Origin of the sequence: Micromonospora sp. AP08 (assembly GCF_008085935.1) — a bacterium.
Classification (GTDB): domain Bacteria; phylum Actinomycetota; class Actinomycetes; order Mycobacteriales; family Micromonosporaceae; genus Micromonospora; species Micromonospora chersina.
Genome location: NZ_VSEZ01000003.1, coordinates 168,491 through 281,772, shown reverse-complemented (window position 1 = coordinate 281,772; position 113,282 = coordinate 168,491). Strand labels below are relative to the sequence as shown.

The 113,282-nt window shown below is 73.6% G+C and carries 104 protein-coding genes, 2 tRNA genes and 6 pseudogenes (2 of these 112 running past the window's edge); 68 read left to right on the top strand and 44 right to left on the bottom strand.

The window, feature by feature from the left end; genetic code table 11:
* The 7 genes from FXF50_RS29225 to FXF50_RS07685 all read left to right on the top strand — a co-directional run.
* A protein-coding gene (locus tag FXF50_RS29225; protein ID WP_167544553.1) for a hypothetical protein crosses the window boundary here: on the top strand, positions 1–13 show its final stretch. It extends 146 nt beyond the left edge of the window; the window shows 13 of its 159 coding nt (coding positions 147–159); the start codon falls outside the window, past its left edge; the stop codon is at positions 11–13.
* A gap of 6 nt (positions 14–19) precedes the next feature.
* Positions 20–895: a PH domain-containing protein gene (locus FXF50_RS07710; RefSeq protein WP_148426525.1), complete on the top strand. Its 876-nt coding sequence runs from the start codon at positions 20–22 to the stop codon at positions 893–895.
* A gap of 102 nt (positions 896–997) precedes the next feature.
* The gene (locus tag FXF50_RS07705; RefSeq protein WP_148426524.1) at positions 998–1,672 is read left to right on the top strand and encodes a SigE family RNA polymerase sigma factor; all 675 of its coding nucleotides are present in this window, start codon (positions 998–1,000) and stop codon (positions 1,670–1,672) included.
* Positions 1,669–2,934 carry a hypothetical protein gene (locus tag FXF50_RS07700; RefSeq protein WP_148426523.1) on the top strand — a complete coding sequence of 422 codons (1,266 nt, stop codon included), beginning with the start codon at positions 1,669–1,671 and terminating at the stop codon, positions 2,932–2,934. The genes FXF50_RS07705 and FXF50_RS07700 overlap by 4 nt, the downstream gene beginning before the upstream one ends.
* 26 nt (positions 2,935–2,960) lie before the next feature.
* Positions 2,961–3,821 carry a PHP domain-containing protein gene (locus tag FXF50_RS07695; RefSeq protein ID WP_148426522.1) on the top strand — a complete coding sequence of 287 codons (861 nt, stop codon included), beginning with the start codon at positions 2,961–2,963 and terminating at the stop codon, positions 3,819–3,821.
* 31 nt (positions 3,822–3,852) lie between these two features.
* On the top strand, positions 3,853–4,467 hold the full coding sequence (locus FXF50_RS07690) for a MarC family protein (RefSeq protein WP_091260721.1): 615 nt from the start codon (positions 3,853–3,855) through the stop codon (positions 4,465–4,467).
* 132 nt (positions 4,468–4,599) lie between these two features.
* Positions 4,600–5,445 carry a PD-(D/E)XK nuclease family protein gene (locus FXF50_RS07685; protein WP_255509950.1) on the top strand — a complete coding sequence of 282 codons (846 nt, stop codon included), beginning with the start codon at positions 4,600–4,602 and terminating at the stop codon, positions 5,443–5,445.
* Positions 5,446–5,459: 14 nt separating this feature from the next.
* Here the strand turns inward: FXF50_RS07685 and FXF50_RS07680 are convergent, their stop codons facing one another.
* A complete protein-coding gene (locus tag FXF50_RS07680) occupies positions 5,460–6,311 on the bottom strand; it encodes an oxygenase MpaB family protein (protein WP_148426520.1) in 852 nt (283 codons plus the stop codon).
* Positions 6,312–6,364: 53 nt separating this feature from the next.
* Entirely contained in the window at positions 6,365–6,793 is a 429-nt protein-coding gene (locus tag FXF50_RS07675) for a Fur family transcriptional regulator (RefSeq protein WP_148426519.1), read from the bottom strand.
* Positions 6,794–6,968: 175 nt separating this feature from the next.
* Here FXF50_RS07675 and FXF50_RS07670 point away from each other — a divergent pair, with 175 nt between their 5' ends.
* Complete coding sequence (locus FXF50_RS07670; RefSeq protein WP_107079542.1) at positions 6,969–7,451, top strand: DUF2231 domain-containing protein; 483 nt, start codon at positions 6,969–6,971, stop codon at positions 7,449–7,451.
* Positions 7,452–7,493: 42 nt separating this feature from the next.
* Here FXF50_RS07670 and FXF50_RS29755 read toward each other — a convergent pair.
* Positions 7,494–7,775 (bottom strand): annotated as a pseudogene (locus FXF50_RS29755) (hypothetical protein); the annotation flags it as partial.
* 707 nt (positions 7,776–8,482) lie between these two features.
* Here FXF50_RS29755 and FXF50_RS07660 point away from each other — a divergent pair.
* Positions 8,483–8,668, top strand: a complete 186-nt coding sequence (locus FXF50_RS07660) for a hypothetical protein (RefSeq protein WP_091314433.1) — start codon at positions 8,483–8,485, stop codon at positions 8,666–8,668.
* Between the two features lie 64 nt (positions 8,669–8,732).
* On the opposite strand, the gene FXF50_RS07655 is transcribed toward FXF50_RS07660, so the two are convergent.
* Positions 8,733–9,332 carry a flagellar biosynthesis protein FlgA gene (locus tag FXF50_RS07655; RefSeq protein ID WP_148426518.1) on the bottom strand — a complete coding sequence of 200 codons (600 nt, stop codon included), beginning with the start codon at positions 9,330–9,332 and terminating at the stop codon, positions 8,733–8,735.
* Between the two features lie 323 nt (positions 9,333–9,655).
* Between FXF50_RS07655 and FXF50_RS29750 the strand changes: the two genes are divergently transcribed.
* Positions 9,656–9,910 (top strand): hypothetical protein, encoded by a 255-nt coding sequence (locus FXF50_RS29750; RefSeq protein ID WP_255509949.1) that lies wholly within the window; start codon positions 9,656–9,658, stop codon positions 9,908–9,910.
* A gap of 14 nt (positions 9,911–9,924) precedes the next feature.
* Here the strand turns inward: FXF50_RS29750 and FXF50_RS29745 are convergent.
* Together FXF50_RS29745 and FXF50_RS07645 are read right to left on the bottom strand one after the other, a co-directional pair.
* Positions 9,925–10,131 (bottom strand): annotated as a pseudogene (locus tag FXF50_RS29745) (FmdB family zinc ribbon protein); the annotation flags it as partial.
* Positions 10,128–10,775 (bottom strand): 5-formyltetrahydrofolate cyclo-ligase, encoded by a 648-nt coding sequence (locus tag FXF50_RS07645; RefSeq protein ID WP_148426516.1) that lies wholly within the window; start codon positions 10,773–10,775, stop codon positions 10,128–10,130. The pseudogene FXF50_RS29745 and the gene FXF50_RS07645, both read right to left, overlap by 4 nt.
* Before the next feature lie 83 nt (positions 10,776–10,858).
* On the opposite strand from FXF50_RS07645, the gene FXF50_RS07640 reads away from it, so the two are divergent.
* From FXF50_RS07640 to FXF50_RS07605, 8 genes are all read left to right on the top strand, one after another.
* Entirely contained in the window at positions 10,859–13,042 is a 2,184-nt protein-coding gene (locus FXF50_RS07640; protein ID WP_187399568.1) for a diguanylate cyclase, read from the top strand.
* A 9-nt stretch (positions 13,043–13,051) separates the two neighbouring features.
* A complete protein-coding gene (locus tag FXF50_RS07635) occupies positions 13,052–14,047 on the top strand; it encodes a UTP--glucose-1-phosphate uridylyltransferase (RefSeq protein ID WP_148426515.1) in 996 nt (331 codons plus the stop codon).
* Entirely contained in the window at positions 14,044–15,357 is a 1,314-nt protein-coding gene (glp, locus tag FXF50_RS07630; protein WP_091314420.1) for a gephyrin-like molybdotransferase Glp, read from the top strand. The genes FXF50_RS07635 and glp overlap by 4 nt, the downstream gene beginning before the upstream one ends.
* Before the next feature lie 57 nt (positions 15,358–15,414).
* On the top strand, positions 15,415–16,059 hold the full coding sequence (locus FXF50_RS07625) for a GNAT family N-acetyltransferase (protein WP_148426514.1): 645 nt from the start codon (positions 15,415–15,417) through the stop codon (positions 16,057–16,059).
* 178 nt (positions 16,060–16,237) lie between these two features.
* On the top strand, positions 16,238–17,023 hold the full coding sequence (locus tag FXF50_RS07620; protein ID WP_187399567.1) for a hypothetical protein: 786 nt from the start codon (positions 16,238–16,240) through the stop codon (positions 17,021–17,023).
* Between the two features lie 96 nt (positions 17,024–17,119).
* Positions 17,120–17,671 carry a dihydrofolate reductase family protein gene (locus tag FXF50_RS07615; protein ID WP_148426512.1) on the top strand — a complete coding sequence of 184 codons (552 nt, stop codon included), beginning with the start codon at positions 17,120–17,122 and terminating at the stop codon, positions 17,669–17,671.
* 168 nt (positions 17,672–17,839) lie between these two features.
* Positions 17,840–17,913 (top strand) — tRNA-Ala (locus FXF50_RS07610).
* A 120-nt stretch (positions 17,914–18,033) separates the two neighbouring features.
* Positions 18,034–18,636 carry a DUF4304 domain-containing protein gene (locus FXF50_RS07605; protein ID WP_187399566.1) on the top strand — a complete coding sequence of 201 codons (603 nt, stop codon included), beginning with the start codon at positions 18,034–18,036 and terminating at the stop codon, positions 18,634–18,636.
* Here FXF50_RS07605 and FXF50_RS29740 read toward each other — a convergent pair.
* On the bottom strand, positions 18,633–18,773 hold the full coding sequence (locus FXF50_RS29740; RefSeq protein WP_255509953.1) for a hypothetical protein: 141 nt from the start codon (positions 18,771–18,773) through the stop codon (positions 18,633–18,635). The two genes, FXF50_RS07605 and FXF50_RS29740, sit on opposite strands and share 4 nt — an antisense overlap.
* On the opposite strand from FXF50_RS29740, the gene FXF50_RS07600 reads away from it, so the two are divergent.
* Complete coding sequence (locus FXF50_RS07600; RefSeq protein WP_255509948.1) at positions 18,732–19,487, top strand: metallophosphoesterase; 756 nt, start codon at positions 18,732–18,734, stop codon at positions 19,485–19,487. The two genes, FXF50_RS29740 and FXF50_RS07600, sit on opposite strands and share 42 nt — an antisense overlap.
* Before the next feature lie 21 nt (positions 19,488–19,508).
* Here the strand turns inward: FXF50_RS07600 and FXF50_RS07595 are convergent, their stop codons facing one another.
* Positions 19,509–19,973 (bottom strand): DUF1579 family protein, encoded by a 465-nt coding sequence (locus tag FXF50_RS07595; RefSeq protein WP_148426509.1) that lies wholly within the window; start codon positions 19,971–19,973, stop codon positions 19,509–19,511.
* 68 nt (positions 19,974–20,041) lie between these two features.
* Positions 20,042–20,953: a LysR family transcriptional regulator gene (locus tag FXF50_RS07590; RefSeq protein ID WP_148426508.1), complete on the bottom strand. Its 912-nt coding sequence runs from the start codon at positions 20,951–20,953 to the stop codon at positions 20,042–20,044.
* Between the two features lie 71 nt (positions 20,954–21,024).
* On the opposite strand from FXF50_RS07590, the gene FXF50_RS07585 reads away from it, so the two are divergent.
* On the top strand, positions 21,025–22,131 hold the full coding sequence (locus FXF50_RS07585; protein ID WP_148426507.1) for a TDT family transporter: 1,107 nt from the start codon (positions 21,025–21,027) through the stop codon (positions 22,129–22,131).
* A 121-nt stretch (positions 22,132–22,252) separates the two neighbouring features.
* On the opposite strand, the gene FXF50_RS07580 is transcribed toward FXF50_RS07585, so the two are convergent.
* The 3 genes from FXF50_RS07580 to FXF50_RS07570 all read right to left on the bottom strand — a co-directional run bounded on the left by FXF50_RS07580 (position 22,253) and on the right by FXF50_RS07570 (position 24,393).
* The gene (locus FXF50_RS07580) at positions 22,253–22,444 is read right to left on the bottom strand and encodes a general stress protein CsbD (RefSeq protein ID WP_091322009.1); all 192 of its coding nucleotides are present in this window, start codon (positions 22,442–22,444) and stop codon (positions 22,253–22,255) included.
* Positions 22,445–22,611: 167 nt separating this feature from the next.
* Positions 22,612–23,661 (bottom strand): DUF4352 domain-containing protein, encoded by a 1,050-nt coding sequence (locus FXF50_RS07575; RefSeq protein ID WP_148426506.1) that lies wholly within the window; start codon positions 23,659–23,661, stop codon positions 22,612–22,614.
* A gap of 75 nt (positions 23,662–23,736) precedes the next feature.
* Positions 23,737–24,393: a 4'-phosphopantetheinyl transferase gene (locus tag FXF50_RS07570; protein WP_148426505.1), complete on the bottom strand. Its 657-nt coding sequence runs from the start codon at positions 24,391–24,393 to the stop codon at positions 23,737–23,739.
* Between the two features lie 113 nt (positions 24,394–24,506).
* Between FXF50_RS07570 and FXF50_RS07565 the strand changes: the two genes are divergently transcribed.
* Positions 24,507–24,776 (top strand): hypothetical protein, encoded by a 270-nt coding sequence (locus FXF50_RS07565; RefSeq protein ID WP_091314385.1) that lies wholly within the window; start codon positions 24,507–24,509, stop codon positions 24,774–24,776.
* 54 nt (positions 24,777–24,830) lie between these two features.
* Here FXF50_RS07565 and FXF50_RS07560 read toward each other — a convergent pair whose 3' ends face one another.
* The 3 genes from FXF50_RS07560 to FXF50_RS07550 all read right to left on the bottom strand — a co-directional run bounded on the left by FXF50_RS07560 (position 24,831) and on the right by FXF50_RS07550 (position 29,014).
* Positions 24,831–25,604: a peptidase gene (locus tag FXF50_RS07560; RefSeq protein WP_148426504.1), complete on the bottom strand. Its 774-nt coding sequence runs from the start codon at positions 25,602–25,604 to the stop codon at positions 24,831–24,833.
* A 2-nt stretch (positions 25,605–25,606) separates the two neighbouring features.
* Positions 25,607–26,887 carry a VWA domain-containing protein gene (locus FXF50_RS07555; protein ID WP_148426503.1) on the bottom strand — a complete coding sequence of 427 codons (1,281 nt, stop codon included), beginning with the start codon at positions 26,885–26,887 and terminating at the stop codon, positions 25,607–25,609.
* 414 nt (positions 26,888–27,301) lie between these two features.
* The gene (locus FXF50_RS07550; protein ID WP_148426502.1) at positions 27,302–29,014 is read right to left on the bottom strand and encodes a dolichyl-phosphate-mannose--protein mannosyltransferase; all 1,713 of its coding nucleotides are present in this window, start codon (positions 29,012–29,014) and stop codon (positions 27,302–27,304) included.
* 92 nt (positions 29,015–29,106) lie between these two features.
* Here FXF50_RS07550 and rsmI point away from each other — a divergent pair, with 92 nt between their 5' ends.
* The gene (rsmI, locus tag FXF50_RS07545) at positions 29,107–29,946 is read left to right on the top strand and encodes a 16S rRNA (cytidine(1402)-2'-O)-methyltransferase (RefSeq protein ID WP_370464086.1); all 840 of its coding nucleotides are present in this window, start codon (positions 29,107–29,109) and stop codon (positions 29,944–29,946) included.
* 7 nt (positions 29,947–29,953) lie between these two features.
* On the opposite strand, the gene FXF50_RS07540 is transcribed toward rsmI, so the two are convergent.
* Positions 29,954–30,814, bottom strand: a complete 861-nt coding sequence (locus FXF50_RS07540) for a hypothetical protein (RefSeq protein WP_255509933.1) — start codon at positions 30,812–30,814, stop codon at positions 29,954–29,956.
* A gap of 138 nt (positions 30,815–30,952) precedes the next feature.
* On the opposite strand from FXF50_RS07540, the gene metG reads away from it, so the two are divergent.
* The gene (gene metG, locus FXF50_RS07535) at positions 30,953–32,755 is read left to right on the top strand and encodes a methionine--tRNA ligase (protein WP_148426501.1); all 1,803 of its coding nucleotides are present in this window, start codon (positions 30,953–30,955) and stop codon (positions 32,753–32,755) included.
* Positions 32,756–32,812: 57 nt separating this feature from the next.
* Here metG and FXF50_RS07530 read toward each other — a convergent pair whose 3' ends face one another.
* Positions 32,813–33,664, bottom strand: coding sequence for an alpha/beta fold hydrolase (locus FXF50_RS07530; RefSeq protein WP_148426500.1), 852 nt, complete (start codon positions 33,662–33,664; stop codon positions 32,813–32,815).
* 59 nt (positions 33,665–33,723) lie between these two features.
* Positions 33,724–34,962: a hypothetical protein gene (locus tag FXF50_RS07525; protein WP_148426499.1), complete on the bottom strand. Its 1,239-nt coding sequence runs from the start codon at positions 34,960–34,962 to the stop codon at positions 33,724–33,726.
* A gap of 82 nt (positions 34,963–35,044) precedes the next feature.
* Here FXF50_RS07525 and FXF50_RS07520 point away from each other — a divergent pair, with 82 nt between their 5' ends.
* From FXF50_RS07520 to FXF50_RS07495, 6 genes are all read left to right on the top strand, one after another.
* A complete protein-coding gene (locus FXF50_RS07520; protein ID WP_148426498.1) occupies positions 35,045–36,004 on the top strand; it encodes a TatD family hydrolase in 960 nt (319 codons plus the stop codon).
* A gap of 13 nt (positions 36,005–36,017) precedes the next feature.
* Entirely contained in the window at positions 36,018–36,887 is an 870-nt protein-coding gene (gene rsmA / locus FXF50_RS07515) for a 16S rRNA (adenine(1518)-N(6)/adenine(1519)-N(6))-dimethyltransferase RsmA (protein WP_148426497.1), read from the top strand.
* 83 nt (positions 36,888–36,970) lie between these two features.
* Positions 36,971–37,924: a 4-(cytidine 5'-diphospho)-2-C-methyl-D-erythritol kinase gene (locus tag FXF50_RS07510; RefSeq protein ID WP_148426496.1), complete on the top strand. Its 954-nt coding sequence runs from the start codon at positions 36,971–36,973 to the stop codon at positions 37,922–37,924.
* 165 nt (positions 37,925–38,089) lie between these two features.
* Positions 38,090–39,889 carry an ABC-F family ATP-binding cassette domain-containing protein gene (locus FXF50_RS07505; protein ID WP_148426495.1) on the top strand — a complete coding sequence of 600 codons (1,800 nt, stop codon included), beginning with the start codon at positions 38,090–38,092 and terminating at the stop codon, positions 39,887–39,889.
* 92 nt (positions 39,890–39,981) lie between these two features.
* A complete protein-coding gene (locus FXF50_RS07500; protein WP_148426494.1) occupies positions 39,982–40,437 on the top strand; it encodes a DUF4383 domain-containing protein in 456 nt (151 codons plus the stop codon).
* Between the two features lie 115 nt (positions 40,438–40,552).
* Positions 40,553–41,026 (top strand): DUF4383 domain-containing protein, encoded by a 474-nt coding sequence (locus tag FXF50_RS07495; RefSeq protein ID WP_148426493.1) that lies wholly within the window; start codon positions 40,553–40,555, stop codon positions 41,024–41,026.
* Between the two features lie 6 nt (positions 41,027–41,032).
* Here the strand turns inward: FXF50_RS07495 and FXF50_RS07490 are convergent, their stop codons facing one another.
* Positions 41,033–41,719: a TetR/AcrR family transcriptional regulator gene (locus FXF50_RS07490; RefSeq protein ID WP_148426492.1), complete on the bottom strand. Its 687-nt coding sequence runs from the start codon at positions 41,717–41,719 to the stop codon at positions 41,033–41,035.
* Positions 41,720–41,760: 41 nt separating this feature from the next.
* A complete protein-coding gene (locus FXF50_RS07485) occupies positions 41,761–42,720 on the bottom strand; it encodes an acyl-CoA desaturase (protein WP_148426491.1) in 960 nt (319 codons plus the stop codon).
* A gap of 243 nt (positions 42,721–42,963) precedes the next feature.
* Between FXF50_RS07485 and FXF50_RS07480 the strand changes: the two genes are divergently transcribed.
* The 9 genes and pseudogenes from FXF50_RS07480 to cysN all read left to right on the top strand — a co-directional run bounded on the left by FXF50_RS07480 (position 42,964) and on the right by cysN (position 54,506).
* A complete protein-coding gene (locus FXF50_RS07480) occupies positions 42,964–46,776 on the top strand; it encodes a serine/threonine-protein kinase PknK (RefSeq protein ID WP_187399565.1) in 3,813 nt (1,270 codons plus the stop codon).
* Positions 46,777–46,872: 96 nt separating this feature from the next.
* A tRNA-Gln gene (locus tag FXF50_RS07475) sits at positions 46,873–46,944 on the top strand.
* Between the two features lie 104 nt (positions 46,945–47,048).
* A pseudogene (glmU, locus tag FXF50_RS07470) lies at positions 47,049–48,575 on the top strand (bifunctional UDP-N-acetylglucosamine diphosphorylase/glucosamine-1-phosphate N-acetyltransferase GlmU).
* A gap of 52 nt (positions 48,576–48,627) precedes the next feature.
* Complete coding sequence (locus tag FXF50_RS07465; RefSeq protein WP_148426488.1) at positions 48,628–49,608, top strand: ribose-phosphate diphosphokinase; 981 nt, start codon at positions 48,628–48,630, stop codon at positions 49,606–49,608.
* A 296-nt stretch (positions 49,609–49,904) separates the two neighbouring features.
* Positions 49,905–50,597 (top strand): 50S ribosomal protein L25/general stress protein Ctc, encoded by a 693-nt coding sequence (locus FXF50_RS07460; RefSeq protein ID WP_148426487.1) that lies wholly within the window; start codon positions 49,905–49,907, stop codon positions 50,595–50,597.
* A gap of 96 nt (positions 50,598–50,693) precedes the next feature.
* On the top strand, positions 50,694–51,284 hold the full coding sequence (pth, locus tag FXF50_RS07455; protein ID WP_148426486.1) for an aminoacyl-tRNA hydrolase: 591 nt from the start codon (positions 50,694–50,696) through the stop codon (positions 51,282–51,284).
* A 92-nt stretch (positions 51,285–51,376) separates the two neighbouring features.
* Positions 51,377–52,210, top strand: a complete 834-nt coding sequence (locus FXF50_RS07450) for an inositol monophosphatase family protein (protein ID WP_148426485.1) — start codon at positions 51,377–51,379, stop codon at positions 52,208–52,210.
* Between the two features lie 80 nt (positions 52,211–52,290).
* Positions 52,291–53,202 carry a sulfate adenylyltransferase subunit CysD gene (cysD, locus tag FXF50_RS07445; protein WP_148426484.1) on the top strand — a complete coding sequence of 304 codons (912 nt, stop codon included), beginning with the start codon at positions 52,291–52,293 and terminating at the stop codon, positions 53,200–53,202.
* Positions 53,202–54,506 carry a sulfate adenylyltransferase subunit CysN gene (cysN, locus tag FXF50_RS07440; protein ID WP_091314310.1) on the top strand — a complete coding sequence of 435 codons (1,305 nt, stop codon included), beginning with the start codon at positions 53,202–53,204 and terminating at the stop codon, positions 54,504–54,506. The genes cysD and cysN overlap by 1 nt, the downstream gene beginning before the upstream one ends.
* Before the next feature lie 72 nt (positions 54,507–54,578).
* Here the strand turns inward: cysN and galK are convergent, their stop codons facing one another.
* Positions 54,579–55,745, bottom strand: coding sequence for a galactokinase (galK, locus tag FXF50_RS07435; RefSeq protein ID WP_148426483.1), 1,167 nt, complete (start codon positions 55,743–55,745; stop codon positions 54,579–54,581).
* Between the two features lie 55 nt (positions 55,746–55,800).
* Positions 55,801–56,730, bottom strand: a complete 930-nt coding sequence (galE, locus tag FXF50_RS07430; protein WP_255509947.1) for a UDP-glucose 4-epimerase GalE — start codon at positions 56,728–56,730, stop codon at positions 55,801–55,803.
* A 230-nt stretch (positions 56,731–56,960) separates the two neighbouring features.
* Between galE and FXF50_RS07425 the strand changes: the two genes are divergently transcribed.
* The 6 genes from FXF50_RS07425 (at position 56,961) to FXF50_RS07400 (ending at position 61,533) form a co-directional block, all read left to right on the top strand.
* Positions 56,961–57,986, top strand: coding sequence for a hemolysin family protein (locus FXF50_RS07425; protein WP_148426481.1), 1,026 nt, complete (start codon positions 56,961–56,963; stop codon positions 57,984–57,986).
* Positions 57,987–58,019: 33 nt separating this feature from the next.
* Positions 58,020–59,045 carry a tryptophan--tRNA ligase gene (gene trpS, locus FXF50_RS07420; protein ID WP_148426480.1) on the top strand — a complete coding sequence of 342 codons (1,026 nt, stop codon included), beginning with the start codon at positions 58,020–58,022 and terminating at the stop codon, positions 59,043–59,045.
* A gap of 24 nt (positions 59,046–59,069) precedes the next feature.
* The gene (locus tag FXF50_RS07415; protein ID WP_148426479.1) at positions 59,070–59,651 is read left to right on the top strand and encodes a 2'-5' RNA ligase family protein; all 582 of its coding nucleotides are present in this window, start codon (positions 59,070–59,072) and stop codon (positions 59,649–59,651) included.
* 57 nt (positions 59,652–59,708) lie between these two features.
* On the top strand, positions 59,709–60,644 hold the full coding sequence (locus tag FXF50_RS07410) for a YihY/virulence factor BrkB family protein (RefSeq protein ID WP_148426478.1): 936 nt from the start codon (positions 59,709–59,711) through the stop codon (positions 60,642–60,644).
* Complete coding sequence (locus tag FXF50_RS07405) at positions 60,641–61,015, top strand: GntR family transcriptional regulator (RefSeq protein WP_148426477.1); 375 nt, start codon at positions 60,641–60,643, stop codon at positions 61,013–61,015. Before FXF50_RS07410 ends, FXF50_RS07405 begins: the two co-directional genes overlap by 4 nt.
* Before the next feature lie 74 nt (positions 61,016–61,089).
* Entirely contained in the window at positions 61,090–61,533 is a 444-nt protein-coding gene (locus FXF50_RS07400) for a hypothetical protein (protein WP_148426476.1), read from the top strand.
* A 3-nt stretch (positions 61,534–61,536) separates the two neighbouring features.
* On the opposite strand, the gene FXF50_RS07395 is transcribed toward FXF50_RS07400, so the two are convergent.
* The 3 genes from FXF50_RS07395 to FXF50_RS07385 all read right to left on the bottom strand — a co-directional run bounded on the left by FXF50_RS07395 (position 61,537) and on the right by FXF50_RS07385 (position 64,741).
* Positions 61,537–61,719 carry a VOC family protein gene (locus tag FXF50_RS07395; protein WP_187399564.1) on the bottom strand — a complete coding sequence of 61 codons (183 nt, stop codon included), beginning with the start codon at positions 61,717–61,719 and terminating at the stop codon, positions 61,537–61,539.
* 161 nt (positions 61,720–61,880) lie between these two features.
* A complete protein-coding gene (locus tag FXF50_RS07390; protein ID WP_148426475.1) occupies positions 61,881–63,515 on the bottom strand; it encodes a glycoside hydrolase family 13 protein in 1,635 nt (544 codons plus the stop codon).
* Positions 63,516–63,670: 155 nt separating this feature from the next.
* On the bottom strand, positions 63,671–64,741 hold the full coding sequence (locus FXF50_RS07385; RefSeq protein ID WP_148426474.1) for a LacI family DNA-binding transcriptional regulator: 1,071 nt from the start codon (positions 64,739–64,741) through the stop codon (positions 63,671–63,673).
* A 198-nt stretch (positions 64,742–64,939) separates the two neighbouring features.
* On the opposite strand from FXF50_RS07385, the gene FXF50_RS07380 reads away from it, so the two are divergent.
* The 4 genes from FXF50_RS07380 (at position 64,940) to FXF50_RS07365 (ending at position 70,778) form a co-directional block, all read left to right on the top strand.
* The gene (locus FXF50_RS07380; RefSeq protein WP_148426473.1) at positions 64,940–66,193 is read left to right on the top strand and encodes a maltose ABC transporter substrate-binding protein; all 1,254 of its coding nucleotides are present in this window, start codon (positions 64,940–64,942) and stop codon (positions 66,191–66,193) included.
* Entirely contained in the window at positions 66,193–67,836 is a 1,644-nt protein-coding gene (locus FXF50_RS07375; protein WP_148426472.1) for an ABC transporter permease subunit, read from the top strand. The genes FXF50_RS07380 and FXF50_RS07375 overlap by 1 nt, the downstream gene beginning before the upstream one ends.
* Complete coding sequence (locus FXF50_RS07370; RefSeq protein ID WP_148426471.1) at positions 67,833–68,738, top strand: sugar ABC transporter permease; 906 nt, start codon at positions 67,833–67,835, stop codon at positions 68,736–68,738. Before FXF50_RS07375 ends, FXF50_RS07370 begins: the two co-directional genes overlap by 4 nt.
* A 177-nt stretch (positions 68,739–68,915) precedes the next feature.
* The gene (locus FXF50_RS07365) at positions 68,916–70,778 is read left to right on the top strand and encodes a glycoside hydrolase family 13 protein (RefSeq protein WP_148426470.1); all 1,863 of its coding nucleotides are present in this window, start codon (positions 68,916–68,918) and stop codon (positions 70,776–70,778) included.
* Between the two features lie 93 nt (positions 70,779–70,871).
* On the opposite strand, the gene FXF50_RS07360 is transcribed toward FXF50_RS07365, so the two are convergent.
* Entirely contained in the window at positions 70,872–71,474 is a 603-nt protein-coding gene (locus FXF50_RS07360) for a TetR/AcrR family transcriptional regulator (RefSeq protein ID WP_187399563.1), read from the bottom strand.
* Positions 71,475–71,572: 98 nt separating this feature from the next.
* On the opposite strand from FXF50_RS07360, the gene FXF50_RS07355 reads away from it, so the two are divergent.
* The 9 genes from FXF50_RS07355 to FXF50_RS07315 all read left to right on the top strand — a co-directional run bounded on the left by FXF50_RS07355 (position 71,573) and on the right by FXF50_RS07315 (position 81,642).
* Positions 71,573–72,568 (top strand): hypothetical protein, encoded by a 996-nt coding sequence (locus FXF50_RS07355; RefSeq protein WP_148426468.1) that lies wholly within the window; start codon positions 71,573–71,575, stop codon positions 72,566–72,568.
* Positions 72,569–72,625: 57 nt separating this feature from the next.
* Positions 72,626–72,967 carry a hypothetical protein gene (locus FXF50_RS07350; protein ID WP_091322005.1) on the top strand — a complete coding sequence of 114 codons (342 nt, stop codon included), beginning with the start codon at positions 72,626–72,628 and terminating at the stop codon, positions 72,965–72,967.
* 277 nt (positions 72,968–73,244) lie between these two features.
* A complete protein-coding gene (locus FXF50_RS07345) occupies positions 73,245–74,315 on the top strand; it encodes a BMP family protein (protein ID WP_148426649.1) in 1,071 nt (356 codons plus the stop codon).
* A gap of 208 nt (positions 74,316–74,523) precedes the next feature.
* Positions 74,524–76,077 carry an ABC transporter ATP-binding protein gene (locus tag FXF50_RS07340; RefSeq protein ID WP_148426467.1) on the top strand — a complete coding sequence of 518 codons (1,554 nt, stop codon included), beginning with the start codon at positions 74,524–74,526 and terminating at the stop codon, positions 76,075–76,077.
* Complete coding sequence (locus FXF50_RS07335; protein WP_148426466.1) at positions 76,074–77,432, top strand: ABC transporter permease; 1,359 nt, start codon at positions 76,074–76,076, stop codon at positions 77,430–77,432. Before FXF50_RS07340 ends, FXF50_RS07335 begins: the two co-directional genes overlap by 4 nt.
* 2 nt (positions 77,433–77,434) lie before the next feature.
* The gene (locus FXF50_RS07330) at positions 77,435–78,715 is read left to right on the top strand and encodes an ABC transporter permease (RefSeq protein ID WP_148426465.1); all 1,281 of its coding nucleotides are present in this window, start codon (positions 77,435–77,437) and stop codon (positions 78,713–78,715) included.
* Positions 78,716–78,807: 92 nt separating this feature from the next.
* Positions 78,808–79,527 (top strand): cytidine deaminase, encoded by a 720-nt coding sequence (locus FXF50_RS07325; RefSeq protein ID WP_187399562.1) that lies wholly within the window; start codon positions 78,808–78,810, stop codon positions 79,525–79,527.
* Between the two features lie 51 nt (positions 79,528–79,578).
* The gene (locus tag FXF50_RS07320) at positions 79,579–80,859 is read left to right on the top strand and encodes a thymidine phosphorylase (protein ID WP_148426464.1); all 1,281 of its coding nucleotides are present in this window, start codon (positions 79,579–79,581) and stop codon (positions 80,857–80,859) included.
* A gap of 102 nt (positions 80,860–80,961) precedes the next feature.
* Complete coding sequence (locus FXF50_RS07315) at positions 80,962–81,642, top strand: DUF4272 domain-containing protein (protein ID WP_148426463.1); 681 nt, start codon at positions 80,962–80,964, stop codon at positions 81,640–81,642.
* 11 nt (positions 81,643–81,653) lie between these two features.
* On the opposite strand, the gene FXF50_RS07310 is transcribed toward FXF50_RS07315, so the two are convergent.
* Complete coding sequence (locus FXF50_RS07310; protein WP_148426462.1) at positions 81,654–82,505, bottom strand: putative RNA methyltransferase; 852 nt, start codon at positions 82,503–82,505, stop codon at positions 81,654–81,656.
* 1 nt (position 82,506) lies between these two features.
* Positions 82,507–82,983, bottom strand: coding sequence for a MarR family winged helix-turn-helix transcriptional regulator (locus FXF50_RS07305; protein ID WP_148426461.1), 477 nt, complete (start codon positions 82,981–82,983; stop codon positions 82,507–82,509).
* Positions 82,984–83,040: 57 nt separating this feature from the next.
* On the opposite strand from FXF50_RS07305, the gene FXF50_RS07300 reads away from it, so the two are divergent.
* From FXF50_RS07300 to FXF50_RS07290, 3 genes are read left to right on the top strand one after another with little or no spacing between them, the layout of a single operon-like run.
* Positions 83,041–83,187, top strand: a complete 147-nt coding sequence (locus tag FXF50_RS07300; protein WP_255509931.1) for a hypothetical protein — start codon at positions 83,041–83,043, stop codon at positions 83,185–83,187.
* Positions 83,184–83,597 carry a PPOX class F420-dependent oxidoreductase gene (locus FXF50_RS07295; protein ID WP_148426460.1) on the top strand — a complete coding sequence of 138 codons (414 nt, stop codon included), beginning with the start codon at positions 83,184–83,186 and terminating at the stop codon, positions 83,595–83,597. Before FXF50_RS07300 ends, FXF50_RS07295 begins: the two co-directional genes overlap by 4 nt.
* A gap of 51 nt (positions 83,598–83,648) precedes the next feature.
* Entirely contained in the window at positions 83,649–84,722 is a 1,074-nt protein-coding gene (locus tag FXF50_RS07290) for an adenosine deaminase (protein ID WP_148426459.1), read from the top strand.
* Here the strand turns inward: FXF50_RS07290 and FXF50_RS07285 are convergent, their stop codons facing one another.
* Positions 84,723–85,178 carry an ATP-binding protein gene (locus FXF50_RS07285; protein ID WP_255509930.1) on the bottom strand — a complete coding sequence of 152 codons (456 nt, stop codon included), beginning with the start codon at positions 85,176–85,178 and terminating at the stop codon, positions 84,723–84,725. It abuts the gene before it with no gap.
* Between the two features lie 342 nt (positions 85,179–85,520).
* Here FXF50_RS07285 and FXF50_RS07280 point away from each other — a divergent pair, with 342 nt between their 5' ends.
* The 4 genes from FXF50_RS07280 to FXF50_RS07265 all read left to right on the top strand — a co-directional run bounded on the left by FXF50_RS07280 (position 85,521) and on the right by FXF50_RS07265 (position 90,603).
* Complete coding sequence (locus FXF50_RS07280; RefSeq protein WP_148426457.1) at positions 85,521–89,132, top strand: sensor histidine kinase; 3,612 nt, start codon at positions 85,521–85,523, stop codon at positions 89,130–89,132.
* Positions 89,129–89,533: a roadblock/LC7 domain-containing protein gene (locus FXF50_RS07275; protein WP_013283992.1), complete on the top strand. Its 405-nt coding sequence runs from the start codon at positions 89,129–89,131 to the stop codon at positions 89,531–89,533. Before FXF50_RS07280 ends, FXF50_RS07275 begins: the two co-directional genes overlap by 4 nt.
* 100 nt (positions 89,534–89,633) lie before the next feature.
* Positions 89,634–90,008 carry a DUF742 domain-containing protein gene (locus tag FXF50_RS07270; RefSeq protein WP_148426456.1) on the top strand — a complete coding sequence of 125 codons (375 nt, stop codon included), beginning with the start codon at positions 89,634–89,636 and terminating at the stop codon, positions 90,006–90,008.
* Between the two features lies 1 nt (position 90,009).
* A complete protein-coding gene (locus tag FXF50_RS07265; RefSeq protein ID WP_148426455.1) occupies positions 90,010–90,603 on the top strand; it encodes an ATP/GTP-binding protein in 594 nt (197 codons plus the stop codon).
* Between the two features lie 425 nt (positions 90,604–91,028).
* On the opposite strand, the pseudogene FXF50_RS30235 reads toward FXF50_RS07265, so the two are convergent.
* The 3 genes and pseudogenes from FXF50_RS30235 to FXF50_RS07255 all read right to left on the bottom strand — a co-directional run.
* Positions 91,029–91,493: pseudogene (locus tag FXF50_RS30235) on the bottom strand (transposase); the annotation flags it as partial.
* A gap of 72 nt (positions 91,494–91,565) precedes the next feature.
* Positions 91,566–93,404, bottom strand: a pseudogene (locus tag FXF50_RS07260) (transposase); the annotation flags it as partial.
* Positions 93,405–93,445: 41 nt separating this feature from the next.
* Positions 93,446–94,396, bottom strand: a complete 951-nt coding sequence (locus tag FXF50_RS07255) for a DNA primase (RefSeq protein ID WP_148426453.1) — start codon at positions 94,394–94,396, stop codon at positions 93,446–93,448.
* A gap of 147 nt (positions 94,397–94,543) precedes the next feature.
* Here FXF50_RS07255 and FXF50_RS07250 point away from each other — a divergent pair, with 147 nt between their 5' ends.
* Positions 94,544–94,885, top strand: coding sequence for a PadR family transcriptional regulator (locus FXF50_RS07250; RefSeq protein ID WP_148426452.1), 342 nt, complete (start codon positions 94,544–94,546; stop codon positions 94,883–94,885).
* Positions 94,886–94,955: 70 nt separating this feature from the next.
* Here FXF50_RS07250 and FXF50_RS07245 read toward each other — a convergent pair whose 3' ends face one another.
* The 10 genes and pseudogenes from FXF50_RS07245 to deoC all read right to left on the bottom strand — a co-directional run bounded on the left by FXF50_RS07245 (position 94,956) and on the right by deoC (position 106,117).
* A complete protein-coding gene (locus FXF50_RS07245; RefSeq protein ID WP_148426451.1) occupies positions 94,956–95,645 on the bottom strand; it encodes a permease prefix domain 1-containing protein in 690 nt (229 codons plus the stop codon).
* Positions 95,646–95,702: 57 nt separating this feature from the next.
* Positions 95,703–97,511 (bottom strand): annotated as a pseudogene (gene cydC / locus FXF50_RS07240) (thiol reductant ABC exporter subunit CydC); the annotation flags it as partial.
* Entirely contained in the window at positions 97,436–99,112 is a 1,677-nt protein-coding gene (gene cydD, locus FXF50_RS07235; RefSeq protein WP_148426449.1) for a thiol reductant ABC exporter subunit CydD, read from the bottom strand. The gene cydD and the pseudogene cydC, both read right to left, overlap by 76 nt.
* Positions 99,109–100,137, bottom strand: coding sequence for a cytochrome d ubiquinol oxidase subunit II (locus FXF50_RS07230; protein ID WP_148426448.1), 1,029 nt, complete (start codon positions 100,135–100,137; stop codon positions 99,109–99,111). The genes cydD and FXF50_RS07230 overlap by 4 nt, the downstream gene beginning before the upstream one ends.
* Before the next feature lie 11 nt (positions 100,138–100,148).
* The gene (locus tag FXF50_RS07225) at positions 100,149–101,396 is read right to left on the bottom strand and encodes a cytochrome ubiquinol oxidase subunit I (protein ID WP_148426447.1); all 1,248 of its coding nucleotides are present in this window, start codon (positions 101,394–101,396) and stop codon (positions 100,149–100,151) included.
* A gap of 102 nt (positions 101,397–101,498) precedes the next feature.
* Positions 101,499–102,404: a M56 family metallopeptidase gene (locus tag FXF50_RS07220; protein ID WP_148426446.1), complete on the bottom strand. Its 906-nt coding sequence runs from the start codon at positions 102,402–102,404 to the stop codon at positions 101,499–101,501.
* A gap of 10 nt (positions 102,405–102,414) precedes the next feature.
* On the bottom strand, positions 102,415–102,873 hold the full coding sequence (locus FXF50_RS07215; RefSeq protein WP_148426445.1) for a BlaI/MecI/CopY family transcriptional regulator: 459 nt from the start codon (positions 102,871–102,873) through the stop codon (positions 102,415–102,417).
* Positions 102,874–102,904: 31 nt separating this feature from the next.
* On the bottom strand, positions 102,905–103,729 hold the full coding sequence (locus tag FXF50_RS07210) for an aldehyde dehydrogenase family protein (RefSeq protein ID WP_148426444.1): 825 nt from the start codon (positions 103,727–103,729) through the stop codon (positions 102,905–102,907).
* Complete coding sequence (locus FXF50_RS07205) at positions 103,722–105,152, bottom strand: aldehyde dehydrogenase family protein (protein ID WP_148426443.1); 1,431 nt, start codon at positions 105,150–105,152, stop codon at positions 103,722–103,724. The genes FXF50_RS07210 and FXF50_RS07205 overlap by 8 nt, the downstream gene beginning before the upstream one ends.
* A gap of 5 nt (positions 105,153–105,157) precedes the next feature.
* Entirely contained in the window at positions 105,158–106,117 is a 960-nt protein-coding gene (deoC, locus tag FXF50_RS07200) for a deoxyribose-phosphate aldolase (RefSeq protein ID WP_148426442.1), read from the bottom strand.
* Between the two features lie 137 nt (positions 106,118–106,254).
* On the opposite strand from deoC, the gene upp reads away from it, so the two are divergent.
* Complete coding sequence (gene upp / locus FXF50_RS07195; protein WP_148426441.1) at positions 106,255–106,887, top strand: uracil phosphoribosyltransferase; 633 nt, start codon at positions 106,255–106,257, stop codon at positions 106,885–106,887.
* A gap of 99 nt (positions 106,888–106,986) precedes the next feature.
* Positions 106,987–107,664: a GPP34 family phosphoprotein gene (locus FXF50_RS07190; protein WP_148426440.1), complete on the top strand. Its 678-nt coding sequence runs from the start codon at positions 106,987–106,989 to the stop codon at positions 107,662–107,664.
* Between the two features lie 95 nt (positions 107,665–107,759).
* Here FXF50_RS07190 and FXF50_RS07185 read toward each other — a convergent pair whose 3' ends face one another.
* Entirely contained in the window at positions 107,760–109,424 is a 1,665-nt protein-coding gene (locus FXF50_RS07185; protein ID WP_148426439.1) for a phospho-sugar mutase, read from the bottom strand.
* Positions 109,425–109,474: 50 nt separating this feature from the next.
* Complete coding sequence (locus FXF50_RS07180) at positions 109,475–111,520, bottom strand: serine/threonine-protein kinase (protein WP_148426438.1); 2,046 nt, start codon at positions 111,518–111,520, stop codon at positions 109,475–109,477.
* Between the two features lie 203 nt (positions 111,521–111,723).
* Here FXF50_RS07180 and FXF50_RS07175 point away from each other — a divergent pair, with 203 nt between their 5' ends.
* Positions 111,724–113,282 carry the 5' portion of a methylmalonyl-CoA mutase gene (locus FXF50_RS07175; protein ID WP_148426437.1) on the top strand. Its footprint extends 25 nt past the window's final position, so the window shows 1,559 of its 1,584 coding nt (coding positions 1–1,559); the start codon lies at positions 111,724–111,726; the stop codon falls past the right edge of the window.

Sequence of the window (113,282 nt, the reverse complement as noted above, 5' to 3'; positions counted from 1 at the left end):
CCTGGTCGCCTAGCCACCGATGGGAAGCCCCTCCGGTCCACCCTTCGACCCCGACGACCCCGACCGGGAGCGCCGGGAGCGCGACACCGAGCCGATCCCGCGGATCGACCCCGACGACGGCCCGGGCTTCGGCTCGGGTTCCGGCTACGGCAGTGGCCCCTCCCTTTCGGACGACGCCGCCTTCGGCGACGGGCCGGGGTTCGCGGGGGAGGGGCGGTCCGGCCGCGCCTGGATCCGCGACCCCGAGTCCGGCTACCAGAATCCGCAGATCTCCGAGGACGAGCTGGCCGGCCTGCGTGCCGACGCCTCCGGCATGGCCCCCCGCCGGGTGCTGCCGCTGGAGGACGAGCCCAGCTCGCTCGTCGCGCGTTACCTCTTCCCCACCGAGCGTTACCGGGGCGAGTGGAAGCGGCACTGGATCCACCTCTCCACCCCGATCGTCGTCGGCATCGCGGCGACCTTCGTGCTCGGCTACCTCTCCGGCTTCCTGGCCGGGCGCGACGTCGGGGCGCTGACCACCGTCGCGGTGCTGCTCTGGTTCGCCGTGATGGGCTGGGTCGCCTGGCGGGTCGCCGACTGGTGGTACGACCGCTTCATCCTCACCAACAAGCGGGTCATGGTGGTCAACGGGATCATCACCCGCCGGGTGGCCATGATGCCGCTGGTCCGGGTCACCGACATGAAGTACGAGCAGACCCCGACCGGCCGCGCGCTCAACTACGGCACCTTCGTGCTGGAGTCGGCCGGTCAGGAGCAGGCGCTCCGCGAGATCAAGAACCTGCCCAACCCCAACGAGCTCTACCTGCGCGTCGTCGAAGAGATGTACGAGCCGCAGGCCGTCGAGGCGCGGTTGGGCAAGGAGGCCGACGAGGCGAAGGCCGACGACGGCGCCTGAAACTTTTCGTCCGAACATCGGAGGAACTGCGCACCATTTGCCGTCGACCCGGTCCCGCCCGGCGTGGGAACCTGCCAGGCAGGACCGGGTGCGGAGGTGAGCGTGGCGAGCAGGGACCCGCTGGAGGAGGAGTTCCGCGACTTCGTCGCGGCCCGCTCCGGCACCCTGCTGCGCACCGCGTACCTGCTGGCCGGTGACTGGGCCACGGCCGAGGACCTGCTCCAGACCGCGCTGACCAAGACCTACCTGGCCTGGAAGCGGCTCGGCGGGATCGACGCCCTGGAGCCGTACGCCCGCCGGGTCCTGGTCAACACCTCGACGAGCTGGTGGCGCCGCCGTTGGCACGGGGAACGCCCGACGGAGGTGCTGCCCGAGCGGGCCGGTGTCGACGAGATCGAGCAGCAGCTCGACCGGGACGCCCTGTGGCGGCACCTCCAGGCGCTCCCGGCCCGGCAGCGGGCCGTGCTGGTGCTCCGGTTCTACGAGGACATGTCCGAGGCGCAGACCGCCGCGCTGCTGGAGATCTCCCCGGGCACCGTGAAGAGCCAGACCTCCCGGGCGCTGAACACGCTGCGCCGCCGGCTCGGCTCCGAGGCCGCCCTCGGCCTGCCGGTCGAGCCGGAGGAGAAGGCCGCCCCGCCCGCGCCGCGGGTGCTCCGGCAGCCCGCCGCCGCGCCGCCGCCCGCCCCGGTGCCGCCGATGGTCCGGCCGGCCGCGGTCCCCGCCGACGCCACCCCGGCACGACCCGTCGCGTCCGTGCCGGTGGAGTCCCGATGACGCCCACGCCGAACTCCTTCGACAACCGGACGGGCGCCCCGGAGCGTCCATTCCCCGTGACCGAGGACGAGCTGGAGCGGGCGCTGCGGCAGACGCTGGCCGGCCGCGTCGCCACGCCCCGGCCGCTCGCCGCCGACCCGGCCGGCGCGGTGCTCCGGCGGGCCCGCCGCACCGGCCGGCGCCGCACCCTGACCGGGCTCGCCCTGGCCGGGGCGGCGACCGTGCTCGTCACCACCGGCATGGCCCAGCTCGGCGGCCCGGTCGGGCAGGGCGGCACGCCGACCGTGGTGCTCGGTGACCCGCACGGCTTCTCGGCCTCCCCGCTGCCCACCGCCTCCAGCCCGGCGCCGGGGAAGGGCCCGGTCCGGGCCGAGCTGGACCTGATCGTCGGCCCGTGGCTGGACACCAGCGGGGGCGAACGCCGCGAGCTGACCGGGGTGAGCGGCGTCGACCGGGCGCAGCGGGTCCCCGACTACGGCGGCTGGCTGGTCACCTCGGCGGTCACCCCGGCCGGCCGTACCCTCTGGTGGGTGCCGCCCAACGGCAGCGCGCCGCAGGTGCTGCTCGCCGGGGCGGACGCCGTGGTGGTCTCTCCCGACGGGCGGCAGGTCGCCTGGCGCGACGGTCCCCACCTGCAGGCCGCCGCCGTGGTCGGCGGCCAGCTCCTGGCCGTCAGCCGGGCGGCGGCCCCGGTGGGCGCGACGCCGGTCGGGTTCGCCGGCGACGCGATCCTGGTCCGGCAGCCCGAGCGGGCCGGGGTCAGCGTCTGGCGACGGGCGGATGCCGGGGTGCCGGGCGCGGCGAACCCGGACGTGCTCGCCGTCTACGGCGCGCTGCCCGACGGCCGGGTGGTCGGCCTGGTCTCCGCCGGCACGCCCCGGCAGCCCTGCGTGGGCCTGCTCGACCCGGCCCACGGCCTCACGCCGGTCCGCACCGGCTGCGGGACGGCGCTGGCCACCGACGGTCTCGGCGGAGTCTCCGCCGACGGGCGGTGGCTGCTGCTCAACACCGCCCGCCGGAGCGCCCTGCTGGTCGACCTGGCCAACCTCGGCACCGCCGCCGCGAACCACCCCGCCGGCCCGGCGGTCGCCGGGCCGGTGGCCTGGACGCGCAGCGGCGCCGCCCTGCACGTCGACGCCACCGGCGGCCTGGTCCGGGTCCGGCCCGAGCAGGTGCTGGCCGGCGAGCGTCCCGCCGCCGCGGCGCTCGACGGGGTGGCCCCGGGCGAGCGGCCCGTGGTGGTGGGCGACACCCGCTCCTGATCGAGCGGGGCGGTAGCGTCGGCGGGGTGAGCGCCCGGATCGACCTGCACACCCACTCCACCGCCAGCGACGGCACCCTCGGGCCCGCCGAGCTGGTCCGGGCCGCCGCCGACGCCGGCCTCGACGTCGTGGCGCTCACCGACCACGACACCACGGCCGGCTGGGAGCCGGCGGTCGCGGCCCTGCCGCCCGGGCTCACCCTGGTCCGGGGCGCCGAACTCTCCTGCCGCTGGTTCGGCGTCGAGCCGGCGATCCCGCTGCACCTGCTCGCGTACCTCTTCGACCCGACCGAGCCAAAGCTGGCCGCCGAGCTGGCCCGGGTCCGGCGCGCCCGGGAGGAGCGCGGCGAGCGCATCGTGCGGCTGCTCCAGGCCGACGGGATCCGGGTGAGCTGGTCCGAGATCCTGGCCGGCGCGGCCGGCGGCACCGTCGGCCGGCCGCACATCGCCCAGGCGCTGATCCGGGCCGGGCTGGTCGCCACCACCACCGAGGCGTTCGGTCCGCGCTGGCTCGGGGAGCGGTACCGGCTGCCCAAGGAGGACATCGACGTGTTCCGGGCGGTGGCGCTGGTCCGGGCGGCCGGCGGAGTGCCGGTCTTCGCCCATCCCCGGGCCAGCCGGCGCGGCCGGATCGTGCCCGACGAGCTGATCGTGGAGCTGGCGGCGGCCGGCCTGGCCGGCCTGGAAGCCGACCACGAGGACCACAGCCCGGCCGAGCGGGAGCACGTCCGCGCGCTCGCCGCCGAGCTGGGGCTGCTGGTCACCGGATCCTCGGACTTCCACGGCACGCACAAGACCGTCCGGCTCGGCGCGTTCACCACCGGGATCGAGGCGTACGAGCGGATCGTCGAGCTGGCCCGGGGGGTGACCCCGGTCGCTTCAGGCTGAAGCGTTCCGGCGGCGCGGCTACCGTGTCCGGGTGGATCTCAAGCTCTTCGGCGAGGTCTTCGTGACCCTGCTGGTGATCGTCGACCCGCCCGGCATGATGCCCATCTTCCTCGCGCTCACCGGCCCGCTGGCCGCCCGCGACCGGAACCGGGCCGCCTGGCAGGCCGTCGCGCTGGCGCTCGGGGTGATCGTGGTGTTCGCCGTGGCCGGCCAGACGATCCTGGCCTACCTGCACGTCGACCTGCCCGCCCTGCAGGCCGCCGGCGGGTTGCTGCTGATCCTCGTCGCCCTGGAGCTGCTGACGGGCAAGTCCGACGACCCGAACCAGCAGGCCACCTCCAACATCGCGCTGGTGCCGCTGGGCACCCCGCTGCTGGCCGGCCCCGGCGCCATCGTCGCCACCATGCTCTTCGTGCAGCAGGCCGGCGGCTTCACCGACTACCTCGCCATCGCCGCCGCGATCGTCGCGGTCATGGTCGCGGTCTGGGTGGTGCTGCGCTTCTCCGGCGGCATCGTCAAGGTCCTCCGGCCGGGCGGGATCGAGGTGCTCACCCGGATCGCCGGCCTGCTGCTGGCCGCCATCGCCGTGCAGCTCATCGCCGACGCGATCGCCGCGTTCGTCACGCAGTACCTCACCATGGGCTGAGCCGTCGCGGCGCTGTCGTAGGGAGGTGGCAGGATCTCAGGCGTGCGACGACCCTCCCCGACCGGGCGACCCACCGGCGGCCGGCCACCCCGGCCCCGCGCCGAGCAGGCCGAGCAGCTCGGCTTCGAGGGCATGCCGGAACGGCTGTTCGTCTGCACACCCAGCAAGCTCGGCGCCTACGCCGACTGCCCCCGCCGCTACCGCTACTCGTACGTGGACCGCCCCGCGCCGCCCAAGGGCCCGCCGTGGGCGCACAACTCGCTGGGCGCCAGCGTCCACACCGCCCTGAAGAACTGGTACGCGCTGGCCCCCGACCGCCGCCGCCCCGAGGTGCTGGGCACCCTGCTCAAGGGCACCTGGGTGCGCGAAGGCTACCGCGACGACGAGCAGGAGCGGGACGCCTTCCGGCGGGCGCTGTCCTGGCTGGAGTCCTACGTGGCGGGGCTCGACCCGGCCGACGAGCCGGTCGGGGTGGAGCGGGTGGTCGCCGTGAAGACCGCGGTGCTCGCCTTCAACGGCCGCACCGACCGGATCGACTCCCGCCCCGGCCCCGACGGCCGGCCCGAGCTGGTCATCGTCGACTACAAGACCGGCCGCACCGCGCTGGACAGCGACGACGCCCGGGGCTCGCAGGCGCTCGCGCTCTACGCGTACGCGGCCGAGCGGGTCTTCCGCCGCCCGTGCCGCCGGGTCGAGCTGCACCACCTGCCCACCGGCACGGTCGCCGCGCACGAGCACAGCCCGGAGTCGTTGCAGCGGCAGCTCACCCGCGCCGAGGACACCGCCCGGGACATCATGGCCGCCGAGCGGGCGGTCGCCGACGGCGCCGACCCCGACGCGGCGTTCCCCACCGAGCCGGGGCCACGCTGCGGCTGGTGCGACTACCGGCGCACCTGCCCGGCCGGCGCGCAGGCTCCCGGCAAGGACCCGTGGGCGGCCGTGGAGCGCCCCGCCGAGCCGGCCGCCGACCAGGACTGACCCGTTCGCCCGCGTCAGGCGGCGGCGAGGCGGGCGGCGCGCTCCTTGGCGGCCTGCTGCAACGGGCCCTCCCGGTAGCGGCGCGGCACCGCCGCCAGGGCCAGTCGCAGCGCGCGGACGCTCAGGTCCGCCGACAGCGCGGTGGTGGGCAGGCCGAGGCCGCCGTACAGCCGGTGGGCCCAGGCCGGCAGCAGCGCCAGGGCCGTGCCGGCAATCCCCAGGTACGCCCACCTCGGCGGGCCGAGGTGCAGGCCCAGCTTCACCGGCAGGCTGAGCTTCCACGGGATCGGCGGGGCGGTCAGGAAGAGCGCCGTCTCGGCCGCCTCTTTCGTCATCCGCAGCTCGGGCCGGACCCGGCGGTAGTAGTCGGCCACCTCGGCGGCGGTGCCCGGCACGTCGGCCGGGTCCAGCCCGACCAGGGCCGCCGCCCGGCGCTGCTCGGTGTAGTAGCCGTCCACCTCGTCGTCGGCCAGCGCGAGCCCGGCCCGCCGGGCGGTGCTCACGAACGACTCGACCTCCGTGACGTGCACCCAGCGCAGCAGGTCGGGATCGTCGATCCGGAACTGCTCGCCGGTGAACGGGTCGGTGGCCCGCATCCGGGCGTGCAGCGTCCGCAGCCGCCGGCCGGCCGCCTCCGCCTCGGCGGTGGTGCCGTAGATCGTCGTCGCCACGTAGGTGGCCGTGCGGATCAGCCGACCCCAGGCGTCCGACTTGTAGTTGCTGTTCTGCGCCACGCCGGCCATCGCGCGGGGGTGCAGCGCCTGGAGGTAGAGCGAACGCAGGCCGGCGACGATCAGGATCGGCTCCTCGTGCACCTTCCACGTGACCGAACCCGGACCGAAGAGGCCGAGGTCATCGGAATCCACCGCCCAAGAGTGCCACGCGCCGGACGGACCCGACCGTCTCCGAGCCGCGACCGTCAGTCGTCGCCGGAGCGGCGGGCCTGGCAGGCCGGGCAGAGGCCCCAGAAGGTCACTTCCGCCTCGTCCACCTCGAAGCCGTGCGACACGTTCGGGTCGAGGCACGGGGCGTCGCCGGTGGCGCAGTCCACGTCGGCGATCTCGCCGCAGCCCCGGCACACCACGTGGTGGTGGTTGTCGCCGACGCGGGCCTCGTACCGCGCGGGACTGCCGGCCGGCTCGATCCGGCGGGACAGCCCGGCCCGGGAGAGCGCGCCGAGCACGTCGTAGACGGCCTGGGTGGAGACCGAGTCGAGGCGCTCGCGGACCCGGCGGGTGATCTCGTCGACCTCCAGGTGGCCGCCGTCGGCCAGCACGTCCAGCACGGCGAGGCGCGGTCGGGTGACCCGCAGGCCTCTCGACCGGAGCAGCTCCTCACCGGTGGACATGCGTCCATGACAGCACCGGTGCCCCCGGGCCGACAAGCGAGCGTGACCGCGGGTGGCCGGGGCCACAGGTGAACCGTGTCGGGGACACGTGCGTGTGTCGATGTACGGAACGGTGACGGCGGATCATCCCGTCGTACGCTGACCGCGCGATCCCGTCCACTCGCCGGAGGTGTCGGTGTTCAGGGAAGTCAACGGCCTGCCGGGCCACGTCCTGGTCGTACACGCCGCCGTGGTGCTGGTGCCGCTGCTGGCGTTGCTCTCCGTCGCGTACGGGGTGCTGCCCCGCTGGCGGCCCCGGATGGGCTGGGCGGTGGCGGTCCTCGCCGTGCTCACCCCCATCGTCACCTGGGTGGCGACCGAGTCCGGCGAGGAGCTGGAGGAGGTGCTCCGCAAGCGGGGCTATCCGCCCGAGGGCCTTCAGAAGATCCACGAACATTCCGAGTACGGCGAGAACCTGCTCTGGTTCACCGTCGGGCTGGCCGTCGCGGCGCTCCTGCTGCTGCTGGTGACCAGCGGCCTGCCCCGGACCCGCGACCTGCCCCGCTGGCTGCCCCTGGTGCTCACCGGCGTGGTGGTCGTGCTGGCCGTCTTCGCGCTCGTGTACGTCTACCTGACCGGCGACAGCGGGGCCAAGATGGTCTGGAGCGGCATCGTCTGACCCCGGGTCGGCCGGGCGTTCGGATCGGCGGCGCCGGCCGGCTCAGAAGAGCAGGCGCGAGCAGAGCAGGCAGGTGAGCAGCACCAGCACGACGCCGACGACGGCGCCGATGCCGTAGGTGAGCCGCTGGGCCCGCCCCTCGGCCTGGTCCATGGCGGCCATGTCCTGCGGCGGGAGTTGGCGGGGCGGTGTGGGCCGCACGTGCACCGGCGGCCGCCAGCCCGGCGGCGGTGGGATGGTCGGCGGCGGTCCGGCGTAGCCGCCCGGCGCGCCCCCCGGGCCCCAGCCACCCGCCGCCGCGGGCTGCTGCGGCCAACCACCGGCCGGGGCGGCACCCTGGCTGGGCCAGCCTCCGGTTGGAGCAGCCTGGCTGGGCCACGCGCCGGTCGAGGCGGCACTCCGGCCGGGCCTCGCCCACGGGTTGTCGGTGTGGCCGGCGCGCGACCAGGGGCTGGCCTCCGGGTCCGGGCCGGTGTCGGCCCCAGCGGAGGTCGCGGCGGGTTCCGCCACACCGGCGGTCGAGCCGCCGCGCTCGGATCCGCGGCCGGGCCCGGCCACGCCGACGGTCTCCGCCACGCCGGGGCCCTCGGGTTCCCCGGAGGTCGAGCCGGGGGTCTCGGGTTCCCCGGAGGTCCAGCCGGGGGGCTCAGACCTGCCGGGGGGCTCCGCCGTGTCGGAGGTCGAGGCGGCGGGCTGGTCGGTGCCGGCCGCCGACCCCGAGCCGCCTGTACCGGGCTGGTGGGTGCTGGGCGCCGGGGCGTCGCCCGCCGCCGACCCCGAGCCGCCTGTACCGGGCTGGTGGGTGCCCGGTGCCGCGTCGCCGGTCGGCTGGTCCGGGCGTCGCCAGGTCTCGTCCTCGGGGCTGCCACCGCTCGGCGTCGTCACGCCGTCCGACGCTACCAACGCCCGGGCCGGTCGGCCGTCCGACGCGACGGGGCGGGCCGGGCCGGGTCCACTCGCGCGGACCGCGGCCCGCCGCGCCCCGGCGTTCGCGCCGCGACGGTCGAGTTGGTGGCCTTCCGGCGGTATCCTTGCCGCTCGTGAGCGATCCCGGCATCCGTGTCCCGCGCGGCGACGACGACCGCGTGGTCGACCTCAGCGAAGACTTCGTGGTGCTGCCCGAGCAGACCACCGACGACACCGACCGCGGCTGGGGCGAGCGGTCGTACGGCAACGAGGACTGGCTGCTCGCCGAGCGCCCCCCGCACTGGGACTGACCCGCCTGCCTCGCGAGCGACGGCTCCGGGCCCCCGGCGGACAAGGCCGCCCCGGCCGACCGGGTCATTCGCGGACCACCACGGCGAAGCGGCTGCCCTCGGGCAGGCCGACCGCGCGCTGAGCCTGCTCGGGGCGGAGCGCCAGGTAGAGCGCGGAGGAGCCGTCGACCGCCCCGGCCGCGCCCACCACGTCGAGGACGAGTGCCCGCGGCGCGAGCAGCGTGGCCGCGGTCGCCCTGCCGGCCGGCACGACCAGCAGGTCCACCCGGGCGCCGGGGCGGAGCACGGCCAGCGCGGCCGGCTCGGCGAGCCGGATCGGCACCCCGACCGCCCCGGCCGGCAGCGGAAGGGCGGCGGCACGACGATCACCACCCGCCTGGGCGCCACCACCCGGCGGACCGCCGCCCCCCGCCTGGGCGCCATCACCCGGCGTGCCGCCACCGGCGGCTGGGGCCCCGCCAGCCGGAGCGCCGTCAGCCGGGGCGCCGCCGGTCGGGGCCGTAGGCGCGGCCGCGGTCCCGCCCGGTGGACACCCTTCCGGGGTCTTGAGGACGGCAGCGGCCAGCCCGAGCAGCACCGCGACCAGCACCACCCGGAGCAGCGTCCGGCCCCGGGGCAGCCCACGCCAACGCACCGGCCGCAGCGATGCCTCCCCACCCGCCACGTCGCCCCTCCGCCCACCGATCGGACCAGTACGCCCGGCAGGTTAGGCGGCAACCGACGGTGCCCGCGGCCCCAGCGAGCTCACCTGTGGAAAACCCTTCGGGCTGTGGAAAACGCGCCAGGCTGTGGATAAGCACCGGGAAACGCCCGGAAAAGCGATCGCCCCAAGGGCCCATGACCTGGGCGTGCCCGCCCGAGCCGTCGTTGATCAAGAGGTTTGCGTCACGATGGCGCGAGAATTTGACGCAAACTTCTTGGTCAACGCCGATGGGGTGGCAACACGTGCCGGGAGAACCGCCCCGGGAACGCGAAAAGTGGCCATCCGTGCGGGATGACCACTTTTCGGGGGACTGGCGAGGTCAGGACGAGCTGCTGGCCGGCGCCTTGCTGGTCGACGAACCGGAGGACGACCCGGACGACGAACCGGCGGACGGGCTGGAAGACGCGGCGGACGAGCCGTTGCTCGAGCCGTTCGTGGAGCTGCCGGACGAGCCGCTGGTCGACGACTCCGACTTGGCCGGCTTGCTCGCGGTGCTCGTGGCGCTCTCGGAACCGGACGAACGGGAGTCCGTGCGGTAGAAGCCGGAGCCCTTGAACACGATGCCGACCGAGTTGAAGACCTTGCGCAGCCGCCCCTCACACGCCGGGCACTCGGTCAGCGGCGCGTCAGAGAAGGACTGCACCGCCTCGAGCTGGTGGCCGCACGCGGTGCAGGCGTACTGGTACGTGGGCACGTTCTCCTCCGGATCTTGGCACGGCCGGTTGGCACTCGACGGATTCGAGTGCCAATGGTGCGTCATGGAACCCGGGTTCGTCCAGCGGAAGCGCCCCGGGCCACATCCGGCACCGCCACCAGCCCGTCCCCTGGCGTGATCACGAAGCGCACGGGCCGGTCGTGCGGCTGGGCCGGTACCGCCTCGACCAGCTCCCCGTCGTGCAGCAGCGCCACCGTGGGGACCGTGGCGGCCACCCGGGCCAGCGCCCGGTCGTACGAGCCGCCGCCCCGGCCCAGCCGGAAGCCCCGGCGGTCCACCGCCAGCGCCGGCACCACCACGAGGTCGGCCCCGGCCACCGCCGCGCTCCCCAGCGGCGGGCCGGTCGGCTCGCGCAGGCCCCGCCCGGCGGCCCGCAGCGACTCCGGGTCGGTGTAGGCCGCCCAGTCCAGGTCGAGGTCGTCGAGGAGCACCGGCAGCAGCAGCTCCGCCGCCGGCGGCAGCGCCGCCCGCAGCACCGCGGGCAGGTCGTCGCCGCCGGGCTCGGAGGCCACCGGCACGTACGCGGTCATCCGGGCCGGGCGCAGCCGGCGTACCAGAGCGACAAGCTCGGCCTGGACGGACGCCGCCGCCTCCGCCCGGCGCGGCGCCGGCAGCGACCGGCGGTGGGCGAGCAGGGCGACCCGCAGGTCCCGCTTGGTCACATCCGCTCCATCAGAAAATTCCGGCACGCAACACTCCTGACGCAACGCTTGCCTCCCGGTCGCTCTGTGTCAGCATCGCAGGGAGGGGCGCGGAACTTCCGGGGGGAAGCTTGACGCTACGCGGGCGATTGACGGCGGCGTTCCTCACGGTGGTGCTCGGCCCCGTCCTGCTCGGCGCGTTCTTCGTCGGGTCCACCCTGAGCGCCGTCGACCGCGGCCGCGCCACCGAGCGGCTGGGCCTGGCGGCGGCCGGTGTGCGTACCTCCGTCGACGCCCTCTGTCAACAGCTCCGCGCGGCGGCCGACGCGGTCGCGCTCGTCGCCGACCCGGCCGCCCGGCCCCGCGCGGCCGATCAGGTGGTCGGCCGCGGACTGGCCGCCGCCGTGCAGATCGTCGACACCGCCGGCCGGACCAGCTACGCCACCATCGGCGGCCCGGCCGGGCCCTGGCAGGACTGCGCCGCCGACGCGGCGACCGGCCCGGTCCGCGCGCTCGCCGCCCGGGTCCGGCTCCGCGATCCGGCCGGCGCCGACCTGGGCACGGTCGCCGCCGCGCAGCCCGTCGACCCGGCCTTCGTGGCGCGGCTCGCCGCGGTGACCGGCGTCGGGGTCACCCTCCTCGACGACCCGGGCCGGACCACCCACACGACCGAGGACCGGGAGGTACGCGCAGCGGTGCTGGCCGCCGCCCGCGAGGCGGACGGGGACCGGGTGACCGACACGGCGGACGGACGGTACGTGCGCCGCGTCGGCCCGTCCCCCGGCCAGCCGCTGCCGCTGGTGCTCTCGGTGCCGGGGGAGCGCCCGCCCGGCCTCTACGCCGCCCTGGTCGGCGCGGTGGTGCTGGCCGCCCTGCTGGCCGTGCTGGCCGCCTGGCGGCTGGCCCGGGTGACCACCCGGCCGCTGGTCGAGCTGGCCGGCGCGGTGGACCGGGTCGCGCACGGCGACCTGACCGCCCGGGTGCCGGTGCGCAGCCGGGACGAGATCGGGCGGCTGGCCGCCGCGTTCAACCGGATGACCCGGGAGACCGGCAGCTACGTGGCCGCGCTGACCAGCAGCCGGGACCAGCTCCGCAGCCACCTGACCGTGCTCGGCGACACCCTGGCCAGCACCCACGACCTGCAACGCATCCTGCGGGTCATCCTGCACAGCGCGATCGCCGCCACGGGCGCCCGGGCCGGCGCGGTGCTGCTGCTCGACGGCGACGGCGTGCTGGTCGGCCAGTGCGTCGAAGGGCTGGACGGGCGCTGGCCGACCGGGGACCCGGCCGATCCGGCGACGCTGCGGGTGCCGGTCGGCGCCGGGGTGCTCGGCACGGTGGCCGCCACCGGGGAGCCGTTGCGCGGCCGGTGGGAGCCGGCGGACCCGCCGACCGGGGAGCCGTCCTGCGAGACGTACGTGGCGGTGCCCTTCGCCGCCCCCCGCGGCGCGGAACCGCGCGGCGGCCCGGACCGGCCCGGCCACCCGCCGGCCGACGACGACGCCCACTGCGCGCTCGGTGTGCTGGCCCTCTACGACCGGCCCGGCGCGGACGAGTTCGACGACGGCGACCTGGTCACGCTGCGCACCTTCGCCGGCCACGCGGCCGTGGCCGTGGAGAACGTCCGGGTGCACGAGGAGGCGCAGCGGCTCTCCCTGACCGACCCGCTGACCGGGCTGTGGAACTACCGCTACCTGCGTGAGTCGATCCGGCGCGAGGTGGAACGGGCCAACCGGTTCGGCCGCATGCTCAGCGTGCTCGCCCTCGACCTGGACCGGTTCAAGGACGTCAACGACACCTGGGGGCACGCCGCCGGTGACGCGGTGCTGGTCGAGTTCGCCCGCCGGGTGCGCGGCGAGATCCGGGAGGTCGACCTGGCGTTCCGGCAGGGCGGCGAGGAGTTCGTGGTGCTGCTGCCGGAGACCGACGCCCGGGGCGCCACCATCGTCGCCGAGCGGCTCGGCTCGGTGGTCCGGGACCAGCCGGTGCGGGTGGAGGGGCACACCGGGGAGCCGATCGCGGTGCCGGTCACCGTCTCCATCGGCATCGCCGTCTACCCCGATCACGCGGCCGGCGGCCAGCAGGTGCTCGACGCCGCCGACGACGCGCTCTACGCGGCCAAGGCCGCCGGCCGGGACGGCTACCGGCTGGCCCGGGCCCCCGACCCGGTGCCCACCCAGGAGATCCCCGTGGTGGCGGCGGCGGTCAGCCCGCCCGACGGACTGCCCCGGGCCGGCGCCGGGGACGCCGCGCCGGTGGCACAGGGCGGCGCGTCTTCTGGTCCTCACCCGCCGCGGCAGAGCCGTGGCCGATAGTCTCGCGACATGTCGGAGCACTCAGCGAACCTCTCAGCGACCGCCGCGACCGGTCGCTCCCGCGCGGTCAAGGCCGTCATCCCGGCCGCCGGCCTGGCCACCCGGTTCCTGCCGGCCACGAAGGCGATCCCCAAGGAGCTGCTGCCGGTCGTCGACCGGCCGGTGCTCCAGTACATCGTCGAGGAGGCCGCGCAGGCCGGCCTGACCGACGTGCTGCTGATCACCGGGCGCGGCAAGACGTCGATGGTGGACCACTTCGACCGCCGGCCCGACCTGGAGGCGCGGCTGGAGAGCAAGCCCGACCTGCTGGAGGCCGTACGCCGCCCCGAAGAGCTGGCCGAGATCTACACCTGCCGCCAGCCCGAGCAGCTCGGCCTCGGCCACGCCGTCGGCTACGCCGAGTCGCACGTGGGCGACGCACCCTTCGCGGTGCTGCTCGGTGACGAGTTCGTCAAGCTGGACGAGCCGCTGCTGCCGGCCATGCTGGACCTTCAGGCCCGCACCGGCGGCATCGTGCTGGCCTTCTTCGAGGTCGACCCGGCGGAGACCTCGCGCTACGGGATCGCCTCCGTCGAGCCGGCCGGTGACGAGTTCGGCGACCTCGCCGAGGTCGTCAAGGTCACCGGCATGGTGGAGAAGCCGAAGCCGGAGGACGCGCCGAGCAACCTCGCCGTCCTCGGCCGCTACGTGCTGCCCGGGAAGATCTTCGACGCGATCCGGCGCACCGAGCCGGGCAGCGGCGGGGAGATCCAGCTGACCGACGCCATGGAGCTGCTGCGGACCGAGGGGGTGCCGGTGCACGCCATCGTCTACCGGGGCACCCGCTACGACACCGGCCAGCCGCTCGGCTACCTCCAGACCGTGGTGCAGATCGCCGTCGAGCGCGAGGACCTGGGCGCCGAGTTCCGCAAGTGGCTGACCGAGTTCGTCAACAACGGCGACGAGACGGTCACCGCGGCGATCCTGAACGGCATGCGCGACCGGTCCGGCGGTGCCGGTACATGACCGCGACGGCCGACGCCGAGGCGGCCGCGAACGAGTTGACGCCGCTCGCCGACTACCTGGGCAGCGTGCTGCGCAGGTTACGCGCGCTGCCTCCGCTCGACCTCGACCTCACCCAGGCGTACGGCAACGTCCTCGCCGAGGACGTGGTCGCCCCGCACTCGTTCCCCGCCTTCGACCAGGCGGCGGTGGACGGGTACGCCGCGCGCTGGGAGGACATCTCCGGAGGGAGCCGGGGGCCGGGCTACGTCCCGGCCCCCTCCGGTATCCCCGGTGGCCGCAGCATCCGGCTGAACGTGGTCGGTGACCTGGGTGCGGCGAGCTGGCGGCCGGTCCGGCTCACCCCCGGCTCCTGCTTCTCGGTGGCCGCGGGCGCGCCGCTGCCCGTCGGCGCGGACGTGGTGGTCCCCGTCGAGTGGACCGACCAGGGCATGGCCGCCGTGGAGATCTTCCGCGCCCCCAAGCGGGGGTACGGCGTCCGCCGCGCCGGTGAGGAGCTACCGGCCGGCACCCTGCTCGCCCGCGCCGGCACGTACGTCTCGCCCGCCCTGGTCGCGGTCTTCGCCGCCACCGGCATCGGGCACGTGGTGGTCCGGCCCAGCCCGCGGGTGGTCATCGTGGCCACCGGCGACGAGCTGGTCGACGTCGGCCGGGGCAGCCAGCCCGGCCAGGTGGTGGACACCAACTCGCACGCGCTGACCGCCGCGGCGGCCGAGGCGGGCGCGTTGGCGTACCGGGTCGGGATCTGCGACGACGACCCGGAGGCGCTGCGCGGGCTGCTGGAGGACCAGACCCTGCGGGCCGACCTCATCATCACCACCGGCGGCACGGGCACCGGCCCCGGCGACATGGTCCGCCGGATCCTGTCCCGCAAGGAGGGCGGCCGGGCCGGGCCGGTCGCCTTCACCGAGGTCGCCCTCTATCCCGGAACGGCCCTCGGATTCGGTACGGTCGGCGCCGAGGAGGTGCCGGTGGTGTGTCTTCCCGGTGAGCCCGGCGCGGCCCTGATCGGCTTCGAGGTGCTGGCCCGCCCCGCCATCCAGCTGCTGGCCGGCGCCGAGCCGGTGTTCCGGCCCAGCGTCCGGGCGCACCTGCTGGAGACGGTCTCGTCCCCGGTGGGGCTGCGCGAGTTCCGCCCGGCGCACGTCGCCGAGCGGCGCGGCGGGGGCTACACCGTGCAGCCGCTCGCCGGTGGGCCGTTCACCCTCTCCGGCCTGGCCGAGGCCAACGGCCTGCTCGTCCTCGGCGAGCGGGTCACCACCGCGGCGGCCGGCTCCACGGTGGACGTGCTCCTGCTGGACCGGCGCCGGTGAGCGTGGGGGAGTGAGTGAGCTTGCGGGCCCCCCGGTCGCGTGTGGAAGGCTGACCCGATGAGCTGGTTCCGGCGGCCGCCCGGGTGGCCGGCGGTGCTGGTGGACGGTCCGGTGGTGCTGCGGCCGTACCGGCGTTCCGACGCGCTGGCCTGGTCGGAGATCCGGCGGGCCAACCGGGCCTGGCTGTCCCCATGGGAGTCCCACGTGCCGGGCAGCTGGGACGAGACGAACTCGCCGGCCGCGTTCCGCTTCGTCCACGCCGACCAGCGGAGGTCCGCGCGGACCGGCGACGGCATGCCGTTCGCGGTCTGCCTGCGCGAGAACGGCGAGGAGCGGCTGGTCGGCCACGTCAACGTCGGCAGCATCGTGCGGCGCGCGTTCTGCTCCGGCTACGTGGGCTACTGGGTGGACTCCCGAGTGGCCGGTCGCGGCGTCATCCCCACGGCGGTGGCCCTGGCCGTGGACCACGCGTTCGGCCCCGGCGGGCTGCACCGGATCGAGGTCAACATCCGGCCGGAGAACCAGCCGTCCCGCCGGGTCGTGGAGAAGCTCGGCTTCCGCGAGGAGGCCTACCACGTGCGCTACATGCACATCGACGGCGCCTGGCGGGACCACATCGGATACGCGATGACCAGTGAGGAAGTGGCCGCCGAGGGCGGGCTGCTGGCCCGGTGGCACCGCGTACGTGACAACCGCGGGTGAAGCGTCCCACCCGCCACGCCCGGCGCGGCGCACGGTGAAGTCGGTCGGCGGCCCGTAACCTCAAGTAACTGCAAGCTGTGGCAAGCGCTGCCTGCCCGCACGATCTGCGCCGTAAACGACGGGCGACGGAAGAAGTTGCGGTCGTGTGGCGCTCGCCCCGAACTTGGTGACGGGAGGGGTGAGGGTGCCGACCTCGGTGCTCCTCGCCGTCCTCGCCGCCGCCGGTCTGCTCGCCCTCGCGCCGGCGCTGGTTCGCCGGTACGACGCCACCGAGCGGCTGGTGGCGGAGCGGGCGCAGTCGACGGCCCGGGTGCTCCAGCGCCGCCGTCGGCGTCGCACCGTGCCCGGACGGCGGCCGGTGCGCCCGCCGCGCTCCCTCATCGTCACCCTCAGTGAAGACTCGGGTACGGGCGGTCTCGCCCGGCCGGTGTCGGCGCCGCCCGCCCCGCGTCGCTCGGGCCGGCTCCGGTCGGTGCCGCCCGCCCCGGCCAGGTCCCGCCGACGGCACCCACCGAAGCGCCGGCAGCACACCCCGGCCATCTACCGCCGCCGGCGGGTCCTCGCCGCGCTGCTGCTGCTCAACTTCGTCGAGCTGATCGGCGTGGTGCTGGTCAGCCCCGGGTTCTGGATCAGCGTCTCGGTCACCGGCGCCCTGCTCGTGGCGTACGTCGTACACCTGCGGCAGCGGGCCCTGGCCGAGCGCCGGCGGCGGCGCGCGGAGGCCCGGGAGGCGGCGTGGCTGGCCGCCCGCCAGGCCGAGGTGCGGCGCGAGCAGGCGCGGCGTGCCGCCGCCCGGCGGGAGGCACAGCGCCGCCTCGCGGCCCAGCGCGAGGCGGTCCGGCGTACCGCCATGGGGCTGGACCGGCCCGCGGACCTGCCGCCCGCGGCGAGCGGCGGCTCGGTCTCCTACCGCCGCGCGGGTGGCCTGCGGGGGCGGCCGTACCAGAGCGGGCGGGGCGCCTGAAATTTCTCCGCCGGCGCTGTCGAATCCGGCGGGCGCCGTTCGACGGGTTGGTGAGGGCCGGTGCAAGGGCCGGCCGCGGAACAGTGGGAGCCTGTCATGGCCAAGATCGTGTCGAACTTCTTCATCTCGCTGGACGGTGTCGTGGAGCGGCCCGACCAGTGGCACTTCCCCTACTTCGACGACGAGATGGGCGCCGTCGTCGGCCGCGGGGTGGAGGCGACCACGGCGTTCCTGATGGGGCGCAAGCAGTACCAGGAGTGGTCGGAGTTCTGGCCGAACCAGACCGGGGACGACATGGAGTTCGCGTCGTTCATCAACGCGGTGCCGAAGTACGTGCTGTCCAACACCCTCACCGGGACGACCTGGCAGAACTCGCACCTGATCTCCGGCGACTCCGACCAGGTCGCCGTCCGGCTGCGGGAGCTCAAGGAGCAGACCGACGGGGAGATCGCCATGTCGGGCGGCGCCACCACGGTCCGGTGGCTGCTGGCCAACGGGCTGGTGGACGAGCTGCGCCTGCTGGTTCACCCGATCGCCGTGGGCCACGGCCAGCGCCTCTTCGAGGACACGCCCACCCACCCCCTGCGCCTGGTCGACAGCGCCCCGTTGAAGAGCGGCGTCCTCAACCTGACCTACGCCCCCGCCTGATCCGGTCGCTTCGAGATCTTGGAGGGTTTGGGCCCCTCTGGGGGCCTATTCCCTCCAAGATCTGCTCCAGCGGTGGGGCGGTTCGCTTCGGAGGCGCCGGACCTGTTAGCCTTGTCGCCGGCCCGCCCGGTGCAAGCCGGGTGGGACCGACGCTGGTACGCCAGCGGAGGGGCTGTGGCGCAGACCGGTAGCGCACCTCGTTCGCATCGAGGGGGTCAGGGGTTCAAATCCCCTCAGCTCCACCCAGTTCAGAGGCCGTTTCCGCTAGTCGGAGACGGCCTTTTTCGATCTTGTACAGCAACGAAGTACAGCAGCCCTTCATGACGGGGTTCCTTGTCGTACCCGTCAATACGATCTTCCGCATGGAGCGTCCGGTACGGCAGGCATACCTCAACATGATCGCCAAGCAGGTGGGGCCGGTGCTGCGAGGGCACGGCTTCAAACGGTCCCACGGCACCTTCCGCCGAATCTCCGACGGCGGCCATGCTGCGGTCATCGAGTTCCAGGGATCGACGGGTAGCTGGGGCGACAGGTCACTCTTCTACGTCAACCTCGGTGTCGCCACCGCCCCGTGGCTTGACTGGTTCGAAGAGCGGTTGGGTGGGAACTGCCGCAGCCGTCCTACGGCGTCCGTGGCTCAGTGGTGGACGCGGCTTGAGGCATCCTCCAGACACTCCGATGGGTTCGACCGCTGGGCGATCCGGTCGGTCGAGGAGGCCGCCGTATGCGGAGCCGCAGTTGCACAGCAGCTGTCGGAAGGTGTGATCCCGGTCTTCGACGCCCTGCTTGCGCACTACGTACAACTTGACGAGGCCCTTGCCGATGGGCGGAAGGACGACTTGGCCCCGCTCTTCGACGCCCGGCCGCTGGACCCGCTCAACGGCATTGATCATTTCGGCCGGTTTGACCACCCGTACGTGGCATGGATGCTGTCGAGGCGAACGAGTTTGAGGGTCGCCAGCTAAATGAACTGCTCGCCGAGACGGGTGAGAGCTGTCTCGGTCGCCTCCTTCCAGCGCACCAGCGCACTGATGATGATGTACATCATCAAGAGCAGGGCATTGAGGATGAGCAGCGCCGAACCCACATCAGCGACACCCACCTCGACGGGAGTGAACGCGCCCTGGCCCGTACCCGGCGGGTGATGCGCTACCTGCGCGGCTGCGACATCGACCTGGTCCTCGTCTCCGGTGACCTGGCCGACCACGGCGAGATCTCCGAGTACGAGCAGGTCAAGGCCGAACTTGTCGCCGACGTTCCGGTGCTCATGCTGCCGGGCAACCACGACAACCGGTCGGCGTACCGCACCGTGCTGCGGGGGACGGACGGTGACGCGCCGATCAACCAGCTGCACCGGGTGGGTGGCGTCCTGTTCGCGCTCTGCGACTCCACCATCCCCGGCCGCAACGACGGCCGGCTCGCTCCGGAGACGCTGGAATGGCTGCGCGGGGTCCTGGCCGAGGCTGACGCGCCCGTCCTCGTGGGGCTGCATCATCATCCGATCCGCCTGCACAACCCGCTGGTCGACGGCATCGGGCTCGGCAACGCCGACGAGTTCGCCGCGATCGTCCGGGAGGCCCCGGGGGTGGCGGCCGTCCTCTGCGGACACGCCCACGCCGCCGCCGCGGGGTCGTTCGCCGGTCGGCCGCTGCTCGCGGCGCCCGGCGTGGTGTCCACGACCCGCCTGCCGTGGACCACCACCGACGAGCTCACGTGGGCCAACACCGCCGACCTGACCGACCCGCCGAGCGTGATGTTCCACGTCCTCGACGACGAGGGCCGCCTCACCACCCACGTGCGGACGGCCCCCGAATGACCGGGTGAGCGGGCTCCGAAGTCAGGCGCGGGTCACCTCGGCGACCATGACCGGATAGGGCCCGGATGGCATCTCGGCCGTGGCCTGGTCCGCGGGGATCACGTTGTCCATGCGCATACGCAGACGCTCGGTGTCCGCCGTGTCGAACACGATCCGCCACTCCCAACCGCCGCCGTACTCGCCCCTCAGCTCGAACGTTGCGTCGGGTCCCGGGCCGCCGGCCAACGACATGGGCGTGGGCTGCTGGTGCCACGAGTCGCCCCACATGGCGACCAGTGAGCCCTCCTGCGCGCCGGCCCCGATGACGAGCAGGCCGTCCTGCGGCCCGTCGTCCGGATGGGCCCAGGAGTAGGCGACCGAGGTCAGGTGACCACCGGCGGCCGTCGTCACGGTGATCGTGGCCGGGGACCCGGCGAGCGGGTCGGTGGGCATCAACCGGAACCCGTTGGCGCCGGACCACGAGCCGGCGAAATCGGCGAGGATCATCCGCCCACCATAGGTCCGCCGGTGGTTTCGCCTGTCCGCGTCCGAGGCCCGGGCAGGCCCGGGCCGGGTCACCCGTGCCGGCGGGCGATCGCGTGGAGGTCCCGCGCCGGCCCGGTGAGCTGCCGTCCCGCCGGCCACACCGCCCGCAGCCGGCGGCGCAGGTCCAGGCCGTGGACCGGCACCGCGACCAGCGCGCCGGCGGCCAGTTCGGTGCTGACCGCCAGTGAACTCAGCACGGCCGGTCCGCTGCCCGCACCGACCGCGTGCTTGATCGCCGTCGTCGAGGAGAGTTCGAGGATCGGCGCGGCGACCTCGCCGACGCCCTGCTCGCGCAGCGCGCTCTCCAGCGCCCGGCGGGTGCCCGAGCCCGCCTCCCGGGCCACCAGCGGCGCGGCGGCCAACTCGGTCGGGGTGATGCCGCGCCGCCGGCGCGCCCACCGGTGGGAAGGCGCGACGACCACCGTGAGCCGGTCCGTGGCCACCGTGTCGGCGTCGAGCCCGCCCGGCAGGTCGGGACCCTCGACGAAGCCGAGGTCGGCCCGGTCCGCGAGGAGCCGGGCGGCCACCTCCGCGGAGTTGGCGGCCTGGAGGGTGACGGCGAGGTCCGGCTGGCGTACGCGCAGGGCCACGAGCCACGCCGGGAGCAGGTATTCGGCGACGGTCTGGCTGGCCGCGACGGTGAGCCGGCTCTCCTTCGTGACGCGCAGCGCCTGCACGGCGGCGGCGAACGAGTCGGCCGCGTCCACCACGGTGCGGGCCCAGTCGGCGATGAGCGCGCCGGTCGGGGTGAGGGCGGACCCGCGCGGAGTGCGGTGCAGCAGGGTGAGGCCGAGCCGGCGTTCCAGGTGCCGGAGGCGGGCGCTGGCCGCCGGTTGGGAGATGCGGTGTTCCGCCGCGGCCTGGCCGATGCTGCCGAGCCGGGCGACGGAGAGCAGCAGGTCGAGGCTGCTCAGGTCGGTCACCTGTGGCGGCAGAGGCATAGGCAGAGGTTATGGCTCGGTAGGGGATCGCCGCCTACCGGGTCGGCCGTCGCGGTCCGAGGGTTGGCGACATGAACAGCCTGCACCAGCCGCCCGTGCTGCCGCGTCGCCCGGGCACCGCCGCCCACCTCGGCCCGAACTGGTTCGCCTCGGTGATGGGCGCCGGGATCGTGGCCACCGCCGCCGCCGGTCTGCCCGGGCACCTGCCCGGGCTGCGGTTCCTGGCGACCGCCGTCTGGCTCGCGGCGGCGGCGCTGCTCGTGGCGCTGGTCGTCGCGTGGCCGGTGCACCTGCGCCGGGACCGGGAGACCGCGCTCGGATACGCGGCCGACCCGGTCATGGCGCAGTTCTGGGGCGCGCCGCCCATGGCGCTGATGACCGTGGGCGGCGGCGCGCTGCTGCTCGGGCCGCCGCTGATCGGTCAGCCCGCCGCCGTGGCGGTCGACCTCCTGCTGTGGGGCGTGGGGACCGGGCTGGGCCTGCTGACCGCGGTGGCGATCCCGTACCTGATGATGACCCGGCACCGGATCGGGCCGGACGCGGCGTTCGGCGGCTGGCTGATGCCGGTGGTGCCGCCGATGGTCTCGGCCGCGAACGGCGCGCTGCTCGTGGCGCACCTGCCGGCCGGGCAGGCGCGGCTCGACCTGATGATCGCCTGCTATGCGATGTTCGGCGTGAGCCTGGTCGCCACCCTGGTCATCCTGCCGCAGCTCTGGAACCGGCTGGTCGTCCACGGGGTCGGCGCCGCCCGGATGGTCCCCACGCTGTGGATCGTGCTGGGGCCGCTCGGCCAGTCCATCACCGCGGCGCACCTGCTCGGCCGGGCCGCCGAGGGAGTGCTGCCCGAACCGTACGCGGCCGGGGCGCAGATGCTCGCCGTGCTCTACGGCGTACCCGTGCTGGGGTTCGCCCTGGTGTGGCTGGCCCTGGCGGCCGCGATCACGCTGCGCACCGCGCGCGCCGGCCTGCCCTTCTCACTCACCTGGTGGAGCTTCACCTTCCCGGTCGGCACGCTGGTCACCGGGGTGACCGGACTGGCCACCCGGACCGGATCGGCCATGCTGGCCACGCTCGCGGTGCTGCTGTACGGGCTGCTGGTGGCCGCCTGGACGACGGTGGCCACGCGCACCGTCCGCGGCGCCTGGCACGGACACCTGTTCCTCCCGCCGACGCGGTGAGGGCCGCCGGCTCCGTCAGTCGTCGCCTTTGAGCTGCAACGTCAGGCCGCCCGCCACCTGAGCCGGCTGTCCGTCGCACTTCGCTTGCAGCGCATCAGGGTTCCGGAGCTGCTCCTACACCTCAGTCGGAGAAGTCGTCCCGCGCGTCCCGGGCGTCCTGCTGGACGTGCTCGCCGGGTCGCTTGCCCCGGATCTCGTCCTGGCGCCGCACCTGGTCCGCCTCGGACCGTTCGTCCCGGGTCATGTCGCCCAACCGGGCCCGGGCCGGGCCGGCCAGGTCCTCGAGGTCGTCCTTCGCCCGTTCGACGCTCATGCCGCCTCCCCTGTCGTCGTGGGCGCCGTCGCGCCCCCACCGCCAGCGGCGTCCCCGGCCATCCGGCGCTGAAACCCGAGGCGGGCGGCCTTCCTCGTCCGTTCGGAAGCGACGCGAAAGGGGGCCGGTCCACGCGGGACCGACCCCCTGCTGGCCCTCAGGCGCCGCTACGGCTTCCAGGAGCCCGCGGTACGCAGGTGGTGCTCGTACTCCAGCGTGCCGTTCTTGTCCTTGACGTCGAAGATGAGCTGGCCGGTGCGCTTGCTGCCGGTGGGCAGGTTGTTGCCCGAGCCCATCAGCTTGCCGCAGCCGGAGAAGGCGCCGCCGACGCCGCTCTCCTCGGCGCCGTCGGTGCCGACCCACTTGAAGAAGAACGGGTTGATCGAGCCGGTGCCCTTGGTGACCTCGGCGGTCACGTCGGCGATCAGGTACATGCCGTTCTTCGGCGCCGGCATGAACTCCTGGCAGGCCTTGTCCTTGGTCCGGAAGTTGCCGACGGTGATCTCGACGGTGCCGTCGTCGTCGTTGACGATCAGGGTGTCGCCGGCCGGCATGTTGAAGGTCTCGCTGTCGGTCCTGCCCGGCTCGGGCGTCGCCGACGTGCCGCCGGTCGGGGAGTCGTCGACCGGGTTGCTGTAGGTGACCCCCGGGGTCGGCAGGTTGTCGATGGCGTCCTTGGTCTTCTTCGCGCCGCTGTAGATGGCGAAGATGCCGCCGCCGCAGCAGAGCAGCAGCATGACCGCCACCACGATGCCGACGGTGATCCAGACGTTCTTGTTGGACTTCTTGGCCGGCGGGCCGAACTGCCCCGGCGCGGGCGGGTACGGCCCGGTCGGCGGGTACGCCTCACCCGGGGGCGGCGGGTACTGCCCGGGCGGCGGCGGGAACGCCGCGCCCGCGGCCGGCGGGTACGGCTGCTGCCCCGCGCCCGGCGGCGGGTAAGGCGCCCCGGAGGTCGGCGGCTGCGGCGCGTACGGCGACTCCGGGGCCGGCGGGTAGCCACCACCCGGGGCCGGCGGCGGGTACGGGGCACCCGCCGGCGGCGGGTACGGGGCACCCGAGGTGGGCGGCTGCGGCGCGCCGGAGACCGGCGGCTGCGGCGCGTACGGGCTGCCGGACACCGGCGGCATCGGCGCGGTGGGGAACGCCTGGGTCGGCGGTTCCTGAGGCTGCTGGTTCGGGTCCTGCGGTCCGAACGGAGGCTGAGGGTGGCTCACCGTACTCCTTGGGCACCTTCGAGATCGTCAGTCGGGACGACGGTACAAGCCGGCGGCAACGCGACCGTCAGGCCCTCACCGGGGCACCAGAACGGCCGCCGTGCGCACCAGTTCGGCGTCCACCGCGAACCGGCCGGCTATCGATGCCGGCGGATCGGTCACGGGGGCGGCGGTGAGCCGGGCGGGCGCGATCCGGGCCGTGAACGTGCCCGCGTCGGGGTCGAGGGTGACCCGGGCGTCGGCGAAGTCCAGCCAGGTCCCGACGAGCGGGTGCCAGACCTTGTAGACGGTTTCCTTGGCGCTGAACAGCACGGTCGGCCAGGCCACCCCGGCGGGCAGCCGAACCAGGTCCGCCTCCTCCTCGGGCAGGCAGACCTTCCGGCGTACCCCCGGGGTGAGGTCCCGGTGTCGTTCGGCGTCGAGGCCCACCGCGCGGATCTCGGTGGCGCGGGCGGCGGCGGCCGCGCAGTAGTCCCGGGTGTGGGTGATGGCCCCGACCACGCCGGGTGGCCAGACCGGGGCGCGGTCGGGGGCCGCGGGCACCGGCGTGGCCGGCAGCCCGAGCCCGGCCAGCGCCCGGCGGGCGCACACCCGGCCGGCGGTGAAGTCCCGGCGGCGGCTGGCCACGGCGCGTTCGCCCAGGCAGGCCCGCTCGGCCGGGAGCAGCGCGCCGGTCCAGTCCGCGGCGGCGGCCACCGCCACGGCGACCTCGGGCGGCAGAAGGTCCCGCATGACGCGGAAACGTACCGCAACCATGTAACGCCGGAGCGTTTCGGGGCGCTGTTGGATCGTTGCGGGGAGGCGACCGTCCACAGACGTGTGTCCATTGACGAGAGGATCGGCCGATGACGCCTGGCGCGAAGGCGTCGGAATCACGACCCGGCGAGCACGCCCCCGTGACCCCCGACTGGACCTGTGGATCCTGCGGCGACGACTGGCCCTGCGCCACGAAACGCCGGCAACTCCTGGACGAGTACCAGGTGGACCGGGCCTCGTTGAGCGTCTATCTCGGCTCCTGCCTGGCCGCCGCCACGCAGGACCTGCGCGCCGCCCCGGTCTCCTCGCTCCAGGACCGGTTCATCGGCTGGGTGCCGCGCGGCCCGCGTACCTTCTGACCCGCGCTTCCGGTGGCCGCCGCGTCGGGTTCGCGGCGGCCACCGGTCGCGGGCTCAGGGGCGGCGGGGCCGGCGGGCCAGGGCGAAGCCCACGACGCCCGCCACGGCGGCGAGCACGCCGCCCACGCTGGTCCACACCCACCGGGAGCCGGGCTGCGGAAGCCAGCCGGTGAGGCCGCCCTCCGCCTCGGCGACCGGCTCGGGGGCGGGCTCCGCGGTGAGCACCTGGCCGGCCCGGGTGTTCGGCACCAGCGGCGCCTCCAGTTCCCCGTCGTCGCCGGACCCGCCGCCCTCGGCGTCCGCGCCGACGAGCAGGTCCACCTCGACCGGCAGGCCCAGGTCGGGTTCGGGCAGGTCGGTGACCGAGAGCCGGAGGTAGTAGGTGCCGGGCAGCGGGTCGCCGGACCACGGTTCCGCCCAGGGCCGGACCCGGCGCAGCGTGCAGCCGAGGGCCACGCTGGTCGCGGTCGCCGCGGCGGTCGGGGTCTGCGCGCCGGCCGTGCACGCCTGGCGGCGACGCAGCCCGTCGAAGACGTCGACGGTCCAGGTGGACGCGCCGGCGCGCGCCTTGGCGAAGGCGACCGTCGCGGAGACCTCGTGGACCTGGCCCGCCTCGGCACGGAACGTCCAGTAGAGGTGGTCGCCGGTGGAGGCGTCCACCCGGACCGGCTGGCCGGGGGTGATGGTGGTGGCGGTCAGGAACGAGGTGCCGGCCTTGGTGACGGTGGCCGCGCCCGGCGACGGGGTCGGCGCCGCCGCGGCGGCCCCCGGGGTGAAGGCGAGCCCGGCGGCGGCCAGCGCCGCCGCGGAGCGGATCAGCGTACGCATCCTCAGTTCTCCCTCCACGTGGCCACCCACCAGCGGGTGAGCAGCCCGGCGACGAGCCCGGTGACCAGCCCCGCGAGCGTGAGCAGGAGCAGCAGCGCCCAGCCCCGACCGAGGTCCGGCCCGTCCGGGGCGGGGGACGCGGCGACCACGTCCACGGTCAGCTCCACCGGCATGCCCGGGGTGACCTGGGTGCCGGGGCGCGGGGCGAACGAGTTGCTGACCACCAGGCAGACGGTCCGCGCGGGCTGCACCCCGCTCGGGGCGGGGGCGGGGCTCGCCTCCTCGGCGGCCGACCAGCGCAGCCCGGCCGAGACCACGTCGGTACGCCCGCTGCCGGCGTCGACCCCCCGGACGAGTTCCCGCCCGTCCGGCGCGGTGGCCCGCAGCAGCACGCCGTAGTCGGGGTTGACCGGGCGGTCCAGCGCGACGCTCACCGAGGCCCGCAGCTCCTGCCCGGGGCGCACCGGCACCCGGTACCAGCGGTGCTCGGCGAACGCCTCCCGGTCGGTGTAGACGCCGGGGGCGAGCAGCGGCGCGTTGTCGCACCCGGCCGACCCGCCCACCACGGTCGGGGTGGCGGTGTACGTGTCCCGGGCCCGGTCCACCAACTGCTTGATCCGCCCGGTCAGCTCGTCGGCGCTCTGCGCCGCGGTGTAGGTGCCGCCGGTCGCCCCGGCGATGCAGAGCAGCTGCCGGCGCACCTTCTCGTCGGGGGCCAGGCCGAGCGTGTCGACGACCAGCCTGGTGCCCTGGGCGGCCAGCTCGCGGGCCACCTCGCAGGGGTCGGGCGGGGCGCAGGTGTCCTCGCCGTCGGTGATCAGCACGATCCGGCGGGCGGTGCTGCCGGTGCCCAGGTCCTGCGCGGCGGAGCGGAGCGCCAGCCCCACCGGGGTGAAGCCGGTCGGGCGCAGCGTGGCGACGGCGGCCTTGGCCCGCGTACGGTCCACCGGACCGACCGGCACGATCTGCTGGGTGTCCAGGCAGCCCTGTTTCTTGTCCTTGCCGCGGTAGGTGGCGCCGAGCACCCGGATGCCGAGCTGGGTCTCGTCCGGCAGCGCGTCGACCACCTCGTTGAACGCCTGCTGGGCGACGGAGATCCGGCTGCGCCCGTCGATGTCCCGGGCCCGCATCGAGCCGCTGACGTCCAGGACCAGTTCGACCTTGGGCGGCTCGGCGGGGGGTTCGGCGGTCTCGTCGTCGGCCGCGGCGGGCGGCGTACCGATCAGCGCGGTCGTCGCCAGCAGTCCGAGGAGGACGGCCGTCGATCGTCTCTTGTTGATCACCGGGCGAAGTGTAGTGAGATCCACAATGGAAGATCATCCGGGCCCGACCATCCAGCATGGTCGATGCGAAAGACGGCATGATCAGGAGTTGCGCGGCGGTCCGCGGGTCGGACGGTGGATAGTAAGGAATTCGTAATGTTTTCCCTGCGTGACCCACCGTAAGGTGCCCGATGTAAACCTTTTGTGGGGTGGCGCATTCGTCGGAAATCTGACCGGGCCCGACCCGTTGTGCCAGTGCCGCACTGTGGTTAAGCTCTGTCTTGCGCGCCCCAATCGCCCGCTTCCCCCGTGGCAGGCGATCGGGGCGCGCTTTTTCGTGCCTCGAGCCCCGTGCGCCTGTCATCGGCAACAGGACCGGCCCCTGATCGCAACCGGTTTTCCGACCCGGCGGGTGCCCCGCCGGGTCCGCGCCGGTCAGATCCAGCGACCGTCCAGCCACATCCGGGCGGACCAGTCCGCGTAGGCCATCAGCCGGCCCACGAAGATCGGGTAGAAGTAGCCGAAGCAGAGGGCGACCAGCAGCACGTAAGCGCCCGCGATGATCCCGCCCACCAGGCGGCGGTCGGAGGTGTCCTCGACGCTCGGTGGCGCCGCCGTGCCGACGGCCGGGGCCGGGGCCGGGGCCGGCGAGATGATCGCGCCGAGCACGTAGACCACCGCCAGCACCAGGAACGGCACCGCCGGCGCGGCGTAGAACGAGAACATCGTGCGGCCGTCGAGGGCGAACCAGAACCAGGGCAGCAGGCCGGCGGCCGCGCTGAGCAGGATCGCCCCGGCCCGCCAGTCCCGCCGGGCCAGCCCGAGCCAGACGGTCGCGGCCAGCGCCGGCAGGAACGACCACCAGAGCAGCGGGGTGCCCAGCAGCAGGATCTCCGAGGCGCAGCTCGGCGCGCCGCAGTTGCCGTCGCCGGACCAGTAGAAGGCGACCGGCCGGCCGAGCAGCAGCCACTGCCACGGCCACGACTGGTACTTGTGCGGGTCGTCGAGCTGGGTGTGGAAGCCGTACGCGGCCTTGTGGTATTCCCACAGGTTGATCAGCGGCCCGATGACCGGGGTGTCGCTCAGGCCCGGGGCGTTCGGATAGCGGCTGGCCAGGCGGTAGTAGCCGTCGTCGCCGAGCAGCCAGCCCGACCAGGTGAGCACGTAGGTGACGACCATCAGCACGCCGGCCGCCAGGAGCCAGGGCAGCTCGTCCAGCAGGGCGTCCCGCCACGGGCGGCGGACCCCGGCCGAGCGGCGGACGCCGACCTCCCAGAGGAGCACCAGCACCGCGAAGGCGGGGACGAAGTAGAGGCCGCTCCACTTCACCGCGCAGGCGCAGCCGAGCAGCACCCCGGCGGCCAGCCGCCACCACGGCCAGTCCCGCCAGGTCGACGGCGGCCGGCCGGCCCGCCCCGGCAGCGACGGGTCGAGCCCCGCCTCCAGCGCCCGGGTCCAGCGCCGCCGCCGGGCGTCCCGGTCGAGCACCAGGGCGCCGAACGCGGCCAGCACGAACAGCAGCAGGAAGATGTCGAGCAGCGCGGTGCGGGAGAGCACGAAGTGGAAGCCGTCCAGGGCGAGCAGCAGCCCGGCCGCGCAGCCCAACGTCGTCGACCGGAACATCCGCCGGCCGATCCGCACCAGCAGCAGCACCGACAGGGTGCCGGCGACGGCCGCCGCGAAACGCCAGCCGAACTCGGGGGCGGTCGTCACGAGGTGCCCCGGCACGGAGATCCTGGTCTCCGCGTCCTGGTAGCCGAAGGCCCACTCGCCGAGGCCGATGAGCCACTTGCCCAGCGGCGGGTGCACCACGTACGACGGGCCGTTGTCCTTGTAGTTCCACTCGACGCCGCGGTCGATCAGCCCGTACGCGTCGCGGGCGTAGTAGATCTCGTCGAAGATCTTCCCGTTGGGCCCGCTCAGCCCGACGAAGCGCAGGATCGCCGCGATCACCACCACGACCCCGGTGGCCAGCCACGCCTGCCCCCGGCCGAGGTGGGCGTCGACCGTGTCGAGCCGTCGCCGGACGATGGCCGGGATCCGGCCACGGCCACCGCTCGTCGCGGGGCCGGCGGCCCGGTCGGCGGGGGTCGGCTCGTCGGCGGACCCGCCCGCGTTCGCGCTCTGTGCTGTCGACGCACTCGTCACCCGGCGATCGTAGGCTGCGAAGGTGCCCGGTGGCGCCCGTCGTCTCCGAGATTGGTACGGCCGTCGATGAAGGAGCGCACGTCGTGGGTGAAATGTCCGAGGTCGGCCGCCTGGTGCTGCTCGGCGCGCCGCTGGGCAACCCGGCCGACGCGTCCGCCCGGTTCCGGGAGGTGCTCGCCACCGCCGACGTGGTCGCCGCCGAGGACACCCGCCGGCTCACCCGGCTGGCCCGGGACCTGGCGGTGACCGTGCCCGGCCGGATCGTCTCCTACTTCGAGGGCAACGAGGAGCGCCGCACCCCGGAACTGGTCGACGTGCTCGCCGCCGGCTACACGATCGCCCTGGTCACCGACGGTGGGATGCCCAGCGTCTCCGACCCCGGCTACCGGCTGGTCCGGGCCGCCCTCGACGCCGGGATCCCGGTCACCGCGGCCCCCGGGCCGAGCGCGGTCACCACCGCCCTGGCGCTGTCCGGGCTGCCCTGCGACCGGTTCTGCTTCGAGGGCTTCCTGCCCCGCACGCCCGGCGCCCGCCGGTCCCGGCTGCGCGCGCTCGCCGCCGAGGAGCGCACCCTGGTGCTCTTCGAGGCGCCGCACCGGATCGCCGGGGCGCTCGCCGACCTGGCCGAGGCGTTCGGCCCGGACCGGCCCGCCGCGCTCTGCCGCGAGCTGACCAAGACGTACGAGGAGGTGGTCCGCCGGCCGCTCGGCGAACTGGCCGAGTGGGCCGCGGCGGGCGAGCCGCGCGGCGAGATCACCCTGGTCGTGGCCGGGGCGCCGCCGGCCGCGGCCGTCCGGCCCGACGACGACACGCTGCGCGCCGCGGTCGCCGCGCGGGAGGCGGCCGGGCTGTCTCGGCGCGACGCCATCACCGAGGTCGCCACCGAGTTCGGGCTGCGCCGCCGCGAGGTCTACACGGTCGTGCACAGCTGAGGAGCGGCTACCAGGCCGCGCCCAGGAAGCCGACGGTGATCAGCAGGGGGCCGGCCAGCGCCACGCCCACCGCCCACCGGCGTTGCCGGGGGTCCGGCAGCCGGGTCGCGCCGGTCCACCGGGCGATCCCGGCGGCGCAGCCGGCCACCAGAAGCAGCCCGAGCAGCCAGCGCAGGTGCCGGCCGGCGCCGGCGTCGGCGTACGCGGTGCGGCCCGCCGGCCCGGTCATCCGGGCGGGCAGCACCGAGCCGGCGGCGCTGAGCTCGGCCGGGACGCCGCTGACCCGGACACCGTGGGCCAGGAAGCGCTGGCCGTCGGCCAGGAAGAGCCCCCGGCAGCGCTGGGTCAGCCCGGCGCCGGTGCAGTCGGTGATCACCGCCGTGCCGTTCGTCCCGTGCCCCACGGCCAGCCAGAACGGCCCGGCGCTCACCCAGGCGAAGAACGCGGCCAGCAGCGTCAGCGACAGCAGCACGGACAGGCCGCTGACCGGGTCCGGGGGACGGACCGGCCGCTCGCGCCGGGACGCCGCCCGGCGGCGCGGCCAGCGGGCGGCCCGTCGCTGCGGCTCCTCCCGCAGCGGGGTGCCGTCCCAGTGCACCTCCTCGATCGGCGCCCAGGCGGTGCCGCCGTCCGCCGACGCGGAACGCCGGTGCCAGCGGGGCTGCCGGACCGGCACCCGGCGCGGGACGGCGTCCACCGGCGCCCCGGTGGTCGGTTCCACCTCCACCGGCGGGTCGGCCGGGTCCAGCCGGGGCTGGGGGGCGACCGACGCGCCGCGCGCCGGGGTCCGCCACGCGGCCTCCCCGGCCGCCGGCGCGGAGGACCCGCCCGGCCCGGGCGCCGCTGGTCTGCTGGTCACGCCGTTCATTTCACACCGGTGGACCGGGCCAGCCGGGCAGCTCAGGCCGCGTGTCGGCGACAAATCGGACGTACGGGCGGGTGCGGCCGGTGGGACGCGCCCTATTGGTTCGCGGGTGGCCCTGGGCAATCACTAGGCTTGGCGCTCATGAGTCACGTTCTCGCCGCGGTCGCCTGGCCCTACGCCAACGGCCCGCGCCACATCGGCCACGTATCCGGATTCGGCGTTCCCTCCGACGTCTTCGCCCGGTACATGCGGATGGCCGGTCACGACGTGCTCATGGTCTCCGGCACCGACGAGCACGGCACCCCGATCCAGGTGCAGGCCGACGCCGAGGGGGTCACCCCGCGCGAGCTGGCCGACCGGTACAACCGGGTCATCGCCGAGGACCTGCGGGCGCTGGGGCTGTCGTACGACCTGTTCACCCGGACCACCACCCGCAACCACTACGCCGTGGTGCAGGAGCTGTTCGAGGGGTTGTACCGCAACGGCTACATCGTCCCCAAGGTCACCACCGGGGCGATCTCGCCGTCCACCGGCCGCACCCTGCCCGACCGCTACATCGAGGGCACCTGCCCGATCTGCGGCTACGACAGCGCCCGCGGCGACCAGTGCGACAACTGCGGCAACCAGCTCGACCCGGTCGACCTGATCAACCCCAAGTCGAAGATCAACGGCGAGACGCCGGAGTTCGTGGAGACCGAGCACTTCTTCCTCGACCTGCCCGCCCTGGCCGACGCGCTGCGGCAGTGGCTGGACGGCCGGGAGGGCTGGCGGCCCAACGTGCTGCGCTTCTCGCGCAACCTGCTCGACGACCTCCAGCCCCGGGCCATCACCCGCGACCTGGAGTGGGGCGTGCCCATCCCGCTCGACGGCTGGCGCGACCGGCCCGACAAGCGGATCTACGTCTGGTTCGACGCGGTCATCGGCTACCTGTCCGCCTCCATCGAGTGGGCCCGCCGCAGCGGCGACCCGGAGGCGTGGCGGAAGTGGTGGTCCGCCGACGGCGAGGGCAAGGACGCCCGCGGCTACTACTTCATGGGCAAGGACAACATCGTCTTCCACTCGGTGATCTGGCCGGCGCTGCTCGGCGGCTACTCCGGCGAGGGCTCCCGGGACGGCGAGCCGGGACGGCTGGGCCGGCTCAACCTGCCCACGGAGGTGGTCTCCAGCGAATACCTGACCATGGAGGGGCGCAAGTTCTCCTCCTCCCGCAAGGTGGTCATCTACGTCCGCGACTTCCTGGAGCGGTACGACGCCGACGCGCTGCGCTACTTCATCGCGGTGGCCGGCCCGGAGAGCAACGACACCGACTTCACCTGGGCCGAGTTCCTCCGCCGCAACAACGACGAGCTGGTCGCCGGCTGGGGCAACCTGGTCAACCGGTCCATCTCGATGGCGGCGAAGAACTTCGGCGCGGTCCCGCCGGTCGACCCGGCCGGGCTCACCGACGCCGACCAGGCGCTGCTCGACACGGCCCGGGCGGGCTTCGCCGTCGTCGGCGACCTGATCGCCCGGCACCGGCAGAAGCAGGCCATCGGCGAGGCCATGAAGGTCGTCGCCGAGGCCAACAAGTACCTGTCCGAGCAGGCGCCCTGGAAGCTCAAGGGCGAGGAGGACAAGCCCCGGATGGGCACCATCCTGCACGTCGCCCTCCAGGTGGTCAGCGACGCCAACACGCTGCTCACCCCATTCCTGCCGCACTCCGCGCAGAAGATCCACGAGCTGCTCGGCGGCACCGGGGTGCACGCGCCCATGCCGGTGATCGAGGAGGTCGAGGACCTCGACGGTGGGCCGGCGTACCCGGTGCTGACCGGCGACTACACGGTCGGGGCGCGCTGGGAGTCCGTACCCCTGGAGGTGGGCCGGCCGCTCGCGGCGCCGAAGCCGGTGTTCCGCAAGCTCGACCCGTCCATCGTCGACGAGGAGCTGGCCCGGCTGGCCGGCTGAGCTGCCGACGCACGACGCGGCCCCGGGGGTGTCCCCGGGGCCGCCGCCGTCGGTGGGTCAGGCGCGGGCCATCTTCGGTGCGCCGATGAACTCCATGATCGCCTGGTTGACCTCGGTGGGGTGCGTCCACGGCGTGCCGTGGGGCGCACCCTTCAAGGTGACCATCCGGCAGTCGGACAGCATGTTCTGCAACCGCTGGCCCGTGGCCGGGTACGGCAGCACGTTGTCCTTGTCGCCCTGGATGATCAGCACCGGGATGTTGATGTTCGGCAGGTCGCCCCGGAAGTCGGTCAGCCAGGCGTCGACACAGTCGTGGGTGCCCTTCGCCGACGCCTGCGCGCCGATCTGCCAGTGCGCCCGGTACGCCTCCTCGCTCACCCATTTGCCCTTGTTCTCGCTGTAGTTGAAGAACGCGTCGCAGAACTGGGTCAGATACGCGAACCGGTCCTGGATGATCGCCGCCTTGAACCCGTCGAACAGCTTCTGGTCGACCCCTTCCGGATTGTCGGCCGTCTTCAGCAGGAACGGCGCAAGCGGGGCCATCAGCACCGCCCGTTCCACCCGGTCCGACCCGTACGCGCCCAGGTAGCGGGTCACCTCGCCGGTGCCCATCGAGTGCCCGACGAGGATCGCGTTGCGCAGGTCCAGCTCGGTCATCAGCACGTCGAGGTCGGCCGCGAAGGTGTTGTAGTCGTAGCCGAACGCCGGTTGGGCGGAGTTGCCGAACCCCCGCCGGTCGTACGTGATCACCCGGTAGCCGGCCGCGAGCAGCGGGCCGGACATCTTCTCCCAGGTCGCCCCGTTGAACGGGAAGCCGTGGATCAGGACGATCGGCTGGCCGGAGCCGTGATCCTCGTAGTAGAGGTCGATGGGTGCGGAATTCTCCGTACCGACGGTGACGAAAGGCATCTCGGGCACTCCCCTTGCGGTGCGTCTAGGACGCCGGCGCTTTCCCGGCCCGGCCCCGGTTATGCCGTCCGGTACGGCAGGTCCACCACCCGGTCGTCGGTGAGCTCGGCACCCGGCGCCCAGGTCTCGTAGACGCCCCGCTCGTGGCACTGCGCCGCGGTCGTGGTCACCGCGTCCGGATCCGGCCGGCACAGCCGCAGCCGCAGCCAGCCCGCCTCCTCCCGGAGCACCAGGCAGGGCACCCCACGCCAGGTGGCGTAGCGCAGCCGGCGGGCCGCCGACTCCACCGGGTAGCGGGCCGCCCGGGTCATGGCGAGGACCCGGAACCCGCCGGGCAGGTCGGCCACCGCCTCGTACTCGGCGCCGCCGTACGCGCCGACGAGCTGGGTCGAGCGCGGCGCGTCGCCGGTCGGCACGTACTCCTGGTCGGGGGAGACGCCGGGCACCGCGGCGAGCAGGTGCCGCCACTGCGGGCCCACCATGCGCAGCCAGCCCCGCTGCTCGGCCTGGTAGGTGTAGAGCACCACCTCCACGCCCTCTGCCGGATAGGCGAGCAGGGCGGCGTTCGCCGGCATCGGCAGGTCGGCGAAGTCGCGGGTCACGAACTCCGGGATCAGCTGGGCGTTGCTCGGCACGAAGCCCGTGCCCAGCACCGGCGGCCCGAGCCGGTCCCGCGGCGGCAGCGCGGTCAGCCCCTGGTGCGCCGGGCCGACCGGCACGTCGTAGTCGGCCGGGTCGGTGGCGCGCCAGCGCAGCGCGTACGCCACGTCGCCGCCCTCGGAGTCGCCGCGCAGCACCGCCATCCCGGCCGGGGTGCGCAGGTGCGCCACGTCGTGCTCCCGGTGGCAGAAGCCGTGCGGCAGCCAGCCCCGCACGTAGCCGGCGAGTTGGCGGGCGGAGAGCACCTTCACCATCCGGGTGCCCGGCCGGACCAGCGCCGAGCCGCGGACCGCCGCGAGCATCCGGTCGCCGGCCGCGCCCGGCTGCTGGCTGAGCTGGTGCACGTACGCCCAGCCGTGCTCGCGGTGCACCGGCATCAGCAGCGGCGGGTCGAGGTCCTCGGTCGGCTCGGCCGCGCCGTGCACGGCAGTCACCTCGGTGACGTGCACGAACCTCCGCCACGGGTACGCCACCCCGGGCCGGGGCGCCCACTCGAAGCCCGGCGCCTCCTCGGCGCTGAACAGCTCGTACGCCGCGCCCCGGGCGATCTCCTCCGCCGGGTGGACGCGGCCGTCGTACGTCACGCGCAGCCCGGTCCGCTCGGAGGCGGCCCCGCTGGCCTGGGGAGTGACGGTCACGCCCCGGACCGTAGGCCCGGCAGATGTGGCGCGCGTGAACAGTCGATGGCGGTCGGGAAACGCCGGCCGCCCACGGTGTGTGATGCTGGCCGCGATGAGCGAGCAGACCGAAACCCGCAAGCAGCGCGCCGCCCGCCGGGCCGGTGAGTTCCCGCCCGCCCCGGAGGCGCTCGCGGTGCCCGTGCTGGACAGCCACACCCACCTGGACATCACGGTCAGCGAATACGGCGTGCCCCTGCGAAGCGCGAGGAGCGAGCCGGGGTTGCGAGCCCCGCAGTCGCGAGCGAACAGCGGCTCAGCCGGTCCGGCCGACGACCCGGTGGCGGCGGCCATCGCGGTGGCCGCCGGCGTCGGTGTGGACCGGCTCGTGCAGGTGGGCGTGGACGTCGAGTCGTCCCGGTGGAGCGCCGACGTCGCCGAGCGCTACGGCGCGGTGCTGGCCACCGTGGCGCTGCACCCGAACGAGGCGCCCCGCCTGGCCGACCTGGATGAGGCGCTGCGCGAGATCGAGGCCCTCGCCGGCCGGAGCCGCGTCCGCGGCATCGGCGAGACCGGGATGGACTTCTTCCGCACCGGCGACGAGGGGCGGGCCGCCCAGGAGGAGAGCTTCCGGGCGCACATCGCCATCGCCAAGCGCTACGGCAAGGCGCTGGTCATCCACGACCGGGACGCGCACGCCGACGTGCTGCGGATCCTCGACGACGAGGGCGCGCCGGACACCGTGGTGCTGCACTGCTTCTCCGGCGACGCCGACTTCGCCCGCGAGTGCGTCCGCCGCGGCTACCTGCTCAGCTTCGCCGGCACGGTCACCTTCGGCAGCGCGTCCGCCCTGCGCGAGGCCGCCGCCGTCACCCCGCCCGGGCAACTGCTGGTCGAGACCGACGCGCCGTACCTCACCCCCATGCCGCACCGGGGGAGGCCCAACGCCTCGTACCTGATCCCGCTGACCGTCCGGTTCCTGGCCGAGACCACGGGGACCGACCTCGACGAACTCTGCGCGGCGATCTCCGCGACCGGCGAGCGCGCGTTCGGGCCGTGGTGAAAGGATGCCCGGCGTGACCGGTCTCCTCGGCCCGGCGGAGATCCGGGACCTCGCCGCGCGGCTCGGCGTGTCGCCGACCAAGAAGCTCGGCCAGAACTTCGTCCACGACCCGAACACGGTCCGCCGGATCGTGACCACCGCCGGGCTCGCCCCGGACGACGTGGCGCTGGAGGTCGGCCCCGGGCTCGGCTCGCTCACCCTGGCCCTGCTCCCGGTGGCCGCGCACGTGCACGCCGTGGAACTCGACCCCGCCCTGGCCGCCGCGCTGCCGGAGACCGCCGCCCGGTTCGCCGGCCCGGACGCCGCCCGGCTCACCGTGCACCCCGGCGACGCGCTGCGGGTCACCGCCGGCGACCTGGCCGACCCGGCGCCGACCGCGCTCGTGGCGAACCTGCCCTACAACGTGGCCGTGCCCGTCGTGCTGCACCTCCTCGCCGAGCTGCCCACCCTGCGGCACGGCCTCGTCATGGTGCAGAAGGAGGTCGCCGACCGGCTCGTCGCCGGTCCCGGCTCGAAGGTGTACGGCATCCCGTCGGTCAAGCTCGCCTGGTACGCCCGGTCCCGGGCCGCCGGCAAGGTCCCGCCGAACGTCTTCTGGCCGGTGCCGAACGTCGACTCCGGGCTGGTCGCCTTCACCCGGCGCGAGCCGCCCCGCGCCGACGTACCCAGGGAAGCCGTCTTCGCCGTGGTCGACGCGGCGTTCGCGCAGCGTCGCAAGACCCTGCGCGCCGCCCTCGCGGGCTGGGCCGGCGGCGCGGACCGGGCCGCCGCGGCGCTCACCGCCGCCGGCGTCGACCCCGGCGCCCGCGGCGAGTCACTCACCGTGGAGCAGTTCGCCGCCATCGCCGCGTCGGCCCCGACCGCCCCGGCCGCCGCCCGTTAGGCTGGCGCCGTTGCCGACCCCGCCGAGGAGCTGACCGTGCAGAAGCCGTTCGACATCCGCCTGCGCCCGCGGGACATCGTCCCGTGACCGAGGCCTGGCGACCGGACGACGAGGACGGGCAGCGGCGCGGGGCCAGCGGCCCGGTGAAGGTGCGGGTGCCGGCCAAGGTCAACCTGCACCTCGGGGTGGGGCCGCTGCGCCGCGACGGCTACCACGAGCTGAACACCGTCTACCACGCGATCTCCATCTACGACGAGCTGACCGCCCGCCGGGGCGACACCCTCACCCTCACCATGGAGGGCGAGGGCGCCGGCGAGCTGGCCCTCGACGACACCAACCTGGTGATCCGGGCCGCCCACGCCCTCGCCGGCTACGCGGGCGTCCTGCCGCACGCCCGGCTGCACCTGCGCAAGCAGATCCCGCTCGCCGGCGGGCTGGCGGGCGGCAGCGCCGACGCGGCCGCCGCGCTGGTCGCCTGCGACGCGCTCTGGGGCACCGGGCTGTCCCGCGACGAACTGGCCGGGATCGCCGCCGACCTGGGCTCCGACGTGCCGTTCCTGATCCACGGCGGCACCGCGCTCGGCACCGGGCGCGGCGAGGCGGTCAGCCCGGTGCTGGCCCGCCCCACCTCCTGGCACTGGGTGGTGGCCGTCGCCGACGGCGGCCTCTCCACCCCCGCCGCCTACCGGGAGCTGGACCGCCTCCGCGACGCCGGCACCGCGGGCGAGCCGCTGGGCAGCACCGACGGGCTGCTCGGCGCGCTGCGCCAGCGCGACCCCCGGGTGCTCGCCGCCGCCCTCGGCAACGACCTCCAGGCCGCCGCGCTGGCCATGCGCCCGTCGCTGGCCGAGACGCTCAAGGCGGGAGAGGCGGCCGGGGCGCTCGCCGGCCTCGTCTCCGGCTCCGGCCCGACCTGCGTCTTCCTCGCCGCCGACGAGGCCCACGCGGGGCGGATCGCCGCCGACCTCACGGCCGCCGGCGTCTGCCGGGAGGCCCGGGTCGCGCACGGCCCGGTCGCCGGCGCCCGCGTCGTCTGAGCCGCCCTCGCCGCCCGGGTGGAACAAATCGGGCGGCGAGGGCGGTTGACCCTCATCGGGGCTCGACGCCCGCCGGGCGTGCCCGGGTCCCCGCGTACCCTGAGGGGCCAGGCGTCCCGAGGTGCCGGCCGGCACCGGGGCGCCTTGATCATGAAAGGTGGGTTCGTGGCCAACATCGTCAACCTGGACCGGGTGTCCAAGGGGTACGGCGCCGCCGGGGCACTGCTCACCGACGTCTCGCTCGGCCTCGACGACGCCGACCGGGTCGGCGTGGTCGGCCTCAACGGCGCCGGCAAGTCCACCCTGCTGCGCCTGCTCACCAAGCAGGAGGACCCGGACGACGGCCGGGTCACCCACCGCCGGGACCTGCGGGTCTCCTGGCTGCCGCAGAGCCTGACCCTGGCCCCCGAAGCCACCGTCCGGGACGTGGTGCTCGGCACCGCCTGGCTCGGCGAGAGCATGGGCGCCGAGCACGAGTGGGCCGGCGACGCCGGCGTCCGGGCCATCCTCGACGGCCTCGGCATGCCTCACCTCGGCCTCGACGCGCCCGTCGGGACGATGTCCGGCGGCGAACGCCGCCGCGTCGCCCTCGCCGCCCTGCTGGTCCGCGACGCCGACCTGCTCATCCTCGACGAGCCCACCAACCACCTCGACGTCGGCGGCGTCGACTGGCTGGCCCGGCACCTCGTCACCCGCAAGGGCGCCCTCGTCGTGGTCACCCACGACCGCTGGTTCCTCGACGCCGTCTGCACCACCACCTGGGAGGTCGCCGACCAGACCGTCCGGGCCTACGAGGGCGGCTTCGCCGCCTGGACCCTGGCCCGGGTCGAGCGGCAGCGGGTCGCCGCCGCCACCGAGGCCCGCCGGCAGAACCTGCTCCGCAAGGAGATCGCCTGGCTGCGTCGGGGCGCCCCCGCCCGGACCTCCAAGCCGAAGTTCCGGATCGACGCCGCCAACGCGCTGATCGCCGACGTGCCGGAGCCCCGCGACACCATGTCGCTGCAACGGCTCGCCACCGCCCGGCTCGGCAAGCAGGTGTACGACCTCGACCAGGTCACCCTGCACGCCGGCCCCAAGGAGATCCTGCACGACGTCACCTGGCAGGTCGGCCCCGGCGACCGGGTCGCCATCCTGGGCCGCAACGGCGCCGGCAAGACCACCCTGCTGCGGATGCTCGCCGGGGTGACCCGCCCCGACGGCGGCCGGTTCGCCGCCGGGCAGACCGTACGCCCCGCCTTCCTCTCCCAGGAACTCGCCGAACTCCCCGGCCACCTGCGCGTCCTCGAAGCCGTCGAGGAGGTGGCCCGGCGCGTGCAACTCGGTGACCGGGAGATCAGCGCCGCCCAGCTCGCCGAGGTCTTCGGCTTCGACGACCGGCGGCTCTGGACTCCGGTCAGCGACCTCTCCGGCGGCGAGCGCCGCCGGCTCCAGATGCTGCGGCTGCTCGCCGGCGAGCCCAACGTGCTCCTCCTCGACGAGCCCACCAACGACCTGGACACCGACACCCTCGCCGCGCTGGAGGACCTCCTCGACTCCTGGCCCGGCACCATCGTGGTGGCCAGCCACGACCGCTACCTGATCGAGCGGGTCACCGACGTCGCGTACGGGATGTTCGGCGACGGCCGGCTGGTGCACCTCCCGGGCGGCGTCGACGAGTACCTGGCCCGCGCCGCCGCGGGCGGTGGCCCGGCGCCCGCCGACCTCACCCCCGCCGCGGCCGCCCCGGCCCGTGCGGGCCTGTCCGCCGCCGAGGTACGCACCGCCAAGAAGGAACTCAGCCGGCTGGAACGCCAGATCGCCAAGCTCGAACAGAAGGAGGCGACGCTGCACGAGCAGCTCGCCGCCAACGCCACCGACTACGCGAAGGTCGCCGAGCTGGACGCCCAGCTCAAGGAGGTCCGCGCCGAGCGGGACCGCACCGAGGAGACCTGGCTGGCCCTCGCCGAGGAGCTGCCGGCCGGCTGACCCCGCCGGGGTGGGGGGTGTGCGGCGTCACTCCCGGGCGTACGGGACAATCGCAGGCGACCCCTTTCCCGTTCGGTCTTGGAGACGCAGAGATGGCCCACACCCCCGTCAACCACCCCGCGCGGCCTGTCTACCGGGCGATCGGCGGGCTCGTTGGTCTGTACTTCGTCGTGTTCGGCGTGCTCGGCATCATCGCCAGCGCCGGCAACGACGTCCTCGCCCAGGACGACACCAAGGTCCTCGGCCAGGGCACCAACCTCGGCTTCTCGATGCTCACGATCCTGCTCGGGGCCGCGATCCTGGTCGGCACCGCGATCGGTCGCAACCTCGACGTGGCGATCAACCAGTGGCTCGCCTACGCCCTGATGGCCCTCGGCCTGGCCGAGCTGGCGTTCCTGCACACCGACGCCAACATCTTCAACTTCTCGATCATGACCGTCATCGTGGTGCTCACCCTCTCGCTGGTGCTCCTCATGGTCGGCATGTACGGCAAGGTCGGCACCGACGACGAGCACGAGGCCTGGCAGAAGGCCCGGCTGGTGCTCTGACCCGCAACCACCCGAAGGCCCGGCGCGAGCCGGGCCTTCGGCGTTTTCCGGGGACGGGGCGGGGTGCCGCGGGTGACAATTACCCGGAATGGGTCATTTGGCTGGAGGGGTCTCCATGGCGCACATCCCGGTGAACCATCCCGCGCGGCCGATCTACCGCGTCCTCTCCGGGTTGATCGGGCTCTACATCCTGATCTTCGGCGTCTACGGAACGTTCCTGACCTGGGGCGAGGGGCTCTTCAGCCGGGACGGCCACTGGGCCCTCGGGCTCCGCACCAACCTGGCGTTCGCGCTCGTCTCCGTCGTGTTCGGCGCGTTCCTGCTGATCGGGGCGTCCCGCCGCACCAACCTGGGGCACTACATGAACCTGACCGCCGGGGCGGTCTTCCTGCTCACCAGCATCCTGATGATGGCCGTGCTGCAGACCCCGGCGAACTTCCTGAACTTCTCGATGTCGACGGTCATCGTGTCGATGCTGTTCGGGCTGATCCTGCTCGGCACCGGCCTCTACGACAAGATCGGCTCGGACGAGCACGCCGAGGACGAACGGCGGCGGCGCAACCACTCCATCGCCGAGGCCAACCGCTGAACCCAGTCAGCCCGACTTGCCGCGGGACGTGATCAGGCTCGGCTTCGCCTCCAGGTGCGACAGGCCGTTCCAGGCCAGGTTCACCAGGTGCGCCGCCACCGTCTCCTTCCGCGGCTTGCGCACCTCCAACCACCAGCGCCCGGTCAACGCCACCATGCCCACCAGCGCCTGCGAGTACAGCTCCGCCAGCTTCGGGTCGTAACCCCGGCTGGAGAACTCCGCGCCCAGGATGTGCTCCACCTGATGCGCCACGTCGTTCATCACGCTGCTGAAGTTGCCCGTCGCCGACATCAGCGGCGACTCCCGGACCAGCACCCGGAACCCGCTGGTCTCCTCCTCGATGTACGTCAGCAGGGTCAACGCCGCCTGCTCCAGCAACTCCCGCGGATGCCCCGCCGTCAACGCCGTGGTGATCCGGTCCAGCAGCGAGCGGACCTCCCGGTCCACCACCACCGCGTAGAGCCCCTCCTTGCCGCCGAAGTGCTCGTAGACCACCGGCTTGGAGACCTTCGCCCGGGCCGCCACCTCCTCGATCGAGGTCGCGTCGAACCCGCGCTCGGCGAAGATCTGCCGGGCGATCGAGATCAACTGCTCGCGCCGCTGGGTCGCGGACATCCGTACCCGGGAAGGCTTCGCCGCCGGGACGGCCCGCCGGCGGGCGGTGCTGGCGTCGCTGCCGGGAACGTCGGTCACCCGGCCCATCCTGCCAAACCCGGCCCGGGCCCATCGACCGGTTACCGCGCCGGCCGGCCCCGCATCCGCCCCGGCTCCACCAGCTTCGCCGTGATCCGCTCCGGTTTCGGCCACCGCACCGACCAGGCCGCGCCCACCTTCTCCAACACCCAGATCACCCGCGCCGACGGATCGACCTGCCCCCGCAACACCCCGTGCCGCGCGCTGGTCGGCTCGGCGTGGTGCAGGTTGTGCCAGCTCTCCCCGAACGACAGCAACGCCAGCGGCCAGAAGTTCGACGCCCGGTCACCCTGCCGCACCGCGAACGGGCGCTCCCCGTAGACGTGGCAGACCGAGTTGATCGACCAGGTGACGTGGTGCAGCAGCGCGATCCGGACCAGCCCGCCCCAGAAGAACGCGGTCAGCGCGCCCTGCCACGACCCGGTGAGCAGCCCGCCCATCGCGGCCGGCCCGAGCACCGACACCACCACCAGCACCGGGAAGAGCCGGTCGACGCGGCGGGTGATCGGATCGGCCAGCAGGTCCGGGGCGAACCGCTCCCGGTTCGACAGCTCCCGGTTGAACAGCCAGCCCACGTGCGCGTGGAACAGCCCCTTGGTCAGCCCACCGATGCTCTCCCCGAACCGCCACGGCGAGTGCGGGTCGCCCTCCTGGTCGGAGAAGGCGTGGTGCCGCCGGTGGTCGGCCACCCACTGGATGATCTCGCCCTGCACGGCGAACGAACCCGCCACCGCCAGCGTGGCCCGCAGCCAGGGTTTCGCCTTGAACGAGCCGTGGGTGAAGTACCGGTGGTAGCCGACGGTGATGCCGAGGCCGGACAGCACGTACCAGAAGCCGGCCACGAGCACGTCGGTCCAGCCGAGCCAGCCGCCCCAGGCCACCGGCACGGCGGCGAGCAGGGCGAGGAAGGGTACGACCACGAAGGCCCAGAGGGCGACGAGGATGCCCCGGGACTGGTGGCCCTGGGTCAGCGGCTTCGGGCCGGTCAGGGCGGTCGACATGGCACCTCCCAGCGGAACGGTTACGCCTACGTCACCGTAACCAGCAGCCGGCTAGATCGCAGCGGACAGTCTGGTTCGTCGATGGATGACGGGGCTCTGTCGCATCCTTGTCAAAAATCAATAGTTGATGGCCATCGTTTAACGGTGCAGAATCGCATGCCGAACGGATCCGGGCCCGAGTGATCGCGGGTAGGCGGTCGCACCCCAAGGACAATGGTGTCCACGAGCGGACGGAACAGCACCGTGACCGGTAATTTCGAGGCGGCGTCGGGCAGCTTTTTAGATCTTGAAGTCATCTCCGAACTCGGGCGTAGCGCGGAGACGGTGGTGTACCGGGCCCGCCGGGGCGGCCGGGACTACACCCTCAAGCTGCTGACCGGACTGAGCGCCGACGAACGCGGGTTGACCGTGATCCGCCGGGAGGCCGCGCTCCTGGGCTGCGTCGACCATCCGAACCTGCCGCGCATCTTCGAAGTGGGTGCGTCGGCGTCCGGGCCGTACCTGGTCCTCGAGTACATCGACGGCCATCCGCTGTCCGAACTGATCCGCGCCAGGCCGCTCGACGAGGCGACCGCGCTACGGCTGGTGGCCGACGTGGTACCCCCGCTCGCGGCGGCCCACCGGGCCGGCCTGGTGCATCGCGACGTGAAGCCGGACAACATCATCGTCGGTCCGGACGGGACCGCCCGGCTCATCGACTTCGGCCTGGTCCGTCGGCACGGCCCGCAGGACGGCCGGGCCGGCACGCTGCGCTACAGCGCACCCGAGCAGACCGGCATGCTGCGGCGGCCCGTCGACGGCCGATCCGACCTGTACGCCCTCGGCGTCCTGCTGTTCGAAAGTGTGACCGGCTGGATGCCGTACCACTCGCTCGACGCCGACGAGCTCGCCCGCATGCACGCCCAGGCGCCGATACCCGACCCGCGGTCGGTCCGGCCCGAACTGTCGCCTCCGTTCGCCGCCCTGATCATGAGACTGATGGCCAAGGATCCGGACGACCGGTACCCGAGCGGCGAGGCGCTCCTCGCCGACCTGCGGCGGTTGCCGGTCGCCGACCCGGCGGTCTTCGGTGCTCCGGCGGCGCCTGCCGCCCGGGGCGGCAGTGCCGTCGGTCGGCTGGTCGGGCGGGACCGCGAACTCTCCGGCCTCGTCAACCGGTGGCGGCAGGTCCGCAGCGGCCGCGGTGGCGCCGCCATCGTCGAAGGCCCGGCCGGCGCCGGAAAGAGCCGCCTGGTACGCGAGCTGACCACCGCGGTGGCCAGCGAGGGCGGCCTCGTCCTGTACGGCAAGTGCCTGCCCGACGACCCGGTCCCCCTGGCGCCGCTGCGCGCGGCCGTGGAACGGCACCTGCGCATCCTCGAACGGCTCGCCCCGTTCGAGCGCGAGCAGGCGGTCCAGCGGCTGCGCCGGGCGGCCGGCCGCGGCGGACCCCTGCTGCGGACGCTGTCGCCGCTGCTGGCCGACCTCGTGCACGCGCCTCAGGTCGGCGAGATGGACCACCACCACGAGCAGTTCATCAACGCAGTCGCGGCGTTCCTGCTCGGGCTCGGCGACGAGTTCCAGGGCGCGATCCTGCACATCGACGACGTGCACTGGCTCGACGACTCGACCCGGCGGGTGCTCCAGCAGATGATCAACCGGCTGCCCGGCACGCCGCTGCTGGTCCTGGCGACCAGCCGGGACGACACGGACAACCTGGCCGCGCTGGCCAGGTTCGGCGCCGACATGGACGCCACTCTCGACACCCGCATCCTGCTGCGGCCGCTCGACCGGGACGCGGTGATCCAGCTCGTCGCGTCGCAGCTGGGCGGCCTGGGGCTGTCCGACGCGGAGGTGGAGGAGTTGGCCGTACGCGCCGGCGGCAACCCGTTCACCGTCGGCGAGTACGTCCACGCCGTCATCGACGCCGGCCTGCTCGCCCCGTCGTGGGGTACCTGGCGGCTCGACCTGGCCGGGCTGGACCAGCTGGACCTGTCCGACGACGCTGTCGACCTCGTACTCCAGCGCATCGACGGGCTGAGCGCGGACAGCCGTCAGGTGCTGACCGCCGGCGCCGCGACCGGCCGGCGGTTCCAGGCCGACCTGGTGGCGGCCGTCTGCGGCATCGAACCGGCGCGCGCCCGGGCCATCCTCGCCGAGGCGGAGAGCCGCCGGCTGGTGACGGCGTCGAGCGGGGAAGGGTACCGGTTCCTGCACGACCGCATCCGGGAAGCGCTGCTCGCCGGGCTGACCCCGGCCACGCTGCGGCGGCTGCACCAGCTCATCGCGGAGGTGCTCGAAGCCCGTGCCGGCGACCCGGGATCGGTCTACCTGGCCGCCCGGCACTACGCGCTGGGCGAGGCCGAGCGCACGCCGGGCAAGGTGTACGAGAGCAACCTGGCCGCCGGCCGGCTCGCGCTGGCCGACCACGCCCCGGCGGAGGCCCGGGACTTCCTGCTCGTCGCCGCCGCCGCGGCGGGTGCCGCCCGGCTGCGCCCCGCCCCCGACTTCCACGTCGCGCTCGGCCTCAGCTGCGCCCGTACCGGCCGGTTCGGCGAGGCGCTCAGCCATCTGGACGAGGCGCTGCGGGCCGAACCGGACCAGCTGCGCCGCGCCGGCGTGCTGGCGCAGGTGGCCCTGGTGCACACCAGCGCCTGGAACCCGGACCTGGCGCTGGAGGCCGTCCGCGAAGGGTTGGCCGCGTTGGGCCGGCCGCTGCCGCGCGGACGCCTCGGGCTCGCCGTGACCACGCTGGCGTCGCTCGCGCTCGGGGTCGCCGTCGGCCGCACCAGGATCGGCTTCGGCACCGCCGGTGGGCGGCGTCGGGACCGGTACCGGCTGCAGGCGGTCCTGTACGACGCGGGCGCGTACGCCTCGTCGTTGCGGATGCGCCGGAGCCTGCGCGTGCTCATGAACCTGCGCGCGGTGCACCCGGCCAACCGGCTCGGCCCGGGCCGGGAGTACGCCCGGCACATGGCCGGGCTCGGCGTCATCGCCGATGCCGCCCGCCGGCCCCGGCTGGCGGACCGGCTGTACGACCGGGCGGCCCGCGTCGCCGCCGACCTCGGCGACCCGGCGCTCGTCGGTTACGTGGAGTGGAAGCGCGGCGCGGGCAGCCACCTGGGCGGACGCGACGACGGGCAGATCTGGATGACGGCGCTGACCGAGCACGATCGGTGGCTGGAGCTGGGTGACTACCTGACCGGTGTGGCCGCGGTGTGCGCCCAGCTGATCAAGCGGGGCCGCACCAACGACGCCGAGGCCTGGTACGCCCGGGGCAAGGCGCGGCTGAGCTCCGGCGCGGAGGCCGAGGGCGCGGCGTTCAGCGCGGTGGCCGCCGCCATCGCGGCGCAACGGGGCCGGGCGGAGGAGGCGACCGGCTGGGTCGAGGCACTGCGCCGCTTCCTCGCCGCCGACCTCGACAACCCGACGCAGATGATCAACCTGTACGCGGCGCACATCACGGTACTGGTCGAGCTGGGCGAGATCGGCGAACCGTTCGAGCGACTCACGGCCGCGTTCGGGTCGCTCGGCATGAAGCCCGGGTCCATTCTCCCCGAGCAGCGGATGTACTACGTCTACGAGACGCTGGGCCGCCTCGCCCAGTGCCACCAGTCGAGCCCGGAACGCCAGGCGGCCTGCCGCGCCGCCGCCGAGCAGGCGGTCGCCCGGCTGCGGAAGGCGGCCGACACCAAGCCCCTGCGGGCGTTCTACCGGGTGGCCCGGGCCGACCTGGAGGTGCTCGCCGGCCGACCGCGGGCGGCGATCCGGGCGCTGGCCGCCGCCGAACTGGAGCTGTTGCCCCTGGACGCGCCGCTGATCGCGTACGAGTCGGCACTGGTGCGGGCGCGGGCCCTGCGCGCCATGGACGAGCCGGCGCAGGCCCGTACCCACGCCCGCTTCGCGCTCATGCTCGCCGTCGACCAGCAGTGGCCACGGCGGGTCCAGTGGATCCGCGGCGAGTTCGGGGTGGGCGAGCACACGTCGGTGAACCCGACCGGCTCCACCGGGGCGAGTTCCCACCGGACGAGCTCCGAGCCCAACATGATCATGCTGGCCGGAAGCCACCGCGCGTAGGACCGATTTACGGCTGGCGCGTGGTCCGGTGCGGGCAACCGGGGGCCGGACGCCGGGCGCTAACCGGACGACAGGCGCTAAGCTGTGAAGGACCTTTCGGCCGTGGTGTAACTGGCAACACCCGGGTCTTTGGTACCCGTGTTTCAGGTTCGAACCCTGGCGGCCGAGCAGTTTTCTGGTGCCGGTGCCCCCTGCCGGGGTATTCGGCGGTTTCCACCGCGGTCTGGTTAGCATGGCCGCGAGACTGTCGCCGTCCCGACGGGAGCCACGTCGTGCCCCAGCCCCACCTCCGCACCGTTGTCGTGCTCGCCGCCGGTGAGGGCAAGCGGATGAAGTCGGCCCTGCCCAAGGTGCTGCACCCGCTGCTCGGTCGTACCCTGCTCGGTCACGTGCTGGCCGCGGCCGCGCCGCTGGGCGCGGACCGCACGGTGGTCGTGGTGGGCCACGGCGCCGACCAGGTGGGCGCGCACCTCGCCGAGGTCGCCCCGGCGGCCACCCCGGTGCTCCAGGCGCAGCAGCTCGGCACGGGGCACGCGGTGCGGATCGCGCTGGACGCGGTCCCGGAGGCCGCCGGCACGGTCGTGGTGATCAACGGGGACGTGCCGCTGCTGCGGCCGGAGACCGTGGCGGCCCTGGTCGAGGCGCACGAGGGCGCGGGCGCGGCGGCGACCGTGCTGGCCGCCGAGGTGCCCGACCCGACGGGCCTGGGCCGCATCGTGCGGGACGCGCAGGGGCGGCTGGCGGCGATCGTCGAGGAGCGTGACGCCACCCCGGAGCAGCGCGCGCTGCGGGAGATCAACGCGGGCATCTACGCGTTCGACGTGGCGCGGCTGCGGGACGCGCTGGGCAAGCTCTCGACCGACAACGACCAGGGCGAGGAGTACCTGACCGACGTCTTCGGCCTGCTGCGGGACGCGGGGGAGCCGGTGGCGGTGCACTGCGCCGCCGACCACGTGGAGACGCTGGGCTGCAACGACCGGGTCGAGTTGGCGGCGCTGCGGCGGCTGCTGCGGGACCGGGTGAACGAGGGCTGGATGCGGACCGGGGTGAGCATCCTGGACCCGCACACCACCTGGATCGACGTGACGGTGACCGTCGAGCGGGACGCGGTGATCGACCAGAACACCCAGCTCCAGGGCGCGACGGTGGTCGGCGCGGGGGCGCTGGTCGGGCCGGACACCACGCTGGTGGACACCACGGTCGGCGCGGGCGCGAGCGTGGTGCGCAGTCACGCGCTGGGCGCCGAGGTGGGTCCGGAGGCCAGCGTGGGGCCGTACGCGTACCTGCGGCCGGAGTCGCGGCTGGGCCGCAAGGCGAAGGTCGGCACGTTCGTGGAGACGAAGAAGGCCGCGATCGGTGAGGGCTCGAAGGTGCCGCACCTGTCGTACGTGGGTGACGCGACGATCGGCGAGCACAGCAACATCGGTGCGGCGACGGTGTTCGTCAACTACGACGGGGTGAAGAAGCACCACACGACGATCGGCAGTCACGCGCGTACCGGGGCGGACAACATGTTCGTGGCGCCGGTTCGGGTGGGCGACGGGGCGTACACGGCGGCCGGCTCGGTGATCACCGGGGATGTGCCGCCGGGCGCCATGGCGGTGGCCCGGGGTCAGCAGCGCAACGTCGAGGGCTGGGTGCTGCGCAAGCGGTCCGGCACGGCGGCCGCGGAGGCGGCGCAGCGGGCCCGCGAGGGTGCGTCGGAGTCCGGCGGAGCCGCAAGCGAAGGTGACTGAATCCACGGGGGGCCGGAGACCGTGGGAGGACGGGTGAACGCGGGGGATACTGCAACCGAATAGTCCCCGGCTCACCGCCGCCGGGAACCACCGACATACGGGAGCAGACGGGCCCATGGGCAGCATCGTCGCCGAAAACCGCAAGAGCCTGATGCTCTTCTCCGGACGTGCCTTTCCGGAGTTGGCCAAGGAGATCGGTGAGGTGCTCGGCGTCGCGCCGACGCCTTCCGCCGCGTACGAGTTCGCCAACGGTGAGATCTTCGTCCGGTACAAGGACTCGGTGCGCGGTTCGGACGCCTTCGTGGTGCAGTCCGTGACGCACGGGGTGAACACCTGGGTCATGGAGACCCTGATCATGATCGACGCGCTGAAGCGCGGTTCGGCCAAGCGGATCACCGTGGTGCTGCCGTTCTACCCGTACTCCCGGCAGGACAAGAAGCACCGCGGTCGGGAGCCGATCTCGGCCCGGCTGGTGGCCGACCTGCTGAAGACCGCCGGGGCGAACCGCATCCTCACGGTCGACCTGCACACCGCCCAGATCCAGGGCTTCTTCGACGGCCCGGTGGACCATCTCTTCGCGATGGACATCCTCGCCGAGTACGTGGAGCACAAGTACGCCGGCCGGCCGATGACGGTGGTCGCGCCGGACTCCGGCCGGGTGCGGGTGGCCGAGCGGTGGACCGACCGGCTGGGTGGCTGCCCGCTGGCGTTCATCCACAAGACGCGCGACCCGCTGAAGCCGAACCAGGTGGTGGCGAACCGGGTGGTCGGTGAGGTCGAGGGCCGGGTCTGCCTGATCGTCGACGACATGATCGACACGGGTGGCACGATCAGCAAGGCCGCCGACATCCTCAAGGAGTCCGGGGCGGCGGAGATCGTCGTCGCCGCCACCCACGCCCTGCTGTCGGACCCGGCGACCGAGCGGCTGAAGAACAGCCCGATCAGCGAGGTCGTGGTGACCAACACGCTGCCGATCCCGCCGGAGAAGCAGCTGGACAAGCTGACGGTGCTGTCGATCGCGCCGCTGCTGGCGCGGGCGATCCGGGAGGTCTTCGACGACGGTTCGGTGACCACCCTCTTCGGTGGCCTGAGCTGAGTTCCGGCGCCCGCCGGTGGCGGCCGTCGCGGACGGCCGCCATTGGCGGGAAGTTCGGCCGGTGAGGTGTGGCCGGCGGTGATGAGGGGACTGCCGGATGGCCCGGAAATCGCTCGGGTAGACTGGTGCGGTTGCCACGGCGAGGGTGCCCGGCGGGCTGCTGAAAAGCACCGCACGGAGGCGCCGTCATCGACGCGGTGCTCCGGGCGGTCGTTCATGACCTTGAGCCCCAGCGAGCCCCTCGCCCAGCACCGCCAGACGACAAGCCGCCGCAGCGAAGCATCAGGAGTTTCCCCGTGTCCGAGGTAAAGATCAGCGCCGAGCCCCGTACCGAGTTCGGCAAGGGTGGTGCCCGTCGTACCCGCCGGGCCGGCAAGGTGCCCGCCGTGCTGTACGGCCACGGCGAGAAGCCCAAGCACATCGCGCTCCCGGCGCGTGAGTTCGCCGCCGCGATCCGCAAGGGCGGCGCGAACCAGCTCTTCGCGATCGAGGTGAGCGACGGCACCCAGGTGCTGGCGCTGCCGAAGGCGATCCAGCGTGACCCGATCAAGGACACCTTCGAGCACGTGGACCTGCTGCTGGTCCGCCGGGGCGAGAAGGTCACCGTCGAGGTCCCGGTCCAGCTGACCGGTGAGGCCGCGAAGGACACCCTGATCGTGCACGACCACGACACCCTCTCGGTGACCGCCGACGCCACCAAGGTGCCGGACCACCTGGAGGCGTCGATCGAGGGCGCCGAGGCCGGCACCCAGATCACCGCCGCCGACGTCGAGCTGCCGGCCGGTGTCGAGCTGGCCGCGGACGCGGAGCTGCCGGTCGCCTCGGTGACCGCCGCCCCGACCGCCGAGGAGCTCGAGGCCACCCTCCCCGAGGTCGAGGTCGCCGAGGCCGAGGCCGAGGCCGAGGTCGGCGAGGAGACCGCCGAGGGCGAAGAGGGCACTCCGGCCGAGGGCGAGCCGGCTGCCGAGGAGCCGAAGACCGAGGCCTGATCGGCCCGCAGGCTGTGCGACAGGCGTCCCCGGTTCCCGGGGGCGCCTGTCGGCGTATCGGAGGCGGGTCGTGGGGGAGAGCGGAAGGGACGTGGCGTGACGGACGAGGCGGGGCCGTGGCTGGTGGTCGGCCTGGGCAACCCCGGTCGGGAGTACGCGGGCAACCGGCACAACGTCGGCTTCATGGTGGCCGAGCTGCTGGCCGGCCGGGTGGGCGCCAGGTTCGGCCGGCACAAGCGGGCGATGGCCGAGGTGGCCGAGGGGCGGCTGGGTTTCGGCGGCCCGAAGCTGGTGCTGCTGAAGCCGCTGACCTACATGAACCTCTCCGGCGGCCCGGTGGTCGCGCTGGCGCAGTTCCACAAGATCCCGCCGGAGCGGGTGATCGCGGTGCACGACGAGCTGGACATCCCGTACGGCCAGGTGCGGGTGAAGTGCGGCGGCGGCGAGGGCGGCCACAACGGCCTGCGTTCGATGTCGAAGTCGCTGGGCACGAAGGACTACGTGCGGGTGCGGTTCGGGATCGGCCGGCCGCCGGGCCGGCAGGATCCGGCGGACTACGTGCTGTCGGACTTCTCCTCGACCGAGCGCAAGGAGCTGGAATTCCTGGTGGACCGGGCGGCGGACGTGGTGGAGTCGGTGGTCACCAAGGGCGTGGAGCCGACGCAGAACCTCTACCACGGCGCCTGAGGCGCGGGCGGGGCGTGCCGGGCCGGTCGCGTCCGGCCGGGTAGTCTGCGCCTTTCTGGCGTGCGAAGGCGGGCGACGGGAGCGGGAACACCATGGGCAGTCCTCCGATGATCGACGGCGCGTTCGCCCGGTGGTTGGCGGCGCGGGCGGGGCAGGCGCTGATGGGCCTGCGCGCGGAGCTGGGCTTCGCGGACGCGGGGGCGCTGAAGTCGGCCGGGGACAAGGTGTCGCACGACCTGATCCGCACCGAGCTGGCGAAGTGGCGGCCGGCGGACGCGGTGCTGTCCGAGGAGGACGAGGGTTCCCGGCTGGCCTGGACGGCCGAGGTGAGCAGCGACGCGGTGTCCCGGCTGAACGCGGACCGGGTGTGGATCATCGACCCGCTGGACGGCACCCGGGAGTTCGCCGAGGAGGGCCGCTCGGACTGGGCGGTGCACGTGGCGCTCTGGGCGCGCAGCGCGCCGACGCCGCACGGTCTGGTGGCGGGCGCGGTGGGGCTGCCGGCGCAGCACCGGGTGCTGGGCACGGACTACCCGCCGGCGTACCCGCCCATGACCCTGGAGGCGGCCACGGCGGGCGGCGGCAGGACCATCCGGTTGGCGGCCAGTCGTAGCCGTCCGCCGGTTTTCCTGTCCGATCTGGCGGAGGACATCGGCGCGCATCTGGTCCCGATGGGCTCGGCGGGCGCGAAGATCGCCGCTGTGGTCACCGGTGAGGTCGACGCGTACATCCACGCGGGCGGTCAGTACGAGTGGGACTCGGCCGCTCCGGTCGCTGTGGCGACGGCCACCGGACTGCACGCTTCCCGGATCGACGGATCTGCGCTGAAATACAACGAGGCCGACCCGCGCCTGCCGGACCTGCTGGTCTGCCGCAAGGATCTCGCCAGCCGGTTGCTTGCAGCGCTGCAGCGGCATTCCGGGTAGCCTGAGCGTTCTTCTTCACGAGTCCGACCGGAAAGGTCTGGAATCCCGATGTGCGGATCCGAGCGAATCGAGTTCGTGTCATGACGGCCCCCGCCGCGTACCAGGTGTCCCACCTGGACGCCCTCGAGGCGGAGAGCATCTTCGTGATGCGCGAGGTCGTCGCCGAGATGGAGCGGCCTGTGCTGCTCTTCTCGGGCGGCAAGGACTCGATCGTGATGCTCCGGTTGGCCCAGAAGGCGTTCGCCCCGGCCAACATTCCCTTCCCGGTGATGCACGTCGACACCGGGCACAACTTCCCCGAGGTTCTCGAATACCGGGACCGGCGCGTCGCGGAGCTGGGTCTCCAGCTCATCGTGGCCAGCGTGCCGGAGGCCCTGGCCAAGGGCCTGGTGCGCGAGTCGGCCGACGGCATGCGCAACCGGATCCAGACGCCGGTGCTGCTCGACGCGGTGGAGAAGCACCGCTTCGACGCGCTGTTCGGCGGCGCCCGCCGGGACGAGGAGAAGGCCCGGGCCAAGGAGCGGGTGTTCAGCTTCCGCGACGAGTTCGGCCAGTGGGACCCGAAGAACCAGCGCCCCGAGCTGTGGGCGCTCTACAACGGCCGGCACCACCCGGGCGAGTCGATCCGGGTGTTCCCGCTCTCCAACTGGACCGAGCTGGACGTCTGGCACTACATCGCCCGGGAGCGGATCCCGCTGCCGTCGATCTACTACGCGCACCAGCGCGAGGTGATCGAGCGCGACGGCATGCTCTACGCGGTCAACGAATTCTTCCGGGGCCGCGCCGGTGAGCAGCCGTTCAAGGCCCAGGTCCGGTACCGGACCGTGGGCGACGCCTCCTGCACCGCGGCGGTCCGGTCGGACGCCGGCACGGTGGAGAAGGTCATCGAGGAGGTGGCCGCCACGCGGATCACCGAGCGCGGCGCGACCCGCGGCGACGACCGGGTCAGCGAGGCCGCCATGGAGGACCGTAAGCGGGAGGGCTACTTCTGATGAGCGTCGAGACTGTTGCGCCGGCCGAGGCCGACGCGTCGGCCCGGCCGATGGACCTGCTGCGGTTCGCGACCGCCGGGAGCGTCGACGACGGCAAGTCGACCCTGATCGGCCGGCTGCTCTACGACACGAAGTCGCTCTTCACCGACCAGCTCGCCGCCGTCGAGGCGGTCAGCGCGGCCCGGGGCGACGAGTACACCAACCTGGCGCTGCTCACCGACGGCCTGCGCGCCGAGCGGGAGCAGGGCATCACGATCGACGTGGCGTACCGCTACTTCGCCACGCCGCGGCGGAAGTTCATCATCGCCGACACCCCGGGGCACATCCAGTACACCCGGAACATGGTCACCGGCGCCTCCACGGCCGACCTGGCGCTGATCCTCGTGGACGCGCGCAAGGGCCTGGTGGAGCAGTCCCGCCGGCACGCGTTCCTCTGCTCGCTGCTGCGGGTGCCGCACCTGGTCCTCTGCGTGAACAAGATGGACCTGGTCGACTGGTCGCAGGAGGTGTTCGAGCAGATCGCCGACGAGTTCACGGCGTTCGCCGCGAAGCTCGACGTGCCGGACCTGACCGTGGTGCCGATCTCCGCGCTCCAGGGCGACAACATCGTCACCCGCTCGGAGAACATGCCCTGGTACGAGGGCCCGTCGCTGCTGCACCACCTGGAGCGGGTGCACATCGCCTCGGACCGCAACCTGGTCGACGTCCGCTTCCCGGTGCAGTACGTGATCCGGCCGCAGTCCACCACCGTCACCGACTACCGGGGCTACGCGGGCCAGGTGGCCTCCGGCGTGCTCAAGGCCGGCGACGAGGTGATGGTGCTGCCCTCGGGCTTCACCAGCCGGATCGCCGCCGTGGAGACCGCCGACGGCCCGGTGGACGAGGCGTTCCCGCCGATGTCGGTGACCGTCCGGCTGGCCGACGAGATCGACATCTCGCGCGGCGACATGATCTGCCGGCCGAACAACGCCCCGACCGTCGCGCAGGACATCGAGGCGATGATCTGCTGGATGGACGAGACCCGCCCGCTCCAGGTCGGCGGCAAGTACGCCATCAAGCACACCACCCGGTCGGCCCGGGCGATCGTGCGCGGGCTGCACTACCGGCTGGACATCAACTCGCTGCACCGCGACGAGACGGCCGGCGAGCTGAAGCTCAACGAGATCGGCCGGGTGCGGCTGCGCACCACGGTCCCGCTGCTGGCCGACGAGTACCGCCGCAACCGCACCACCGGCGGTTTCGTCATCATCGACGAGACCACCAACCGCACCGTCGGCGCCGGCATGATCGTCGAGGCCGGCTGACCGCTTCGGCACTGGTGAGAAGGGGTGGCCGTCCCGCGCGGGACGGCCACCCCTTTCGCTGGAGCGGCCAGCTCAGTCCAGGCGGGTCGCGCCGCCGGCCGGGAGGACGGTGAGCGTGCCGGGCGCGGCGAAGCCACGGTCGGCGTACGCGGCCGTCACGGCGGCGGCCACGGCGTCGGCGGCGTCCGCGTCGACCAGGGCGAGCACGCAGCCGCCGAAGCCGCCGCCGGTCATCCGCGCCCCGTACGCCCCGGCGGCCAGCGCCGCCTCGACCGCGGTGTCGATCTCCGGCACGGTGATCTCGAAGTCGTCCCGCATGGAGGCGTGGGAGGCGGTCAGCAGCGGGCCGATGTCGCGGATCCGGCCGGCCCGCAGCAGCTCGACGGTGTCGAGCACCCGCTGGTCCTCGGTGACCACGTGCCGGACCCGGCGGCGCGTCTCGGGGTCGTCCAGCCGGGCCAGGGCGGCGTCCAGGTCGCCGGTGGGGACGTCGCGCAGCGCGGCCACCCCGAGCGCCTTGGCGGCCCGCTCGCAGGACTTGCGGCGGGCCGCGTACTCGCCGTCGGCGTGCCGGTGCGGGGCGCGGCTGTCGATCACCAGCACGGCCAGCCCGGCGGCCCCCAGGTCGAACGGGATCTGCTCGACCGCCTCGGTGCGGCAGTCCAGGAAGAGGGCGTGCCCGGACCGGCCGCGGATCACCGCGGACTGGTCCATGATCCCGGTGGGCGCGCCCACGTAGTCGTTCTCGGCCCGCTGGGCGAGCCGCGGCCAGCGCTCGGCGGGCAGGTCCAGGCCGCCCAGCTCGACCAGGGCGGCGAGCACCGCGGCCTCGATGGCCGCCGACGAGGAGAGCCCGGAGCCGACCGGCACGTCGGAGGCGATGGCCAGCCGGGCGCCGGGGACGGTGTGGCCGGCGGCGCGCAGCGCCCAGACCACCCCGGCCACGTAGGCGGCCCAGCCGTCGACCCGGCCGGGCTCGTCGGCCTCGGCGGGCCCGAACTCCACCGGCTCGTCGTCCAGCTCCGACCAGACGCTCCAGCGCCCGTCGTCGGCGACCGCCGCGGCGACGACGGTACGCAGGGGCAGCGCGAAGGGCAGCACGAAGCCGTCGTTGTAGTCGGTGTGCTCGCCGATCAGGTTGACCCGGCCGGGAGCCGCCCAGCGGCCCGCGGGCTCCCCGCCGTACCGCTGCCGGAAGCCGGCGGTGGCGCGGGCCGCGACGTCACTCTCTCCGCTCACTGGGCCTTCTTCGTTCGCGACTGCGGGGCTCGCAAAACCGGCTCACTCCTCGCGCTCACTGGTCTTCCAGGATGTGCGTGCGGTAGAACTCCCAGGCGTCGCCGACCATGTCCTGGAGGGTGGGCTTCGCAGGCGCCCAGCCCAGCTCCGCGCGGGCCAGCGCGGAGGAGGCGACCAGCTCGGCCGGGTCGCCCTCGCGGCGCGGGGCCACCTCGACGGGCACCGGGTGCCCGGTGACCTCGCGGACCACCTCGATCACCTGCCGGTTGGTGAAGCCGTTGCCGTTGCCCAGGTTGTAGATGCGGTGCCGGCCCGCCGTGGCGGCGCCGAGGGCCAGCAGGTGCGCGCGGGCCAGGTCCTCGACGTGGATGTAGTCGCGCACGCAGGTGCCGTCGACGGTCGGGTAGTCGTCGCCGAAGAGTTGCAGCTTGTCGCGCCGGCCGGCGGCCACCTCGAGGGCGAGCGGGATGAGGTGGGTCTCGGGGTCGTGCCGCTCGCCGATGACCCGCCCGTCGTGCCGGTACGCCCCGGCCACGTTGAAGTAGCGCAGCGAGACGGCGGCCAGGTCGTGCGCGATCGCCTCGGAGGTGAGCGCCATGTCGACGGCCAGCTTGGTGGCCCCGTAGGTGTTGGTGGGGGCCTTGACGGCGGTCTCCGGGATGGGCAGCTCGGTGGGGTTGCCGTAGACGGCGGCGGTGGAGGAGAAGACCAGCCGGGGCACCCGGGCGGCGCGGACCGCGTCGATGAGGGCGAGCGAGCCGACGGTGTTGGTCTGCCAGTAGAGCTCCGGCTTGACCATCGACTCGCCGGCCGCGATGAGGGCGGCGAAGTGCAGCACGCCGTCGAAGCCGGCGTCGGGGGTGAGCACCCGGGCGGCCTCGTGGAGCGGCAGGTCGACGTGGGTCGCCTCGGGGGCGAGCGCCGCCCGGTGGCCGGTGCGCAGGTCGTCCAGCACGGTCACCTCGTGACCGTGGTCCAGCAGCATCCGGGTCACCACGCTGCCGATGTAACCGGCGCCGCCGGTGACGAGCAGTTTCACGTCGGTCCTCCTCTGCCTGGCCGCGTGGCGCGGCGGCCGTCCGTGATCACCCTACGGCCGCGGACTGTGCCGCGGCTGCCGGTGAGGCCGGCCACCATTCCATCACAATCCTTCATGATTGAACAGATCCGAACATTGCCCGGAGCGCGCGACGCCTGCTGTCTACCATCCTTCTCATGCGGGAGGGAGGTGGTCCCGGGCCCCGGCGGCGTTCGCCGGGGCGGCCCAGACGTGAACCGGGACCCGTGGCCCGCACCGTCGCCCGCCTCGTGGTGCGGGCCGCCGACGGCGCCACCCGCCTGGTCACCGACCTGCTCGGCGCGAGTCCGACCGCCGGCCGGGAGCGGATCAGCGAGGCCGAACTGCGTGACCTGGTCGCGGCCAACACGGTGCTCGACCCGGACGAGCGGCGGATCATCGACGAGGTGCTGGTGGCCGGCGCCCGGCTGATCCGGGAGGTGATGGTGCCGCGCACCGAGGTGGTCTTCCTCGCCACCGGGCTCACCGTCGCCGAGGCCGAGCGGCTGGTCCGGGCCGAGCCGCACACCCGCTACCCGGTGGTCGACGGCACCCACGACGACGTGGTCGGCCTCGTCCACCTGCGGGACGTGCTGCTGCGCCCGGAACGGGACCCGCGCGCCACGGTCGGCGAGCTGGCCCGCGAGGTGAAGCGCCTGCCCGGCAGCAAGCGGGTGCTGGCCGCGCTCACCGAGATGCGTCGGGAGGGCCACCACCTGGCCGTGGTGGTCGACGAGTACGGCGGCACCGCCGGCATCGTCACCTGCGAGGACCTCGTCGAGGAGCTGGTCGGGGAGATCCACGACGAGCACGACGCCCCGCCCGACCCGGCCCACGCCGGCCTGCCCGCCGTGGTCGACGGCCGGCTCAACCTGGCGGACTTCGCCGAGCGGACCGGGGTGCCGCTGCCCGCCGGGCCGTACGAGACGGTCGGCGGCTTCGTGATGGCCGCCCTCGGCCGGCTGCCGGTGGCCGGCGACGAGGTGCCGGTGGCCGTGGACGGGCACGAGGGCGGGGGACCCGATCCGGAAGACCCGCCCGGCGGCTGGCTGCTGCGGGTGGTGGCGCTCGACGGGCGGCGGGTGTCCCGCCTCGCGGTCTCCACGGCGCGCCTGCCCGAGCCACGGCGCGAGGTCACCGCCCCGCTCCCGTCCGTGCCCACCCGACCGGCCGGCCCGTCATGACGGACGCCGGGGCTTGCTGACAGAATTGCCGTCATGTCCGACGTACCCGCCCGCCCGCGCGTCTTCTCCGGCATCCAGCCGACGGCCGACTCGTTCCACCTCGGCAACTACCTGGGCGCGGTACGGCACTGGGTGGCCCTCCAGGAGAGCCACGACGCGTTCTACTGCGTGGTGGACCTGCACGCGATCACGGCCGGGCACGACCCGAAGGTGCTCAAGCAGCGCAGCCGGATCGCCGCCGCGCAGCTCTTCGCCGTCGGCCTGGACCCGGAGCGCAGCACCCTCTTCGTCCAGTCGCAGGTGCCCGAGCACCCGCAGCTGGCCTGGGTGCTCGGCTGCATCACCGGCTTCGGCGAGGCGAGCCGGATGACCCAGTTCAAGGACAAGTCGCAGAAGCAGGGCAGCGAGCGGGCCAGCGTCGGCCTGTTCACCTACCCGATCCTCCAGGCCGCCGACATCCTGCTCTACCAGGCCCACGCGGTGCCGGTCGGCGAGGACCAGCGGCAGCACCTGGAGCTCTCCCGCGACCTGGCCCAGCGGTTCAACTCGCTGTTCGGCCCGACCTTCACGGTGCCCGCCCCGCACATCGTCAAGGACACCGCGAAGATCACCGACCTGCAGGACCCGACGGCCAAGATGTCGAAGTCGTCCTCCTCGCCGGCCGGCATCATCGACCTGCTGGAGGAGCCGGCCCGCTCCGCCAAGAAGATCCGCTCGGCGGTCACCGACACCGGCCGCGAGATCGTCTTCGACGCCGAGGGCAAGCCGGGTATCTCCAACCTGCTCACCATCTACTCGGCGCTCTCCGGCCGCAGCATCGACGAGCTCGTGGCCGCCTACGACGGCAAGGGCTACGGCGACCTGAAGAAGGACCTCGCCGAGGTGGTCCGGGAGTTCGTCACCCCGATCCAGGAGCGCACCCGCGCCTACCTGGACGACCCGGCCCAGCTCGACAAGCTGCTCGCGCAGGGCGCGGAGAAGGCCCGCGCCGTGGCCGCCCCGACGCTGCGCACCGCGTACGAGCGGATCGGCTTCTTCCCGCCGGTCCGGTTCGAGTAGCGGCTCCGGGCAGGGCGGGAACGGGTGAAGCGGTCGGTGGCCGGAGGGGTGGCGCACAGCGTGGATGGCAGGGACGGTTCGCCGGACGCCGGTGACACCATCCAGATCGGGATCGCGGTCGACATCCCCGAGCCGTGGGGCGGGATGCTCACCCGCCGGCGGGTCGAGGCCGGCGACCCGCAGGCCGTTCCGGCGCACGTCACTCTTCTCGGTCCCACCGAGATCCCGGTGCGCGCGCTGCCCGCGGTCGAGGAGCACCTGGCCCGGGTGGCCGCCAGCCACCTGCCGTTCACCCTGCACCTGCGGGGCACCGGCACGTTCCGGCCGGTCACCCAGGTGGTCTTCGTGGCGGTGGCCGCCGGGATCAGCGAGTGCGAACTGCTCGCCGCCGCCATCAACGCGGCCCCCGAGCTGCACCGCGAGGCGCGCTTCCCGTACCACCCGCACGTCACGGTGGCCCAGGACGTGCCGCCCGAGGTGCTCGACAAGGCGTACGAGGACCTGGCCGACTTCTCCGCGCTCTTTGAGGTGGAGGCGTTCACCCTCTTCTCGCACAGCGGGGCCACCCGGTGGCAGCCCCGTCGCGACTTCCGCCTCGGCGGCTGAGCTGAGCACGCGGCCGGCCTGCCTCCACCGGGGCGACGATTCGGCGAGGATGGCGGGGTGAACGTCATCGGCCGGATCGAGGCCGCGCTGGGGCGCCGGATCGACGCGGCCCGCGACCGGTCGTCGGTCTTCGACCACGTGTGGCGGGCGGGGACGCTCTACGCCGACCTGCTCGCCGGCCGGCTGGCCGCGGCGATCGCCTACTACGGCTTCTTCGCCGTGTTCGCGCTGGCCCTCGTCGGATACTGGATCTTCGGCACGATCCTCCAGGACAACCGCGAGGTCAGCCGGGCGGCGGCCGACTTCCTGGAGGGGAACCTGCCGTTCCTCGACCCCCAGCAGATCGCCGAGAGCAGCAACACCGTCGGCGTGGTCGGCCTGGTCATCCTGGTCTTCACCGGGATCGGCTGGGTCGAGGCCATCCGCTCCTCGCAGCGGCTCATGTACGGGTTCAACCAGCAGCCCGGCAACCTGGTGGTCCGCCGCCTGGTCGACCTGGGGGTGCTGGTCGCGGTCTTCGTGCTGCTGGGCGTCTCGGTGGCCGCCGTCGACGCCCTGGAGTCGCTGCTGCGGTTCCTGCTGCGCAGCACCGGGTCGGTCGGGCTGACCACGGTCAGCGCCGTGCTCAGCGTGCTGGTCAACGCGGTGCTGGCCACGGCGCTGCTGGTGGCGGTGCCCCGGCTGCGGATGAGCCGCCGCCGGCTGCGCCCCGCCGTGCTGGCGGTCGCCGTGGGCATCACGCTGCTCAACACGGTCGGGCGCTACTACGTGGTGCGCACCGAGCGGAACCCGGCCTACACGGTGGTGGCCACGGCTGTGGGGCTGCTGCTCTACCTCTACCTGCTCAACCAGATGGTGCTCTTCGGCGCCGCGCTGGCCGCCACCAGCCGCTACGGCCGGGTGGTGGACCTGGCCGAGGGGATCGCCGCGCGGGAGGTGGACGTGGAGGTCGACGAGGAGACCGACCCGGGCACGCCGGGAGGGGCGGGATGAGCACCCGCGTCCGCATCGACGAGGACTCCCCGGTGCCCCCGTACGAGCAGGTGCGCGGGCAGCTCGCCGGCATGATCGGTGACGGTCGGCTGGCGGTCGGCACCCGGCTGCCCGCCGTCCGGCAGCTCGCCGCCGACCTGGGCCTGGCCGTGAACACCGTGGCCCGGGCGTACCGGGAGCTGGAGTCCGCGGGGCTGGTGGAGACCCGCGGCCGGCACGGCACCGTGGTGGCGCCGGGGCGCGACGACGCCGCCGACCGCCTGCACCGGGCCGCCGTGGCGTACGCGGCCGAGGCGCTGCGCCTGGGCGTCCCGCCGGAGCGCGCGGTCGCCCTGGTCCGTGCGGCTCTGGACGCCGGTACGCACGGGTGAGAGCGACCGCCGGAGAGGGGGGAGTTGGCGTGAATGAGGCGCACGTCCGCGTCGCCACCGACCATGATGGGCCGGTGGGCGCACTCGTGACACTGGACCTGCCGGACGACTCGCCGATGCTGGGCCTGCCGTGGATCATCACCTTCGGCCCGCTCGGCGACGACGACGAGTGGGAGCCGGTGGTCTGCGGCCCGTACGAGCGGCCGCACGCGCTCGCCCTGGCCGAGGCGGTGGTGGCCGAGGAGCAGTTGATGGCGGTGGTGGAGCCGCTGCTGCCGGCGCTGACCCCCGAGGAGATCCGCGGCGAGATCGCCGCCGCGCAGATCGCCGCCGAGGACGAGGCGGCCCGGGTCGACGAGGCCGACCTCTACGGCGACTTCGAGGACGTCATCGACGAGGAGCTGGAGCTGGCCGCCGAGCGGCAGCCGGAGCCGGAGCCGGTGAGCCCGCCCAGCCGGGACGAGGTGCGGGCCGGGCTCGCCCGGATCGCCGCGCTGCTCACCGCCAAGGGGGACTGAGGCTCAGCTCGGCGTCCCGCTGCCCTGCAACCAGACGGTGGGGCCGGGCCGGCCGGGCGGCGGATAGAGCTTCGCGCTGCCGTCGTCGCCCCGGCCGACGGTGTAGCCGAGGGCCGCCGACCAGAAGTCGACCATCCGGTCGAGGTCACCGATGTCGAGGGTGTACTGCGCCACGTGTGCGGTCATCACCCCGTGGTACCCCGGTGTCCCAGATGGACACCGGCCCCTCGGGAACGAGTCCCCGAGGGGCCGGCGCCACCTCACCCCCCACCACAAGGGGTCGGTAGCCCAGCCGCCCGTCGGCGCGGGGCACAACGGACGACCAGGTCAATGGCGGGTTACCCGGCTCAGCGCCGTTCGAACCACGCAGCCGCGTCCACCGGCAGGACGTGCCCGTCGCCCCGCTCGGTGAGGTCGGCGCTGGCGACGACCGGCCGGCCGTGGCCAGCGACGGTCACCTCCGCGCCGCTGATGTTGACCACGCAGGTCAGCTCCGCGCCACCGGCGGTGCGGCGGAACGCCAGCACCCCGGGCTCGGTCTCCAGCCAGGTGATCGGTTCGGTGCCGGCCAGCGCCGGGTGCTCCCGCCGGATCCGCAGCGCGGCCCGGTAGAGCTCCAGCGTCGAGCCGGTCACCCCGGCCTGGGCGGCCACCGAGAGGGCACGCCAGGTCGCCGGGGCCGGCAGCCAGCTCAGCTCGCTTCCCTCCGGGCCGAAGCCGTACGGGGCCAGCTCGCCGCTCCACGGGATCGGCACCCGGCAGCCGTCCCGGCTCTCCCCGGTGCGCAGGAACGCCGGATCCTGGCGCAGCTCGTCGGGGAGGTCCAGCACCTCGGGCAGGCCCAGCTCCTCGCCCTGGTAGACGTACGCGCAGCCGGGCAGGGAGAGCATCAGCAGGGCGGCGGCCCGGGCGCGGCGCAGGCCGACCTCGCCGTCGCCGTACCGGGTGACGTGCCGCTGCCGGTCGTGGTTGGAGAGCACCCAGGTGGTCGGCGCGCCCACGATCGTCGACTCGGCGAGCGCCGTGTCGATCACCTTGCGGAACGAGTCGGCCGACCAGGTGGCGTCGAGGAAGTCGAAGCTGAACGCCTGGTGCAGCTCGTCCGGGCCGATGTAGCGGGCCAGCCGCTGCGGGGTCTCCGCCCACGCCTCGGCCACGGCCATCCGGCCGCCGGGGTAGCTGTCCAGGATCGGCCGCCAGGCGCGGTAGATGTCGTGCACCTCGTCCTGGTCGAAGTAGGGCAGCCGGCCCTTGCCCAGCAGCTCGGACTGGCGCTGGCCGGTGGTCATCGAGTTGAAGCCGACGTCCGGCAGCCCCTCGGCCTTGATCATTCCGTGGGCCACGTCGATCCGGAAGCCGTCCACGCCCCGGTCGAGCCAGAACCGCAGGACGTCCTCGAACTCGGCGCGCACCTCCGGGTGCCGCCAGTTCAGGTCGGGCTGGGCCGGGTCGAACAGGTGCAGGTACCACTGGCCGTCGGGCACCCGGGTCCAGGCGGGGCCGCCGAAAATGCTCTCCCAGTCGTTCGGCGGCAGCTCGCCCTGCTCGCCCTTGCCCTCGGCGAAGAGGTAGCGCTCGCGCTCGGGGGAGCCGGGGCCGGCGGCGAGGGCCGCGGTGAACCACGGGTGCGCGCTGGAGGTGTGGTTGGGCACCAGGTCCACGATGATCCGCAGGCCCAGGGCGTGCGCGTCGGTGATCATCGCGTCGAAGTCGCCGAGGGTGCCGAAGAGCGGGTCCACATCCCGGTAGTCGGCCACGTCGTAGCCGGCGTCGATCTGGGGCGAGGTGTAGAACGGGGTCAGCCAGAGCGCGTCCACCCCGAGGTCGCGCAGGTACGGCAGGCGCTGCCGGATGCCCTCCAGGTCGCCGACGCCGTCGGAGTTCGAGTCCGCGAAGCTGCGGACGTAGACCTGGTAGACGACGGCGGACCGCCACCAGTCGTCGTCGGCGGTCAGCGGCGTGCGGTGGGGGGCGGAGGTCATGGGTTCAGATCCCCGTTCTCTGGCGCGGGACGGTGGCGCCCCGGCGCGGGCGTGGTGATGGGCGCAGGGTGTCTGAGCAGAATGCCGCCCGACCGCTGCAAGAGTCAAGCATTCCTTGCGCAAGAAATGACGGGGGTCGGGCGGCCTGCTGAGGCTCAGGCGGGGACTGCGAGCGTGGACGGGGTGGCGCGCGGGCCGCTCCCCGCGTCGGCCGGGCGGGCCACCGCGGTCGAGCCGCGCACCACCAGCTCCGGGCGGAAGACGTACTCGGAGTTCGGCGCGGCGTGCCCGTTGATCTCGTCGACCAGGGCCCGGACGGCGGCCACCGCCATGGCGGCGACCGGCTGGCGCATGGTGGTCAGCGGCGGGTCGGTGAAGGCCATCAGCGGGGAGTCGTCGTAACCGACCACCGAGATGTCGCCGGGCACGGCCAGGCCGCGCTGGCGGGCGGCCCGGATCGCGCCCAGGGCCATCAGGTCGGAGCCGCAGACCAGGCCGGTCACGCCGCGCTCGATGAGCCGGCCCGCGGCGGCCTCACCGCCCTCCACACCGAACAGGGAGAGCTCGGCCAGCTCGCCGACCTCCGCCTCGGTGGCGCCGACCAGCCGCTTCATGGCGGTGCGGAAGCCGGCCACGCGACGCTGCACGGGCACGAACCGGTCCGGGCCGGTGATCAGGCCGATCCGCCGGTGGCCGAGCGCGACCAGATGCGCGACGGCCAGCTCGGTGGCCTCGCCGTCGTCGCAGGAGACGAAGGGGGCCGCGATCCCGGGCGCGTAGCCGTTGATCATGACGATCGGCAGGGGACGGGCGATCAGCGCCCGGTAGCGGTCGTGGTTGGCGGCGGTGTCGGCGTGCAGGCCGGAGACGAAGACGATCCCGGAGACCTGCCGGTCGAGCAGCATCTCGACGTACTCGTCCTCGGTCACCCCGCCGGGGGTCTGCGTGCAGAGCACCGGGGTGAACCCGCTCTGCGCCAGCGTCGACTCGATGACCTGGGCGAAGGCCGGGAAGATCGGGTTGTCCAGTTCGGGCACGACCAGGCCCACCAGCCCGGCGCTGCGCTTGCGCAGCCGGGCGGGGCGCTCGTAGCCGAGCACGTCGAGGGCGGTGAGGACGGCCTGCCGGGTCTCCGGGGCCACTCCGGGGCGGTCGTTGAGCACCCGCGACACCGTGGCCTCGCTGACTTCGGCCTGTTGGGCGATGTCGGACAGTCGAGCGCGCATGGCGGCACTTTAGCTCACGGGCAAGTTCTTGCGTACACGCCTGCAAGCCCTTCCATTCCCTGCAACCTCTTGCTAACGTCCCCGCAACATGCGAGAGCAGCGGCGCAGCACCCCCGCGCCGGTCAGCAAGAAATTACCGAGGTTTCCACTGGCGGACCGCCCTTCCCCCGGCGGCCCGCCATGACGACAGGAGTACCGATGCGCATCCGTACCGCGGGTGTGGTCGCTGTCCTCGGCCTGGCGCTCGCCGCGTCCGGCTGCGGCGGCAGTGACAGCGACAAGCCGGCCGCCAAGGAATCGGCCACCAAGGCCACCGGCGGCAAGCTGGTCATCTGGGCCGACGACAAGCGGACCGCGGCCCTGAAGCCGTTCGCCGAGGAGTTCGGCAAGGAGAACGGTGTGACCGTCGAGGTCCAGGCCGTCTCCAAGGACCTGCAGACCAACTTCGTCACCGCCTCGCAGCAGGGCAGCGGCCCGGACGTCGTGGTCGGCGCGCACGACTGGATCGGCAACCTGGTCCAGAACGGCGCCATCGACCCGGTGCAGCTCGCCGCCGAGCAGAAGAGCGCGTTCAACGAGACCGCCGTCAAGGCCGTCACCTTCAACGGCCAGCTCTACGGCGTCCCCTACGCCACCGAGAACGTCGCGCTGATCCGCAACACCGAGCTGGCCCCCGAGGCGCCGAAGACGATCGAGGACCTCGTCGCCACCGGCAAGCAGCTCAAGGCCCAGAAGAAGGCCAGCGAGATCCTCTGCCTCCAGTCCGGCCAGAACGGCGACGCCTACCACATCTACCCGCTGTACACCTCGGCCGGCGGGTACCTGTTCGGCACCGCGGCCAACGGCGACTACGACCCGAAGGACCTGGGCGTGGGCAAGCCGGAGTCGATCGCGGCCTTCCAGAAGATCGCGAAGCTCGGTGAGAAGGGCGAGGGCGCGCTGAAGCGCTCCATCACCGGCGAGAACTCCATCGCCACCTTCACCGGCAAGAAGTGCGCCTTCCTGGTCTCCGGCCCGTGGGCCATCGCCGACGCCAAGAAGGCCAACATCAAGTACGACATCTCCCCGGTCCCCGGCTTCGCCGGTGGCAAGGAGGCCCAGCCGTTCGTGGGCGTCCAGGCGTTCTACGTCGCCGCCAAGGGCAAGAACAAGGCCCTGGCCCAGGAGTTCGTCACCAACTACGTGACCAAGCCCGAGCTGGCCGTCGCCCTGTACAAGGCCGAGCCGCGCCCGCCGGCGCTGACCGCCGCCTTCGACCAGGTCAAGGGCGAGGACCCGGACCTGGCCAAGTTCTCCGAGGCCGGCAAGAACGGCCAGGTTCTCCCGGCGATCCCGGCCATGGCCGCGATCTGGGACCCGTTCGGCAAGGCGGAGGCCGCCATCATCGGCGGCGCCGACCCGGCCAAGACGATCACCGCCGCCGGCAAGACCATCCAGGGTCAGATCAAGTAATGAGCACGTCGCTGTCCGGCCCGGGGTCTGCTGAGCAGGCCCCGGGCCGGGAGCCCGTTCGCCGCGGGCTCCCGCGCACGTCCCGTACCGCGCGGAACCACGCGCCGATCACCGCGAGCGGCCTCGTCGTCAAGGTGGTCCTGCTCGGCCTCGTGGCCGGGATCGCGATCTGGGCGGCGTTCCCGCTCATCGAGGCCGAGCACTGGATCGGGCTGGCGATCCTCGCCGCCACCACCGCCGGCCTGTTCTACCTCTACCTCGGCCGCCGGCACATCCCGGCCAAGTACCTGGTCCCCGGCACGATCTTCCTCATCGCCTTCCAGGTCTTCCCGGTGCTCTACACGGCGAGCACCGCGTTCACGAACTTCGGCGACGGCCACCGCGGCGGCAAGGACGACGCGATCGTCGCCATCCAGACCTCCTCGGTGAAGCAGGTCCCCGGCTCCACCGAGTACGCCCTCTCCATCGCCACCAAGGGCGACCCGGCCACCGGCACACTGGTCTTCCTGCTCAGCGACCCCAAGACCAAGGAGGTCTTCGCGGGCGACGCGGGCGGGCTGCGCAAGCTCGACGCCGGCCAGGTGGAGGCCAGCAGCCTCACCGGCAAGATCACCGCCGCGGACGGCTACACCATCCTGAACATCGGCCAGGCCAGCGTCCGGAGCAAGGAGATCACCGACCTGGTGGTGCCCACCTCCGGCGGCGCCATCCGGTCCAACGGCCTCACCCGCGCCTACGAGGGCAAGGCCGTCCGGGCGTACGACGCGGGCTGTGACTGCGTCAAGGACGGCGAGACCGGCAAGACCTGGACCGCCGACCCGGCCACCGGCGCCTTCGTGGCCGCCGACGGCGAACGGCTCGCCCAGGGCTGGAAGGTGAACGTCGGGCTGAAGAACTTCACCCGGGTGCTCACCGACGACAAGATCTCCGGGCCCTTCCTCGGCACCCTGATCTGGAACTTCGCCTTCGCCATCGCCTCCACCGGCGGCACGTTCCTGCTCGGAATGCTGATCGCGCTCGCGCTCCACTCGCCCCGGATGCGGGGCACCAACTTCTACCGGGTGCTGCTGATCCTGCCGTATGCCATGCCGTCGTTCGCGATGCTGCTGGTCTGGCGGGACATGTTCAACACCGACTTCGGCCTGATCAACAACGTGTTCGGGCTCGGCGTGGACTGGTTCGGCCAGAACTGGACGGCCCGCTTCGCGGTCATCCTGGTGCAGCTCTGGCTCGGCTACCCGTACATGTTCCTGGTGACCACCGGCGCGTTGCAGGCCATTCCGCGCGAGCTGACCGAGGCCACCTCGGTCGACGGCGCGTCGCCTTGGCAGTCGTTCCGGGCGGTGACCCTGCCGCTGCTGCTGGTGGCGCTGTCGCCGCTGCTGATCTCGTCGTTTGCGTACAACTTCAACAACTTCAACGCGATCTACCTGACCACGGAGGGTGCGCCCTTCCCGGCGGACAACTCCACCAACGGCGCGACCGACCTGTTGATCACGTACACCTATCGGCTGGCGTTCGGCGCACAGGGTGCGGAGTTCGGCTTCGCCGCGGCGATCTCGATCTTCATCTTCACCATCGTCGCGGTGGTGTCGGCGGTGAGCTTCCGGCGTACCCGCAAGCAGGAGGAGGTCTACTCGTGACGACCTACGCGGACGCCCCCGTCGCCAACCGGAACGCGACGCGGAGGGCGAAGAACCGCTGGTTCGCCCAGGTGGGCTGGCGGCACCTCGTCGGGGTGCTGGCGGTGGTGTTCAGCCTCTTCCCGATCGTGTTCGTGTGCTCGGCCGCTCTCAACCCGCTGGGCACTCTCTCCTCCACGGAACTGGTGCCCTCCGGTGGGATGTCCCTCGGCAACTTCAGCGAGCTGTTCCAGCGCACCGCCTTCGCGCGGTGGTTCCTCAACTCGCTGCTGGTCGCCGGGGTCGCCTCCTTCGCGTCGGTGTTCCTTTCCGCACTGGCGGCGTACGCCTTTTCCCGGATGCGTTTCCGCGGTCGCCGGGTGGGGCTGCTCTCACTGCTGCTGATCCAGATGTTCCCGCAGTTCCTGGCCATCGTGGCGATCTTCCTGATCTTCACCACGGTCACCGACCTGTGGCCGGCGCTCGGCTTCGACACCCCGTGGGGTCTGTTCCTGCTTTACCTCGGTGGGGCGCTGGGCGTGAACACCTGGCTCATGAAGGGCTTCTTCGACACGCTGCCGCGCGAGCTGGACGAGTCGGCCACCATGGACGGGGCCACGCACGCCCAGGTCTTCTTCCGGATCATGCTGCCGCTGGTGGCCCCGATCCTGGCGGTGACCGCGCTGCTGTCGTTCATCGGGACGATCAACGAGTTCCTGATCGCGAACGTGTTCCTGCGCGACGCCAACTCGAAGACCCTGGCGGTCGGCATGTACGGCCTGCTCCAGGGAAACGAGCGGAACACCAACTTCGGCATCTTCGCGGCGGCGACCCTGCTCACCGCCATCCCCACGGTGCTGGTGTTCCAACTGCTCCAGCGCTACATCGTCTCCGGCCTCACCGCCGGAGCCGTCAAGGGATAAGCCGGAGGGGTGGCCGCGCCGTCGTGGGCGAGGCGAGTGGTGCCACTCCGCACGCTGCGGCAAGGGCGTCGTTGACGTACACCGGAGCGGTTCTCGGGCGGACCGCCGCGGTCGGGTGACCGATCGCGGCGGGTGCCCGCCCGACTCCCTGTCGAGAACGACGCGAAAGGCATCCCCATGTCTCTCCAGCCGCACCACGACGGATCCGCCACCTACGTGCCCGAGCAGGAGCCCGCGCTCGGGCAGACCGTGCCGGTCCTCGTCCGGGTGCCGGCCGGCTCCGGCGTCCGCCAGGTGCACGTCCGGACCACCGGCGACGGCGAGCCGCGCTTCGCCGAGGCGGTGGTCGACCGCACCGAGGGCGGTGACGTGTGGTGGCGGGCCGACGTCGAGGTCCGCAACCCGGTCAGCAACTACCGCTTCCTGCTCGACGGCCCGGCGGGCGCCCGCTGGCTGAACGCCGCCGGTCTGGTCGACCACGACGTGCCGGACAACGGCGACTTCAAGCTGGTCAGCCACGCGCCGCCGCCGGCCTGGGCCCGGGACGCGGTGATCTACCAGATCTTCCCGGACCGGTTCGCCCGCTCGGCCGCCGCGGCCGGCCGGACCGCGCCGGACTGGGCGATCCCGTGCGACTGGGACACCCCGGTGATCGGGCGCGGCCCGGAGACGCCCCGCCAGTTCTACGGCGGCGACCTCGACGGAATCACCGAGCGCCTGGACCACCTGGACCGGCTCGGGGTGAACACCGTCTACCTCACGCCGATCTTCCCGGCCCGCTCCAACCACCGGTACGACGCGGCGAGCTTCGACACCGTCGACCCGCTGCTCGGCGGGGACGCCGCCCTGGCCCGGCTGGCCGACGCGGTGCACGCCCGGGGCTGGCGGCTGCTCGGCGACATCACCAGCAACCACACCGGCGACGCCCACCAGTGGTTCACCGCGGCGGTCTCCGACGTGCACGCGCCCGAGCGGGAGCTGTACTACTTCGACCTGGCCGGCGGGTGCGACGACTCCAGCTCGGCGCGTCTGACGCCGCGCCGCGACCTGGAGCCGTCGTACGAGTCCTGGAACGGGGTCAAGTCGCTGCCGAAGCTCAACTGGGGCAGCGCCGAGCTGCGCCGGCGCTTCGCCACCGCCGAGGACTCGCTGCTGCGCCGCTGGCTGCGCCCGCCGTACGCGCTGGACGGCTGGCGGGTGGACGTCGCGAACATGACCGGCCGGCGGGGCGCGGACGCGTACACCCACGAGGTGGCCCGGCTGCTGCGGGAGGTGGTCGCCGAGACCCGCGCCGACGGGCTGCTGCTCGCCGAGCACGGCCACGACCACACCGGTGACCTGGACCGGGACGGCTGGCACGGCACCATGAACTACGTCGGCTTCACCGATCCGGTCTGGTCCTGGCTGCGCCAGGGCGACGACCCGGTGCCGAACTTCCTCGGCACGCCCGGCGGGGTGCGGCGGCGGGACGCGGGCGCCGTGCTGCGCACCATGAACACCTACCGGTCGCTGGTCTCCTGGCGGTCGTACACGCACTCGTGGCAGCTGCTCGGCTCGCACGACTCGGCCCGGATCCGGACCGTGGTCGGCGACGCGGCCCGGCAGGAGGTGGCCGCCGGTCTGCTCGCCACCATGCCCGGCACGCCGGTGATCTTCGCGGGCGACGAGCTGGGCCTGACCGGCACCAACGGGGAGGGTTCGCGTACCCCGATGCCGTGGCACCGGCCGGAGAGCTGGGACCGGGGCACGTTCGAGGCGTACCGGTCGCTGCTGGCGCTGCGCCGGAACGAGCCGGCGCTGCGGCACGGCGGCCTGCGCTGGGTGCACGCCGACGCGGACACCCTGGTCTTCCTCCGCGAGGCGCCGACGGGCGCGGCGCTGGTGCTGGCCCGCCGTGCTCCCGGCACCCCGGTCCGCCTGACCGGCCTCCCGGCGGGAGAGAACGTCTACGGCGACGCCCCCGCCCTACGCCCAGACGCCGACGGCCAGGTCACCCTCCCCGGCGACGGCCCGACCTTCCAGGTCTGGCGCCTCACCTGACCCGACCTCCAGCCTTCGCGATCTTGCAGTTGCGGCCCGTGTACTGGGGCTTTCGCCCCTCTTGTCGGGGCGGGAACTGCAAGATCGCGGGGGTCAGGGGTGGGGGGTGGGCCCAAGCAGGGCGCGGACGCCTGTCAGGTAGGTGGCGCGGTTCGGGGAGCCGGTCAGGATGCGCTGGGTGAAGTAGCCGGGGACCAGGCCGAACAGCGCGGTGCCGACGGCCTCCGGGTCGGCGTCCGCGGGCAGCTCGCCGGCGTCGCGCGCGCGTGCGGCGGCGGCCACGAAGTGGCCGCGCAGCCGGGTGTACGTGGCCCGGACGAACTCGGCCAGCACCGGGTCGCGCTGCGCCTCGCTCCACACCTGAAGTGCCAGCGGCAGCACGCCGTCCGGGCCGAGCTGGGTGTCGACGAAGGTCAGCGCCCGCTCCAGCACCCCGGTCAGGGGCAGCGGCGGGTCGGCCGTGGCCAGGTCGGCGAAGGTCGCGTCGGCGGTGCCGATCACCGCCTGGGCGATGGCCGTGATCAGGTCGTTCTTGCTCGGGAAGTAGCGGTAGACCGCGCCGACCGAGAGCCCGGCTTCCTTGATCACGTCCTGCATCGAGGTGTTGTGGAAGCCGTCGCGCACGAAGCAGCGCCGGGCCGCGTCGAGGATCTGCTGACGGCGGGCGGCCAGGTGTTGCTCGGAGACGCGTGGCACGGCCCACATTCTAAATCGAACGCTCGTTCTTGACGATTCTCGCGGCGGCGGCGCACGCTCAACTCAAGAGAACGAACATTCGTTTTAAGGAGACGTCGATGCTCCGCTCCCGCTCGCCCTGGATGCTCGCCGCGCTGCTCGCCAGCCTCGTGGTCGTGGTGCAGGCGCTGCTCGTACCCCTCTTCGCGGCGCCGGCCGCGCACCTCGCGCCGCGCGACCTGCCGGTCGCCGTCGCCGGGCCGCCGCCCGCCACCGCCGACCTGGCCGCCCGGCTCGCCGCCGCCCGGCCCGGCGGCTTCGCCGTCACGACGCTGCCGGACGCGACGGCGGCCGACCGGGCCCTGCGCGACCGGGAGGTGTACGCCGCCTTCGTGGTCGGCCCGGACGGGGTGGCCCTGCACACGGCCCCGGCCGCGAGCCCGACCGTCGCGGCCCTGCTCACCGAGGCCGCCGGGCAACTCTCCGCCGGCCGTCCGGTGCCGGTGGTGCAGGTCGTGCCGGCCGACCCGGACGACCCGCGCGGGGCCGGCTTCGCCGCCGGGTTCCTGCCTCTCGCGCTGACCGGCATGCTGGCCGGGGCGCTGCTCACCGTGCTGGTGGCCCGCCGTGCCGTGCGGCTGGCCGGCCTGCTCGGCTACGCCGTCCTGGCCGGTCCGGCCGCGACCGCGGTGCTGCACGGCTGGCTCGGCGTCCTCGCCGGGGACCCGTGGCGCGAGGCGGCCGCCATCGGGCTGTTCGCGCTGGCCACGGCGGCCACCGTGGCGGGCCTCGGCGCGCTGCTCGGCCGGGCCGGGCTGGGGCTCGGCGCGCTGCTCGTCTTCCTGGTCGGCAACCCGCTCTCCGCGGTCGCCGCCGCGCCCGAACTGCTGCCGCAGCCCTGGGGCGTGGTGGGCCAGTTCCTGCCCGTCGGGGCGGGCGGCACGCTGCTGCGCTCGGCCGCGTTCTTCGACGGGGCGGGGGCCGGCCGGTCGCTGGCCGTGCTGGCCGGCTACGCGCTGGTCGGCCTCGCGCTGGTCCTCGTCGGCAGCCGGAGCCCCCGGGTCGGCGCGGGCAGCCCGACACCTGCCGCCCGGCCCGCCGAGGTCACGGTATGACGGCACCTCGGCGGGCCGGCTACTACAAAGCGTCGTTGATGGGGGAGGATGGCCGGCGTGGAAGCTCTTCGACTGATCCTTCTCTACGTCCATCTGATCGGGTTCGCGCTGCTGCTCGGCGGTTCGATCGCCCAGTTCGTCAGCGGCCGGCTGCGGATCAATGCGGCCATGCTCTGGGGCTCGGTGATCGGGCTGCTGACCGGAATCGGTCTGTCCGCCCCACTGCGCGACGGCGACGAGCCGGCACCGGCCAAGCTTGTTACCAAGTTGGTGCTCGCGCTGCTGATCTTTGTCATGGTCTTCTTCTCCCGTAAGCGGGAGTCCGTGAACCGCGGGCACTTCCTGGCGATCATCGGGTTGACGCTGGTCAACGCGGCGGTGGCGGTCTTCTGGCGTTAGCCCTCCGGCGCAGCGGGAAGACCTCGGGAAACGGACGTTCGCGACGCCTCTCCGGAGGGCCGTCGGCACGAAAGGTGACGTGCCCCACGCGCGGGTTACGTAGGGGTAACGACCGTTCAACAGTCGTGCACGATTGTCGGCCGGTGGGTGGGCGCGGGCGTACGCTCCCGTCCGTAACGTGGGACGCCGGCGGCACACCGCAGGCCGGCGCAAGGGCTGCCACCGCGCACGACGCGGTGTGCAATGGGAAGGAGACGTCTTGCGCTCTGTGCGTGGGATGCGGATCGCCTCCGCCATCGTGGCGGGTGGCCTCGTGCTGGGCGCCGCCGCGTGTGGTGAGGCCCCCAAGGACGGCAACAACGCCGGCGGCAACGGCGGCAAGAAGTTCAGCGCCTGCATGGTGACCGACGTCGGCGGCATCGATGACAAGTCCTTCAACACCTCGGCCTGGAAGGGCCTCCAGGAGGCGAAGAAGGAGAACGACAAGATCGACATCAAGAACGTCCAGTCGAAGGCCGAGGCGGACTACGAGGTCAACCTGACCGGGTTCGTCAACCAGAAGTGCGACTTCATCCTGGCCGTCGGTGGCCTGATGTCGGACGCCACCAAGAAGGCCGCCGAGGCGAACAAGAACCAGCAGTTCGCCATCGTGGACGCGAACCCGGGTGTGGACAACATCTACCCGATGCAGTTCGACACCGCGCAGGCCGCCTTCCAGGCCGGTTACCTGGCCGCCGGGATGAGCAAGACCGGCAAGGTCGGCACCTACGGCGGTCTGCCGATCCCGCCCGTGACCATCTTCATGGACGGCTTCGCCGACGGCGTGGCGTACTACAACAAGGCCAAGGGCAAGAACGTCCAGGTCATCGGCTGGGACAAGGCCGCCCAGAAGGGCTCCTTCACCAACGACTTCGTCAAGCAGGACGAGGGCAAGAAGGTCTCCGACGCGCTGGTCGCCCAGGGCGCGGACATCATCATGCCGGTCGCCGGTGGCGCCGGCCTCGGCACCACCGCCGCCGCGCAGGCCTCGAACGGCAAGTACTCGGTCATCTGGGTGGACGTCGACGGCTGCGAGAGCACCCCGAACTGCCCGGCGCTGGTCACCACCGTCGTCAAGAACATCCCGGACGCCGTGAAGGACGCCGTGCTGAAGGCCGCCAACGGCGAGAAGCTCCAGGCCAAGCCCGGCTTCGTCGGCACCCTGGCCAACAACGGCGTCTCGATCGCGCCGTACCACGACTTCGACAGCAAGGTCCCCGCGGACCTGAAGGCCGAGGTCGACAAGATCAAGGCGGACATCGCCGCCGGCACCATCACGGTCACCTCGAAGGCCCAGCCGACCAAGTGACCGCTCCGCCGGCCGCCGCGGTGAGATCATCGGCAGCGGGGGCCGGCGGGCACCAGGTTTGACGACCGGCCGCCTCGGCGTACGCGGGGAAGACCCCGCGCGACGTCGGGGCGGCCGGTCACCTTGATCCCCCACTGACCCCCACCCGGCGCGGTGGCCGGCGCGTAGTCGCTACGCTGCACCATCGCTCGCACTCCAGGAGGTTGCGCTGAGACTCGAACTGCGCGGCATCACCAAGCGGTTCGGTGATCTGGTCGCCAACGACCACATCGACCTGACGGTGGAGCCTGGAGAGATCCACGCCCTGCTCGGCGAGAACGGCGCCGGCAAGTCGACCCTGATGAACGTGCTCTACGGGCTCTACCAGCCCGACGAGGGCGAGATCCTGGTCGACGGCAAGCCGCTGAAGCTGAAGGGCCCGTCCGACGCGATCGCGGCCGGGATCGGCATGGTGCACCAGCACTTCATGCTGGTGCCGGTCTTCACCGTGGCCGAGAACGTGATGCTGGGCGCGGAACAGGTCAAGGGGGGCTTCACCGGCTTCCTCGACCGCCGGCGGGCCCGGCGCGAGGTCGCCGAGGTCTCCGAGCGGTACAACCTCCGGGTCGACCCGGACGCGGTCATCGAGGACCTGCCGGTCGGCATCCAGCAGCGGGTGGAGATCGTCAAGGCCCTGACCCGCGACGTCGACCTGCTCATCCTCGACGAGCCGACCGCCGTGCTGACCCCGCAGGAGACCGAGGAACTGCTCACGGTCATGCGGTCGCTCAAGGAGGCCGGCAAGTCGATCGTGTTCATCACCCACAAGCTGGGTGAGGTCAAGGCGATCGCCGACCGGATCACGGTGATCCGGCGCGGGAAGACGGTCGGCACCGCCGAGCCGAGCGCCAGCCGCGACGAGCTGGCCGCGCTCATGGTGGGCCGCAGCGTCCGGCTGACCGTGGACAAGAAGCCGGCCCAGCCGGGCAAGCCGATCCTGGAGGTCGCCGGCCTGGTCGTCGACGACGACCGGCAGGTACGCGCGGTCGACGGCGTCGACCTGACCGTGCACGCCGGTGAGGTGCTCGGCGTGGCGGGCGTGCAGGGCAACGGGCAGACCGAACTGATCGAGGCGATCATGGGGCTGCGCCCGGTGCTCGCCGGCTCGGTCACCCTCGACGGCAAGGCCGTGCACGGCTGGTCGACCAAGAAGGTGCTCCGCGCCGGCGTCGGGTACGTCCCGGAGGACCGCAGCGTCGACGGCCTGGTCAAGGAGTTCTCCGTCGCGGAGAACCTGGTGCTGGACATCTACGACCAGCCGCCCTTCGGCAAGGGCCTCTCGCTCAAGCCGGACGCCATCGCGAAGTCGGCGAAGGAGCGGGTCGAGCAGTTCGACATCCGCACCTCCTCGGCGGACGCGGCGGTCGGCACCCTCTCCGGGGGTAACCAGCAGAAGGTGATCGTGGCCCGGGAGCTGTCCCGGCCGCTGAAGCTGTTCATCGCCGCCCAGCCCACCCGGGGCGTGGACGTCGGCTCGATCGAGTTCATCCACAGCCGGGTCATCCGCGAGCGGGACATCGGCACCGCCGTCATGGTGGTCTCCAGCGAACTGGACGAGGTGATCGGCCTGGCCGACCGGATCGCGGTGATGTACCGCGGCCGCGTCATCGGCGTGGTCGGCCCGGACACCCCGCGCGAGGAGATCGGCCTGCTGATGGCCGGCATCACGCCGGACACCGCCACCACGACCGCTGACGGCCCTGGCAACGAGGACGAGGCATGACCAACCCGAACCCGGTGTCGGGCTCCCCGGACAAGGAGCCGGCGACCGAGGCGCAGGAGGCGCGCAGCGAGGCCCGGGCGACGCCGTCCGCGCCCGCCGGCGACACCGAGCGGGCGGTGCCCGCCACCGCGACGAAGCAGCGCGCGGCCGAGGGGCCCCGCCCCACCCTGGGCCGGCTCTTCCTGGACAACCTCTGGGCGGCCAACACGGTCACCGTGACGGTGCTCGCCGTGCTGCTGGCCATGCTGGTCGGCGCGGTGCTGATCATCGTCTCCGACCCGGAGGTGCTGGCCACCTACGGCTACATCACCGCACGACCGGCTGACGCGCTCAACGCGAGCTGGACCGTGGTCAGCGAGGCGTACGCCAACCTGTTCAAGGGCGCGATCTTCGACCCGGACGCGGTCGGCTTCACCGCCGCGATGGGCCCGATCTCGGAGACGCTCACCTACACCGCGCCGCTGGTCTTCACCGGCCTGGCGGTCGCGCTCGCCTTCCGTGGCGGCCTGTTCAACATCGGCGCCCAGGGCCAGGCGACCATCGGCGTCATCCTGTCCGCGGTGGCCGGCTTCGCGCTGCCGCTGCCGCCCGGGGTGCACCTGCTCGTCGCGCTGATCGCCGGCGCGCTGGGCGGCGCGCTCTGGGGCTTCATCCCGGGCATCCTCAAGGCGCGCACCGGCGCCCACGAGGTGATCAACACGATCATGCTCAACTACGTGGCGGTCTACTTCCTGTCCTGGATCATCATCCAGAGCGGGGTGCAGAACCCGAACCGGTCGGACGCGATCAGCAAGCCGGTCGACTCCTCCGCCCAGCTGCCCCGGCTGCTCGGCGACAACCTGCGGGTGCACGCCGGCATCCTGCTCGCGGTCCTGGCCACGTGGTTCATCGCCTGGCTGCTGAACCGCTCGACGCTCGGCTTCGAGCTGCGCGCGGTCGGCGAGAACCCGGACGCCGCCCGGACCGCCGGCATCAGCGTCACGAAGACGTACGTGCTGGTCATGGTGATCTCGGGTCTGCTGGCCGGTCTCGGCGGGTCGAACATGGTGCTCGGCTCGACGGCGAACGCGCTGACCCCGCTGGTGATCGCGCAGATCGGCTTCGACGGCATCCTGGTCGCCCTGCTCGGCCGGGTGAAGCCGTGGGGCGTGCTGCTGGCCGCGCTGCTGTTCGGCGCGCTCCAGGCCGGCGGCAACCGGATGCAGTCGTACTCCGGGATCTCGCTGGAGCTGGTCACCGTGCTCCAGGCGCTCATCGTCATCTTCATCGCCGCGCCGGCCCTGGTGAAGGCGATCTTCCAGCTCCGGGCGGCCCGCGCGGCCCGGCTGCAGACGAGCCTCGCGAAGGGCTGGTGAGCATGTCCACCACCGCTGTCCCCGAGGTCGCCGTGACCGCGGTCGACGAGGGCTTCTGGACGCGCGTCCGCAAGACCGGGGCCGTCCTGCTGGGGCTGGGCGTGCTCGCCACGGTGCTGTTCGGCGCGCTCGCCACCGACCAGCAGGCCCGCTTCACGCTCAGCGAGACCGAGGGCGGCGCCGCCCTGGAGATCAACGGCACGGTCGGCGCGATCCTCTTCGGGATCATCGCCGCCGCGGCCGGCGCCGCGCTGCTCGCCGGGGTGCCGAAGCGCTGGTTCACCCTGGTGCTCGGGGTCGGGCTGGTCGCCTTCGTGCTGAGCTTCCTGTGCTGGCAGGTGTCCGCCGCCCCGGCGGGCCGCAACTTCATGCCGCTGGTCAACGTCCTCCGGGGCACGTTCATCCTGGCCCTGCCGCTGATCTTCGGCGCCCTGGCCGGGGTGCTCTGCGAGCGGTCCGGCGTGGTGAACGTGGCGATCGAGGGCCAGTTGCTGATGGGCGCCTTCTCCGGCGCGCTGTTCGGCAGCATCTCCGGCAGCGTCTGGGTGGGCCTGGTGGCCGCCGCCATCGGCGGTGCGCTGATCTCGCTGCTGCTGGCCGTCTTCGCCATCCGCTACCTGGTCGACCAGGTGGTCATGGGCATCGTGCTCAACCTGCTGGCGGTCGGCGTCACCGGCTTCCTCTACGAGCGGCTCATGCAGACCGACGCGACGAAGTACAACAGCGCGCCGCGGTTCAGCAACTGGGAGATCCCGCTGCTCAAGGACATCCCGCTGATCGGTCCGGCGCTGTTCCGGGGCAACATCTTCCTCTACCTCGGGCTGCTGCTGGTGCTGGTCATCCACATCGCGCTGTTCCGTACCCGGTGGGGCCTGCGGACGCGGTCCGTGGGTGAGCACCCCACGGCCGCCGACACGCTCGGCGTGAAGGTGCTGCGGCTGCGCTACCGCAACGTGCTCCTGGCCGGGCTGGTGGCCGGCGTGGGTGGCGCCTCGTACACCCTGGCGCTCTACTCGTTCACCAAGAACATGATCGGCGGTAAGGGCTTCATCGCGCTGGCCGCGCTGATCTTCGGCCGGTGGAGCCCGACCGGCGCGCTGCTCGCGGCGCTCTTCTTCGGCTTCGCCGACCAGCTCGCCACCTACCTGGGCGCGATCGGCAGCAGCATCCCGAGCCAGTTCCTCGCGATGCTGCCCTACCTGGCGACGATCCTGGCGGTGGCCGGGCTGGTCGGCAAGGTCCGGGCGCCGGCCGCCGACGGCAAGCCGTACATCAAGGGCTGACCGCCCGCGACACACCGTGCCCGGCGGGGAAGACCCGCCGGGCACCGTCGTCTCCGGCCGCCACCGCGACCGATCGGCGTGAATTGGGCAGAATGGGAGTCGTGATGGAGATCGACTGGGAGCGGCTGCGGGCCGCCGCCACCGAGGTCATGCGGCACGCGTACGTGCCCTACTCGAAGTTCCCCGTCGGGGCGGCCGCCCTGGTCGACGACGGCCGGGTGGTGGTCGGCTGCAACGTGGAGAACGCCGCGTACGGCGTGGTGCTCTGCGCCGAGTGCGGCGTGGTGTCCTCGCTGCACGCCACCGGCGGCGGGCGGATCGTGGCGCTGTCCTGCGTCGACGCCACGGGTGAGCCGCTGATGCCGTGCGGGCGGTGCCGGCAGCTGCTGTGGGAGAACGGCGGCCCGGAGTGCCTCATCGAGGCGAAGGGCGGCACGCTGCGGATGGCCGAGCTGCTGCCGCACGCGTTCGGCGTGGAGGACCTGGAGGCGGTGACCGGCGAGACGCCGGTGCCCGTGGTGCCGGAGCGGCTGGCCGCCTGGCGGGGGCGGGGCTCGGTCTTCGTGCACCCCGACCTTTCCGCCGGGCAGCAGGTGTGGACGGCGTACTGGGAGCGGTCGGCCGGGGACAGCGAGGGCGCCGAGACCGGCGTGCTGGAGGAGGGCCCGACCTGGGACGACCCGGCCGAGGCGATCACCTGGGGGCTGGCCCGGACGCCGCGCGTCGTCGTGGTGGACGCGTCGGGCACCATCTTCTGGGCCGGCGAGGGCGAGCCGCCCCTGGAGATCCCGGTCCGCTGGTCCGGTGCCTGACTCCCGCGACGCCCGCGGTCCGGTTTCCCGAGAACGAGGAAAGATCATCTGATGAGTGCATTCACGGCGGTTGACGTCATCCGGGCCAAGCGGGACGGTGGCGTGCTGAGCGACGGCCAGATCGACTGGGTCGTCGACGCGTACACCAAGGGCCTGGTGGCCGACGAGCAGATGTCGGCGCTGGCCATGGCGATCCTGCTGCGCGGCATGACCGCGCCGGAGATCGCCCGGTGGACCGCCGCCATGATCGCCAGCGGCGAGCGCCTGGACCTGTCGCCGGTGGCCCGGCCGACCGTGGACAAGCACTCCACCGGCGGCGTCGGTGACAAGATCACCCTGCCGCTGACCCCGCTGGTCGCCGCCTGCGGCGCGGCCGTGCCCCAGCTCAGCGGCCGGGGCCTCGGCCACACCGGCGGCACCCTGGACAAGCTGGAGTCGATCCCCGGCTGGCGGGCCGCGCTGACCAACGACGAGTTCATCGCCCAGCTCCGCGACGTCGGCGCGGTGATCTGCGCGGCCGGCGACGGGCTGGCCCCGGCCGACCGCAAGCTGTACGCGCTGCGGGACGTCACCGGCACCGTCGAGGCCATCCCGCTGATCGCCAGCTCGATAATGAGCAAGAAGATCGCCGAGGGGACCGGTGCGCTGGTGCTCGACGTGAAGGTCGGCTCCGGCGCCTTCATGAAGAACGTCGACGACGCCCGCGAGCTGGCCCGGACCATGGTGGAGCTGGGCGGCGCGCACGGGGTGCGGACGGTCGCCCTGCTCACCGACATGTCGACCCCGCTCGGTCTGGCCATCGGCAACGCGGTCGAGGTGACCGAGTCGGTCGAGGTGCTGGCCGGCGGCGGCCCGGCCGACGTGGTGGAGCTGACCCTCGCGCTGGCCCGGGAGATGCTGGCGGCGGCCGGCCTGCCCGACGCCGACCCCGAGGCGGCGCTGCGGGACGGCCGGGCCATGGACGCCTGGCGCACGATGATCCGGGCGCAGGGCGGCGACCCGGACGCCCCGATGCCCACGGCCCCCGAGGTCGAGGTGGTCACCGCGACCGACGACGGCTACGTCGCCGGGATCGACGCGTACGCCATGGGCGTGGCCGCCTGGCGGCTGGGCGCCGGCCGGGCCCGCAAGGAGGACCCGGTGAGCATCCCGGCCGGCGTGGTGCTGCACAAGCGCCCCGGCGACCGGGTACGCGTCGGCGAGCCCCTGTACGAGCTGCGCGCGGAGCACGCCGAGCGGATCCCGGCCGCGCTGGCCGAGGCGGAGCGGGCCGTGCGGATCGCGCCGGACGCCCCCGCCGCGACGCCGCTGGTGATCGAGCGGATCGGCTGATCTTTTCCGGTCATGGTGCGGTGCCCACCGAGCCGCTATCCTCGCAGGCCAAGGGGGGACCGACCGGCGATGAGCCGTTGCGAGCAGACAGGGACCTGAGCCGTGCGCGTACCCGCCCCCGACCCCCGGGCCGTCCGTGAGGCGAGCCTCGACGAGCTGTCGCGGCTGGGCCTCCCGCTGCCGCCCCCGCAGTTTCCGCTGGTCTGGGAGCCGGGCGACGAGATCGAGCTGCGTCCCACCCCGGAGATCGAGGCCCGCATCGCGGTGCTGCACGTGATCCTGGCCCGCTGCTTCGGGATGCCCGCGCAGGCGGCGATGAGCTGGTTGCTGGAGTCGCACCTGGTCGAGATGGTGACCCCGCCGGAGTGGCAGTTCGTGATGGGCGGCAAGGGCGACCACCGGTCGTTCGTGCTGCACCACGACGCGCTGTTCTCGCTGGCCTGGGTGCTCGGGCTGGCCAAGGAGCTGGACCCGACGGTGCCGGTGGACGAGCGGCTCGTCGAGCGGATGCCGAACCTCGTGGCGGGGGAGACCTTCGGCCAGTGGCGGGCCCGGATCCTGGCCGCACCGCAGCACCCCGCCGACGCGGCCGCCCTGCTCGACCTGCACTACTGCCTGGACTGGGCGTACCTGGAGTCGGAGGAGGCCGGGCTGGCGCTGCCGGGGCTGGTGGACGCGAACGCCATCGGGCAGCGCCGGTGGGCGCTGGAGTGGGCCGTGGTGCTGCGCGGGCCGTACCACGACGAGCCGCCCGGCTGGGAAGAGGTCGACCTCTCCACCTGAAGCGGCGGTGGTCAGCGCGGCCGGTGCACGGCGAGCCGGACGGCGAGGGTGACCGGCACCGGCTCGGGCAAGGCCGTGATCCGCTCGGCGAGCCGGGCCGGGTCGGCGTGCCAGGCGCTGGGCCCCATCCCGACCAGGGTGGCCACCTCGGTGCGGCTCAGCTCCAGCCGGGTCCGGTGCTCGGTGGCCGACTCCTCGGTGAAGTGCGCGCTCAGGCTGCCGGCGACCCGGTCGGCCTTGGCCGGGTCCACCCGGAGCAGGTCGAGCGCGTCGACCAGTTCGGCGAGATGGTCGCCGGCCGGGGTGACCACCAGCAGCGCGCCGGCGGGGTCGAGCACCCGGTGGAACTCGGCGCCGTTGCGGGGCGCGAAGACGTTCAGCAGCACGGCCGCGGACCGGTCGGCCAGCGGCAGCCGCTGCCAGGTGTCGGCCAGCGCGGCGGCGGCGCGCGGGTGGGCCCGGGCCGCCCGGCGCAGCGCCGGCTTGGCGACGTCGAGGGCGAGGCCGACCGCGTCCGGCAGCGCCGCCAGCACCGCCGCGAGGTACCAGCCGGTGCCGGCGCCAGCGTCCACCACCAGGGGGTACGCCTCGCCGGACACGATCTCCCGGGCCTTCGCGGCGAGCGCGGCGGCCACCGGGCCGTAGTGGCCGGCCGCGAGGAAGTCGGCCCGGGCGGCGACCATCTCGGCGCTGTCCCCCGTGTGCGGGGCGCGGCCGGCGAGCAGGTTGACGTACCCCTGCCGGGCGATGTCGAAGCTGTGCCGGCGCGGGCAGCGCAGCGCCCGGGCGGTGCCGGCGGTGGCCTCGGCCAGCGGCTCGGCGCACACCGGGCAGCGCAGCCGGGCCAGGATGCGGTCGTCCACGTCAGCTCTCCGGTGCGGTCGGGCGGCCGGACAGTCGGTCGACCACCCGCTGGGTCAGCGCGCCCAGCGCGTCGATCTCCTCCGGGGTCAGCAGGTCGATGAGGTGCCGGCGGACCGCGGCGACGTGGCGCGGGGCGGCGGCCTCGATGGCGGCGCGGCCGGCCGGCGTCAGCACCACGATGGAGCCGCGGCCGTCCGAGGGGTGCTCCTCCCGCGTGACCAGGCCGCGCTGCTGCATCCGGGCCAGGTGGTGGGACAGCCGGCTGCGCGACCAGAGCATCCGGTCGGCCAGCTCGCTGAGCCGCAGCCGCTGGTCGGGCGTTTCGGACAGGTCGGAGAGGACGTCGTAGTCCGGCTCGGAGAGGCCGGCGTCCTGCATCAGCTCCCGGGCCAGCTCCAGGTCGAGCAGGCGGCGCATGCGGCGGTAGCCGCGCCAGGCCCGGGCCTCGCGCGCGTCCAGCCAGCGTGGCGTGTCCATGTGCCGAGCCTAACTTACTTGTTGACATGTCATCAAACCCGCCCTACGGTCGATGACATGTCAACCACATTGGTCCTGCGGCAGGCGCTGGACGAGGCCGGCGAGCTGCGACCGGACCCGGGCCGGGAGGCGGCCGCGGACCAGATGCTCGACCAGCTGGCCCGGCTGGCCGTCGCGCTCGCGCCGCTGCGGGTGCCGGCGTGACCGCCCGGCTGTGGGAGCTGTTCGGCGAGCGGGGGCGCGGGGTGCTGGTGACCCTGCGCCGGGACGGGCGGCCGCAGCTCTCCAACGTCGACTACCTGGCCGAGCCGGGGCTGATCCGCTGCTCCACCACGGGGGACCGGGCGAAGGTGCGCAACCTGCGGCGCGATCCGCGGGCCAGCTTCCACGTCAGCACCCCGGACGGCGGGGCGTACGCGGTGGCCGAGGGCCGGGCGGACCTCACCCCGCCGGCCGCGGCGGCCGACGACGCCACGGTCGAGGAGTTGGTCGAGGTCTACCGGCGGATCCGGGGCGAGCATCCGGACTGGGCGGACTACCGGGCGGCCATGGTGGCCGACGGCCGGCTGGTGCTGCGCCTCACCGTCGAGCGGGTGTACGGCTGGCGGCCGTGAGCCGCCCCGGTCCGGTGCCGCGCCCCGGCCGCCGGTGACTAGGGTCGGTGCATGGCAATCTCGTACGAGGACATCGTCAAGGTCCCGAAGGCGCTGCTGCACGACCACCTCGACGGCGGTCTGCGGCCCGCGACGATCGTCGAGCTGGCCGCCGAGGCGGGCCACGAGCTGCCCACCACCGACCCCGAGGCGCTGGGCCGGTGGTTCGCCGAGGCCGCCAACTCCGGTTCGCTGGAGCGCTACCTGGAGACCTTCGCGCACACCGTGGCGGTCATGCAGACCGGGCCCGCGTTGCGCCGGGTGGCCCGCGAGTGCGCGCTCGACCTGGCCGCCGACGGGGTGGTCTACGCCGAGGTCCGGTTCGCTCCCGAGCAGCACCTGGAGCAGAACCTGACCCTGGACGAGGTGGTCGACGCGGTGGTCACCGGCTTCCGGGAGGGCAGCGCCCTGGCCTCCGAGGCGGGCACCCCCATCCGGGTCGGCACGCTGCTCACCGCGATGCGGCACGCGGCCCGGTCGCAGGAGATCGCCGAGCTGGCCGTGCGGCACCGGGACACCGGGGTGGTCGGCTTCGACATCGCCGGCGCGGAGGCGGGCTTCCCGCCCACCCGCCACCTGGACGCCTTCGAGTACCTCCAGCGGGAGAACTTCCACTTCACCATCCACGCCGGCGAGGCGTTCGGGCTGCCGTCGATCTGGCAGGCGATCCAGTGGTGCGGCGCGGACCGGCTGGGGCACGGCGTCCGGATCGTCGACGACATCACGCCCGGGAACCCGCCGATGCTGGGCCGGCTGGCCGCGTACGTGCGGGACAAGCGCATCCCGCTGGAGCTGTGCCCCTCCTCGAACGTCCAGACCGGGGCGGCCGCGTCGATCGCCGACCATCCGATCGGGCTCCTGCGCGACCTGCGCTTCCGGGTGACGGTGAACACCGACAACCGGCTGATGAGCGGCACCTCGATGTCCCGGGAGATGGCCCTGCTGGTGGACGCCTTCGGCTACGGCTGGAAGGAACTCCAGTGGTTCACGATCAACGCGATGAAGAGCGCCTTCATCCCGTTCGACGAGCGACTGAAGATCATCGACGAGGTGATCAAGCCGGCGTACGCCAAGCTGATCGGCTGATCAGGGCTGTCGCGGGTGGCCGGCCAGCAGGTCGGCCACCCGGCGCAGCACCTGCCCGGCCCGGGCCGCCTCGGCGCCCAGCCCGGTCTGCCGGCGCAGCACCGCCGGCTCCGCGCGCAGCAGCGCCACCCCGCGCCGGATCAGCACTCGCGGCGCCTTGCGCTGCTCGGCCAGGTCGCGGGCGAGCCGGCGGACGAAGGTCGCGCCCCGGGGGCGGCGCAGCGCGTACGCCCCGGCGAGCAGGCCCCGGCGGCGGCACTCCTCGACGATCTCGGCGGCGAAGATCCCTTCGGCGACGAAAAGTGGCGATCCGTCGACGTCGAATGGCCGGGTGGCCACCCTCCGGTCCGCGCCGATCGCATAAACCGGCACTTCGGCCTTGCCGTGCCGGGCCAGTCGGGCAATTGTTTCCACCGCCGTGTCCGCGTCCCAGGACTGCGGGGACTCCCAGTCCACCTCTCCGTCCCGGCGCGGCAACGTAGGGTCATCGCCGTCCTTGTAGAAGTCGTCCAGGCAGAGGACAGGAAGTCCGGTTCGATGGGCAATGTATGACTTTCCGGAGCCGGAGGGCCCGGCGAGCAGGACGACGCGGTGAGGGTGTTCCATTACCTTGAGTGACTCCGGCCAGACGGATTGCTATCAAATTGCATCAACATCTCATCACACCTCCGGCGAGGGACAACCTGGGCTTTCTCTTTGCGGAGCGGCGTGATGGAATCTCGGAGGTCCGACCCGCCGGGTCGGTCGCTCGGCGTTGCCCACAGGGCACGCCGAACGCGGTAATGCGAGGGCGGTGACGTGAGCAAACGGCCAACGACGGCGGGCTCCTTCCTGTCGCGTCTGCGCCGGCCGGCCAGCCGGCTCCGCGACATGCCGATCTGGTCCAAGCTCGGCCTGATCATGATCGTGCCGACGATCGCCACAGTCGTGGTGGGCACCAGCGGTCTGGTCGACCATCTGGAGACGCTCAACAACGCCAACCGGGCCGGCAACCTGGCGACCCTGATCGGTCACTCGGGCGAGCTGGTCGACAAGCTGCAGGACGAGCGCACCGCCGCCGTGCTGCTGCTGAGTGCCGACAACGAGAAGGCCGAGGGGACGTACTCAGACGCGTACACCAAGGTGGGCCAGGCGGTCGACGAGGCCAAGGCGAAGTACTCGCGGCAGCGCGTCGTGTTGCAGGAGCTGCCGCCCGCGCTGGAGAAGATCCTCGACGAGATCGACAAGGACCTCGAAGAGCTGCCCGGAACACGCAGTCAGGTCTTCAACGGCAAGATGGCGAGCAGCTTCGCGGTCAAGGGGTACGAAAAACTGATCGGCGAGCTGCTCGCGGTCCGGGACTCGAGCACCCAGCTCGCCGGCGACAGCGACCTGAGCGACCGCATGCGCGCCGCCGCCGCCGTCGCCCGCAGCAAGGAATTCCTCTCCCAGCGTCGGGTGGTCGTGCACGTCGCGCTCGACCGCGGCCGACTCGACCAGGCCCTGCGCAAGGACTACCTCTCCACCGTCACCGCCGAGGACCAGGCGGTCGAGTCCTTCACCGCCGTCGGGAACGACTCGGAGAAGGAGTTCTACCAGCAGACCGTCGCCGGGGGCGACCGGCGCGAGCTGTCCTCCTACGAGGGTCAGATCTCCGGCAACGAGACCGGGGAACTGTCGAGCGTCTCCTTCGGTGCCGACCAGTGGGACACCGCGATGGTCGGCAACGCCAAGCTCGTCCGCACCGTCGAGTCGAAGCTCGACAGCGACGTGATCAAGCAGGCCGACAGGCTCCGTTCGGACGTGCAACGCCAGGTCTTCCTGGAGACCGGCCTGCTGCTCAGCATGCTGCTGCTGGCCATCCTCTTCGCCTACCTGGTCGCCCGCTCGATGGCCCGCTCGCTGCGCGACCTGCGCCAGGGTGCCCTCTCGGTCGCCCAGTACGGCCTGCCGCAGGCGGTGGCCCGGCTGCGCGACCCCCAGGTCACCGGGCAGCTCTCCCCGGTGCAGCTGGCGAACCAGATCGCCGAGCCGCTGCCGGTACGCAGCAAGGACGAGTTCGGCCAGGTGACCGAGGCGTTCAACGCCGTTCACCTGGAGGCCGTCCGGACCGCGGCCGAGCAGGCCGCGCTGCGGGCCTCCGTCGCGACCATGTTCGTCAACCTGGCCCGCCGGTCCCAGATCCTGGTCGACCGGCTGATCGGCCACCTCGACCGGCTGGAGCGCGGCGAGGAGGACCCGGACCGGCTGGCCGAGCTGTTCCAGCTCGACCACCTGGCCACCCGGATGCGCCGCAACGACGAGAACCTGCTGGTCCTCGCCGGTGCGGACTCCACCCGTGTGCAGCGCGAGCCGGCCGCTCTCATCGACGTGCTGCGCGCCGCCCAGTCCGAGGTCGAGCACTACACCCGGATCGAGTTCGGCGTGATCGACCGGGACATCGAGGTCGCCGCGCACGCGGTCAACGATCTCGTGCACCTGGTCGCCGAGCTGTTCGACAACGCCACCGCCTTCTCCCCGCCGGACTCGCACGTCATGGTGGAGGCCCGGCGGGTGGGTGACCGCGCCTCCCTCTACGTGGAGGACCGGGGCATCGGCATCAGCCACGAGCAGCTCCGCGAGCTGAACGAGCGGCTCGCCACGCCGCCTCAGGTGGACGTGGCGGTCTCCCGGATGATGGGCCTCGTCGTGGTCGCCCGGCTGGCGTCCCGGCACGGCGTCAAGGCCGAACTCCGACCCGGCGCCGACCGGGGCACCGTCGCCGACGTCACGCTGCCCCCCTCGGTCCTGGTGCCGCGCGCGCTCTCCGGCCGCGGCCAGCCGGCCCCGGCCCTCCCGGCCGCCGCCGGCCCGCAGCAGGGTGGCCCCGCCCCGGCGTTCGGCGCGCTTGCCGCGCTGGGCAACGGCCCGCACACCCCGCCGCAGGCTCCGCACCCGGGCGCCTCCGGCAACCAGGTCACCCTGGGCGGGCGGTCCTTCGACCCGGCCCCGCGCAACGGCGCCGGCACCCCGGCCAACGCCGGCGCCGGCCGCTCCATGCCGGCCTGGTCCGACCTGACCGGCGCCGGCCCCCTCGCGGGCGGTGACGGCTTCGCCCCGCGCAGCTCGAACGGCCAGCAGATCGACCCGCTGCCCCAGCGGCGCAACCCGGCCGAGGCCGACCCGGCCTCCACCGGCCAGCTGCCGGCCATCCCGCGGCAGCTGCCGAGCAGCCCGGAGACCGGGCCGTACAACCCGCCGCCGGTGTCGGCTCCGCCGGTCCCGCCGGTGTCGGCGCCGCCGCTGCCGCCGGTCTCCGGTGTCCCGGTCTCCGGCTATCCCGTGTCCGGCTCGCCGTCCTCCGGCTACCCCGTGTCGGGGGCGCCGTCCTCCGGCTACCCCGTGTCCGGTGCACCGGCCTCCGGTTACCCCGTGTCGGGTGTGCCGGCCGGCGGCCAGCCGGTGTCGGGTGTGCCGGCCTTCGGCCAGCCGGTGTCGGCCGCGCCGACCGCGGGCCAGCCGGCCCCGGTGCCGCCGGTTACCCAGGTGCCGCCGCATCCGGCCCCGCCGGCTCCCGCGCCGCACGTCGGCGCCCCGCCGGTCTGGCCGCCGGTCGCCACGCCCGACCAGGCCGCCGCCCCGGCGGTGCCGGAGCGGCTCGCCGCCGGCCTGGACATGACGACCGAGCTGCCCCGGGTCACCCGCCCGGAGACGCCGCCGGCCGTCACCGCGCCGGCGCCGGCCCCCGCGCCGCGGCCGACCACGCCGCAGCAGCCGGGCAACCGCCAGCGGTACGCGGACGAGACGATGGAGCTGCCGATATTCCGGGAGCTCGAATCGGCCTGGTTCCGCACCCGCAAGCCGGGGCCCAACGAGGAGGCGGCCACGGCACCGGCCGCGGCCACCAACGGCGCCGCGACCCAGCAGTTCGCCAAGGTCGACGCCGCCGGTCGGGCCGTGCAGCAGACACCACCCGGGACGACAGGTAACACGCCGATGGCACACACTCCGACGGTCGGCGGAGCGCCGCACGACAACGGCGCGGCGAACGGGGGAACCCGTCCCGGTTACGCCGGTGCGCTGCCCACCCGGCAGCCCGCCGCCCCGCCGCAGCCCGGTTGGCAGACCGCGGCCGACGACGGTTGGCGGGCCGCCTCGGCGGCCACCGAGGTCCCGGTCGCGGAGACCACCCAGAAGGGCCTGCCGAAGCGGAAGCCGATGGCGCAGCTCGTGCCCGGTGGCATCGAGAAGCCGTCCACGTCGGTGCAGCGCCGCACGCCGGAAGGCGTACGCGGTCTGCTCTCGGCCTACCATCGGGGCGTGCAGCGGGGGCGTACCAACCCGACCGACAGCAACTCCACCGGCCCGGAGGGGACTCCGGGCGGGCAGCAGTCCTCGCAGTCTGGCTCAGGCCCAGTGGCCGGGAGCGGGCAGAAGGAGCAACAAGGATGACAACTACGCAGGATCTCGGATGGCTGCTCGCCAACTTCGCCGACCGGGTGCCCGGTGTGGCGCACGCGGTCGCGGTCTCCGCCGACGGCCTGCTCCTCGCTTCGTCCCGTGACCTTCCGCGGGACCGCGCGGACCAGCTCGCGGCGATCGCGTCCGGCCTGGTCAGCCTGACCCAGGGCGCGGCGCGCTGCTTCGAGGGCGGGGCGGTGCTGCAGACCGTCGTCGAGATGGACAACGGCTTCCTGTTCCTGATGTCCATCTCGGACGGCTCGTCCTTCGCCGTGCTCGCCGCGCGCAGCTGCGACGTCGGGCAGGTCGGTTACGAGATGGCCCTGCTCGTCGACCGGGTGGGCGACGCCCTGACCCCGCAGCCGCGCACGGCTGTCGGGATGATGGGCTGAACGACGCGCTGACCGGTGGGTCAGAAGCGGCAACAACTACGACAGGGACGAACACCACCGGGGCGAGCCGGTGCCGGGTACGAAGGAGGTGAGCGGCGACATGGAACGTGACGAGCCGACCGGAGCGTTGGTCCGTCCATACGCCGTGACCCGCGGTCGTACCCGCCCCCGGCTCGAGATCGCCCTGGAGGCGCTCGTCGAAACGACGGTGCGCGGCCGGTCGGTTGCCACTGGCAACGGTGGCCAGGGCCGTGAGCACCAGTACATCGCCGCGCTGTGTGACGGACGCGTGCAGTCGCTCGCCGAGATCGCGGCGCGGATGCAGCTTCCGCTCGGCGTGGCCCGGGTGCTCATCGCCGACATGGCGACGGACGGCCTGGTCGCGGTCCACGAGCCGACCATTTTGGACGACTCCGACGACGCGGTGGGCACTGAACTGCTGGAGAGGGTGCTGAGTGGACTTCGCAGGCTCTGACATGTCGCACCGGCCGCCGGCCCCGAGCGGGCGCGTGACGTCGGCGAAGATCGTTATCGCCGGTGGGTTCGGCGTCGGCAAGACGACGCTGGTCGGCTCGGTCTCGGAGATCACGCCGCTGACCACGGAGGCGATCATGACCTCCGCCGGCGTGGGCGTCGACGACACCCGGCAGGTGCCGGGCAAGACGACGACCACGGTGGCCATGGACTTCGGCCGTATCTCGATCGACCGCGATCTGATCCTGTACCTGTTCGGTACGCCGGGTCAGACCCGGTTCTGGTTCATGTGGGATGAACTGGTCCGGGGCGCGATCGGCGCCGTGGTGCTCGTCGACACCCGTCGACTGGCCGACTGCTTCGCCGCCATCGACTTCTTCGAGCACCGGCGGCTGCCGTACCTGGTGGCCATCAACTGCTTCGACGGGATGCAGTACCACGACCCGCAGGACGTCCGGGACGCGCTCGCGATCTCCCAGGACGTGCCGGTGGTGGCCTGCGACGCCCGTAACCGGGAGTCGACGAAGCACGTGCTGATCTCGCTTGTCGAGTACGTGCTCACCATGCGGCGCTCGCGGGCCGTCGCCCCCGCCTGACCCAGGTGACGAAGCGCCCGGCGGCCCTCGGCCACCGGGCGCTTCTCGCTGTTCGCCGGTCGGTACGCTGTGCAGCCGGTCGGTGACCGTCCCGTCTTGACGGTCACCGGAAGCCGGCGGTCGGGCGGGACGGTCACCAGGCGCGCTGCACGGCCACGTAGGCGGCCGGCGAGTCGGACTCCAGGCCGCCGTGCCGGCTGGGCCTGTGAAGGCGTACGCGCCGGCGATGCCCTCGGCCAGTTGGGCCGGTAGGAATGCGCGCAACCGTCCACGACCGAGGCACGCGGCCATCCGGGCCGACGCGGCGATGAGCTGGAGCGCCGCCGTGGGCTGGTCCGCCGGGTATGCTCCCGGCCGGCCGGACCCGGCGTCAGATCATCCGGCTGTGGGCAGGAACGCGCAGGTGGCGCGGGACGCGACTCCGATCAGGATCGGTAGCCGGCGGACCGGTACTCGTATTCCCGGTCGTCGTCGCGGTCGCCGGTGTCCCGGCTGAAGTCCCAGCCGCCGGCCGCCTCCCGGCCGGGGCGGCCGCCGACGGCGAAGCCGCCGATCTCCTGACCGCGCCGCCAACCCCGGAAGTATCCGGTGGTGTTCTCGGCGAGGCTGGCCGCGTTCCGGACGATCCGCAGTGGACGCTCCTCGCGCAGCGGCGAGCCGGGCACCAGGTTGGCCTGCGGGACCCGCTTGGGCAGGCCGGCCTTGGTCTCCGAGCCCACCGACGGGCGGGCCGCCTGCTCGGCCGCCTGCCAGCCGGTGTCCGCGGTGGTCGACCAGTCGAGGTCGGCCTCGTCGCCGTGCCCGACGAACCAGGCGGACTTCGCCTGCGCGAAGATCAGCAGGTCACCGTCGCCCTCGTCGGACACCGGCGGCGGCCGGTGCTCCTTCGGCGCGGGCCGCCGCTCCAGCGGGGTGGGCAGTTCGGCGCGGGGTGCCGGACGGTTCGGCCGGTTGGCTTCCGCCCGGTCGACCAGCCGCAGCGGCGGCGCGTCCAGCCCGGGGTCGGTCGGCGGGTTCAGCTCGTCGCGCAGCGCCCGGTCGGCCAGCGGTGGCGGCTCCACGAGCCGCAGCATCGGCGGCTCCTGCGGCAGGTCGTCCGCGAGCCAGGGCGGGGTGACCCGGCCCGGGTCGCTCGGCGCGTCCACTCCACGCCCGTACGGGTAGGTCGTCTCCTTGGCCCGCTCGTCCTGGTCCTCGTTGGTGTTGACCAGCGGCCAGTTGGCCCGGGAGCCCGGGGGAGCGGACTCCTGGCCGGGGCGGGGCGTCGGCACCGGGATCGTGAGGTCGGTGGCGCTGAAGCCACCGGTCGGCGGCTCCTGGTTGGTCTTGGGGCGCGGCGGGATGACCGTGCGCTGTCGCTCGGCCCGGGCCTTGTTGATCGCCGCGGTGGTCAGCGTCGGACGGAACGGTTCCCCGGCCTCGGCCGGCGGCACGGCGCCGCGCTGCGCCGGCGCGATCGGGGTGATCCCGGGCGGCGGCGGTGGCGGCGCGGAGATCGGCCGGTTGGTCGGCCCGTCCACCCGGGACGGCAGCGGCGCGCCGGTCGGCTCGTGACGGGCGGGCGGCGCGGAGGTCGGGCGGCCCAGGTTGGCGGCCGGGGTGACCGGGGCGGGAGCGACGGGCGGCGGCGCGACCGGCGCGGGGGCCACCGGTGGCGGACCGAGCGGCCGGGGCGAGGCCGGCGCGGCCGGACCGGAGACCGGCTCGGGGCGGCTGCGCCGACCCAGTCCGGGGGTCGGCTCGGGGCGGCCGCGCCGGGCGGCCTGCTCCAGGACCGGCTCGGGCTCGGTCGGGCGCACCGGGCGCAGACCGGAGGAGGCCGACGGGGCCAGCTCCTCGACCTGCTCGCCGCGGCGGGCGGCGGCACGGCGACCGGGCACCGGGGCGGGCGTGGTGACGCGGGCGCTGAGCGCGCCGACCAGCGCGTCGCAGCCGGCGTCGCAGGCCCGCACCGAGGCGACCGCCTGCCGCACGGTCTCGGCGACGGCGGCGGTGAGCGCCCGGTTGACGGCGGCCCGCCGGGGCGTCTCGGAGATGGCGACCCGCAGCGCGGTCACCGCGTCGTTGATGCTGTCGGCGTCCGCCACGCCCTCGGCGGCCAGGTGCGCGGCGACGGCGTCCGCCGCGACCGCGACCTCGCGGCCCCGGGTCACCGTGCCGGCGAGCATGCCCGGCTCGGGCAGCGCGTCGAGGACGGCCAGGGAGACCGGCTCGGCCGGGTCGGGGTACGCGCGCAGCGCGGCCGGGTAGAGCTCGCGGAGGACCTCGCGCAGCGCCACCGCGGCGGAGTGCCGCCCGCTGGCGAGTGCCGCGTGCGCGGCGAGGACCTGCTTGTAGTTGGCGAGGTCGCGCGGCGCCGGGAGGGTCACCGCGGAGAGCGCGCCGGCCTGGAGCGCCCGGGCCAGCCCGACCGCCCGGCGTTCGGCCGGCGGGGACTGCATCTCCTCCAGCGAGTCGTCGTCGGCGAAGCGCTCGGCGAAGTCGTCGACCGAGTCGTCGTCCGCGATCGCCAGCGGCCGACCCGCCGCGCTGAGCAGCGACGTGACCGTGTGGTCGTCGCTGTCGGCCGCGATGGCCGCGCCGCTCGGCCCGCCCGACCGCTCCACGAGCAGCGCGACCAGCTGGGCGTAGCCAGCCGGGTCGTCACCGATCTCGCAGACATGCAGCAGACGGCCTGCGTCGTCGACCACAGCGGACGTCAGCGCCGATCCGGCCGAAGCCGACCGGTCGGCCGGATCCGCCGAGGCCAGACCGCAGTACACGCGCACGAGCGCCACGGCGTCGTCCTCCTCCCGGGACACAGGTCCTTGCTCTGCCAGAGACTGATGCTCCCCGCTCCGGGTCAGTCGCGCCAGTCCACAACAGCAGAGATCTTGCCGACAATGGTGCGCCAACCCAAACTTGCGGTTTGTGCCCCGATCTTCTTGAGCCGGCGCCGCCCCATGAATCCACCGATTCCGCCGTTGACAGAAGCGCGCAGCGCCTCGTCCAGATCGTCCAGGCTGGAGCCGGCGGAGAGCATGTCCAGCACGCCCGGTAGGCGCAGCGCGTACGCCAGGTCACGGGCGATCTCGCCGGCTTCGATCAGCAGCGTCGGGTCCCACGCGTCGTGGCCGCCGCGGAGGTTCTCCACTACCAGGTCGAGCTCGTAGGTGTCCTCGTCCAACGGGGCGATGTCGGCCGGTTCCACCCGTTCGGACAGTTCATTCCAGCTGTCCAGTTGGGACAGGTCGTTGGGCGCGCCGGAACGGATGAAACTGACCAGCGACTCCGGGGTCTTGAACAGCAGCAGCTTGCCGCGGTGGGTGAGGAAGACGGGGACCTCCTCGTCGCCGGCGGCGTCCGCCTCGTCCTCGTCCTCGTCGGTTTCGTCCTCGCCGGCTTCGTCCTCGGCCGCCTCGGTCCTGCCGCGACGGCGCCGGTCGGCCCGCTTCTCGCCGTCCTCTTCCTCGTCCTCCTCCTCGGCGGAGAGGGCGGCGAACTCCTCGTCGAGGATCACCACCTCCTCGTCGTCCTCGGTCTCGACGACCTGGCGGCGGGCCAGGAAGGGGTCGTCCTCGTCGCGCTCGGCGACGTCGGTCGGGGTCAGCTCCCGCGCCGGCCGGTAGGCCCGCAGGGTGAAGCCGGTGCCGGCGGGCAGGGCGATCTCCACCGGGTCGATCCGCAGCTCGTCCCAGAGCGCGCGGTCCGCCGCCGGGCGGTCGACCTCGACCTCGTCTGCTGCGGCCGACGCTGTGGTGTCGTCGAGCTCGGGCTCGTCGGCGTCGGGCCGTTGGGGCGACTGGCGGGCCACGCTGACCTCCGTGTGCTTTCGGGTTGCCCACCCGGCGACGCTCGACCGCCGAGTGACTCTGCGCACATACCCTAGTGGGCGGGCCGGGGTGGCCGGGAGCCGCACCCCGGTGGCGTCCCGACCTGCGGACAGGTAGGCTTGCTACACATGAAGGCCCAGGCGCTGCACGGACACCTGGACGCGCTGCTGCTCGCGGTGCTGGAGCAGGGCGCCCTGCACGGCTACGCGATCATCGAGGCGCTCCGGGCCCGCAGCGGCGGCACCCTGGACCTGCCCACCGGCACCATCTATCCGGCGCTGCGCCGGCTGGAGCGGGCCGGCTACGTGGCCAGCGACTGGAGCACCGTCAACGGCCGGGAGCGGCGCACCTACCAGCTCACCGAGGCCGGTGGCCGGGCACTCGCCGGGGAGCGCGTGGGATGGCGCGAGTTCAGCGCCACCGTGGGCCGCTTCCTCGGCGCCGACGAGCCGCCCGCGACCCCGGCCTAGCCCCGCCTCCGGGACGTCAGCCAGAAACGCGCGGGCAGCCAGCAACGCACGGTCACCCGGCAACGCCCGGTCAGCCGACGGCGCGCGCTCCGAGGGTGGTCCGCAGCCAGCAGCGGGCGGCCCGGGCCAGGGCGAACCAGCCGGCGCTGACCAGCACCGCTCCGATGATCATCGGCGGCCAGGTCAGCGCCGCGTCCCAGAGCTGGACCGACCAGCCGAACAACGCGCTGCCGGCGAGCGCGCCGAGCGCCAGCCCGCCGGTCAGCCCGAAGCCCACCGCGCGGGCCAGCCGGCCGAGCCGAGGGGACCCGTGCCGGGCGCCGAGCACGCCCAGCAGCAGCCCGGCCACGGCCAGACCGGCCACCAGACCCCAGATCCCGTGCAGCGAGGTGGAGAGCAGCAGGTAGCCCTCGGGTGGGCGGGGCCCCTCGCTCCAGCTCGACCCCTGCCAGGTCAGGTCGCCGCCGACCATCAGCACCACCGCCACGGCCAGCGCCCGCAGCGCCAGCCCGCGCAGCGCCCCGGCGGCCAGCTCGGCCTGGTAGCCGGGAGCGAGCTGGGCCGGGGTGCCGAACTCGGCCACCGCCCGCCGCTCCGCCTCCGCGACCGGCAGGCCACCCTCCCGGTACGCCTCGACGGCGTCCTCCAGCGCGTGCCGCGCCTCGGTCAGCAGGTCCGCCTTGAGCCGGGCCGGCCCGTGCAGCTGCCCGGCCAGCTCGCGCAGCCGCTCGTCGACGCGGATGTCCTCGTACCCCCGCATGGGACCACCCTGCCATCACGGGTGGCCGGCCGCGTCGGGGAAAACCCCGGAAAGCGCTCAGGGGGCCAGGGCGAGGTAGCCGCGTTCGGCGGCCTCCTGGAGCAGCCACTGCTCCCGGTACCAGCCCGGGCGGGCCACCAGCTCCTCGTGCCGGCCGCGCTGCACCACCCGGCCCGCGTCGAGCACCACGATCTCGTCCAGCCCGGCGAGGCCGCTGAGCCGGTGGCTGATGAGCAGCACCGAGTGCCCGGCCGGGGTGGCGGCCAGCGCCGAGGCGAGCACGGCGTCGGCGGCCGTGGGGTCGAGCCCCTCGGTCGGCTCGTCCAGCACCAGCACCGGCGGGGCGGCCAGCAGCGCACGGGCCAGCGCGAGGCGCTGCCGCTGCCCGCCGGAGAGCTGCCCGCCCTGCTCGCCCACCACGGTGTTCCAGCCCTGCGGCTGGGAGGTCACCCACTCCAGCAGGCCGGCCGCCCGGGTGGCGGCGGTCAGCTCCGTCTCGTCGGCGCGGGGCCGACCGAGCAGCAGGTTCTCCCGCACCGTGGCGTGGAAGACGTACGCCTCGGCGAGCAGGCCCCCGACCAGCCGGGGCAGCTCCTCGTCCGGGAACCCGGACACGTCCACGCCGTCGACGGTGACCCGGCCGGCGTCCGGGTGTACCGCGCCGGTGAGCACGGCGGCCAGCGTGCTCTTGCCGGCGCCGCTCGGCCCGACCACGGCCACCCGGCGGCCGGCCGGCAGATCGAGGTCGACCCCGGCCAGGGCGGGCGCCGCCCCCTCCCGGTACCGGACGGTCACGTCCTCGAACCGGACGTCATGCCCGCCCGGCGCCGGTTCGGCGGGGGCGGTGGGCGCCGGCTCACCGGCATCGGTGAGCAGGTCGGCCACCCGGGCCAGGCCGGCGCGGAGCTGGGTGCGTTGCCGGGCCGCCCCGACCAGCGCGAGGGCGACCTCGACGGTGGCCAGCGCGCCCACCGCCAGGACGCCGACCAGCACCCCGCCGACGCCCGCGCGCAGCGCCACGACCACCACGGCGGCGGCGGTGAGCCCGCCGACCAGCACCCCGGCGGCGTCCACCGCGAAGCCGGTCGCGGCGAGCCGGCGCTCCAGCCGGGCCAGGCGGCCGCCCCGGGCCTCGGCGGCGGCGAGCGCCGTGCGGGTCGCACCGAAGGCGGCGAGGTCGGCCGCGCCGTGGGTCAGGTCGACGGCGTCGGCCGCGAGCGCGCCACGCAGCGGGGCCACCTCGTCGGCGGCCCGCCGGGTCAGCCCGGCGGCCAGGACGGGCAGCGCCACCCCGGCCACCAGCAGGCCGACGGCGAGCACGCCGGCGGCCGGCGGCGAGATCAGCGCGGCGCTGCCGACGGCGAGCAGGCTCACGAGCGCGGCCGCCGCTCCGGGCACCAGCACTCGCAGCAGCAGGTCCTGTACCGCCTCCACGTCGGAGACCAGCCGGCTCAGCGCGTCACCGGTGCGCGGGGCGGTCCGCCGGGCGGTCAGGGTGGCGAAGACCCGGGTCCGGACATCGGTGATCATGCGGAGCACCGCGTCGTGCCCGGCGAGCCGTTCGGTGTAGCGGAACACGCCGCGGCTGACCGCGAGCGCCCGGACCGCGACGATCGCCACGGTCAGCCGGTCCAGCGGGGGCCGGCCGGCGGCGCTCATGAGCAGCCAGGTGGCGGTGGCCATCAGGGCCAGCCCGGCGAACTCGGTGGCCGCCGCGAGCAGCCCGGCGCCGAGCAGGCGGCCCAGGTAGGGGCGGGCCAGCCGCAGCACGGCCCGTTCGGGTCGGTCGGTCACGGCGTCACCTCCGCGGCCGGCACCCGGCTCAGCTCGGTGACCCGGCCGTCCTCGACGCGGAGGATGCGGTCGGCGTCCTCCAGCAGCGCGGGCCGGTGCGCGACCAGCAGGGCGGTGCGTCCGGCGACCAGCCGCCGGGTGGCCGCCAGCACGACCGCCTCGCTGGCGCTGTCGAGCCGGGCGGTCGGCTCGTCGAGGAGCACGAGCGGGGCGTCCCGGAGGAACGCCCGGGCCAGCGCGACCCGCTGCCGCTGCCCGCTGGACAGGCCGTGCCCGCGCTCGCCCAGCGTGGTGCCGAGCCCGTCGGGCAGGGCGGCGACCACCTCGTCCAGCGCCGCGTCGGTGACCGCGCCGGCCAGCGCGGCGTCCGGGGTGTCGGGGGCGCCGAGGCGGATGTTGTCGGCCAGGGAGCCGGCGAACAGGTGGGCCCGCTGCGGCACCCAGGCCAGCTCGCGCCGCCAGGCGTCGAGGTCGACACCGGCGAGGTCCACCCCGTCCACGGTGACCCGGCCGGTGGTCGGGGTGACGAAGCCGAGCAGCAGGAGCAGCAGGGTGCTCTTGCCCGCGCCGCTGGGCCCGATGACGGCGACCCGCTCGCCGGGGCGGATGGTGAGCGTGACGTCCCGCAGCGCGGTGGTCCGCTCGTACGCGACGGTCACGCCCTCGAAGCGGATCTCGCCCCGGCCCTCCGGCGCCGGTCGGGCGCCTCCCGGGCCCGCCGCCTCGGGGGTCGCGGAGAGGGTGAGCGCCTCGTCCAGCGCGGTCAGGCCCTCCATGCTGGCGTGGAACCGGCTGCCGGCGGCCCGCAGCGGCAGGTACGCCTCGGGGGTGAGCAGCAGCACCAGCAGCGCGGTGGACAGCGTGATCCCGCCGCCGAGCAGCCGGATGCCGACCGGTACGGCGACCAGCGCCACCGAGAGGGTGGCGACCAGTTCGAGGACCAGCGCCGACAGGAAGGCGATCCGCAGCGTCCTCATGGTGGCCTGGCGGTGCCCGTCGGCCATCCGGCGTACGACGTCGACCTGGGCCCGGGCCCGGCCGAACGCGCGCAGCGTGGGCAGCCCGGCCACCATGTCGAGGAAGTGGCCGCCGAGCAGCGACAGCCGCCGCCACTGCCGCTCGGTGGCGGCCTGCGCCTGCCAGCCGAGCAGCGCACCGAAGATCGGGATGAGCGGGATGGTCAGCGCGATGATCAGCGCCGAGCTCCAGTCGGCCAGCACGATCCGGGCCAGCACGGCCAGCGGCACGGTCACGCTCAGCACGAGCTGCGGCAGGTAGCCGGTGAAGTAGGGGTCGAGCGCGTCCAGCCCGCGCCCGGCGAGGGTGGCGAGCTGCCCGGCCCGCCGGCCGGCGACCCAGGTGGGGCCGTGCCGGCCGACCGCGCGCAGCAGGTCGGCGCGGAGCGCCGCCTTGACCGTCGCCGCCGCCCGGGCCGCGACCGTGCCCTGCGCCCAGCTCACCAGCGCCCGGGCGGCGACGGCCGCCAGGAGACCGGCCAGCGCCGGCCGGTGCAGCCGCCCGTCGATCGCGGTGGCCAGCAGGGTGGCCAGCGCGGTGGCCTGCGCGACCACCAGCAGCGCGGTCAGCCCGCCGAGAATCGCGAGCACGGCGAGGTCGCGCCGGGCCGCGGGGACCCGGCGCAGCAGACGCGGGTCGAACGGGCGGCGGTTCACCAGTACACCGGTGCCCTGCCGTCGGTCCGTCCCCGGAACACCCACCAGCACATCGCCTGAAAGCCTAGTAGGGCCGGCGCGAGCGGCAGCGCCAGCCAGCCCAGCAGCGCCAGGGTCGGCCCGCTCGCGGCCGCGTCGGCCACCGCCAGCACGGCCGGGTCGGTCAGCTGCGGAGCGGCTGCGTCGGCCGTGGAGACCAGCACCCGGGGCCAGAGCGCCGCGCCGACCAGCGGCATCGGCAGGGCCAGCGCCACGCTGGTCGCCGCGAAGGCCAGGCCGGCCCGGCCCCGGCGCAGCGCCGCGCGGGCCACCAGCAGCGCCGCCACCAGCGCCAACGGCAGGAGTACGGCGACCGCCGGGCGCGCCACGGCGGCGCGTACCCGGTCGGAGAGCAGGCCCAGGACGGTGGCGGTGGCGACCGCGGTGAGCGCGGCCGGCACCAGGCCGCGGGCCAGCCGGGCGACCGACGGCAGGTCGGCGGCCGGCAGCCGGAGCGTGAGGAACGTCGCACCGTGCACGGCGACCAGCGCGAGCAGCGCCAGCGCGGCGGCGGCCACGAAGGGGGTGAGCAGGTGGCCGACCCCGGCCGCGTGCCCGTCGCCGGACAGCGGCACGCCCTGGAGCAGCGCGCCGAGCAGCGCGCCCCAGCCGAGCGCGGCGAGGACGCTGCCGGCCACCACCACCCGGTCCCAGCCGGCGCGGGCGGCGGCGGATCGCGGCCGGCTGCGCAGCTGCACCCCGGCCGTCACGAGCACCACCCCGGCCAGCGCGCCGAGCACGGCCGGGTAGCAGCCGGAGAGCAGTTCGCCCTCCAGCGTGGGGAAGGCCCCGAACAGGATGCCGACCGCCGCCACCAGCCAGACCTCGTTGCCGAGGAAGAACGGCCCGACCGCGTTCAGCGCGGCCCGGCGGGCCCCGGGTGTCGCGCCCCGGGCCAGCAGCAGCCCGACGCCGTAGTCGTAGCCGCCGAGCACGAGGTAGGTGGCGAAGAAGAGGCCGAGCAGGGCGTACCAGGCGAGTTCCACGGCGGGCTCCCTCAGGCGAACACGGGGTGGGGGTGGTGGTCGGTATCCGGCGCGGGCGGCCGACCGAGGGCGGGATCGTGCGCGCCCCGGGCGGCGTGCCGGGCCAGCAGCACCCAGTTGGTGACGGCGAGGGTGCCGAGCAGCAGGGTGAAGGCGATCAGCGAGGTGAGCATCAGCCCGGCGCTCACCGGCGAGACGGCCTGCCCGGTCGGCAGCAGCCCGTACGCGACCCAGGGCTGGCGGCCCACCTCGCGGGCGATCCAGCCGAGGATCACCGCGACGAAGGGCAGCGGCACGCCGAGCAGCACGAGCCGGAGCGGGAACTTCCACCGGATGATCCAGTCGCGCCAGAGCAGCGGTAGCAGGAGCCAGACGCAGCCCAGCGTGAAGCCGATCAGGATCATGAAGCCGAGGCCGACGCTGGACAGCACCGGCGGGATGTAGTCGCCCGGGCCGAACCGTGCCGTCCACTCGGCGACCAGCGCGTCGCGGTCGGGCCCGCCGCCGAACTTCGTCGGCTGGAGTTCGCCGACCGGGCCGAACTGCGCGAAGCCGAAGCCCTGGAGCGTGGTCACGGCGAGCGCCGCGGTGACCAGGCCGAGCCGCAGCGACTTCCGGAAGAGCAGGAAGTCCGGGGTACGCCGGAGCAGGTGCCAGGCGCTGACGGCGGCCATCAGGATCCCGCCGGTGACCAGGCCGGCCGAGACCACGTGGCCGAAGGCGAAGCCGAGGGTGGGATTGGTGAGCAGCGCGCCGAAGTCGGTGAGGTGGGCGACGCCGTCGCGGACCTCGTAGCCGACCGGGTGCTGGAGCCAGGCGTTGGCCACCATGATCCAGAACGCGGAGGCGTACGCGGTGATCGCGACGCCCCACAGCAGGGCCAGGTGGACGCCGCGCCGCAGCCGGTGCCAGCCGAAGATCCACATCCCGAGGAACGTGGACTCCAGGAAGAAGGCGACAAGCGTCTCGATGGCCAGCGGCGCCCCGAACACGTTGCCCACGTAGCGCGACAGGCCGCTCCAGTTCAGCCCGAACTGGAACTCCATCACGATCCCCGTGGCGATGCCGAGCACGTAGTTGATCACGTAGAGCTGGCCCCAGAAGCGGGTCAGCCGCTCGTACACGGGCTTGCCGGTGACGAAGCCGGCGGTCTGGAGGCCGACCAGCAGGGTGACGAGGCCGAGCGTGACCACCACGAAGAGGAAGTGGATCGAGGTCGTGGTGGCGAACTGCAGGCGGGCGATGAGCAGGGGATCCATGGTCGACTCCCACGGGTTGGCTCGCTTGTCATAGCGAGCCTACACGTAGGCTCCCTACCTATCGATTCCGGCGTCGGCGACCCGACCCCAGGCCGGCGACGGTCAGCTCAGGAAGAGGGAGATCGGCAGGGTGACGAGCAGGGTCGCGACGGAGAGCGCGGTGGCACCCAGCACCCGCGGCGGCCGGTCCGGGACCATGAGCCGCTGCACCCGTACGTCGAGGTCGCGGTCACCGAGGCCCAGCGTGCCGGTCGGGGTGACCCGGTGCCCGGCGGCGGCGAACCGGCGCAGCGCCCCGGCCAGGGGCTCCTCGGCGTGCAGCTCGCGGGCCTTGTCGTCGGCGCGCATCTCGACCAGCAGGGCCACCCGCTCGTGGGCGTCCCGCACCCAGCGGAACCAGGGCAGCGCCCGGCAGAGCGCGGTGAACGGCAGCAGCACGAGGTCGTGCCGCTCCTGGGCGTGCGCCCGCTCGTGGGTGAGCACCGCCGCCAGTTCGGCCCGGTCGAGCAGGCTCAGCGTGCCGGCGCTGACCACCACGCGGGGCTTCACCCCGGGCAGGCAGTAGGCGGCCGCGCTCGGGTGGTCGAGCACCAGCGCCCCGGGCACCGTCGGGTCCCGGCGGGCGACCAGGCTGAGCAGCTCCCGGTGCCGGCGCTGGGCCCGCACCGTGCCGTGGATGCTGCGCACCGTCGTGGTCAGCAGCACCGCGCCGATGCCGAAACCGACCCCGACGAGGCCCAGGTGCGGCGCGCCCAGCCCGGCCGGCAGCGTGCCGTGGGCCAGGTCGTCGACGAGCGTCAGCAGCGCGCTGCCCGTCGGTAGGTCGTACGCGGCCAGGCCGAGCGCCATGGGCAGCCCCATGGCGGAGAGCCCGAGCGCCAGCCCGACGGCCTGCCAGCAGACGATCGCCACCCGCGGGGCCCGCCAGGTCCACCGCGCGGTCGCGAGGACCTGCGCCGTCAGCCAGCAGGCCAGGATGGTCGCGGCGAAGTGCAGGGCGTACGCCAAGGCGGCCGCCCTACCGGTCCGTCGCCTCGTCGAGCGCCGGGCCGCCGGCCCGCGGGTCCTCGACCCGGTCGGTCAGCCCGGACCCGCCCGGCCCGGAGCCGGCCGGGCCCGCCTCGGCGCTGAGCGCCGCGCGCAGCACCTCCGCCTCGGTGCCGGTCACCGAGCGGGCGAAGCGCACCAGCGCGGCGTCCCGGCTGCCGCCGAGGTCGAGGGCGTCGAGCATGAGCTGGGCGATGTGCGCCTCGCGGGTGGCGGCGGGCCGGTAACGCCAGGCCCGCCCCTCCCGCTCGCGCTGCACCATGCCCTTGCCGGCGAGCCGGTCCAGCACGGTCATCACCGTCGTGTAGGCCAGCTCACGCCCGTCGAGGGCGTCGGCGACCTCGCGCACGGTCACGCCGTCCGACGTGGCGGGGACCGAGTCCCACAGCACGTCCATCACCGCACGTTCGAGATCACCCAGCCGAGTCACCCGGTAATCCTACCTCGTGTAGTAGAGGGCCCTACACGCCCTTCGGGTGCCAGACCGTCTTGGTCTCCAGGAGCGTGGTCATCCGGGCGAGGCCCGGGTCGGCGGACCAGTCGTGGTCGGCCGGGGCCGGCCGGAGCACCCGCTTCAGGTTCTCCGCGGCCTTGACCTCCAGCTCGGCGGCCAGGTCGGCGTCGGCGACGCCGGTCAGGTCGATGGCGTTGACGTCCATGTGGGCGGCCAGCGTGGGCACGGTCTCCGACAGCCGGCCGGTGAGGATGTTCACCACCCCGCCCGGCAGGTCGGAGGTGGCCAGCACCTCGGCCAGGGTCACCGCCGCGAGCGGCGCCGACGGGGAGGCGGCCACCACCACGGTGTTGCCGGTGACGATCGCCGGGGCGATCACGCTGACCAGGCCGAGCAGCGCCGGCGACTCCGGAGCCACCACGGCCACGACACCGGTCGGCTCCGGCGCGGAGAGGTTGAAGTAGGGCCCGGCCACCGGGTTCGCCCCGCCGTACACCTGGGGGAGCTTGTCGGACCAGCCCGCGTACCAGACCCAGCGGTCGATGGCCGCGTCGACCTCGTCGACGGAGGCGCCCAGGGCGACGAACTGGTCGCGCCGGCCCTCCAGCATCTCGGCGACCCGGTAGAGGATCTGACCGCGGTTGTACGCGGTCGCCCCGGCCCAGCCCTTCACGGCGGCCCGGGCGGCGACCACGGCGTCCCGCGCGTCCTTGCGGGAGGCCAGCGACACGTTGGAGTCCTGCACGAGATACGACCGTCCCGACTCGCTGCGCGGGAACTTCCCGCCGATGAAGAGCTTGTACGTCTTGCGTACCGCGACCCGCTCAGACATTGAGGTACGCCTCCAGCCCGTGCCGGCCGCCCTCGCGACCGTAGCCCGACTCCTTGTAGCCGCCGAACGGCGAGGTGGGGTCGAACTTGTTGAACGTGTTGGCCCACACCACACCGGCGCGCAGCCGGTCGGCCATCCACAGGATCCGGGAACCCTTGTCGGTCCAGATCCCGGCCGACAGCCCGTACGGCGTGTTGTTGGCCTTCTCCACGGCCTCGGCCGGGGTGCGGAAGGTCAGCACGGACAGCACCGGGCCGAAGATCTCCTCGCGGGCGATCCGGTGCGCCTGGGTGACCCCCGTGAAGATTGTCGGCGCGAACCAGAAGCCGCGGTCCGGCAGCTCGCACGGCGGCGACCAGCGCTCGGCGCCCTCGGCGGCGCCGGCCTCCGACAGCTCCCGGATCCGGGCCAGCTGCGCGGCCGAGTTGATGGCGCCGATGTCGGTGTTCTTGTCCAGCGGGTCACCGACCCGGAGCTGCGCCATCCGCCGCTTCAGCGACTCCAGCACCCGGTCGGCGACCGACTCCTGGACCAGCAGCCGGGAGCCGGCGCAGCAGACGTGCCCCTGGTTGAAGAAGATGCCGTTGACGATGCCCTCGACGGCCTGGTCGACCGGGGCGTCGTCGAAGACGATGTTGGCGGCCTTGCCACCCAGCTCCAGGGTCAGCTTCTTGCGGGTGCCGGCGACGGCCCGGGCGATGGCCTTGCCGACCTCGGTGGAGCCGGTGAAGGCCACCTTGTCCACGCCCGGGTGCTCGACCAGCGCCCGGCCGGTCTCGCCGGCGCCGGTGACGATGTTGACCACGCCCGCCGGCAGGTCGGCCTGCTGGCAGATCTCGGCGAAGAGCAGCGCGGTCAGCGGGGTGGTCTCGGCCGGCTTGAGCACCACGGTGTTGCCGGCCGCCAGCGCCGGGGCGATCTTCCAGGCAAGCATGAGCAGCGGGAAGTTCCACGGGATGACCTGCGCGGCCACGCCGAGCGACCGCGGGTTCGGACCGAAGCCGGCGTGCTCCAGCTTGTCCGCCCAGCCCGCGTAGTAGAAGAAGTGCGCGGCGACCAGGGGCACGTCGACGTCGCGCGACTCCTTGATCGGCTTGCCGTTGTCCAGCGACTCCAGCACGGCCAGCTCGCGGGAGCGCTCCTGGATGATCCGGGCGATCCGGAACAGGTACTTGGCCCGGTCCCGGCCCGGCATCGGGCCCCAGACCTTCTCGTACGCCTCGCGGGCGGCGCGGACGGCGAGGTCCACGTCCTGGCTGCCGGCCTCGGCGATCTCGGCCAGCACCTCCTCCGAGGCCGGGTTGATCGACTTGAAGCTGCCACCGTCGGTCGGGTCAACGAACTTGCCGTCGACGAAGAGCCCGTACGAGGGCTTGATGTCCACCACCGAGCGCGACTCGGGGGCGGGTGCGTATTCGAACATCGCGCTCAGTCCAGGGTGAAGTAGTCGGGGCCGGCGTAGACGCCGGTCGTCAGCTTGGTGCGCTGCATGAGCAGGTCGTTGAGGAGGCTCGACGCGCCGAACCGGAACCAGTCCGGGTCCAGCCAGTCGGGACCGACGGTCTCGTTGACCATGACCAGGTACTTGATCGCGTCCTTGGTGGTCTTGATGCCGCCGGCCGGCTTCACGCCGACCTGCCGCCCGGTGGCGGCGCGGAAGTCGCGGACCGCCTCCAGCATCACCAGGGTCACCGGCGGGGTGGCCGCGACCGGGACCTTGCCCGTGGAGGTCTTGATGAAGTCGCCGCCGGCCAGCATGGCCAGCCAGGAGGCCCGGCGCACGTTGTCGTAGGTGGCCAGCTCGCCGGTCTCCAGGATCACCTTGAGGTGGGCGTCGCCGCAGGCCTCCTTGGTGGCCACGATCTCGTCGTAGACCTCCTTGTAGCGGCCGGCCAGGAAGGCGCCCCGGTTGATCACCATGTCGATCTCGTCCGCGCCGGCCTCGACGGCCGCCCGGGTGTCGGCGAGCTTGATCTCCAGCGGGGCCTGGCCCGACGGGAAGGCGGTCGCCACGCTGGCCAGGTGCACGCCCGAACCGCGCAGCACCTCGGCCACGTACGGGACCATCGCCGGGTAGACGCAGACCGCGCCGACGTGCGGGCAGGACGGGTCGGCCGGGTCGGGGCGCAGGGCCTTGGCGGCGAGCGCCCGCACCTTGCCGGGGGTGTCGGCCCCTTCCAGGGTGGTCAGGTCGACCATCCGGATCGCCAGGTCGATGGCCTCCGCCTTGGCGGTGGTCTTGATGGAGCGGGTGCCGAGCTGTGCCGCCCGCTGCTCCGCGCCGACCTGGTCCACGCCGGGCAGGCCGTGCAGGAAGGTCCGCAGAGCGGTCTCGGATCGTCCCAGCTCGGAGAGCTCCGACCGGGCCGACGTCGCTGTCGCCGTCATGCCCCGAATACTACGCACCCGCGCGTCGGGTGATCTTGGTCACGCCGACCCGGCCGACGGCGTCCCCACGTGAGCGGCGTCGCTGGTCCGCCCGCACCTGCGATGCGCCCGCCCCGGGACCGGTAGGTTGAGCGATCGTGGACGTACACGTCATTGACCATCCGCTCGCCCAGGCGCGGCTGACCGCCATGCGGGACGCCCGGACCGACTCGGCGTCGTTCCGGGCCGCGCTGCACGAACTCACCACCATGCTGGTGTACGAGGCCGCGCGCTCGTTCCCCGTCGAGAAGTACTCGATCCAGACCCCGGTCACCGCCACCGAGGGCACCCGGCTGGCGAACCCGCCGCTGCTGGTGCCGGTGCTGCGGGCCGGTCTCGGCATGGCCGACGCCGCGCTCGGCCTGCTGCCCGAGTCGTCGATGGGCTTCGTCGGCCTGGCCCGCGACGAGGAGACGTACGAGCCCCGCGCGTACATGGAGTCGCTGCCCCGGGACCTCGCCGGCCTGCCGGTGCTGGTGCTCGACCCGATGCTGGCCACCGGCGGCTCCCTGGAGCACTGCTGCCGGCTGCTCGCCGACCGCGGCTGCACCGACATCACGGTGCTCTGCGTGCTCGCCGCGCCGGTGGGCATCGAGCGGCTGGAGCGCTCCGGCCTGCCGCTGCGTCTGGTGACGGCCTCGATCGACGAGGGTCTCAACGACCGGATGTTCATCGTTCCGGGCCTCGGCGACGCCGGGGACCGCCAGTTCGGCGGCATGCCCCGCTTCTGACCCCGCGGACCGGCCCGCCGGCAGCACCGGCGGGCCGCCCCGATCCATCGTCCGGCGAGTCCGTGCGCGGTGTGCGCGTACCCGCTAGCGTCTGCGGCCATGACTGGTGTTGCGCTCGCCGAAGAGCTGCTGCTCCTCGCATATGACGACGAAACCGGCAAGGCCACCATGCCGCGGATCAGCCTGGACCTCGGCATGGCCGCCGCGGTGCTGGTCGAGCTGGCCCTGGCCGGGCGGATCGCGTACGCCGACGGGAACCTGGCGGTGCTCGACCCGACGCCGACGGGCGAGCCGATCGCCGACGACGTCCTCGCCCGGATCGCCGCCGACACACCGCACACCCCGTCCTCCTGGGTGCAGCGGCTGCGGCACGGCCTGCGCGACCGGATCCTCGGCGACCTCTGCGGCCGGGGCGTGGTGCGGGACGTCGACGAGACGGAGCTGGGCTTCATCCATGTGCACCGCTACCCGGTCGCGGACGCCTCGGTGGAGGCGGACATCCGGCAGCGGCTGGCCGACGCGCTGACCGTCGGGCAGGTCCCCGACGAGCGGACCGCCGCGCTCGCCACCCTGGTCGCGGTGCTGCGGATGGAGCCGGCGCTGGGCCTCACCGGCACGGCGGCCGACGAGGCGGGCAAGCGCCTGGAGGAGATCGCCAGCGGCGCCGGCTTCTCCGGCACGGTGAGCCTGGACGACAGCGTCGTCCGCCCCTCGGTGAGCCTGGTCATCGCCGCCCTGGCCCAGGCGGTCGACGCCGCCCTGGGTAAGCGCCCCTGACCCCCTCCGCCCTCATCGGTTGATCATGAGGTTGGCGGCGCCGGAGATCGCTTTCTCCGCCGCCAACCTCATGATCACCGCAGAGCGGGCGTGGGTCAGAGGCCCAGGGCTGCCGCGATCTCGTTGCGGAGTTCCGTGACCAGGGCGTGGGCGCGGCGGCGGGCCGACGGGACGTCGCCGTCGGTCACCGGTTCCACCACCTCCAGGTACGCCTTGAGCTTCGGCTCGGTGCCGGAGGGGCGGATCACCACCCGGGCGGCGTCGGTGCGCAGGATCACCACGTCCGCCTCGGGGAGCAGGTCGGACACCTCGGTGACCGGGCGCCCGAGCAGCGCCGTCGGGGTGGCGGCGCGGATCCGGGCCATGCCGTCGGCGATGACCCGCAGGTCCTCCACCCGGACGGAGAGCTGGTCGGTGTGGTGCACGCCGAACTCGGCGGCCAGTTCGTCCAGGCGGTCGGTCAGCGTCCGGCCCTCGGCCTTGAGTCCGGCGGCCAGCTCGGCCACGGTCAGCGCGGCGGTGATGCCGTCCTTGTCCCGCACGTGCTCCGGCGCGACGCAGTAGCCGAGCGCCTCCTCGTAGCCGAAGACCAGCGGCTCCCGGCCGCCTCCGGCCCGGACGATCCACTTGAACCCGGTCAGCGTCTCGTCGTAGGGCAGGCCCCGGGCCGCGGCCATGGCCCGGAGCAGGGTCGAGGAGACGATCGTGGTGGCGTAGAGGCCGGTCACCCCGCGCCGCATGAGGTGGTCGGCGAGCAGCACGCCCACCTCGTCCCCGCGCAGCATCCGCCACGTCCCGTCCACCGGCACGGCCACGGCGCACCGGTCCGCGTCGGGGTCGTTGGCGATGGCGATGTCCGCGCCCGTGCTGCCGGCCAGCGCGACCAGCTTGTCCACCGCGCCCGGCTCCTCGGGGTTGGGGAAGCTGACCGTCGGGAAGGCCGGGTCCGGCTCGGCCTGCTCGGGCACCACGCCGGGCGTCGCGAAACCGGCCCGGGCGAACGCGGCGGTCAGCACCGCGGCACCCACCCCGTGCAGCGGCGTGTACGCCACCTTCAGGTCCCGCGGGCCGGCCGGGTCGACCACCGCGGCGGCGCGCTCCACGTAACCGGCGACCAGGTCGTCGCCGAGGACCTGGCCGGGCGGGCCGAGCGGCACCTGGGCCAGCGGGCCGACGGCCCGGATGGCGGCCTCGATGCCGGCGTCGGCCGGCGGCACGATCTGCGCGCCCGCGCCCAGCTCACCGCCGAGCTGCGCACCCAGGTAGACCTTGTAGCCGTTGTCCTGCGGCGGGTTGTGGCTGGCGGTCACCATCACACCGGCCACCGCGCCGAGGTGCCGCACCGCGAAGGCCAGCACCGGGGTGGGCAGCGGACGGGGCAGCAGCAGCGCCTGGCGGCCCGCGCCGGTGGCCACCTGGGCGGTGCGCTCGGCGAAGGCCAGCGAGCCGCGCCGGGCGTCGTACCCGATCACGAGCGGGCCCTCGCCGCCCTGGTCGGCGAGCCAGCCGACCAGCCCGGCCGCGGCCTGGGTGACCACCGCGAGGTTCATCCCGTTCGGACCGGCGCGCAGCGGGCCGCGCAGCCCGGCGGTGCCGAAGGCCAGCGGGCCGGCGAACCGGTCGGCCAGCTCGGGTGCGCTGCCCGGCAGCCCGGCGAGGACGGCGCGCAGCTCGTCCCGGTCGGCCGGGTCCGGGTCGTCGTCGAGCCAGCGCTCGGCCCGGGCGCGAAGGTCGTCAAGGTCAGTGGTTTCCGCCGCCATTGCCTCATGAAAGCACGGCGACGGATCACCACCGGCCGTCGGCCTCGACTTCAGTTGTCACCGGTGAGCTGGAACGAGCGGGCCATCGCCTCGAAGATCGGCTTGCTCTCGGCGAACTTGGCGTCGGTCGAGGACAGGTAGAACGAGTAGACCTTCCCGTCCTTGACCAGGCCACGCCACACGCCGTGCCGCATGACGTCGCCCTCGCCGCAGGTGTATTCGAGCTGGGCCGCCGCCTGGCCGGCGAGCTGCGGTTCCGAGATCGACAGCTCGGTGTACGGCTCGGGGCAGTTCTTGCTCTTGGCGCTGTTCTTCTTGAGGTTCCGGGAGGCGAACTCCGCCCATCTGATCGGGGTGCCGTTCCACTCCTCCGCGATGACCCGGACCTTGCGGCCGCTGTCCTCGGGGTCGACGAAGTCGACGTAGAGGCCACCGGTCTGCCGCTGCCAGCCCTTCGGCACCTGCACGTTGACGCCCTTGACGGACTGCTCCTGCATCTCCACGGGCGGGCCCTCGGCGGACGACGAGGGCAGCGCGCCCACGATCGGCGGGGGCGTGTCGTCACCGCCGCTGGTCAGCGCGATCACGCTGACCAGGAGCAGCACGGCCACCCCACCGGCGACGGCGAGCTGGACCTTGCGCGGCCAGCCCTTCACCCGGCCGACGAACTGGCCGCCGACGCCCTTGGCGCGGCCGAGCGCACCGCCGTCGGCCGGCCCGGCGGCCGGGCTCGTGGTCCAGGGCTGGCCGGTGCCCGGCACCGACCACTGGTTGCCGCCGTACACCGGCTGGGTGGTGTCGGCGCCGCGGCCGTAGACCGGCTGGGTGGTGTCCGGACGGCCGGCGGGGACCCGCTGGGTGGCGTCGGGCGCGGCGGTGTGGCCGAGCCGCTGGGTGGCGTCCGGCGAGATGCGCTGGGTGGCCTCCGGGGCGGCGTTCGGCCCGGACATCGCCCCGGTCGGGGTGTGCAGCGGGCCGGCCAGCGCGTCGGCGCTGGTCTCGTCGAGCGCGGCGCCACCCGCCGCCGGCGTGGCGCCGGGACGCTCGCCGCGGCGCAGGGCGGCGAGCCGGTCGGTCAGCGACTCGCCGGGGGCGATCATCGCCGGCCCGCCGATCTGCCCGGTCGGCTTCGGCTCGATGGCGGGCGGCGGCGTCGACGGCCGCTGCACGGGCACCACGGCGTACGGGTCGGTCACCGAGTTGACCGCGGTGGCGGTGCTGGTCAGCGGGCCGGCGAGCAGCTCGCGGAGCATGCCCCGGGCGGTGTGCACGTCCAGCCGGCGGGCCGGGTCCTTCTCCAGCAGGCCCATCAGCACCCGGGTCAGCGGGCCGCTGCGCTGCGGGGTGGCCGGCGGGTCCTCGACGACCGCGTGCATGGTCTCGATGGGGTCGCCCTTGTCGAACGGGGGACGCCCCTCCACCGCGGTGTAGAGCGTCACGCCGAGCGAGAAGAGGTCGCTGGGCGGGCCGAAGTCCTGGCCCATGGCCCGCTCGGGGGAGATGAAGTGCGGTGAGCCGAGCACCATGCCGGGCGTGGTGAGCTGGACGTCGGTGGGCATCCGGGCCACGCCGAAGTCGGTCAGCACGCACCGGCCGTCGGAGCAGATGAGCACGTTGGCGGGCTTCACGTCGCGGTGCAGCACGCCGATGGCGTGCGCCACCTCCAGCGCGCCGAGCAGGGCGATGCCGATCTTGGCGACGGCGCGGGGCGCGACCGGCCCGTCCTCGATCACCATGTCGGCCAGGCTGCGCGCGTCCAGCAGCTCCATGACGATCCACGGGCGGCCGCCCTCGGTGACCACGTCGTACACCTGGACCACGGCGGGGTGCTGGATCGCCGCGGCGGCGCGGGCCTCGCGGAGGGTCCGCTCGTACATCGCGTCGCGGTCGCTGGGCGCGAGCCCCGGCGGGAGGACGACCTCCTTCACCGCCACGTCGCGCCGCAGCAGGGTGTCTGTGGCACGCCAGACCGTGCCCATGCCGCCGTTGCCCACAGGGGAGCGCAGCGAGTAGCGGTCACCGATGGTGGTGCCGGGTGCTGCACGTCCAGTGGGGGGACTGGCCGGTCCGCCGCTCCACGTCGGGATCTGAGTCACAGAAAAGCCACCGGGGGATATCGAGGGGGCTGGGACACAACCCCTCTATCTTGCTGGTTCCGACGCCCGATGCGAAACCCGACGCGGCGGACGTTTACCTACTCGACGGTATGTGGCCAGCTACTCACCTCCGGTCCATGCCGCCGTCGCGGTGTGCGGTATCCCTCACCCAACGAACGGCGGCCGCGTCCTACCATCCGGTAATGAGCGAAGCGCGGTCAAGCGAGTCGGGTTTCCCGATCAAGGGCGTCTACACGGCGGCCGACCTTCCGGAGGACCTGGACTCCCGGCTGGGCGTCCCGGGCGAGTACCCGTACACCCGCGGGGTCTACCCGACGATGTACACCTCCCGCCCGTGGACCATGCGGCAGTACGCCGGCTTCGGCACCGCCACGGAGAGCAACGCCCGCTACCACCAGCTGCTGCGTGCCGGCACCATGGGCCTCTCGGTCGCCTTCGACCTGCCGACCCAGATGGGGTACGACTCCGACGACCCGATCGCGCACGGCGAGGTGGGCAAGGTCGGGGTCGCCATCGACTCCATCGAGGACATGCGGACGCTCTTCGACGGCATCCCGCTGGACAAGGTGTCCACCTCGATGACCATCAACGCGCCCGGTTCGGTGCTGCTCCTGCTCTACCAGCTCGTGGCGGAGGAGTCCGGGGTGCCGGGCTCGGCGCTCAACGGCACCATCCAGAACGACATCCTCAAGGAGTACATCGCCCGGGGGACGTACATCTTCCCGCCGAAGCCCTCGCTGCGGCTGGTCGCCGACACCTTCGCGTACTGCCGCGCCGAGGTGCCGAAGTGGAACACCATCTCCATCTCCGGCTACCACATGGCCGAGGCCGGGGCGTCGCCCGCGCAGGAGATCGCGTTCACCCTGGCCAACGGCGTGGAGTACGTCCGGGCGGCGCTCGCCGCCGGGCTGGCCGTGGACGACTTCGCGCCCCGGCTGTCGTTCTTCTTCGTGGCCCGCACCACGCTGCTGGAGGAGGTCGCCAAGTTCCGGGCGGCCCGGCGCATCTGGGCCCGGCTCATGCGCGACGAGTTCGGGGCGAAGGACCCGAAGTCGATGATGCTGCGGTTCCACACCCAGACCGCGGGCGTGCAGCTCACCGCCCAGCAGCCGGAGGTGAACCTGGTGCGGGTGGCGGTGCAGGGCCTGGGCGCGGTGCTCGGCGGCACCCAGTCGCTGCACACCAACAGCTTCGACGAGGCGATCGCGCTGCCCACCGAGAAGGCGGCCCGGCTGGCCCTGCGGACCCAGCAGGTGCTGGCGTACGAGACGGACCTGACCGCCACCGTCGACCCGTTCGCCGGGTCGTACGTGGTGGAGGCCATGACCGCCGAGCTGGAGACGGCGGCCGACGAGCTGATGCACCGGGTCTTCGACCACGGTTCGGCGGTGGACGCCATCGAGGCCGGTTTCCAGAAGCGGGAGATCGAGCAGTCCGCGTACCGGATCGCCCAGGAGATCGACTCGGGCGAGCGCGTGGTGGTGGGGCTCAACCGGTTCCGGATCGACGAGGAGGAGCCGTACGAGCCGCTGCGGGTGGACCCGACGATCGAGGTCGGCCAGGCGGAGCGGCTCGCCAAGCTGCGCGCCCAGCGGGACTCCGGCGCGGTCGAGCGCGCCCTGGCCGAGCTGCGGGCCGCGGCCGAGGGCAACGCCAACGTGCTCTACCCGATGAAGGACGCGCTGCGTGCCCGGGCCACCGTGGGTGAGGTGTGCGGGACGCTGCGCGACGTGTGGGGGAT

Bases quoted from the DNA above. Each gene is read 5' to 3' on its own strand.
- FXF50_RS07710 (WP_148426525.1), top strand. From the start codon at position 20: ATGGGAAGCCCCTCCGGTCCACCCTTCGACCCCGACGACCCCGACCGG.
- FXF50_RS07700 (WP_148426523.1), top strand. From the start codon at position 1,669: ATGACGCCCACGCCGAACTCCTTCGACAACCGGACGGGCGCCCCGGAG.
- FXF50_RS07685 (WP_255509950.1), top strand. From the start codon at position 4,600: ATGCCGGAACGGCTGTTCGTCTGCACACCCAGCAAGCTCGGCGCCTAC.
- FXF50_RS07675 (WP_148426519.1), bottom strand. From the start codon at position 6,793: ATGTCCACCGGTGAGGAGCTGCTCCGGTCGAGAGGCCTGCGGGTCACC.
- FXF50_RS07635 (WP_148426515.1), top strand. From the start codon at position 13,052: ATGTCGGAGCACTCAGCGAACCTCTCAGCGACCGCCGCGACCGGTCGC.
- glp (WP_091314420.1), top strand. From the start codon at position 14,044: ATGACCGCGACGGCCGACGCCGAGGCGGCCGCGAACGAGTTGACGCCG.
- FXF50_RS07625 (WP_148426514.1), top strand. From the start codon at position 15,415: ATGAGCTGGTTCCGGCGGCCGCCCGGGTGGCCGGCGGTGCTGGTGGAC.
- FXF50_RS07615 (WP_148426512.1), top strand. From the start codon at position 17,120: ATGGCCAAGATCGTGTCGAACTTCTTCATCTCGCTGGACGGTGTCGTG.
- FXF50_RS07605 (WP_187399566.1), top strand. From the start codon at position 18,034: ATGGAGCGTCCGGTACGGCAGGCATACCTCAACATGATCGCCAAGCAG.
- FXF50_RS07595 (WP_148426509.1), bottom strand. From the start codon at position 19,973: ATGATCCTCGCCGATTTCGCCGGCTCGTGGTCCGGCGCCAACGGGTTC.
- FXF50_RS07590 (WP_148426508.1), bottom strand. From the start codon at position 20,953: ATGCCTCTGCCGCCACAGGTGACCGACCTGAGCAGCCTCGACCTGCTG.
- FXF50_RS07585 (WP_148426507.1), top strand. From the start codon at position 21,025: ATGAACAGCCTGCACCAGCCGCCCGTGCTGCCGCGTCGCCCGGGCACC.
- FXF50_RS07580 (WP_091322009.1), bottom strand. From the start codon at position 22,444: ATGAGCGTCGAACGGGCGAAGGACGACCTCGAGGACCTGGCCGGCCCG.
- FXF50_RS07570 (WP_148426505.1), bottom strand. From the start codon at position 24,393: ATGCGGGACCTTCTGCCGCCCGAGGTCGCCGTGGCGGTGGCCGCCGCC.
- FXF50_RS07565 (WP_091314385.1), top strand. From the start codon at position 24,507: ATGACGCCTGGCGCGAAGGCGTCGGAATCACGACCCGGCGAGCACGCC.
- FXF50_RS07560 (WP_148426504.1), bottom strand. From the start codon at position 25,604: ATGCGTACGCTGATCCGCTCCGCGGCGGCGCTGGCCGCCGCCGGGCTC.
- rsmI (WP_370464086.1), top strand. From the start codon at position 29,107: ATGTCCGAGGTCGGCCGCCTGGTGCTGCTCGGCGCGCCGCTGGGCAAC.
- FXF50_RS07540 (WP_255509933.1), bottom strand. From the start codon at position 30,814: ATGAACGGCGTGACCAGCAGACCAGCGGCGCCCGGGCCGGGCGGGTCC.
- metG (WP_148426501.1), top strand. From the start codon at position 30,953: ATGAGTCACGTTCTCGCCGCGGTCGCCTGGCCCTACGCCAACGGCCCG.
- FXF50_RS07530 (WP_148426500.1), bottom strand. From the start codon at position 33,664: ATGCCTTTCGTCACCGTCGGTACGGAGAATTCCGCACCCATCGACCTC.
- FXF50_RS07520 (WP_148426498.1), top strand. From the start codon at position 35,045: ATGCTGGCCGCGATGAGCGAGCAGACCGAAACCCGCAAGCAGCGCGCC.
- FXF50_RS07500 (WP_148426494.1), top strand. From the start codon at position 39,982: ATGGCCCACACCCCCGTCAACCACCCCGCGCGGCCTGTCTACCGGGCG.
- FXF50_RS07495 (WP_148426493.1), top strand. From the start codon at position 40,553: ATGGCGCACATCCCGGTGAACCATCCCGCGCGGCCGATCTACCGCGTC.
- FXF50_RS07485 (WP_148426491.1), bottom strand. From the start codon at position 42,720: ATGTCGACCGCCCTGACCGGCCCGAAGCCGCTGACCCAGGGCCACCAG.
- FXF50_RS07465 (WP_148426488.1), top strand. From the start codon at position 48,628: ATGGGCAGCATCGTCGCCGAAAACCGCAAGAGCCTGATGCTCTTCTCC.
- FXF50_RS07450 (WP_148426485.1), top strand. From the start codon at position 51,377: ATGGGCAGTCCTCCGATGATCGACGGCGCGTTCGCCCGGTGGTTGGCG.
- cysD (WP_148426484.1), top strand. From the start codon at position 52,291: ATGACGGCCCCCGCCGCGTACCAGGTGTCCCACCTGGACGCCCTCGAG.
- cysN (WP_091314310.1), top strand. From the start codon at position 53,202: ATGAGCGTCGAGACTGTTGCGCCGGCCGAGGCCGACGCGTCGGCCCGG.
- galE (WP_255509947.1), bottom strand. From the start codon at position 56,730: ATGCTGCTGGACCACGGTCACGAGGTGACCGTGCTGGACGACCTGCGC.
- FXF50_RS07425 (WP_148426481.1), top strand. From the start codon at position 56,961: ATGCGGGAGGGAGGTGGTCCCGGGCCCCGGCGGCGTTCGCCGGGGCGG.
- trpS (WP_148426480.1), top strand. From the start codon at position 58,020: ATGTCCGACGTACCCGCCCGCCCGCGCGTCTTCTCCGGCATCCAGCCG.
- FXF50_RS07405 (WP_148426477.1), top strand. From the start codon at position 60,641: ATGAGCACCCGCGTCCGCATCGACGAGGACTCCCCGGTGCCCCCGTAC.
- FXF50_RS07395 (WP_187399564.1), bottom strand. From the start codon at position 61,719: ATGACCGCACACGTGGCGCAGTACACCCTCGACATCGGTGACCTCGAC.
- FXF50_RS07390 (WP_148426475.1), bottom strand. From the start codon at position 63,515: ATGACCTCCGCCCCCCACCGCACGCCGCTGACCGCCGACGACGACTGG.
- FXF50_RS07385 (WP_148426474.1), bottom strand. From the start codon at position 64,741: ATGCGCGCTCGACTGTCCGACATCGCCCAACAGGCCGAAGTCAGCGAG.
- FXF50_RS07380 (WP_148426473.1), top strand. From the start codon at position 64,940: ATGCGCATCCGTACCGCGGGTGTGGTCGCTGTCCTCGGCCTGGCGCTC.
- FXF50_RS07375 (WP_148426472.1), top strand. From the start codon at position 66,193: ATGAGCACGTCGCTGTCCGGCCCGGGGTCTGCTGAGCAGGCCCCGGGC.
- FXF50_RS07365 (WP_148426470.1), top strand. From the start codon at position 68,916: ATGTCTCTCCAGCCGCACCACGACGGATCCGCCACCTACGTGCCCGAG.
- FXF50_RS07355 (WP_148426468.1), top strand. From the start codon at position 71,573: ATGCTCCGCTCCCGCTCGCCCTGGATGCTCGCCGCGCTGCTCGCCAGC.
- FXF50_RS07345 (WP_148426649.1), top strand. From the start codon at position 73,245: ATGCGGATCGCCTCCGCCATCGTGGCGGGTGGCCTCGTGCTGGGCGCC.
- FXF50_RS07335 (WP_148426466.1), top strand. From the start codon at position 76,074: ATGACCAACCCGAACCCGGTGTCGGGCTCCCCGGACAAGGAGCCGGCG.
- FXF50_RS07330 (WP_148426465.1), top strand. From the start codon at position 77,435: ATGTCCACCACCGCTGTCCCCGAGGTCGCCGTGACCGCGGTCGACGAG.
- FXF50_RS07325 (WP_187399562.1), top strand. From the start codon at position 78,808: ATGGGAGTCGTGATGGAGATCGACTGGGAGCGGCTGCGGGCCGCCGCC.
- FXF50_RS07320 (WP_148426464.1), top strand. From the start codon at position 79,579: ATGAGTGCATTCACGGCGGTTGACGTCATCCGGGCCAAGCGGGACGGT.
- FXF50_RS07305 (WP_148426461.1), bottom strand. From the start codon at position 82,983: ATGGACACGCCACGCTGGCTGGACGCGCGCGAGGCCCGGGCCTGGCGC.
- FXF50_RS07300 (WP_255509931.1), top strand. From the start codon at position 83,041: ATGTCAACCACATTGGTCCTGCGGCAGGCGCTGGACGAGGCCGGCGAG.
- FXF50_RS07290 (WP_148426459.1), top strand. From the start codon at position 83,649: ATGGCAATCTCGTACGAGGACATCGTCAAGGTCCCGAAGGCGCTGCTG.
- FXF50_RS07275 (WP_013283992.1), top strand. From the start codon at position 89,129: ATGACAACTACGCAGGATCTCGGATGGCTGCTCGCCAACTTCGCCGAC.
- FXF50_RS07270 (WP_148426456.1), top strand. From the start codon at position 89,634: ATGGAACGTGACGAGCCGACCGGAGCGTTGGTCCGTCCATACGCCGTG.
- FXF50_RS07265 (WP_148426455.1), top strand. From the start codon at position 90,010: ATGTCGCACCGGCCGCCGGCCCCGAGCGGGCGCGTGACGTCGGCGAAG.
- FXF50_RS07250 (WP_148426452.1), top strand. From the start codon at position 94,544: ATGAAGGCCCAGGCGCTGCACGGACACCTGGACGCGCTGCTGCTCGCG.
- FXF50_RS07245 (WP_148426451.1), bottom strand. From the start codon at position 95,645: ATGCGGGGGTACGAGGACATCCGCGTCGACGAGCGGCTGCGCGAGCTG.
- FXF50_RS07225 (WP_148426447.1), bottom strand. From the start codon at position 101,396: ATGGATCCCCTGCTCATCGCCCGCCTGCAGTTCGCCACCACGACCTCG.
- FXF50_RS07210 (WP_148426444.1), bottom strand. From the start codon at position 103,729: ATGTCTGAGCGGGTCGCGGTACGCAAGACGTACAAGCTCTTCATCGGC.
- FXF50_RS07205 (WP_148426443.1), bottom strand. From the start codon at position 105,152: ATGTTCGAATACGCACCCGCCCCCGAGTCGCGCTCGGTGGTGGACATC.
- deoC (WP_148426442.1), bottom strand. From the start codon at position 106,117: ATGACGGCGACAGCGACGTCGGCCCGGTCGGAGCTCTCCGAGCTGGGA.
- FXF50_RS07190 (WP_148426440.1), top strand. From the start codon at position 106,987: ATGACTGGTGTTGCGCTCGCCGAAGAGCTGCTGCTCCTCGCATATGAC.
- FXF50_RS07185 (WP_148426439.1), bottom strand. From the start codon at position 109,424: ATGGCGGCGGAAACCACTGACCTTGACGACCTTCGCGCCCGGGCCGAG.